General features: G+C 68.0%; 102 protein-coding genes, 4 tRNA genes, 3 pseudogenes and 1 riboswitch (2 of these 110 running past the window's edge). Of the genes and pseudogenes, 70 read left to right on the forward strand and 39 right to left on the reverse strand.

What is annotated here, in order from left to right; translation table 11 throughout:
* From prfB to ACPP3B_RS10515, 3 genes are all read right to left on the reverse strand, one after another.
* Positions 1-484, reverse strand: a protein-coding gene (gene prfB / locus ACPP3B_RS10505; RefSeq protein WP_299019770.1) for a peptide chain release factor 2 whose coding sequence is annotated in 2 segments (ribosomal slippage) — positions 1-402 and positions 404-484 — 1104 coding nt in all; it reaches 621 nt to the left of the window's first position. Because the reading frame shifts where the segments join, the coding sequence is not laid out codon by codon here.
* 112 nt (positions 485-596) lie between these two features.
* A complete protein-coding gene (locus tag ACPP3B_RS10510; protein ID WP_299019768.1) occupies positions 597-1475 on the reverse strand; it encodes a DMT family transporter in 879 nt (292 codons plus the stop codon).
* 1 nt (position 1476) lies between these two features.
* Entirely contained in the window at positions 1477-2487 is a 1011-nt protein-coding gene (locus ACPP3B_RS10515; RefSeq protein ID WP_424858947.1) for an alpha/beta fold hydrolase, read from the reverse strand.
* Between the two features lie 38 nt (positions 2488-2525).
* Between ACPP3B_RS10515 and ACPP3B_RS10520 the strand changes: the two genes are divergently transcribed.
* The 3 genes from ACPP3B_RS10520 to plsY all read left to right on the forward strand — a co-directional run bounded on the left by ACPP3B_RS10520 (position 2526) and on the right by plsY (position 6147).
* A complete protein-coding gene (locus tag ACPP3B_RS10520) occupies positions 2526-4292 on the forward strand; it encodes an acyl-CoA synthetase (protein ID WP_424858948.1) in 1767 nt (588 codons plus the stop codon).
* A gap of 50 nt (positions 4293-4342) precedes the next feature.
* Complete coding sequence (locus ACPP3B_RS10525; RefSeq protein WP_424858949.1) at positions 4343-5410, forward strand: aldo/keto reductase; 1068 nt, start codon at positions 4343-4345, stop codon at positions 5408-5410.
* A 95-nt stretch (positions 5411-5505) separates the two neighbouring features.
* Entirely contained in the window at positions 5506-6147 is a 642-nt protein-coding gene (gene plsY, locus ACPP3B_RS10530; protein ID WP_424860183.1) for a glycerol-3-phosphate 1-O-acyltransferase PlsY, read from the forward strand.
* 10 nt (positions 6148-6157) lie between these two features.
* Here the strand turns inward: plsY and ACPP3B_RS10535 are convergent, their stop codons facing one another.
* Together ACPP3B_RS10535 and ACPP3B_RS10540 are read right to left on the reverse strand one after the other, a co-directional pair.
* A complete protein-coding gene (locus tag ACPP3B_RS10535; protein WP_424858950.1) occupies positions 6158-7099 on the reverse strand; it encodes an HD-GYP domain-containing protein in 942 nt (313 codons plus the stop codon).
* Between the two features lie 29 nt (positions 7100-7128).
* Positions 7129-7614, reverse strand: a complete 486-nt coding sequence (locus tag ACPP3B_RS10540) for a YajQ family cyclic di-GMP-binding protein (RefSeq protein ID WP_299021253.1) — start codon at positions 7612-7614, stop codon at positions 7129-7131.
* 47 nt (positions 7615-7661) lie between these two features.
* Between ACPP3B_RS10540 and murB the strand changes: the two genes are divergently transcribed.
* Positions 7662-8717, forward strand: a complete 1056-nt coding sequence (gene murB, locus ACPP3B_RS10545) for a UDP-N-acetylmuramate dehydrogenase (RefSeq protein ID WP_424858951.1) — start codon at positions 7662-7664, stop codon at positions 8715-8717.
* 3 nt (positions 8718-8720) lie between these two features.
* Here murB and ACPP3B_RS10550 read toward each other — a convergent pair whose 3' ends face one another.
* Positions 8721-9182: a hypothetical protein gene (locus tag ACPP3B_RS10550; protein ID WP_299021248.1), complete on the reverse strand. Its 462-nt coding sequence runs from the start codon at positions 9180-9182 to the stop codon at positions 8721-8723.
* Between the two features lie 126 nt (positions 9183-9308).
* Here ACPP3B_RS10550 and ACPP3B_RS10555 point away from each other — a divergent pair, with 126 nt between their 5' ends.
* A complete protein-coding gene (locus tag ACPP3B_RS10555; protein WP_424858952.1) occupies positions 9309-10349 on the forward strand; it encodes an alpha/beta hydrolase in 1041 nt (346 codons plus the stop codon).
* A gap of 13 nt (positions 10350-10362) precedes the next feature.
* Here ACPP3B_RS10555 and argG read toward each other — a convergent pair whose 3' ends face one another.
* From argG to ppc, 4 genes are read right to left on the reverse strand one after another with little or no spacing between them, the layout of a single operon-like run.
* Positions 10363-11688, reverse strand: coding sequence for an argininosuccinate synthase (argG, locus tag ACPP3B_RS10560; RefSeq protein WP_424858953.1), 1326 nt, complete (start codon positions 11686-11688; stop codon positions 10363-10365).
* A 51-nt stretch (positions 11689-11739) separates the two neighbouring features.
* Positions 11740-12066: a pyrimidine/purine nucleoside phosphorylase gene (locus ACPP3B_RS10565; RefSeq protein ID WP_424858954.1), complete on the reverse strand. Its 327-nt coding sequence runs from the start codon at positions 12064-12066 to the stop codon at positions 11740-11742.
* 43 nt (positions 12067-12109) lie between these two features.
* Positions 12110-12457 carry an ArsC family reductase gene (locus tag ACPP3B_RS10570; protein ID WP_424858955.1) on the reverse strand — a complete coding sequence of 116 codons (348 nt, stop codon included), beginning with the start codon at positions 12455-12457 and terminating at the stop codon, positions 12110-12112.
* A 21-nt stretch (positions 12458-12478) separates the two neighbouring features.
* On the reverse strand, positions 12479-15298 hold the full coding sequence (gene ppc / locus ACPP3B_RS10575) for a phosphoenolpyruvate carboxylase (protein ID WP_424858956.1): 2820 nt from the start codon (positions 15296-15298) through the stop codon (positions 12479-12481).
* A gap of 113 nt (positions 15299-15411) precedes the next feature.
* Between ppc and folC the strand changes: the two genes are divergently transcribed.
* From folC to ACPP3B_RS10620, 9 genes are all read left to right on the forward strand, one after another.
* Positions 15412-16758 (forward strand): bifunctional tetrahydrofolate synthase/dihydrofolate synthase, encoded by a 1347-nt coding sequence (gene folC / locus ACPP3B_RS10580; RefSeq protein WP_424858957.1) that lies wholly within the window; start codon positions 15412-15414, stop codon positions 16756-16758.
* Positions 16759-16798: 40 nt separating this feature from the next.
* The gene (locus tag ACPP3B_RS10585; RefSeq protein ID WP_424858958.1) at positions 16799-17464 is read left to right on the forward strand and encodes an SPOR domain-containing protein; all 666 of its coding nucleotides are present in this window, start codon (positions 16799-16801) and stop codon (positions 17462-17464) included.
* Positions 17465-17467: 3 nt separating this feature from the next.
* Complete coding sequence (locus ACPP3B_RS10590) at positions 17468-17953, forward strand: CvpA family protein (protein WP_424858959.1); 486 nt, start codon at positions 17468-17470, stop codon at positions 17951-17953.
* Between the two features lie 17 nt (positions 17954-17970).
* Positions 17971-19485, forward strand: coding sequence for an amidophosphoribosyltransferase (gene purF / locus ACPP3B_RS10595; RefSeq protein ID WP_424858960.1), 1515 nt, complete (start codon positions 17971-17973; stop codon positions 19483-19485).
* Positions 19486-19487: 2 nt separating this feature from the next.
* Positions 19488-20726, forward strand: coding sequence for an O-succinylhomoserine sulfhydrylase (locus ACPP3B_RS10600; protein WP_299019575.1), 1239 nt, complete (start codon positions 19488-19490; stop codon positions 20724-20726).
* Between the two features lie 10 nt (positions 20727-20736).
* Positions 20737-22137 (forward strand): glutamate--tRNA ligase, encoded by a 1401-nt coding sequence (gene gltX, locus ACPP3B_RS10605; protein WP_424858961.1) that lies wholly within the window; start codon positions 20737-20739, stop codon positions 22135-22137.
* A gap of 138 nt (positions 22138-22275) precedes the next feature.
* Positions 22276-22351: transfer RNA gene (locus ACPP3B_RS10610), tRNA-Ala, on the forward strand.
* Between the two features lie 8 nt (positions 22352-22359).
* Positions 22360-22435: transfer RNA gene (locus tag ACPP3B_RS10615), tRNA-Glu, on the forward strand.
* Positions 22436-22449: 14 nt separating this feature from the next.
* Positions 22450-22526: transfer RNA gene (locus tag ACPP3B_RS10620), tRNA-Asp, on the forward strand.
* A gap of 66 nt (positions 22527-22592) precedes the next feature.
* Here the strand turns inward: ACPP3B_RS10620 and ACPP3B_RS10625 are convergent.
* The 4 genes and pseudogenes from ACPP3B_RS10625 to ACPP3B_RS10640 all read right to left on the reverse strand — a co-directional run.
* On the reverse strand, positions 22593-24038 hold the full coding sequence (locus tag ACPP3B_RS10625; RefSeq protein ID WP_424858962.1) for a putative bifunctional diguanylate cyclase/phosphodiesterase: 1446 nt from the start codon (positions 24036-24038) through the stop codon (positions 22593-22595).
* A 33-nt stretch (positions 24039-24071) separates the two neighbouring features.
* Positions 24072-24797, reverse strand: a complete 726-nt coding sequence (locus ACPP3B_RS10630; protein WP_424860184.1) for a PAS domain-containing protein — start codon at positions 24795-24797, stop codon at positions 24072-24074.
* A gap of 102 nt (positions 24798-24899) precedes the next feature.
* Positions 24900-25424 (reverse strand): annotated as a pseudogene (locus tag ACPP3B_RS10635) (hypothetical protein); the annotation flags it as partial.
* A 329-nt stretch (positions 25425-25753) separates the two neighbouring features.
* Positions 25754-27124, reverse strand: a pseudogene (locus ACPP3B_RS10640) (CheR family methyltransferase); the annotation flags it as partial.
* Positions 27125-27246: 122 nt separating this feature from the next.
* On the opposite strand from ACPP3B_RS10640, the gene tsaD reads away from it, so the two are divergent.
* Together tsaD and ACPP3B_RS10650 are read left to right on the forward strand one after the other, a co-directional pair.
* A complete protein-coding gene (gene tsaD, locus ACPP3B_RS10645; RefSeq protein WP_424858963.1) occupies positions 27247-28299 on the forward strand; it encodes a tRNA (adenosine(37)-N6)-threonylcarbamoyltransferase complex transferase subunit TsaD in 1053 nt (350 codons plus the stop codon).
* Between the two features lie 209 nt (positions 28300-28508).
* Entirely contained in the window at positions 28509-29798 is a 1290-nt protein-coding gene (locus ACPP3B_RS10650) for a branched-chain amino acid ABC transporter substrate-binding protein (RefSeq protein ID WP_424858964.1), read from the forward strand.
* A gap of 84 nt (positions 29799-29882) precedes the next feature.
* On the opposite strand, the gene ACPP3B_RS10655 is transcribed toward ACPP3B_RS10650, so the two are convergent.
* Complete coding sequence (locus ACPP3B_RS10655) at positions 29883-30152, reverse strand: type II toxin-antitoxin system RelE family toxin (protein WP_299018826.1); 270 nt, start codon at positions 30150-30152, stop codon at positions 29883-29885.
* A complete protein-coding gene (relB, locus tag ACPP3B_RS10660) occupies positions 30136-30360 on the reverse strand; it encodes a type II toxin-antitoxin system RelB family antitoxin (RefSeq protein ID WP_299018829.1) in 225 nt (74 codons plus the stop codon). Before relB ends, ACPP3B_RS10655 begins: the two co-directional genes overlap by 17 nt.
* 346 nt (positions 30361-30706) lie before the next feature.
* On the opposite strand from relB, the gene rpsO reads away from it, so the two are divergent.
* From rpsO to ACPP3B_RS10775, 23 genes are all read left to right on the forward strand, one after another.
* Positions 30707-30973, forward strand: coding sequence for a 30S ribosomal protein S15 (gene rpsO / locus ACPP3B_RS10665; protein WP_299018831.1), 267 nt, complete (start codon positions 30707-30709; stop codon positions 30971-30973).
* A gap of 234 nt (positions 30974-31207) precedes the next feature.
* Positions 31208-33337, forward strand: a complete 2130-nt coding sequence (pnp, locus tag ACPP3B_RS10670; protein ID WP_424858965.1) for a polyribonucleotide nucleotidyltransferase — start codon at positions 31208-31210, stop codon at positions 33335-33337.
* Between the two features lie 28 nt (positions 33338-33365).
* Positions 33366-34379 (forward strand): NAD(P)H-quinone oxidoreductase, encoded by a 1014-nt coding sequence (locus ACPP3B_RS10675; RefSeq protein ID WP_299019080.1) that lies wholly within the window; start codon positions 33366-33368, stop codon positions 34377-34379.
* Between the two features lie 5 nt (positions 34380-34384).
* On the forward strand, positions 34385-35149 hold the full coding sequence (tpiA, locus tag ACPP3B_RS10680; protein WP_424858966.1) for a triose-phosphate isomerase: 765 nt from the start codon (positions 34385-34387) through the stop codon (positions 35147-35149).
* 43 nt (positions 35150-35192) lie between these two features.
* The gene (gene secG / locus ACPP3B_RS10685) at positions 35193-35552 is read left to right on the forward strand and encodes a preprotein translocase subunit SecG (protein WP_299019083.1); all 360 of its coding nucleotides are present in this window, start codon (positions 35193-35195) and stop codon (positions 35550-35552) included.
* A 152-nt stretch (positions 35553-35704) separates the two neighbouring features.
* Positions 35705-35789, forward strand: a tRNA-Leu gene (locus ACPP3B_RS10690).
* Positions 35790-35839: 50 nt separating this feature from the next.
* On the forward strand, positions 35840-36199 hold the full coding sequence (locus tag ACPP3B_RS10695; RefSeq protein ID WP_299019085.1) for an NADH-quinone oxidoreductase subunit A: 360 nt from the start codon (positions 35840-35842) through the stop codon (positions 36197-36199).
* A gap of 44 nt (positions 36200-36243) precedes the next feature.
* Complete coding sequence (locus ACPP3B_RS10700) at positions 36244-36723, forward strand: NuoB/complex I 20 kDa subunit family protein (RefSeq protein WP_143900744.1); 480 nt, start codon at positions 36244-36246, stop codon at positions 36721-36723.
* A 43-nt stretch (positions 36724-36766) separates the two neighbouring features.
* The gene (locus ACPP3B_RS10705; protein ID WP_424858967.1) at positions 36767-37417 is read left to right on the forward strand and encodes an NADH-quinone oxidoreductase subunit C; all 651 of its coding nucleotides are present in this window, start codon (positions 36767-36769) and stop codon (positions 37415-37417) included.
* A gap of 29 nt (positions 37418-37446) precedes the next feature.
* Positions 37447-38700, forward strand: coding sequence for an NADH-quinone oxidoreductase subunit D (locus ACPP3B_RS10710; protein WP_299019088.1), 1254 nt, complete (start codon positions 37447-37449; stop codon positions 38698-38700).
* Positions 38697-39221: an NADH-quinone oxidoreductase subunit NuoE gene (gene nuoE / locus ACPP3B_RS10715; RefSeq protein ID WP_299019090.1), complete on the forward strand. Its 525-nt coding sequence runs from the start codon at positions 38697-38699 to the stop codon at positions 39219-39221. The genes ACPP3B_RS10710 and nuoE overlap by 4 nt, the downstream gene beginning before the upstream one ends.
* 2 nt (positions 39222-39223) lie before the next feature.
* Positions 39224-40576 (forward strand): NADH-quinone oxidoreductase subunit NuoF, encoded by a 1353-nt coding sequence (gene nuoF / locus ACPP3B_RS10720; protein ID WP_424858968.1) that lies wholly within the window; start codon positions 39224-39226, stop codon positions 40574-40576.
* 13 nt (positions 40577-40589) lie between these two features.
* A complete protein-coding gene (gene nuoG, locus ACPP3B_RS10725; RefSeq protein ID WP_424858969.1) occupies positions 40590-42734 on the forward strand; it encodes an NADH-quinone oxidoreductase subunit NuoG in 2145 nt (714 codons plus the stop codon).
* A complete protein-coding gene (nuoH, locus tag ACPP3B_RS10730) occupies positions 42731-43813 on the forward strand; it encodes an NADH-quinone oxidoreductase subunit NuoH (protein ID WP_424858970.1) in 1083 nt (360 codons plus the stop codon). The genes nuoG and nuoH overlap by 4 nt, the downstream gene beginning before the upstream one ends.
* Before the next feature lie 14 nt (positions 43814-43827).
* Entirely contained in the window at positions 43828-44340 is a 513-nt protein-coding gene (gene nuoI, locus ACPP3B_RS10735) for an NADH-quinone oxidoreductase subunit NuoI (RefSeq protein ID WP_424858971.1), read from the forward strand.
* A 24-nt stretch (positions 44341-44364) separates the two neighbouring features.
* The gene (locus ACPP3B_RS10740) at positions 44365-45009 is read left to right on the forward strand and encodes an NADH-quinone oxidoreductase subunit J (RefSeq protein WP_299018811.1); all 645 of its coding nucleotides are present in this window, start codon (positions 44365-44367) and stop codon (positions 45007-45009) included.
* Entirely contained in the window at positions 45006-45326 is a 321-nt protein-coding gene (gene nuoK / locus ACPP3B_RS10745) for an NADH-quinone oxidoreductase subunit NuoK (protein ID WP_299018810.1), read from the forward strand. The genes ACPP3B_RS10740 and nuoK overlap by 4 nt, the downstream gene beginning before the upstream one ends.
* Before the next feature lie 31 nt (positions 45327-45357).
* A complete protein-coding gene (gene nuoL, locus ACPP3B_RS10750) occupies positions 45358-47385 on the forward strand; it encodes an NADH-quinone oxidoreductase subunit L (protein WP_299018809.1) in 2028 nt (675 codons plus the stop codon).
* 13 nt (positions 47386-47398) lie between these two features.
* Positions 47399-48874 carry an NADH-quinone oxidoreductase subunit M gene (locus ACPP3B_RS10755; protein ID WP_424858972.1) on the forward strand — a complete coding sequence of 492 codons (1476 nt, stop codon included), beginning with the start codon at positions 47399-47401 and terminating at the stop codon, positions 48872-48874.
* 36 nt (positions 48875-48910) lie between these two features.
* Complete coding sequence (gene nuoN, locus ACPP3B_RS10760; RefSeq protein ID WP_299018807.1) at positions 48911-50392, forward strand: NADH-quinone oxidoreductase subunit NuoN; 1482 nt, start codon at positions 48911-48913, stop codon at positions 50390-50392.
* A gap of 19 nt (positions 50393-50411) precedes the next feature.
* Positions 50412-50711, forward strand: coding sequence for a DUF2818 family protein (locus tag ACPP3B_RS10765; protein ID WP_424858973.1), 300 nt, complete (start codon positions 50412-50414; stop codon positions 50709-50711).
* Between the two features lie 14 nt (positions 50712-50725).
* Positions 50726-51382 carry an NUDIX domain-containing protein gene (locus tag ACPP3B_RS10770; RefSeq protein WP_424858974.1) on the forward strand — a complete coding sequence of 219 codons (657 nt, stop codon included), beginning with the start codon at positions 50726-50728 and terminating at the stop codon, positions 51380-51382.
* Positions 51379-51819 (forward strand): DUF1178 family protein, encoded by a 441-nt coding sequence (locus ACPP3B_RS10775; RefSeq protein WP_424858975.1) that lies wholly within the window; start codon positions 51379-51381, stop codon positions 51817-51819. The genes ACPP3B_RS10770 and ACPP3B_RS10775 overlap by 4 nt, the downstream gene beginning before the upstream one ends.
* Before the next feature lie 27 nt (positions 51820-51846).
* On the opposite strand, the gene ACPP3B_RS10780 is transcribed toward ACPP3B_RS10775, so the two are convergent.
* Complete coding sequence (locus ACPP3B_RS10780; protein WP_424858976.1) at positions 51847-53151, reverse strand: Glu/Leu/Phe/Val family dehydrogenase; 1305 nt, start codon at positions 53149-53151, stop codon at positions 51847-51849.
* 155 nt (positions 53152-53306) lie between these two features.
* Between ACPP3B_RS10780 and ACPP3B_RS10785 the strand changes: the two genes are divergently transcribed.
* Together ACPP3B_RS10785 and ampE are read left to right on the forward strand one after the other, a co-directional pair.
* Entirely contained in the window at positions 53307-54032 is a 726-nt protein-coding gene (locus tag ACPP3B_RS10785; RefSeq protein WP_299022842.1) for a CoA pyrophosphatase, read from the forward strand.
* On the forward strand, positions 54029-54952 hold the full coding sequence (gene ampE, locus ACPP3B_RS10790; RefSeq protein WP_299022846.1) for a regulatory signaling modulator protein AmpE: 924 nt from the start codon (positions 54029-54031) through the stop codon (positions 54950-54952). The genes ACPP3B_RS10785 and ampE overlap by 4 nt, the downstream gene beginning before the upstream one ends.
* 37 nt (positions 54953-54989) lie before the next feature.
* Here ampE and rsgA read toward each other — a convergent pair whose 3' ends face one another.
* Both rsgA and ACPP3B_RS10800 read right to left on the reverse strand, forming a co-directional pair.
* Complete coding sequence (rsgA, locus tag ACPP3B_RS10795) at positions 54990-55940, reverse strand: ribosome small subunit-dependent GTPase A (protein WP_299022848.1); 951 nt, start codon at positions 55938-55940, stop codon at positions 54990-54992.
* Positions 55937-57223, reverse strand: coding sequence for a M48 family metallopeptidase (locus tag ACPP3B_RS10800; RefSeq protein ID WP_424858977.1), 1287 nt, complete (start codon positions 57221-57223; stop codon positions 55937-55939). The genes rsgA and ACPP3B_RS10800 overlap by 4 nt, the downstream gene beginning before the upstream one ends.
* Positions 57224-57272: 49 nt before the next feature.
* Here ACPP3B_RS10800 and orn point away from each other — a divergent pair, with 49 nt between their 5' ends.
* From orn to ACPP3B_RS10815, 3 genes are all read left to right on the forward strand, one after another.
* Entirely contained in the window at positions 57273-57875 is a 603-nt protein-coding gene (gene orn, locus ACPP3B_RS10805) for an oligoribonuclease (RefSeq protein WP_299022854.1), read from the forward strand.
* Positions 57876-58020: 145 nt separating this feature from the next.
* A complete protein-coding gene (locus tag ACPP3B_RS10810; protein ID WP_424858978.1) occupies positions 58021-59400 on the forward strand; it encodes a DEAD/DEAH box helicase in 1380 nt (459 codons plus the stop codon).
* Positions 59401-59497: 97 nt separating this feature from the next.
* Positions 59498-60487, forward strand: a complete 990-nt coding sequence (locus ACPP3B_RS10815) for an IS5 family transposase (protein WP_066708478.1) — start codon at positions 59498-59500, stop codon at positions 60485-60487.
* Between the two features lie 169 nt (positions 60488-60656).
* Here the strand turns inward: ACPP3B_RS10815 and ACPP3B_RS10820 are convergent.
* A pseudogene (locus tag ACPP3B_RS10820) lies at positions 60657-61628 on the reverse strand (GMP reductase); the annotation flags it as partial.
* Between the two features lie 307 nt (positions 61629-61935).
* Between ACPP3B_RS10820 and ACPP3B_RS10825 the strand changes: the two are divergent.
* The 3 genes from ACPP3B_RS10825 to ACPP3B_RS10835 are packed head-to-tail and all read left to right on the forward strand — an operon-like array spanning position 61936 to position 66153.
* Complete coding sequence (locus tag ACPP3B_RS10825; RefSeq protein WP_424858979.1) at positions 61936-62808, forward strand: motility protein A; 873 nt, start codon at positions 61936-61938, stop codon at positions 62806-62808.
* Positions 62805-63713 carry an OmpA family protein gene (locus ACPP3B_RS10830; protein ID WP_299019471.1) on the forward strand — a complete coding sequence of 303 codons (909 nt, stop codon included), beginning with the start codon at positions 62805-62807 and terminating at the stop codon, positions 63711-63713. The genes ACPP3B_RS10825 and ACPP3B_RS10830 overlap by 4 nt, the downstream gene beginning before the upstream one ends.
* 22 nt (positions 63714-63735) lie before the next feature.
* The gene (locus tag ACPP3B_RS10835; protein WP_424858980.1) at positions 63736-66153 is read left to right on the forward strand and encodes a UvrD-helicase domain-containing protein; all 2418 of its coding nucleotides are present in this window, start codon (positions 63736-63738) and stop codon (positions 66151-66153) included.
* Between the two features lie 19 nt (positions 66154-66172).
* Here the strand turns inward: ACPP3B_RS10835 and ACPP3B_RS10840 are convergent, their stop codons facing one another.
* Genes ACPP3B_RS10840 through ACPP3B_RS10850 form a run of 3 tightly spaced genes read right to left on the reverse strand, consistent with a single transcriptional unit; the run spans position 66173 to position 68252 of the window.
* The gene (locus ACPP3B_RS10840; RefSeq protein WP_424858981.1) at positions 66173-66952 is read right to left on the reverse strand and encodes a BPSS1780 family membrane protein; all 780 of its coding nucleotides are present in this window, start codon (positions 66950-66952) and stop codon (positions 66173-66175) included.
* A 16-nt stretch (positions 66953-66968) separates the two neighbouring features.
* Positions 66969-67922, reverse strand: coding sequence for a homoserine kinase (locus ACPP3B_RS10845; protein ID WP_424858982.1), 954 nt, complete (start codon positions 67920-67922; stop codon positions 66969-66971).
* Between the two features lie 6 nt (positions 67923-67928).
* Positions 67929-68252, reverse strand: coding sequence for a hypothetical protein (locus tag ACPP3B_RS10850; protein WP_299019442.1), 324 nt, complete (start codon positions 68250-68252; stop codon positions 67929-67931).
* Positions 68253-68293: 41 nt separating this feature from the next.
* On the opposite strand from ACPP3B_RS10850, the gene polA reads away from it, so the two are divergent.
* A complete protein-coding gene (polA, locus tag ACPP3B_RS10855; RefSeq protein WP_424858983.1) occupies positions 68294-71065 on the forward strand; it encodes a DNA polymerase I in 2772 nt (923 codons plus the stop codon).
* Positions 71066-71110: 45 nt separating this feature from the next.
* On the opposite strand, the gene ACPP3B_RS10860 is transcribed toward polA, so the two are convergent.
* Positions 71111-71674 carry a hypothetical protein gene (locus ACPP3B_RS10860; RefSeq protein WP_299019438.1) on the reverse strand — a complete coding sequence of 188 codons (564 nt, stop codon included), beginning with the start codon at positions 71672-71674 and terminating at the stop codon, positions 71111-71113.
* Between the two features lie 156 nt (positions 71675-71830).
* Positions 71831-73408: a methyl-accepting chemotaxis protein gene (locus ACPP3B_RS10865; RefSeq protein WP_424858984.1), complete on the reverse strand. Its 1578-nt coding sequence runs from the start codon at positions 73406-73408 to the stop codon at positions 71831-71833.
* 207 nt (positions 73409-73615) lie between these two features.
* On the opposite strand from ACPP3B_RS10865, the gene ACPP3B_RS10870 reads away from it, so the two are divergent.
* Positions 73616-74509: a dienelactone hydrolase family protein gene (locus ACPP3B_RS10870; protein WP_299019436.1), complete on the forward strand. Its 894-nt coding sequence runs from the start codon at positions 73616-73618 to the stop codon at positions 74507-74509.
* A gap of 43 nt (positions 74510-74552) precedes the next feature.
* On the opposite strand, the gene ACPP3B_RS10875 is transcribed toward ACPP3B_RS10870, so the two are convergent.
* Genes ACPP3B_RS10875 through ACPP3B_RS10885 form a run of 3 tightly spaced genes read right to left on the reverse strand, consistent with a single transcriptional unit; the run spans position 74553 to position 77522 of the window.
* Positions 74553-75434 (reverse strand): sulfurtransferase, encoded by an 882-nt coding sequence (locus tag ACPP3B_RS10875; RefSeq protein WP_424858985.1) that lies wholly within the window; start codon positions 75432-75434, stop codon positions 74553-74555.
* Complete coding sequence (locus ACPP3B_RS10880; RefSeq protein WP_299019477.1) at positions 75431-76309, reverse strand: DMT family transporter; 879 nt, start codon at positions 76307-76309, stop codon at positions 75431-75433. The genes ACPP3B_RS10875 and ACPP3B_RS10880 overlap by 4 nt, the downstream gene beginning before the upstream one ends.
* Positions 76310-76355: 46 nt before the next feature.
* Positions 76356-77522 carry an aromatic ring-hydroxylating oxygenase subunit alpha gene (locus ACPP3B_RS10885; RefSeq protein WP_424858986.1) on the reverse strand — a complete coding sequence of 389 codons (1167 nt, stop codon included), beginning with the start codon at positions 77520-77522 and terminating at the stop codon, positions 76356-76358.
* Positions 77523-77750: 228 nt separating this feature from the next.
* Between ACPP3B_RS10885 and xseB the strand changes: the two genes are divergently transcribed.
* The 7 genes from xseB (at position 77751) to dut (ending at position 85236) form a co-directional block, all read left to right on the forward strand.
* Positions 77751-78005 carry an exodeoxyribonuclease VII small subunit gene (xseB, locus tag ACPP3B_RS10890; RefSeq protein WP_299019433.1) on the forward strand — a complete coding sequence of 85 codons (255 nt, stop codon included), beginning with the start codon at positions 77751-77753 and terminating at the stop codon, positions 78003-78005.
* Positions 78002-78952, forward strand: a complete 951-nt coding sequence (locus tag ACPP3B_RS10895) for a polyprenyl synthetase family protein (RefSeq protein WP_424858987.1) — start codon at positions 78002-78004, stop codon at positions 78950-78952. Before xseB ends, ACPP3B_RS10895 begins: the two co-directional genes overlap by 4 nt.
* A 20-nt stretch (positions 78953-78972) precedes the next feature.
* Positions 78973-80880 carry a 1-deoxy-D-xylulose-5-phosphate synthase gene (dxs, locus tag ACPP3B_RS10900; RefSeq protein WP_424858988.1) on the forward strand — a complete coding sequence of 636 codons (1908 nt, stop codon included), beginning with the start codon at positions 78973-78975 and terminating at the stop codon, positions 80878-80880.
* Between the two features lie 203 nt (positions 80881-81083).
* A complete protein-coding gene (locus ACPP3B_RS10905) occupies positions 81084-82163 on the forward strand; it encodes a TRAP transporter substrate-binding protein (protein WP_424858989.1) in 1080 nt (359 codons plus the stop codon).
* Positions 82164-82312: 149 nt separating this feature from the next.
* Positions 82313-82930: a TRAP transporter small permease subunit gene (locus ACPP3B_RS10910; protein WP_424858990.1), complete on the forward strand. Its 618-nt coding sequence runs from the start codon at positions 82313-82315 to the stop codon at positions 82928-82930.
* 14 nt (positions 82931-82944) lie between these two features.
* Positions 82945-84738 (forward strand): TRAP transporter large permease, encoded by a 1794-nt coding sequence (locus ACPP3B_RS10915; RefSeq protein ID WP_424858991.1) that lies wholly within the window; start codon positions 82945-82947, stop codon positions 84736-84738.
* A gap of 48 nt (positions 84739-84786) precedes the next feature.
* Positions 84787-85236, forward strand: coding sequence for a dUTP diphosphatase (dut, locus tag ACPP3B_RS10920; protein ID WP_424858992.1), 450 nt, complete (start codon positions 84787-84789; stop codon positions 85234-85236).
* A gap of 65 nt (positions 85237-85301) precedes the next feature.
* On the opposite strand, the gene ACPP3B_RS10925 is transcribed toward dut, so the two are convergent.
* Entirely contained in the window at positions 85302-85799 is a 498-nt protein-coding gene (locus ACPP3B_RS10925; RefSeq protein ID WP_424858993.1) for an FKBP-type peptidyl-prolyl cis-trans isomerase, read from the reverse strand.
* 14 nt (positions 85800-85813) lie between these two features.
* Between ACPP3B_RS10925 and ACPP3B_RS10930 the strand changes: the two genes are divergently transcribed.
* On the forward strand, positions 85814-87010 hold the full coding sequence (locus ACPP3B_RS10930) for a JmjC domain-containing protein (RefSeq protein WP_424858994.1): 1197 nt from the start codon (positions 85814-85816) through the stop codon (positions 87008-87010).
* Positions 87011-87200: 190 nt separating this feature from the next.
* Positions 87201-87419: a hypothetical protein gene (locus tag ACPP3B_RS10935; RefSeq protein ID WP_043701810.1), complete on the forward strand. Its 219-nt coding sequence runs from the start codon at positions 87201-87203 to the stop codon at positions 87417-87419.
* Between the two features lie 133 nt (positions 87420-87552).
* On the opposite strand, the gene ACPP3B_RS10940 is transcribed toward ACPP3B_RS10935, so the two are convergent.
* Entirely contained in the window at positions 87553-88440 is an 888-nt protein-coding gene (locus ACPP3B_RS10940) for a LysR family transcriptional regulator (protein ID WP_043701812.1), read from the reverse strand.
* Between the two features lie 103 nt (positions 88441-88543).
* Here ACPP3B_RS10940 and ACPP3B_RS10945 point away from each other — a divergent pair, with 103 nt between their 5' ends.
* Positions 88544-89548: a TerC family protein gene (locus tag ACPP3B_RS10945; RefSeq protein WP_043701815.1), complete on the forward strand. Its 1005-nt coding sequence runs from the start codon at positions 88544-88546 to the stop codon at positions 89546-89548.
* Positions 89549-89567: 19 nt separating this feature from the next.
* Here ACPP3B_RS10945 and argA read toward each other — a convergent pair whose 3' ends face one another.
* A complete protein-coding gene (gene argA, locus ACPP3B_RS10950; RefSeq protein ID WP_424858995.1) occupies positions 89568-90917 on the reverse strand; it encodes an amino-acid N-acetyltransferase in 1350 nt (449 codons plus the stop codon).
* 70 nt (positions 90918-90987) lie between these two features.
* Here argA and hrpA point away from each other — a divergent pair, with 70 nt between their 5' ends.
* The gene (gene hrpA, locus ACPP3B_RS10955; RefSeq protein ID WP_424858996.1) at positions 90988-94947 is read left to right on the forward strand and encodes an ATP-dependent RNA helicase HrpA; all 3960 of its coding nucleotides are present in this window, start codon (positions 90988-90990) and stop codon (positions 94945-94947) included.
* A gap of 33 nt (positions 94948-94980) precedes the next feature.
* Here the strand turns inward: hrpA and ACPP3B_RS10960 are convergent, their stop codons facing one another.
* Genes ACPP3B_RS10960 through lptF form a run of 4 tightly spaced genes read right to left on the reverse strand, consistent with a single transcriptional unit; the run spans position 94981 to position 99402 of the window.
* On the reverse strand, positions 94981-96171 hold the full coding sequence (locus ACPP3B_RS10960; protein WP_424858997.1) for a pyridoxal phosphate-dependent aminotransferase: 1191 nt from the start codon (positions 96169-96171) through the stop codon (positions 94981-94983).
* A gap of 26 nt (positions 96172-96197) precedes the next feature.
* On the reverse strand, positions 96198-97136 hold the full coding sequence (locus tag ACPP3B_RS10965) for a CysB family HTH-type transcriptional regulator (protein ID WP_424858998.1): 939 nt from the start codon (positions 97134-97136) through the stop codon (positions 96198-96200).
* A 20-nt stretch (positions 97137-97156) separates the two neighbouring features.
* Positions 97157-98266, reverse strand: coding sequence for an LPS export ABC transporter permease LptG (gene lptG / locus ACPP3B_RS10970; RefSeq protein WP_424858999.1), 1110 nt, complete (start codon positions 98264-98266; stop codon positions 97157-97159).
* Positions 98263-99402: an LPS export ABC transporter permease LptF gene (gene lptF, locus ACPP3B_RS10975; protein ID WP_424859000.1), complete on the reverse strand. Its 1140-nt coding sequence runs from the start codon at positions 99400-99402 to the stop codon at positions 98263-98265. The genes lptG and lptF overlap by 4 nt, the downstream gene beginning before the upstream one ends.
* A 30-nt stretch (positions 99403-99432) precedes the next feature.
* Between lptF and ACPP3B_RS10980 the strand changes: the two genes are divergently transcribed.
* The 4 genes from ACPP3B_RS10980 (at position 99433) to ACPP3B_RS10995 (ending at position 103090) form a co-directional block, all read left to right on the forward strand.
* Positions 99433-100938, forward strand: coding sequence for a leucyl aminopeptidase (locus ACPP3B_RS10980; RefSeq protein ID WP_424859001.1), 1506 nt, complete (start codon positions 99433-99435; stop codon positions 100936-100938).
* A gap of 15 nt (positions 100939-100953) precedes the next feature.
* Positions 100954-101430, forward strand: coding sequence for a DNA polymerase III subunit chi (locus tag ACPP3B_RS10985; protein ID WP_424859002.1), 477 nt, complete (start codon positions 100954-100956; stop codon positions 101428-101430).
* A complete protein-coding gene (locus tag ACPP3B_RS10990) occupies positions 101427-101789 on the forward strand; it encodes a hypothetical protein (protein WP_424859003.1) in 363 nt (120 codons plus the stop codon). Before ACPP3B_RS10985 ends, ACPP3B_RS10990 begins: the two co-directional genes overlap by 4 nt.
* A gap of 116 nt (positions 101790-101905) precedes the next feature.
* A complete protein-coding gene (locus ACPP3B_RS10995; protein WP_424859004.1) occupies positions 101906-103090 on the forward strand; it encodes a branched-chain amino acid ABC transporter substrate-binding protein in 1185 nt (394 codons plus the stop codon).
* A 95-nt stretch (positions 103091-103185) separates the two neighbouring features.
* On the opposite strand, the gene ACPP3B_RS11000 is transcribed toward ACPP3B_RS10995, so the two are convergent.
* Positions 103186-103512: an SWIB/MDM2 domain-containing protein gene (locus ACPP3B_RS11000; RefSeq protein ID WP_424859005.1), complete on the reverse strand. Its 327-nt coding sequence runs from the start codon at positions 103510-103512 to the stop codon at positions 103186-103188.
* 231 nt (positions 103513-103743) lie between these two features.
* Between ACPP3B_RS11000 and rraA the strand changes: the two genes are divergently transcribed.
* Positions 103744-104250, forward strand: a complete 507-nt coding sequence (gene rraA, locus ACPP3B_RS11005) for a ribonuclease E activity regulator RraA (RefSeq protein ID WP_424859006.1) — start codon at positions 103744-103746, stop codon at positions 104248-104250.
* On the opposite strand, the gene ACPP3B_RS11010 is transcribed toward rraA, so the two are convergent.
* The 3 genes from ACPP3B_RS11010 to ACPP3B_RS11020 form a co-directional block, all read right to left on the reverse strand.
* On the reverse strand, positions 104229-105041 hold the full coding sequence (locus ACPP3B_RS11010) for a sulfite exporter TauE/SafE family protein (protein WP_424859007.1): 813 nt from the start codon (positions 105039-105041) through the stop codon (positions 104229-104231). The genes rraA and ACPP3B_RS11010 overlap by 22 nt on opposite strands.
* A 318-nt stretch (positions 105042-105359) precedes the next feature.
* On the reverse strand, positions 105360-105713 hold the full coding sequence (locus tag ACPP3B_RS11015) for a cell division protein ZapA (protein WP_299020440.1): 354 nt from the start codon (positions 105711-105713) through the stop codon (positions 105360-105362).
* A gap of 11 nt (positions 105714-105724) precedes the next feature.
* Entirely contained in the window at positions 105725-105934 is a 210-nt protein-coding gene (locus ACPP3B_RS11020) for a DUF904 domain-containing protein (RefSeq protein WP_424859008.1), read from the reverse strand.
* A 37-nt stretch (positions 105935-105971) separates the two neighbouring features.
* Positions 105972-106214: riboswitch (cobalamin riboswitch) on the forward strand.
* A 78-nt stretch (positions 106215-106292) separates the two neighbouring features.
* Here ACPP3B_RS11020 and ACPP3B_RS11025 point away from each other — a divergent pair.
* The 5 genes in view from ACPP3B_RS11025 to ACPP3B_RS11045 are tightly spaced (at most 9 nt apart) and all read left to right on the forward strand, a layout consistent with a single transcriptional unit that may run on beyond the window.
* A complete protein-coding gene (locus ACPP3B_RS11025) occupies positions 106293-108158 on the forward strand; it encodes a TonB-dependent receptor domain-containing protein (protein WP_424859009.1) in 1866 nt (621 codons plus the stop codon).
* Between the two features lie 9 nt (positions 108159-108167).
* A complete protein-coding gene (locus tag ACPP3B_RS11030; protein WP_424859010.1) occupies positions 108168-109559 on the forward strand; it encodes a cobyrinate a,c-diamide synthase in 1392 nt (463 codons plus the stop codon).
* Positions 109556-110419, forward strand: a complete 864-nt coding sequence (locus ACPP3B_RS11035) for a cobalamin-binding protein (RefSeq protein ID WP_424859011.1) — start codon at positions 109556-109558, stop codon at positions 110417-110419. The genes ACPP3B_RS11030 and ACPP3B_RS11035 overlap by 4 nt, the downstream gene beginning before the upstream one ends.
* On the forward strand, positions 110412-110975 hold the full coding sequence (locus ACPP3B_RS11040; protein WP_068609296.1) for a bifunctional adenosylcobinamide kinase/adenosylcobinamide-phosphate guanylyltransferase: 564 nt from the start codon (positions 110412-110414) through the stop codon (positions 110973-110975). The genes ACPP3B_RS11035 and ACPP3B_RS11040 overlap by 8 nt, the downstream gene beginning before the upstream one ends.
* Positions 110972-111590: the 5' portion of an ABC transporter substrate-binding protein gene (locus ACPP3B_RS11045; protein WP_424859012.1), read on the forward strand. It continues 320 nt past the right edge of the window; only the first 619 of its 939 coding nucleotides appear in the window; the start codon lies at positions 110972-110974; the stop codon falls past the right edge of the window. The genes ACPP3B_RS11040 and ACPP3B_RS11045 overlap by 4 nt, the downstream gene beginning before the upstream one ends.

A 111590-nucleotide genomic window follows, 5' to 3' on the forward strand; every position in this document is an offset into this window, starting at 1 on the left:
CTTGCGCTCGGCATAGCGCAGGTACTGGCGCAGCAGCATTTGCGCCCAGTCGCAGGCCTCGGTGCCGCCCGCGCCGGCTTGGATGTCGATGAAGCAGTTGTTGGGGTCCGCCGGGTTGTTGAACATGCGGCGGAACTCCAGCCGCTCGACCTCGGGCGCGATGCGCTCGACGTCGGCCTCGATGGTCTCCAGGCCCGCGTCGTCGTCCTCGGCGCGCGACATCTCGAACAACTCGGTATTGTCGGCCAAATCCTGTGCCAGCCGGTCGAGCACCAGCACGACGTCTTCGAGCGACTTTTTCTCCTTGGCCAATTCCTGCGCGCGCTTGGGGTCGTTCCAGACGGTGGGATCCTCCAGCGCGGCGTTGACCTCGGAGAGCTTCAGCGCCTTGGCATCGTAGTCAAAGAAACCTCCGGAGGTCGGCGACGCGCTGCGTCAGATCTTGCAGTCGGTGGGACAGGGCGTTGAGGCGTTCGGCTTCCATGGGCAAGGCTTTCTGCGTGCGTTTCTTTGAGCGGATTTTTCCAACCCTCCATTTTCGCACGGGGGCGCGCCCGCCGCGTGCCCCGGCCCGGTGGCGAGTGCCGGCGCCGGCCTCAGTGGCGCCGACCCAGCTGCGCCAACAGCATGCCCGCCACGATGAGCGCCGCGCCGCCCCAGCCGCGCCAGCCGATGGCCTCGCCTAGGATCCACCAGCCGCCGATGGCGGCGAAGACCCCTTCGCTGCTGTAGATGACCGCCGCGTGCGAGGCTTTGGCCGAGCGCTGGGCGACGACCTGCAGGGTGTAGGCGATGCCGATCGACAGAATGCCGCCCCACGCGATGGCGCCCGCCGCGCCCAGCAATGCGTCCAAGGCGATCGGCTCGTCGCGCCCCACGGCAGCCACCCACGACAGTGCGCCTGCCACCGCGTATTGCACCACCGACAGGCGGATGGCGTCGTGGCGGCGCGCCCAATGGCTAACCAGCAGTACGTGCACCGCCCACAGGCCGGCGCTGATGAGCTGCAGCCAATCCCCCGGCGCAATCGTGGCGTCGGGCTTGACGGACAGGAAGTACAGCCCCGCAGTCGCCAGCGCCACGGCCAGCCACACGGGCAGGCCGACTGGCTGGCCCAACAAGCGCATCAAGATGGGCACCAGCACCACGTACAGGCCCGTGATGAAGCCCGCGTTCGAGACGGTGGTGCCCAGCAGGCCGACTTGCTGCAGGTTGATGGCGGCAAACAGCACCAGGCCCAGCAGCGCGCCGTCACGCCACAACCCGGTGCTGTCGATGCGCGGCACGGCGGCAAACGGGCCGCCGCGCCACCACCACAGCGGCGCGATCAGCGCCAGCCCCAACATCAGACGCGCAGCGGTGTAGGTGAAGGGGCCGACACTATCCATGCCCAGCTGTTGCGCCACGAAGGTCGAGCCCCAGATTGCCGCGGTGAGCAGCATGAGCAGGTCGGTTTTCCAGGTAGAAGCCGCCATGTCACGCGCCTCCACCGGCGCCGATGGCGTCGTCGGCCGCGTCGAGGTGGGCCTCGAACAGCGTGGCCACCTGCCGTGGTTGGTCGTGGTGCAGCATGTGTCCGGCGTCGTCCACGCGCGCGATGCGGCAGCGCGGCACGGACTGCAGACGCCGGTGGTACTCCGCCAGCGAGTGTTCGCCCCGCGGGAACCACTGTGCCAGGCTGTCATCGCTGGCTTCGACCGCCAGCACGGGGGCCGTGATGGCGGCGTAGATCGCCAGCACCTCGTCCACCCGGTAGAGATGGCTGCTGCGCACCTTGTGTGCCACGTCGCCCAGGATGACCCAGTCGCCCTCCGGGCGTGCCGGATCGAGCGGGCGTGCCCAGTGGCTGGCCAGCCAGCGCGCCCGGTCTTCGGGTAGGCGGCGGTTGGTTTTCATCAGGCGCCGGGCCACGCCATCGAGGCCGGTGTAGGTTTTGAGCGTGAGTTCGCCGCGCGCCAGTTGGTGCAGCTCGTCCATCCACGCCGCGTAGCGCCGCGGGGCCTGCTCGGGTCGGGTGGCGGGCAGGCCAAATCCCTCCAGATTGACCAGGCGTCGCACCCGCGCCGGGCGCACACCCGCGTAGAGCATGGCCACGTTTCCGCCCATGCTGTGGCCGACCAGGTCGATCGGGGCATCCGGTGCGCGCCCCAGGCGGGCGTTGATGCGCTCGATCAAGAAGTCGAGATCGGCCAAGTAGTCGGCAAACAGGTAGTGGTCCGCGTTGCCGTAGGGGGGTGGGGCTACGGTTTGTCCGGCGAGGTGCGCCGCGCGTGTCAGGCCAAAGCCGCGCCAGTCCGGTGCGATGCAATGGCGCTCGGTGGCCAGCGCATCGACGACGAACTGCCACGAGGCCGAGACGTCCATCCAGCCATGCAGCAGCCACAGCGGCGGGCGTGCCGGGTCGGGCTCCCCCCATTCGCGCAGGTGATAGCGTTGGTCACGCACAGTCACGAACGTGCTGCGCGAGCGGCGTTGAACTTGGTACATTCCCAGCATTATTCCCAAGACGACGGGGGAGACACGCCATGCCCAGTCAAGTGCACGACAGTCGCCACGCGGTGCCCGACTCCTACCCGGTGCTCTACACCACCTTTCGTTGGCACGTGCCAGCGAGCTTCAACATCGCGCAGGTGTGCGTGCGGCGCTGGGCGGAGGATCCCGAGCAGGCGCAGCAGCCCGCCATCATCGAAGACGGGCCGGACCTGACGCAGCCGCGCCGCCATACCTTTGCCGATTTGGCCAGCGAGGCCAACCGCTTGTCGCATGCCCTGCGGCTGCTGGGCGTGCGCCGCGGCGACCGGGTGGCCATCGTGTTGCCGCAGCGGTTCGAGACGGCGGTGGCCTACCTGGCCGTGCTGCAGCTGGGCGCGGTGGCGGTGCCGCTGTCGCAGCTGTTCGGGCCGGAGGCGCTGGAGTACCGCTTGCAGGACAGTGCAGCCGTGGTGGCGCTGGTGGACGACGCCACGGGCCCCGGCGTGATGGCGGTGCGCCCCCGCTGCCCGGCGCTGCGCCACGTGGTGGGGCTGACGGGGGCATTCGATCCGGAGGCCATCGACTGGCCGCACGCGCGCGACGGCCTGCGGGCCGACTTCGCCCTCGTCGAGACCGCCGCCGATGACCCTGCCATCCTCATCTACACCAGTGGCACCACCGGCAACCCCAAGGGTGCCCTCATTCCCCATCGCGCGCTCATCGGCAACCTCAGCGGCTTCGTCTGTAGCCAAAACTGGTTTGGCTTCGACCCCGCCGATCCGCGCCAACGCAGCCAGGCCATCTTCTGGAGCCCAGCGGACTGGGCCTGGACTGGGGGGCTGATGGACGCGCTGCTGCCGACGCTGTACTTTGGGCGGCCCATCGTCGCGTGGCATGGGCGTTTCGATCCGCTGCAGGCGTTTGCTCTGCTCGAGCGCCACCGCGTCACGCACACCTTTTTGTTCCCGACCGCACTCAAGGCCATGATGAAGGCGGTGCCCGAGCCCCGGCGCCGCTACCGCCTGCGCCTGCAGGCCATCATGAGTGCGGGCGAGGCGGTGGGGGATGCGGTGTTCGCCTACTGCCGCGAGCAGTTGGGCGTGACCGTCAACGAGATGTTCGGTCAGACCGAGATCAACTACGTGGTGGGCAACTGTGCGCGCTTGTGGCCGGCCCGCCCGGGTAGCATGGGCCGTGCCTACCCGGGACACCGCGTCGCCGTGCTGGGCGACGATGGACAGCCCGTGCCCTGCGGCACGCTGGGCGAAGTGGCGGTGCACCGGCGCGACGTGCACGGTGAGCTGGATCCGGTGTTCTTTCTGGGCTACTGGGGCAATGACGCCGCCACGCGCGCCAAATACACCGGCGACCCGCTCGACAGTTGGTGTCGCACCGGGGACTTGGCCGTGCAGGACGCCGACGGCTATTTCTGGTACCAGGGGCGGGCCGACGACGTCTTCAAGTCCGCCGGTTACCGCATTGGCCCGGGCGAGATCGAAAACTGCCTGCTCAAGCACCCGTCGGTGGCCAACGTGGCCGTCGTGCCCCAGCCCGATCCGGAGCGCGGCAACGTGGTCAAAGCCTACATCGTGCTCACGCCCGACTGGGCGGCTCGACGCGAGCGCTGCGCCGATCCCACCACCGAGTTCGATGCCCCGCTGCTGGCCGAGTTGCAGGCGCACGTCAAGGGCCAATTGGCACCCTACGAGTACCCGAAAGCCGTCGAGTTCATCGACGCCCTGCCCATGACCACCACGGGCAAGGTGCAGCGCCTCGTGCTGCGCCAGCGTGAACTGGAACGGGCCGCAGCGAAGCCTTGATGGGCGCCATCCGCGCTCAGCGATCGTTTTCTTAGGAGCCTGACCACACCATGACCTTACCCCATGTCTCTCTCGGCACCAGTGGCTTGTCGGTCAATCGTATCTGTCTCGGCACGATGACCTTCGGCGAACAGGTGGCCGAAGCCGACGCGCACGCCATCCTGGACCACGCGCTGGCACGCGGTGTGGATTTCATCGACACCGCCGAGATGTACTCGGTGCCCGCGCGTGCCGAGACCTACGGCGCGACCGAGACCATCATCGGCCGCTGGCTGGCGGCGCGGCCCGGCGTGCGCCAGCGCATCGTGCTGGCCACCAAGGTGGCGGGGCCCTCGCGCGGCATGCCGTGGATCCGGGGCGACGACGCCGGCCTGACCAAGGCCGAGATCATCACCGCCTGCGAGGGCAGCCTGCGCCGCCTGCGCACCGACTGGATCGACCTGTACCAGATCCACTGGCCAGCGCGCCATGTGCCGATGTTTGGCGTGCTCTCGTTCGATCCGGCCAAGGACAAGCCTTGTGCCAGCATCCAGGAGCAGCTCGAGGCACTCGACACCTTGGTGCGCGCGGGCAAGGTGCGGGCCGTGGGCCTGTCCAACGAAACGCCCTACGGCGTGCACGAGTTCGTGCGTCTGGCCGAGCAGCACGGCCTGCCGCGCGTGGCGACGGTGCAAAACCCGTATTGCCTCATCAACCGCAGTTACGAGAACGGCCTGGATGAGACCTGCTACCGCTTGGGTGTCGGGCTGCTGGCTTACTCGCCGCTGGGTTTTGGATTGCTGACGGGCAAATACGACGACACCGGGCTGGTGCACGCAGGGCCGCCGCAGGGGCGCATGGCGTTGTTCGAGAGCATGCGCAAGCAACGCTGGGGGCGCCCGGAGGCGCTGACCGCAGCGCGCCGCTACAACGCGCTGGCGCGCGAGCATGGGCTCACCCCCACGCAACTGGCGCTGGCGTTTTGCTACCACAACTGGCGCGTGGCCAGCACCATCATCGGTGTGACGTCGCTGGCCCAGCTCGACGCCTGCCTGGACGCGTGGGACGTGACCCTGTCGCCCGAGCTGCTGGAGGCGATCGACCGCATTCGCTGGGAGATACGCGACCCGGCGCAGTGAGCGGGTGCAGCGGCGGTCGCCGCCGACGCTGGCACAATCGCGCGCACGGACCGATACCGACGACGGTCCGCAGGAGATGAGGCGTGTCTGAGGGAATCCCTGTTCTGGCGCCGCTGGTGGCGGTGCTATTGGCCTATTTGGTGGGGTCGCTGTCCTTTGCCGTGGTGGTCAGCCGCCTCATGGGACTGAGCGACCCCCGCACCTACGGCAGCAAAAATCCGGGCGCCACCAACGTGTTGCGCTCGGGCAACAAGGTGGCGGCGGCGCTGACGTTGCTGCTCGATGCTTTCAAGGGCTGGCTGCCCGTGTGGTGCATCGCCCAGTGGGGTAGCGCCTGGGGGCTGGGGGGCGGGACGCTGGCAGCCGTCGGCCTGGCGGCATTTCTCGGGCATTTGTTCCCGGTGTTCTTCCGCTTCCGGGGCGGCAAAGGCGTGGCCACGGCAGCCGGTGTGCTGCTGGCATTCGAGCCGTGGTTGGGGCTGGCGGTGATCGCGAGTTGGATCCTGATCGCGGTATTTTTCCGTTATTCCTCGCTGGCAGCCATCGTCGCGGCGGTTTTTGCGCCGTTGTACTACTGGTTTGGTGACGGCGTGGCGTGGACGGTGCAGGCACCGGTGGGTTTGGCGGTGGCGGTCATGAGTCTGCTGCTGCTGTGGCGCCACATGGGCAATATCCAGCGCCTGCTGGCGGGGCAAGAAAGCAAGATCGGCAGCAAGAAGTCTGGCGCCGGTCGCTGATCGGCGCGCCTCAGCGCCGCAGCGCCAGGCGCGACAGTTGCAGCAGCCTTGGGTGGTCCAGCCGAACCCGCACGGCACTGCTGGGTACGCTCGCCTCGATGGCGGTCGCCTCTTGGCGGGTGTCGATGAGCTCGGGCTCGAGCACCGGGTGCCCGTCGGCGTCGAGGACGGCGCTGACCCACGGCTCGCTCGGTGCGCCGCTGCGGCGCAGCACCACGGCGACGCGCCCATCGGCGAGGCGCACGTAGGTGCCGGGCGGGCAGATGCCCAGCGTCTGCACCAGCGCGCGCCCGATCTCGTCGAGCTGTCCTTCAGGGCGGACCAGCAGCACGCGGGCGGATTCGGTGACATCGCGTCCGGGGCGTGTCTCCCGCGGGCTCAGTAGTGCGGTGTAGCGGTCCATGCGCTGCAGCAGGCGCACCGCGGGGTCGGTGCTGTCGGGTTCGTGGTGCTGCTCGACGATGTCGAGCCAGCGCGGATCGCGCACCCCGCATTCGCGCAGCCACTGGGCCCCTCGCGCCGCGTGGGTGTCGATGAGCGCGCGCTGCTCGGGCGTGGGGGGCGTGGGCTGGGCGACCAGCGCATCCTGCAGCCGGGTCATGCCGATGTTCATGGTCAGCGCGGCGCGCTCCAGCGCATCACGCTCGGGCGCCGGCAGGCCAACGACGGGGGCGAGCAGCCGGCACATGGCCCAGCAGGCCATCGCATGCGCGGCGCTGTAGCCCACCGTGGTCGATGCCGTGAGCTGGAACAGCCAGTACAGCGTCGCGTCCTCGTCGAGCGCAAGCCGCTTTTGTGCCTCACCCAGCAGCCGCTCCAGCCGCTGGGTCAGATCGGGGTATTGCTGCGGGGCGGCCAGTAGTGCGGCGAGCTGGGTTTCCAGCCCCGTCCAGCGGGCCATCCAGTCCGGCATCGCATCGTAGGCGGGATCGGGTGCGGCGGTCAGCGCCATGGCGACTCCTGCGGGGCGGCGCGCTGGGGTCAGTCGCGGAAGTTGGTAAAGCTCAACGGCAGCTCCGCCATCTCCTTGCGAATGAGCGCGATGGCAGTCTGCAGATCGTCACGCTTGGCGCCACTGACGCGTACCGCGTCGCCTTGGATGGCGGCTTGCACCTTGAGCTTGCTGCCCTTGATGAGCTGCTGGATTTTTTTCGCGTCCTCGGTGGCGATGCCGCTGCGCACGCGCAAGACTTGCTTGACGCGGTCGCCGCCGATCTTCTCGACTTTTCCAGGGTCCAGAAAGCGCACATCGACGTTGCGCTTGGCCAGTTTGGCGCGCAGGATGTCTTCTACCTGCTGGCGCTGGAAGTCGCTGTCGGCGGTGATGGTGATGTCGTGGTCCTTGAGTTCCACGGCGGCGCTGGAGCCCTTGAAATCGAAACGGGTACCGATTTCGCGTTGGGTCTGCTCGACGGCGTTTTTGACTTCGACCAGGTTGGGTTCGAGCACGGTATCGAACGACGGCATGGATGGGGTCCTTGGGATCAGGCAAGCGGGTTTGCGACAATCCGTGCATGGTAGTCGAGAACCACGTGCCGTTGCAGCCCCTCAATACGTTCGGCATCGCGGCGCGCGCGCACCGCCTGGCGCGCATCCGCAGCGAAGACGACGTGTTGGCCCTGGTGCGCCATCCGGATTGGCGGCCGCAGGAGACCTTTATCCTGGGCGGGGGCAGCAACATCGTGCTCACGGGGGATTTGCGCCAGCTGGTGCTCAAGGTCGAAATCCCGGGCCGGCGCCTGCTTCGCGAGGACGAGCGTGGCTGGCTGGTCGAGGCCGGTGCCGGTGAGCGCTGGCACGCCTTCGTGGAATGGACGCTGGCGCAGGGTTGGCCGGGGCTGGAGAATCTGGCGCTCATCCCCGGCACGGTGGGGGCGGCACCGGTGCAAAACATCGGCGCCTATGGGGTCGAGCTGCAGGACCGCTTCCATTCGCTCGACGCCATCGACCTGGAGACTGGCGAGCGCCTGACCTTGCGGCACGAGCACTGCGCGTTTGGTTACCGCGACTCGGTCTTCAAGCATGCGCGCGCGGGTGCATGCGGCATGGGGCTTAAGGGCCGCGCACTGATCACCCGCGTGCGCTTCTGGCTGCCGCGACTGTGGCGGCCCGAGCTGGGATATCAGGATCTGGCGCGCAAGGTGCTCGAAACCGGAATCGCCCATCCGACGCCGCGACAGATTTTTGACTGGGTGTGCGAGATTCGGCGCGCCAAGCTACCCGACCCGGCCGTCCTGGGCAACGCGGGCAGCTTTTTCAAAAACCCCACCGTCACGCCGGAGCAGTGCGCCGACATCATCGGCCGCGACCCCAAGGTCGTGCACTACCCGATGCCGGACGGTTCCGTCAAACTGGCCGCCGGCTGGATGATCGACGCCTGCGGCTGGAAGGGCAAGACCGTCGGCCACGCCGGCGTGTACGAGAAGCAGGCGCTGGTGCTGGTCAACCGCGGCGATGCCGAGCACCCGTGCACGGGCGGCGAGGTGATGACGCTGGCGCGCCTGATTCAGACCAGCGTCTACGAGCGCTTCGGCATCCGGCTCGAGCCGGAGCCGGTCGTGGTCGGGTGACGCTCAGGCGGCCAACGCGGCCAGTGCTGGCACGCGGGTCGGGTCGTCTGGCGCGTGGGAGGCAGCCAAGTGCCCGTCGTCGACGGGCAGCGAGGCGCTCTGCAGCGATTCGACCATGGACTGCGCGCTCAAATAGCCTTGCCTGAGCAGAGCGGAAAAATCCGCGATCGCGCGCTGGCGGGCTCGTTCCATCCGCTGCCGCTGGTTGCCGGCGGCGGCGAGTGGTTCACGCTGGGTGCACGCCAACACCGAGGCCGGCAGCCAAGATTGGGTGTGCCCGCAGGTGGGGCACACCAGTCCGCGGCGCTGTGCCACCAAAACCCCGACGTAGCCGGCAGCGAAGGCGTGCTGACCGTCCTTCGCGTTGGGGCAGGTGAGCGGGTAAGTCGGCGACGGCACGACGCCCGCTTGCAGGCGGTTGATCAGGTCGATTTGCGAGGCGTCGAGCGGTGCTTGTATCCACATGAGAGCGGTTCCGGTAGTGAGTGCGGGATTCGGATGACGTCGATGGCATTTTTGGGGAACGCATTGCCGTCGCCAAGGGTTTCTTGCAACGAGAAAAGTTTGTTACGGCTGGTTACAGTAGCGACCATGGCGCAACGAGAGCTGAAACAGAAACAGGATCTGCCTGCGGCAGTGGCGGGCAGGGTGCGGCACCGACTCGCAGGGGCGCTGGCGCTACTGGTCGTGCTGGGGATGCTGGCCTGGTTCGCTGGGCCTCGCTATGCCTACGGCCCCGACGAACCGGCACCGCGGCCGCAGCCGCCGGTGGCGCTGGCGCAGTTGGACGATTGGCTGGCCGCGCAGGAGGCCGCACACGCGGGGCTGCGCCCTGGGGCGGCCAAGGGAGTCGTCTGGCACGGGCCACGCGGCCAGCGCACGCCGTGGGCGGTGGTCTATCTGCATGGCTTCACGGCCACGCGGGTGGAGACGCAGCCCCTGGCCGAGGAAGTGGCACGCGCCCTGGGTGCCAACCTGTTTCACACGCGTCTGACCGGCCATGGTCTGCCCGCCGAGGCGCTGGCGCAGGCCACGCCGCAAGACTGGCTCGCCGACGCGGTGGAGGGGGTGCGCATCGGTCATGCCATCGGCGAGCGCGTGCTGCTCATCGGCACCTCCACCGGCGCAACGTTGGGGGCATGGCTGGCACAGCGCCCCGATGCGGCCGGGGTGCCGATCGAGCGGCAGGTGTGGATTTCACCCAACTTTGGCCCGCAGGACAAGCGCACCGAGTGGCTGACCGGCCCGTGGGGCGCGCAGATCGCGCAGGCGATCACGGGCGGCACGGTGGGCAAGCCGGCCGACGACCCTCGCATCGAGGCGGGCTGGACCCGCGTCTATCCGGTGCAGGCGCTGCTGCCAATGATGGCGCTGGTCGAGCGCGTGCGCGCGGGCGACTGGGCCGCGGTGCGCACGCCGGTGCTGGTGCTGTTCAGCTCGCGCGACCGCACGGTCGACCCGCAGCAGACGGCTAGCGTTTTCGTGCGCCTGGGCAGCCCCGTCAAAGTGATGGAGGCGGTGGAAGACAGCACCGACCCCGAGCAGCACGTGCTGGCGGGCGAAATCCGCTCGCCCGGCACCACGTCGCGCCTGGCCGAGCGCATCGTGCGCTGGGCACGCGAGGGGCATTGACACCTCTGGTCGTTCAACGGCCGAGTTTGAGCAGATCGCCGTCCTGGCCGATGGCCAGCAAGCCCGCCTGCGTGTAGATGCTCAGTTTGTCGCGCGTGTCGCTGATGTCCAGGTTGCGCAGCGTCAGTTGTCCGATGCGATCGCGCGGGCTGAACACCGAGGCGCCTTTTTCCATCGTCAGGCGCTCTGGGTGGTAGGTCAGGTTGGGGCTTTCGGTGTTCAGGATCGAGTAATCGTTGCCGCGGCGCAGCTCCAGCGTCACCTCGCCCGTGATGGCGCGTGCCACCCAGCGCTGGGCTGCCTCGCGCAGCATGATGGCCTGCGGGTCGAACCAACGGCCCTGATAGAGCAGCCGGCCCAGCTTGCGGCCGTTGTCGCGGTACTGCTCGATGGTGTCTTCGTTGTGAATCCCTGTGACCAGGCGCTCGTAGGCAATGAACAGCAACGCCATGCCCGGGGCTTCATAGATGCCACGGCTCTTGGCCTCGATGATGCGGTTTTCGATCTGGTCGCTCATGCCCAGGCCGTGGCGACCGCCAATCCGGTTGGCCTCCAGGAACAGCTCGACCAAGTCCGGGTATTCGCGGCCGTTGAGTGCCACCGGTCGCCCTTCCTCGAAGCGCACGGTGACTTCTTCGGGCGCGATGGCGCAGTCTTCGCGCCAGAAGGGCACGCCCATGATCGGGTTGACGATACGGATACTGGCGTCGAGGTGTTCGAGGTCTTTGGCCTCGTGCGTGGCGCCCAGCATGTTGCTGTCGGTGCTGTAGGCTTTCTCCACCGACATCTTGTAGTCGAAGCCGTGGCGGATCAGAAACTCCGACATTTCTTTGCGCCCGCCCAACTCGTCGATGAAGGTCTGGTCCAGCCAGGGCTTGTAGATCTGCAACTGCGGGTTGGTCAGCAGGCCGTAGCGGTAAAAGCGCTCGATGTCGTTGCCCTTGAAGGTACTGCCGTCGCCCCAGATGTGGACGTCGTCTTCCTTCATCGCCGCCACCAGCATGGTGCCGGTGACCGCGCGCCCGATCGGGGTGGTGTTGAAGTAGGTCAGCCCCGCGGTGCTGATGTGAAACGCCCCGCACTGCAGGGCGGCCAGCCCTTCAGCGGCCAGTTGGGCTCGGCAGTCCACCAGCCGGGCCTTTTCCGCGCCGTAGGCCAGCGCGCGCTGCGGGATGGCGTCGTAGTCGGGCTCATCGGGCTGGCCCAGGTTGGCGGTGTAGGCGTAGGGGATGGCACCCTTTTGGCGCATCCACAGCAGCGCGGCGCTCGTGTCGAGGCCGCCGGAAAACGCGATGCCGACCTTCTGGCCGACGGGCAGGCTTTGCAGGATGGTGGACATGAGAGTGGACGACAGGCAGGGTCAGAGGCAGGGACGATCGCAGGAACGATCTCAGCGGAAATGGCAGATGTAGTGGTAGGGCTCACCGTCGACGCGAATCTGGAACTGAGCCTGGCCCGGCACGGCGAAGCGCTCTCCGGGCCCGTAGCGCCGCCACGCGGTCTCGCCCGGCAGCAGGACTTCGCAGTGGCCGGCCACGCCTTCCATGATTTCCGGGGCGCCCGTGCCGAAGGTCAGGGTCGAGGGCAGGATGACCCCGACCGATTTGCGCGTGCCGTCGGCCAGCGTGACGGTGTGGCTGACGCACTTGCCGTCGAAATAGACATTGGCGCGCGTGGTCACGGCGGCGCCGTCGAGGGTGTCGGTGATGGCGTTCATAACCGCCCGATTGTAGGCGTTGCCGCCAGCCATGAGCGGCGGGTCAGCGGGGCAGGGGCCAGCCGTCGGGATCGAAACCGACCGTGATGCGCTCGCTGCCCCACTCGACCACGGGGCGGCGGATGACGCTGGGCCGCGCCAGCATCAGCGCGCGGGCGCTGGCCGCGTCGACCACGGCGGCGCGGGTGGCCTCGTCGAGCTGGCGCCATGTGGTGCCGCGGCGGTTGAGCAGCGCTTCCCAGCCCAGTGCCGCCAGCCACGCGTCCAGGCGGGCCACCGGGAGCCCGTCTTTTTTGAAGTCGTGAAATCGATAAGCGATCCCACGCTCGTCGAGCCACGCCCGGGCCTTTTTGACTGTCGTGCAGTTGGGGATGCCATACATCTCGATCATGGCGCCGATCCTACCGCAGCGTCAGCCGGTGTTGCGCAGGCCCGCGGCGATGCCGTTGATCGACAGGTGGATGCCACGTTTGACCTTTTCGTCCTGTCGGCCGGCTCGGTAGCGGCGGATGAGTTCCACCTGCAGATGGTGCAGCGGGTCGATATACGGAAAGCGGTGCTCGATCGAGCGCGCCAGCGCGGGGTTGGTGGCCAGCCGCTGTTCGTGCCCAGTGATGGTTCGCAGCGCGGCGTGCGTGCGGTGCCATTCGGCTTCGATGGCACTAAAGACGCGCCGGCGCAGCCGGGCGTCGGGCACCAGCTCGGCATAGAGGGCACCCAGCGCCAGATCGCTCTTGGCCAGCACCATGTCGATGTTGCTCAGCAGCGTGGCAAAGAAGGGCCAGCGCGCGTGCATCTCGCGCAGCAGCGCGTGCGCAGCGTCGCACCCTAGGTCGGCCTCGAGTGCGGCCACACCGCTGCCGAAGCCGTACCAGCCCGGCAGCGTCAGCCGACATTGTCCCCAGCTAAAAACCCAAGGGATGGCGCGCAGGTCTTCGATGCGCTGGGTGGCTTTGCGCGATGCGGGGCGCGAGCCGATGTGGAGCTCGGCGATTTCGCGAATCGGCGTGGCGTGGAAGAAATAGTCGGCAAACCCCGGGGTTTCGTACACCAGCGCCCGGTAGGCGGCGCGGCTGGCCTGCGACAGCGCTTGCGCGGCCCGCAGGAAGCGCGCCGGCACCGGCCGACGCGGTGGCAGCAGCGTGGCCTCCAGCGTGGCGGCCACCAACGTCTCGAGGTTGCGCCGCCCAATGTCGGGGTTGGCGTATTTGGAGCCGATCACCTCGCCTTGTTCGGTGAGCCGGATTTGCCCGCGCACCGTACCGGCGGGCTGCGCCAGGATGGCCTCGTAACTGGGGCCGCCGCCGCGCCCCACCGTGCCACCGCGGCCGTGGAACAGGCGCAGCCGCAGCGGCCAACCGTGTTCGGCCGACAGCCGGTCGAACAGCCCCGCTAGCGCCACCTCGGCCTGGTAGAGCGACCAGTTGCTGGTAAAGATCCCGCCATCCTTGTTGCTGTCGGAGTAGCCGAGCATGATCTCTTGCTCGCCGTACTCCAGTGGACCGCCGGCGTGGACCAGCGCGGCCACGCCGGGCAGCGCGACGTATTCCGCCATGATGCGCGGTGCTTGCTCCAGGTCTTCGATGGTCTCGAACAGGGGCACGACGATCAGCTCGGCGCGCGCGTCCTCGCCCCACTGGCCGTGCAGCAGGCCGGCTTCTTTTTGCAGCACCAGCACCTCGAGCAGGTCGCTCACCGCTTCGGTGTGGCTGATGATGGCATGGCGGATGGCGGCTGCGCCGTAGCGGCGGCGCGCCTCCCGTGCGGCGCGGAAGATGGCCAGCTCGCGCTCGGTGACGGCGCTGTAGGCGGCGTCGGGGATTTGCAGCGGGCGCGGGTCGGCCAGCACCTGCAGCAGCAGGCGCTGCTTGCCCCCCTCATCCAGGGTGGAATAGTCCGGCGCGATGCGCGCGCGCGCCAGCAGCTCGGCCACAGCCACCTCATGCTGGTCGGAGCTCTGCCGCAGGTCCAGCGTGGCCAGGTGAAAACCAAACACCTCCACGGCACGGATCAAGGGTTTGAGGCGCGGCTCGATCAAGGCCGCGCAGCCCTGCTCGATGAGCGCGGCCTCGATGACGCGCAGGTCGGCCAAAAAGGCCGCTGCATCGGGATACGGGTTTTGCGGCGCGACCGCATGGCGCGCCGCCACCCCGCCGCTGAGCGCCGTCAGTGTGGCTGCCAGCCGGGCGTACAGGCCGATCAGGGCGCGTCGGTACGGCTCGTCACGCCGGTGCTCGTTGGTGTCGGGCGACGCCTCGGCCAGGGCTTGTAGCGCTGCGGGTGCGGGCAGCAGCATGGCCGACAGGGACAGCTCCGCGCCCAGTGCGTGCACTTCGCGCAGGTAGTGGCGCAGGATGACGTCCGACTGGCGCTGCAACGCCAGCCACAGCGTGTCGGCGTTGACGTGGGGGTTGCCGTCTCGGTCGCCGCCGATCCAGTGGCCCAGGCGCAAAAACGGTGCCACCGGTGTGCCGCCAAGCGCGGTCTCGATATCACCGTACAGGCGCGGCACCTCTGGGATGAAGGTGCGTTCGTGGTAGGCCAGCGCGTTGTTGATCTCGTCGGCCACCGTCAGCTTGGTAAAACGCAGCAGCCGCGTGTGCCACAGTTGCGTGATGCGCGCGCGTAGCAGCGCTTCGTTGGCGGCCAGCTCGCGCTCGCTGACGCGGTCTCCGTGGCGGCTGCCAGCGGCAAGGGCGCGTGCGCGGATCGCGTCGCGCTGCGCCAGCAGGCGGGCGATGTCGCCTTCCGCCTCGCGGATGCTGGCACGCTGCACTTCGGTCGGATGCGCGGTCAGCACCGGTGACACCAGGCCCTGGCGCAGCGTCTCGGCGATGGTGTCGCCCCCGATGGCCGCGCGGCGCAGTCGCTGCCACGTGTGGTCCAGACTGCCGGGCTGGATGTGCCCAGCGCGCTCGTGCACCTCGCGTCGGCGGATGTGGTGCCGGTCTTCGGCCAGGTTGGCCAGGTGACTGAAATAGGTGAAGGCGCGAATCACGCTGACCGCTTGTGCGTCGCTCAGGGCGTGCAGCAGGCGCTTGAGTTCACGGTCGGCGCGTGTGTCGGCATGGCGCCGAAACGCCACCGACAGCTGCCGGATGCGCTCGATGAGCGCGAAGGTGTCCTCGCCTTCATGCTCGCGGATGACGTCACCGAGCAGTCGGCCCAACAGGCGAATGTCGTCGATCAACGGTTGGTCTTTGGCGGGCGGAGAGTCGGCGTGGCGGGCCATGTCCGTTCGGTGGTGAAGAGTTGGTACGGTGGCAAGCGCCATTTTGCCGTGTCGGGAACCGCCGCATCGCGGCGCTGCGTTGCACAATGTGGTTTTTACCGCAGCGATCGGTCATGACGGCACCATCCGACCCCCACTTCCCACCCTCGTCCGAGGCGGCCACGCTCGCCGACTGGCTGGCCCACCTGGAGCGGCTGCATGGCCAGCGCATCGCGCTGGGCCTAGAGCGCGTGCAGACCGTGGCGCGCCGGCTCGGGGCCGCGGTGCAGCCGCGCTGTCCCGTCATCACGGTGGCCGGCACCAACGGCAAGGGTTCGACCTGCGCCATGCTGGAGGCCATCTACCGTGCCGCCGGCTACCGCACCGCGCTCTACACGTCGCCGCATCTCGTGCATTTTGCCGAGCGCGCGCGGCTCGGTGGGGTGCCGATGGCGGATGCCGATTTGGTGCCGTCGTTTGCCGCCGTGGAGGCGGCGCGGTCGGCGGGCGAGCCGGTCGTGCTGAGCTACTTCGAGTTCACCACGCTGGCGCTCGTGCACGCGTTGCTGGCCCGCGATCCGGACGTGTTGATCCTGGAGGTCGGCATGGGTGGGCGGCTCGACGCCGTCAACGTCTGGGACGCCGACTGCGCCGTCATCACCAGCGTCGATCTGGATCACATGGAATACCTGGGGCCCAACCGCGAGGCGATCGGTGTCGAAAAAGCGGGCATTCTGCGCACGGGGCGCCCCGCGGTGGTGTCCGACCCCGCGCCGCCGCGCAGCGTGGTCGAGCGCGCGCTCGAAGTCGGTGCGGACCTGTGGCTGGCCGGGCGCGATTTTCGCCAGGGCGGGGACCGGCAGCAATGGAATTGGCAGGGCAGGGCGCGCCGCTATGCGGGGCTGGCCTATCCTGCGCTGCGCGGGGTGAACCAGTTGGTCAATGCGTCGGGCGTGCTGGCGGTGCTGGAGGCGCTGCATGCACGCCTGCCGGTGGCGGCACAGGCGGTACGGCAGGGGCTGGCCAGCGTGGAGTGGCCCGGGCGTTTTCAGATCGTGCCGGGACAGCCGGTGCTGGTGCTGGACGTGGCGCACAACCCGCACGCGGCGGCGGCCTTGGCCGAAAACCTGGACGCCATGGGTTTTTATCCCCAGACGCTGGCGGTGTTTGGCGCCATGGCCGACAAGGACGTGCGGCCCATGCTCGAGCGGCTCGACGCCCTCATCGACGCCTGGCATTTTTGCGATCTGCCCACGACGCGGGCTGCGCGGGCGACCGACTTGGCTGCGCTGTGGCATGCCACGACGCGGCGCCGCGATGCCGTCGCCCACATCCACCCCGACCCGCAGGCGGCGCTGCAGGCCGCGCTGGCGACGGCGGACCCCGCGGGTAGAATCGTGGTATTCGGGTCCTTCTACACGGTGGGCGGCGTGTTTCAGCACGGGTTGCCGCGCCTGGGCGCGAAGCACCTGCAGCCCTGACGCGCTCGCACTCGGTTCCCACCATCACCGCCTCTGACGCATGTTTGCACACCGTTCCGGCTCCCACGTATCGTCCCCTTCCGCGGGCGGGGGCGCGGCGGCGCCGTTGTCGGTCGAGGCCCTGCGCCGCCGCGCGCGGCAACGCCTCATCGGAGCCACCATTTTGGTGCTGGCAGCGGTGATCGGGCTGCCCTGGCTGCTCGAATCGCAGCCGCGGCCAGTGCCGGTGGACATCGCCATCGAGATTCCGTCCCGTCACGCGGCGCCGCTGCTGCCGCCTCCGGCGCCGCGTGTCGAGGCGGCACCACCTCCCGCGGCGGCCGAGGCGCCGCCCCCCGCACCTGTAGCATCCACACCCCCCGCCGAGCGGGTCGAACGCCCGGCCCCGGTCGCCGACCATGCACCCGCCTCGCCGCCGGCGGCACCTTCCCCGGCTGCTGCGGCGCCGGCGCGTCCGCAGGCGGATGCCGCTGCCAAGGTCCGCGTCGTGGTGCAGGTGGGTGCGTTCGCCGACCCGGCACGCGCCCAAGAGGTGCGCCAGCGCCTGGAGCGCGCGGGCCTCAAGACGTACATCCACGTGGCCGAAACCCCCGAGGGCAAACGCATCCGGGTGCGGGTCGGCCCCTTCGACAGCCGCGCCGAGGCCGAAAAAGCGGCCGAAAAGGTCAAGGGTCTGGGTCTGCCGGCGGCGGTGTTGACGCTTTGAGTCATGGCTGCCGTCGATGTCATGTTGTTGACGGTGCTGGCGGCCTCGGTCGGGCTGGGGCTGTGGCGTGGGTTGCTGTACGAGGTCTTGTCGGTACTTGCGTGGCTGGCCGCCTTCGTGGTTGCGCATCGCTGGGCGCTGGAGGCAGCGGCGTGGCTGCCTGTTTCAGACTGGGGCGAGCCGCTGCGGTACGCGGCGGGCTTCGCGGTGCTGTTCGTGCTCACCGCTTTTGCCGGAGGGGCACTGGCAACGCTCGCCCGGCAGGGCGCGCAGGCGGTGGGGCTGCGGCCGGTGGACCGGGCGCTCGGGGGGCTGTTTGGCGTGTTGCGCGGGGCAGTGCTGTTGTTGGCGGCCGCGTTGCTGGTGTGGCAGACGCCCTGGGCTGACGCTGCTGCCTGGCGCGAGGCGCAGGGGCCGCGCTGGCTAGAGCGTGCGCTGGGCGTGCTCAAGCCGCTCGTGCCCGATCCGGTGGCGGTCTATTTTCCGTAGAGCGAGGACGAAAATCCATGTGTGGCATCGTTGGGGTGGTCAGCACCCAGCCGGTCAATCAGCTCATCTACGATGCGTTGCTGCTGTTGCAGCACCGCGGGCAGGATGCCGCTGGCATCGTGACCCAGTTGGGGCACAAATTTTTCATGCACAAGGCCAAAGGCATGGTGCGCGATGTCTTTCGCACGCGCAACATGCGGGCGTTGCCCGGCACCAGTGGTCTGGGGCAGGTGCGCTATCCCACGGCCGGCAATGCCGCCAGCGAGGAGGAGGCCCAGCCGTTCTACGTCAACGCCCCCTTTGGCCTGGTGCTCGCGCACAACGGCAACCTGACCAATGCCCACGTCCTCAAGGAAGAGTTGGCGCGGGTCGATCACCGCCACATCAACACGGAGAGCGACTCCGAGGTGCTGCTCAACGTGCTGGCGCATGAGCTGGAGCGCGCCACGCGCGGGGTGCCGCTGCAGGTCGATGACGTGTTTGCGGCCGTGGCCGCCGTGCACCGGCGCGTGCGTGGCTCGTACGCCGTGGTGGCGCTCATCGCCGGGCATGGGATGCTGGCGTTTCGCGATCCGCACGGCATTCGCCCGTTGTGCCTGGGGCGGGGGGCGGATGGCACGGTCATGGTCGCCAGCGAATCGGTCGCACTCGAAGGCACCGGGCATCGCTTCGAGCGCGACGTGGCACCGGGCGAGGCGGTCTTCATCGGCCTGGATGGGCAGATCGTGGCGCGCCAGTGCGCGGACGCGCCGTCGCATCACCCGTGCATCTTCGAATTCGTCTATCTGGCACGCCCCGACTCGGTCATCGATGGCATCTCGGTCTACCAGGCGCGGCTGAACATGGGCGAGGCGCTGGCCACGCGCGTCATCTCCACCGTGCCGCCGACGGACATCGACGTCGTCATCCCCATCCCCGAGTCCAGCCGCCCGGCGGCGATGGAAGTGGCGCGCCTCATCGGGCGCCCGTACCGCGAAGGGTTCGTCAAAAACCGCTACGTCGGACGCACCTTCATCATGCCCGGGCAGGCGGTGCGCAAGAAGTCGGTGCGGCAAAAGCTCAACGTGATTGCCAGCGAGTTCGCGGGCCGCAACGTGCTGTTGGTGGACGACTCGATCGTGCGCGGCACCACCAGCCGCGAGATCGTACAGATGGCGCGCGAGGCGGGGGCGCATCGCGTCTTTCTGGCCAGTGCCGCACCGCCCGTGCGTTACCCCAACGTCTATGGCATCGACATTCCCACCCAGCAGGAGCTGGTGGCCCATGGCCGCACCGTCGAGGAAATCCGCCAGATCATTGGCTGCGACGCCCTGATCTACCAGGACGTGGACGCGATGAAGCGCGCAGTGGCGGCGCTCAATCCCGCGCTGCGCGGGTTCGAGGCGTCGTGTTTCGACGGCGTGTACATCACGGGTGACGTCACCCTGGAGTCGGTGGCCGCCATGAACGCCCCGCGCCAGTGTGCCCGCGACGCCACGGATGAGGACGCCGAGACCTCGCGGCTGGCGCTGCCCAACGCGCAGGAGGGATGAGCATGGACCACCCACCCCCGGGACCCGCGAAGGACGCCGCGCCAGCCCCCGCGTGGCATCCCGAAACGGCGGCGGTGCGGGTGGCGTCGCCGCGCACCCCGTATGGCGAAAACAGCGAGGCGCTGTTTTTGACCAGTGGCTTCGTGCAGCCCAGCGCCGAGGCCGCGGCCGCCCGTTTTGCCGGGGACGAGGAGGGCTACACCTACGCCCGCTACGGCAACCCCACCACGGCGAGCTTCGAGCAGCGGCTGGCGGCGCTGGAAGGCACCGAGGCCGCCATCGCCACGTCCTCCGGCATGGCGGCCATCCTCATGCTGTGCCTGGGACTGCTCAAGGCGGGTGACCACGTGGTGTGCTCGCAGTCGATGTTCGGGGCCACGATCAAATTGATCGGCACGGACTTGGCGAAATTCGGGGTGCACAGCACGTTCGTGCCACAAACCGACCTGGACGCCTGGCGCGCCGCGCTGCGCCCGCAGACCCGGCTGCTGCTGGCCGAGACACCCACCAACCCGCTGACCGAGGTGTGCGACATCGCGGCACTGGCCGACATCGCGCATCGCGCTGGGGCGCTGCTGGCGGTGGACAACTGCTTTGCCACCCCCGCGCTGCAGCGCCCCGCGGCGCTGGGCGCCGACATCGTCGTGCACTCCGGCACCAAATACCTCGACGGGCAGGGCCGCGTCATGGCCGGTGCCTTGTGCGCCCGCGCGGCGCTGGTACAGGAGGCGTTTTTACCGGTCCTGCGCAGTGCCGGCATGACGCTGGCGCCCTTCAATGCCTGGGTCGTGCTCAAGGGGCTGGAGACGCTGCACCTGCGCATGCAGGCCCAAAGCGCCACCGCGCTGCGCCTGGCGCAGTGGCTGCAGGCCCATCCGGCCGTGGCGCGCGTGCACTATCCCGGGCTGCCCTCCCACCCGCAGCACGCGCTGGCCTTGCGGCAGCAGTCCGGCTGCGGCGGGGCCATCGTCGCCTTCGAGGTGCACGCCGCCAGCCCCGAGCAGGGCCGGGCGCGCGCCTTCGCCGTGCTCGACGCGCTGCAGACCCTGTCGTTGTCGACCAACCTCGGCGACACGAAAACCCTCTGTTCCCATCCCGCAAGCACCTCGCACGGGCGCCTGTCCGAGGCGCAGCGCCAGGCCGCGGGCATCTCGCAGGCGCTCATTCGCGTCTCCGTGGGGCTGGAACATGTCGACGACATCGTGACCGACCTCGCGCGTGGCCTCGACGCGCTGGCCTGACCCGTTCATCATGACCACCCGTATCCGTACCCGTTTTGCCCCATCGCCCACCGGCTTTATTCACCTGGGCAACATCCGCTCGGCGCTCTACCCGTGGGCCTTCGCCCGTGCCCACGGCGGCGACTTCATCCTGCGCATCGAAGACACCGACCAGGAGCGCTCCACGCAGGCGGCGGTGGACGTCATCCTGGAGGCGATGGCGTGGCTGGGCCTGACCCCGGACGAAGGCCCGTACTACCAGATGCAGCGCATGGCGCGCTACCGCGAGGTCATCGCGCAGATGCTACAGGCCGGGCTGGCCTACCACTGCTACATGACGCCCGAGGAGCTGGAGGCGCTGCGCGAGCGCCAGATGGCGGCCAAGCTCAAGCCCCGCTACGATGGCACCTGGCGCCCGGAGCCGGGCAAGACCCTGCCGCCCGTGCCCTCCGGAGTGTTGCCGGTCATTCGCTTCAAAAATCCCACCACGGGCAGTGTGGTTTGGGACGACAAGGTCAAAGGCCGCATCGAGATTCGCAACGACGAGCTCGACGACCTGGTGATCGCGCGCCAGGCCCCGCTGGGCGAGATCGGCACGCCCACCTACAACTTTTGCGTGGTGGTCGACGATATCGACATGCGCATCACGCACGTCATCCGCGGCGACGACCACGTCAACAACACCCCGCGCCAGATCAACATCATCCGCGCGTTAGGGTACGAGCCGCCGGTGTACGCGCATCTGCCCACCGTGCTCAACGAGCAGGGCGAGAAAATGAGCAAGCGCCACGGCGCCAAGCCCGTGACCTGGTACCGCGACGCTGGCTTTTTGCCCGACGCCATGATCAACTACCTGGCGCGCCTGGGCTGGAGCCACGGCGACGACGAGATCTTCACGCGCGAACAGTTTTTGCAATGGTTCGACCTCGACCACCTGGGCCGCAGCGCCGCGCAGTTCGACGAGGCCAAGCTGCGCTGGGTCAACGCCCAGCACATGAAGATGACCGCCAACGATCGGCTCGCCCCGTTGGTGGCGCAACAACTGGCGCGCCGGGGCTTGACCGCCGATGAGCGCCTGCCGGCCATCTGTGGCCTGTTCAAAGACCGCTGTGATACCACGGTGGCCTTGGCGGACTGGGCGCAGCCCTACTACGCGGCACCCACGCCGCGCGCCGAGGACCTGGCCCAGCACGTCACCGACGCGGTGCGCCCGGCGCTGGCAGAGCTGCGCCAGCGCTTGAACGATGCGCCGTGGGATGCGGCCGGCATCGGCGCGGCGATCAAGGCGACGCTCGCCGCGCATGGTCTGAAGATGCCGCAACTGGCCATGCCGGTGCGCGTGCTCGTGATGGGCACACCCCAAACCCCGTCGCTCGACGCCGTGCTGGCGCTGCACCGGCGCGAGGACGTGCTGGCGCGGCTGGCGGTCTGACCGGGTTGGGCGGCACGTGCGTGCTTTTTGTGCTGGGTGCCAGAAAGCGGTCAAATTTGTGTCTATAATTCTGGTCTCGACAGCGCACGACACTCGATGCCAATTCGCAACAAGTGGCGTGCAAAAATCGAGACCCGTGGGGGTATAGCTCAGCTGGGAGAGCGCTTGCATGGCATGCAAGAGGTCAGCGGTTCGATCCCGCTTACCTCCACCACGAATACAGACCCTATCGTCTAGAGGCCTAGGACATCACCCTTTCACGGTGAGTACCGGGGTTCGAATCCCCGTAGGGTCGCCAAGCTTGTTTTTGCTGGAGCGGTAGTTCAGTTGGTCAGAATACCGGCCTGTCACGCCGGGGGTCGCGGGTTCGAGCCCCGTCCGCTCCGCCAACAACATCGATGCGCCACGCCGGACCCGAACGGGAGGGCGTGGTTTTTCATTTGGGGCCGTGTGTTTTACCCGTCGACGACACCGGTGCGTTCGACGTAGGCCACGAATTCCGTCCATGGCATAGGGCGTGCATAGTAAAAGCCTTGGACATCCAGCGGCGCGTGCGGCCGCAGGAATGCCAACTGCGTGGCCGTCTCCACGCCCTCGACGACGACGCGTGCATGCAGGGCCTCAGCAATTTCCAGCACCGCGGTCACGATGCGCTCGCTCGGCCCGCCCGTGCCGACGTGGTCGGTGAAGCGTTTGTCGACCTTGAGCTCGTCCACCGGCGTGCGCAGCAGATAGGCCAGACTCGAATACCCGGTGCCAAAGTCGTCCAGCGCGACCCAGCCACCGCCCTCGCGCACGCGCTGCAGCCAGCCCAGGCTCGACGGGCTGTCGGCCATCCAGACCGATTCGGTCACCTCGATCGTCAGATGGGGCAGCGCTGCGCGGTGCTCGTCGAGCCAGTCGTGCAGTGCCGGGTCGCCAAACTGCGACGCCGAAACATTGATCGCGAGTCGAAACCCGGTGCCCCAGCGCCGTCCGGCCTCGGTGGCCAGGCGAGCCCCCTCGCGCAGCGCCCAGGCGCCGATGCGGCGGATCTGACCGCTGGCCTCGGCGACGGGGACGAATTCTGCCGGTGACACGAAGCCGCGCTGCGGATCGCGCCAGCGCAGCAGCACCTCGGCCCCGCGCACACGCTCCTCGGGCAGGGCGATCACGGGTTGCAGGTGCAACTCGAACTCCCCTTGCGCCAGGGCACGCTCCAGCCCGGCTTTCAGCGCCGCGACGTGCCGCGCCCGGCTTTCCATCTGTGGCGAATAAAAACGCATGCGGTCCCGCCCGCCATTCTTGGCCGAGTACATCGCCGTGTCGGCCATGCGCAGCAGCTCGTCGACCGTTTCGCCGTCGCTGGGGTAGGCCGCGATGCCAATGCTCGCGCTCAAGCGCAGCGCATTGCCACGCGCGTGGAACGGCTGGCGCAGCGCGCTCAGCAGGGCGTCCGCGACGCGCTCGACGACCAGTGGCGACTCGGCCCCCTCGATCAGCGCCACGAACTCGTCACCGCCGAAGCGCGCCACGGTGTCGTTGGTGCGCATGGCGCGCCGGATGCGCCCTTCCGCCTCGATGAGCACCTCGTCACCCAGATCGTGGCCATGGATGTCGTTGACCTCCTTGAAACCGTCGAGATCCAGAAACAGCACGTAAACCGCACGCGACTCGCGTTGCGCGCGCAGCAGAGCCTGCTCCAGCCGGTCACGGTACAGGTTGCGGTTGGGCAGGCCCGTGAGCGCGTCGAAGTTGGCTTGGCGAAAGATCGTTTGCTCGCGTGCCTTGGCTTCTTCGATGTTTTCCAGTAACACGACCACCAAGTCGCCCGGTGGTTGGGGGTGGCGGGCCAGCGACAGGTATTGACGCGTCCAGCGCAACGAGCCGTCGCGGCCCTGGAGCCGCTGCTCCAGGGCCATGGGTGTGTGCCCGGCCAGCAACGCCTGCCATTGCTACTGGATGGCGTCGCGGTCGTCGGGATGGATCCAGTCCAGCCAGCGGGACCCGCGCAGCAGGGTGTCGTCGGCTGCCAGGCGGATGGCCAGGGCACGGTTGCATTCGGCGATCGTTCCTTGGGGGTCGCAGACGACGACGCCGATACTGGGGTTGTCCCAAACCGCCTGCAGGCGTGCTCGCGCCTCGTGTTCGCGGGCCTCCAGCGCCACCATGTCGGTCACGTCCAGCAGCGACGCCGCCACCAGGCGTGGCCCCGCCGGGTCGAGGCTGACACGCGACGCCCGCTCTTGTACGTGCCGCCACTGCCCGTCGGGGGTGCGCAGCCGGTAGCGCTGTGTCCACTCGTTCTTGCGCTCGTCGTGCCAGCAGGCCAGCACGCGCCCCTGGTCGGCGGGGTCGATGGCCTCGATCAGGCTCGCCAGATTGTCCGCAGGCGCCAGTGGCGCGGGCAGCCACTCCAGGAGCCGGTGCGACGCGTACACCAAGCGCCCGCGGCCGGGGTCGTGCAGCAGCACGGCCTCATGCAGGGCGTCGGTCAGGGCGCTCAGGCGCGCTTGCAGCTCCAGCCGGGCTTGTTCGGCGTGGCGCAGCGCCGTCAGGTCGGTCAGGGCGATCACGTAGCCCGTGCGCTCGTCGTGCGTGTGCCAGGGCGTGGCCTGTAGCCACAGCCGCGACTGTGGCAGCTCCAGGCCACCGTGCCAGGGGCCCGGTCGTGCCTGCATGACGTGGGCGACCAGCTCCGGCGGCCAGGCGAAGCGCCGCTCGTCGAATTGCCAGGACATTCCCAGTTGCGACTCGCGCAGGCCCAGCAGATCCGCGGCGGCCTGGTTGAAGCGCAGCAGGCGGCGCTCGTGGTCCAGCACCAGCAAGGCGGTGCCGGCACTCTCTTGCACCGCGTGCAGCAACTCGTTGAGTTGCTGCTGTTCGCGCAGCGAGCGGTCGAGTTCTTCATTGAGTGTGCGCAGCTCCTCATTGGAGGCTTCAAGCTCCTCGTTCGACGCCTCCAGTTCCTCGTTGGCGGCTTCCAACTCTTCGGTGGTGATGCTGAGGGCCTCGTTGAGCTGCTGCAACTGACGCTGGCTATGCTCCAGGGCATCGACCAGCGACTCGAGCCGCTCTTGCTGCAGGCGCTGGGCTTCGTTCGGGCCCAGCGTTGCCACCGCGGCGTTGCCGTCGTCGCTGCGCAGGGGCTGAAACTGACGATCAGATAGCTGGCGCCGCCCACCTGCAGGTGCGTGCCTTCGAGCACACGTGCCGGCTGTTCCGGCAAGGGCGGCAGGGGGATGCGCAGCGACGCCTCCTGCCCTTCGAGCAGGCGGTGCTGCGCGAGCATGACGTCGCGCCGCCACGCGGCAGGCACCAGGTTGGCAAGGGTCAGCTCGATCGTCGGGCCCGCTGGCCAGTGCATCAGTGCGTCCATGGTGCCGACCACGTGCAGTGGGTGCCCGTCACGGTCGGTCAGCACCGTGGGGGGCGCGTGGCGCTGCACCAGATGCTGCAGCAGCCGTTCACGCAAATCGCCTTCAAGCCGATCGACGGGGCGCAGTTGCGGCAGCACCGTGCGCCCGCTGGCCTCGGGCGCGCGGCTGGCGGCCCGGCGCGCCCGCGCCGGTGGCGACGGCGGCGCGGTGCCGCCGTCGCCCCGTTTGCGCCACACGTGTTCCTGGATCGAGACCGACGCAAACAGCGAGCGCGTCGCTGCCGTCAGTGCCTCGGAGCGGCCCAGCATCAGCAGGCCGTCGGGCAGCAGCGCGTGGTGGAGGCGCCGCAGCACCTCGTCCTTGGCGGCGCCCTTCAGATAGATCAGGACGTTGCGGCACGCCACCAGATCCATGCGCAAAAAGGGCAGGTCTTGCAGCACGTCGTGACGGGCAAAGAGGCAGTGACGGCGCAGTTCTTGGTTGACCCGCAGCGTGTGGCCGATGCGGCTGAAGTGGCGCTCACGCCACGCCGCGGGCAGGTGCTGGGCACTGGCCTCGTCGAAAACGCCGCTGCGGGCTTGGTCCAGCGCGGCGGCGTTCACGTCGGTTCCCAGCACCATCCAGTCCAGCGTCAGATCGAGCTCGCGCAGCAGCTCGTCGGTGAGCATGGCCAGGCCATAGACCTCTTCGCCGCTGGAGCACCCCACGGACCACAAGCGCAACTGGGTGGCGCCGGCAGCAGCGCGCTGGCGGATGTATTCGCGCCAGGCCACGCGCAGGGCTGCGAATGCCGACGGGTTGCGCAGCCACTCGGTGACACCGATCGTGACCGATTGCTGCAACGCCTGCAGCAGCTGGGGGTCGCGCTCCAGTGCGTCGAGCAGCTGGGCCAGCGTCGTCAGGCCCTGTTGGCGCATCACGCGCTCGATCTGGCGGCGCAACGTGGCGTCCTGGTACTGGCGCAAGTCCAGCCCCGTCCCGTCGCTCAGCCGCGCCAGCAGCACACCAAAGGCTTCCTTCTCGCTGCCGAGGGTGGCGTCGGTGGGGGGCGGCGTGCGCGGGCGTGCCGCTTGGCGCGCCGCCAGCAGCCGACCCAGGCGGCGACCCAGCGCCACCGCGGTGTCCACGTGGTCTGCCAGGCCCCTCTCGACCACGGTTTGCGGCATCGAGGCAAACGGTGCCTCGGTCGGCGATTCGGCCCACACCGCGCCGCCCATCTCGCGCACCACGCGCGCGCCCACCGCGCCGTCTTGCCCGGTGCCCGACAGCACGATGGCCACCACCCGTGGGCCAAGCGTGCGCGCTGCGCTGGCCAGCAGCCGATCCAGCGACGGTGCCGGCCCCTGACCGTTGGTGCTGGGCAACAGCCGAACCTGATGTTCGGTATCGATCTCGGCGTGGTGGCCTGGTGGCACCACGCCGATCGTGCCGCCACGCAATGCCGCGCCATCGGTGAGTGTCTCCACCGGCAGGCTGCTGACCGATTGCAAGAGGCGCACGAGCGCCGTGGGCTGCACGGCCGCGATGTGCTGTGCGACGATGCACGTCAGCCGCGGATCCGCGGGCAGCGCCGCCACCAGTTCACGCAGCGGCTCCAAACCCCCGGCCGAGGCACCGAGGACGGCCACGATCTGCGGAAGTGCGCGTGAGGGGCGGATCAAAAAATCTCTCCTCTGTCGTTTTCGACGACGATCCCATCAGCAACGAAAACAAAATGAACTTTATTGTAGATCCCGCATACACTTGCCGGATGCTGTTTTTGGGGATCGAATCGTCGTGTGACGAGACCGGTGTCGCGCTGGTGCAAGCCCAGGCGAGCGGGGTGCCGCGTCTGTTGGGGGCTGCGCTACACAGCCAAGTGGCCATGCACCGCGATTACGGCGGCGTGGTGCCCGAGCTGGCCAGCCGGGACCACATCCGACGCGTACTGCCGCTGACCGAGGCGGCGCTCGCACAAGCCGCGGTGCCGCTGCAGGCCATCGACGCCGTGGCCTACACGCGCGGCCCGGGGTTGGCGGGTGCGCTGTTGGTAGGCGCGGGCGTGGCGGTCGCGATGGCGATGGCGCTGGGGGTGCCGGCGCTGCCCGTGCACCACTTGGAGGGGCATTTGCTGTCGCCGTTTCTGAGCGCGGATCCCCCCGAGTTTCCGTTCGTGGCGCTGTTGGTGTCTGGGGGCCACACGCAGCTGATGCGCGTGGACGGGGTAGGGCGCTACCACCTGCTGGGCGAGACGATCGACGATGCCGCGGGCGAGGCCTTCGACAAGTCGGCCAAGGTGCTGGGTTTGGGCTACCCGGGCGGGCCGGCGCTGTCGGCGTTGGCGCGAGAAGGGGATCCCAACGCTTTTGCTCTGCCGCGGCCGCTGCTGCACAGTGGGGATTTGGATTTTTCGTTTGCCGGGCTCAAGACGGCGGTGCTGACCCAGGCGCGCAAGCTGGGGCCTGCGCTCGACGCGCGCAAGGCCGACTTGGCCGCAGCCACTGAAGCGGCGATCGTCGATGTGCTGGTGCACAAGTCGGTGGCGGCATTGCGTGTCACGGGGCTGCAGCGCTTGGTGGTGGCCGGTGGCGTCGGGGCCAACCAACGCCTGCGCCAGCGGCTGGGCGAGGTGGCCGCGCGTCACGGCTGGCGGCTGCACTATCCCGAGGTCGCCCTGTGCACCGACAACGGCGCGATGATCGCGCTGGCCGCCGCGATGCGTTGGCAGGCGGGTCTGGCGCCGCTGGCCCCGGCCGACGGGGCGTTCGACGTCGCCCCGCGCTGGCCGCTGGAGGCGGTGACAGTGGTCGGTACGGACCACTGATGGCGCGGCGGCCGGGCATCATGGCGGGCGGGGTTTTTCTCACCCGCTCGTAATTATGAATTATCATTGCGATTTGCCGCTACAATCCCGCCTGCGTTCCGCGGCCGCCCGAGCTGAGAGTGGGTGGGCGGCCGCGGCGGGTGAATGACCATCATCGAGGACAGACGGACATGCAACAGGAAACAAGGTGGGATCGGCGCCGGTGGATCATGAGCACGGGGGCTGCGCTGCTGACGGGTTGGGCGGGCGCGGTCGCGGCGCAGGGCGTTGCCACGCACGCGGCGGCCCCGGTGCGCCTCGCCCTCATCGAGACGCTGTCGGGCCCGATGGGCAACGCCGGCGAGGCGGTGTTTCGCAATCTGGTGTGGGGGGCCGAGCGCGTCAATGCCCGTGGCGGCGTCGAGGTGGCGCCAGGTGTGCGCCGGCCACTGCAAATCGTGCGCTACGACAGCAAGGGCCAGCCGCAGGAGGCGCTGTCGGCATTGCAATCGGCGCTGGACGATGGCATCACGCTCGTGGCGCAAGGCAACTCGTCGGCGGTGGCGGCGGCGCTGATCGAGGCGATCAACCGCCACAACGAGCGCGAACCCCAGCGCCAGGCGCTGTTCCTGAACTACTCGGCCGTCGATCCGGTCCTGACCAACGAGCGCTGCAGTTTCTGGCATTTCCGCTTCGACGCCCACGCGGACATGCGCATGGCAGCGCTCATGAGCGTGCTCAAGGACGATGCCAGCGTGCGCAGCGTCTACCTGATCGGGCAGGACTACAGCTTCGGCCAAGCCGTGCTGCGCGAGGCCAAGCGCCAGCTCGCCCTGCAACGCCCGGACGTGCGCATCGTCGGCGAGGAGCTGCACCCGATGGCGCGCATCAAGGACTTCATCCCCTATGTCACCAAGATCAAGGCCAGTGGGGCGCAGGCCGTCATCACCGGAAACTGGGGCAACGACCTGACGCTGCTGGTGCGTGCGGCGCGCGATCTGGGGTATGAGGGCAAGTTCTACACCTTCTACGGCAACGCGCTCGGCGCGCCGGCGGCCATCGGCGACGCCGGCATCGGCAAGGTGATCGCCGTGGCCGACTGGTTCCCCAACGCGCCGGGTGCGGAGTCGCGCCGGTTTTACGAGTCGTTCCGCGAGCGCTTTCCCAACCCGGCGGACGACTATGTGCACCTGCGTATGCAGCTCATGATCGAGGCGCTGGCGCAAGCCATCGAGCGCGCGGCCCGGGTGTCGGGCGCTGTGGGGACGGCACAGCCCGCGGCGCTGCCCGTGGCGCGCGCGCTGGAGCAGGCCGACGTCACGCTCGCGGGGCAGCGGCTGCGCATGCGCGCCGACGACCACCAAGCCCAGCAGCCACTGATGGTGGCCATCATGGACCGGCAAGGCGCGCCGGGCGTGCCGTTCGACGTGGAGGGGTCAGGCTACGGGTTTCGCGTGCTCAAGCGGCTGGAGGCCGACGCCGCCGAGCAGCCCCACACCTGCCGCATGGTGCGGCCGTAGGCGCGCGGTGTCAGTACGTTCTTGCCGCTTGCCGTTGCTCGGCTTGTGCCCCTGAGGTCGGGCACGGCGTGGTGTCGATGGCCGTCATCGATAAACCTCCTTGCGGTTGCCGATGCGCACCACCAGCACGCGCAAAGCGCCGTCTTCGATACTGGCAATGATCCGGTAGTCGCCGACGCGGTACTTCCAGAACGCGCCCAGCTTGGAGCCTTTGAGCGCTTCGCCGATGCTGCGTGGGTCATCGAGTGCCGCAACGCGCTCCCGTAAAAACGCCGTGATGCGCTTCGCCTGCGTCTTGTCCAGATCGGCCAAGTCGCGCTTGGCCTTGTCGTCGATCTCAATCCGCCAAGCCAAGGTCGCGCTCCACTTCTTCTAAGGTGTGGGTACGGCTGCGGCCAGCGCGCAGGTCGATCAGTCGCTGCTCGGCGAGGTACAGGTCTTCTAGATCGTCCAGGTGCTCTAGGATGGCCTCGCGGGCGTAGAACGTCTTGGTGCGCCCGGTAGCCTTCGCTAGCGCGTCGAGGCGAGCTTCCACCTCAGGGGGGAGTCGGATGGCAAGCATGTGGGTACTCCTGATCTGGAATGCTATATCAGTATAGCGTCGCCATTCGAGTGATGGGCAACGCGGCCCGTCACGGGCGGTGCCCTGGCAGTGCCGTCCCTGCGCAAGTGAGACGGTCCCCACCGCAGGGGACATCTCGACTTGGTAAGAATGGGGACATTTCTACTTTGGGTTGACACACGCCCCACGGCGGGCTCGCGCCGGTTATAATCCTACGCTGCTCTGCCTTCGTGGTGGGGCAAACTCACGCCTGCTGCGGCAAAACGTCCAGCGTCGACCCTCATCGTTGGCGGTATTGGGCGTCCACCTGCGGCGGGACGCATGTCCATTTTCTTTTCGACATCCCATGATCTCCTCTGACATCAAAGCCCAGGTCATCGCCGACAACGCCCGCGGCCCCAACGACACCGGTAGTCCCGAGGTGCAGGTGGCGCTGTTGACTGCCCGCATCAACGAGCTGACGCCGCACTTCAAGACGCATGCCAAGGATCACCATGGCCGCCGCGGTCTGCTCAAGTTGGTCAGCCGCCGTCGCAAGCTGCTCGACTACCTCAAGGCCAAGGACGCCGACCGCTACGTCGCGCTGATCCAGAAGCTGGGTCTGCGCAAGTAACCAGGCGCCACATCCCCGCCAACGGGTGGATGCCCATCCTGCACGGAAGCGCCCGGGGTCGGTCATCGGCCCGGGGCGCTTTTTGCGTTCGTCCGCCCGTTTTCCCTTCCTTTTTCAACGACCCGAGCGGCGCAGAGCGAAGCTGTGTCATTCCAACGCCGATGTGCTGATACGCAGCGGCGCTGGAATGGCATCGTGTTCTGGGCTGCGGGTCCCCCCTCCCAGGAGTTGCACATGAGCCTGTTCCAAAAGCACACCAAGACCTTCCAATGGGGCCGCCACACGGTCACGATGGAGACCGGCGAGATCGCTCGCCAGGCCACGGGCGCCGTCTTGCTCGACATGGAGGGCACCGTCGTGCTCGCCACCGTCGTCGCTCGCCCCGAGGCCAAGCCCGGTCAGGACTTCTTTCCGCTGACCGTGGATTACGTCGAGAAGGCGTATGCGGCCGGCAAGATCCCGGGCAGCTTCTTCAAGCGCGAAGGCCGTCCCAGCGAATACGAGACGCTGACCAGCCGACTGATCGACCGGCCCATCCGTCCGCTGTTTCCCGACGGCTTCTTCAACGAAGTGCAGATCGTCGTGCACACCTTGTCGCTCAACCCGGAGGTGGATGCCGACATCCCCGCGATGATTGCGTCGAGCGCGGCGCTGGCCATCAGCGGTATCCCGTTCAACGGCCCGATCGGCGCTGCCCGTGTCGGCTACGTCAACGGCGAGTATGTGCTCAACCCGGGGCCGACCGAGAAAGCCAACTCGCGCCTGGACTTGGTCGTGGCCGGTACCGAATCGGCGGTGCTGATGGTCGAGTCCGAGGCGGACCAGCTCACCGAAGAGGTGATGCTGGGCGCGGTGGTGTTCGGGCACGAGCAGGGCAAGATCGCCATCGAGGCGATCAACGATTTGGTGCGCGTCGCCGGCAAACCCGTCTGGAACTGGCAGCCGCCGGCGCGCGACGAAGCGCTGATCGCCAAGGTCACCGTGTTGGGCGAGGAGCGCTTGCGCGCGGCCTACCAGATCCGCAACAAGCAGGCCCGCACCCAGGCTTGCCGCGAGGCCTACGCCGCCGTCAAGGCAGGCCTGACCGAACAGGGTGTGGCCTTCGACGAGGTCAAGGTCGACGGGTTGCTGTTCGAGATCGAGTCGCGCATCGTGCGCCAGCAGATCCTGGCTGGCGAGCCGCGCATCGACGGGCGCGACACCCGCACCGTGCGTCCGATCGAGATTCGCACCGGCGTGCTGCCGCGCACGCACGGCTCGGCGCTGTTCACGCGTGGCGAAACGCAGGCATTGGTCATTGCCACCCTGGGCACCGAGCGCGATGCGCAGATCATCGACGCGCTGTCGGGCGAATACCAGGACCGCTTCATGCTGCACTACAACATGCCGCCGTTCGCCACCGGCGAGACCGGCCGCGTGGGCGCACCGAAGCGTCGCGAGATTGGCCACGGCCGTCTGGCCAAGCGCGCGCTGGTCGCCTGCCTGCCCAGCAAGGACGAGTTTCCCTACACCATCCGCGTGGTGTCCGAGGTGACGGAGTCCAACGGCTCGTCGTCCATGGCCACCGTCTGTGGCGGCTGCCTGGCGCTGATGGACGCGGGGGTGCCGATGAAGGCGCACGTGGCCGGTATCGCCATGGGCCTGATCAAAGAAGGCAACAAGTTCGCGGTCCTGACCGACATTCTGGGTGACGAAGACCACTTGGGCGACATGGACTTCAAGGTCGCGGGCACCACGCAAGGCGTGACCGCGTTGCAGATGGACATCAAGATCCAGGGCATCACCAAGGAAATCATGCAGGTGGCGCTGGCCCAGGCCAAGGAAGCGCGTCTGCACATCCTGGCCAAGATGCAGGCGGCGATCGGTGGTGCGCGTGAGGAGATTTCGGCCTACGCGCCGCGCCTGTACACCATGAAGATCAACCCGGAGAAGATCCGCGACGTGATCGGCAAGGGCGGTGCGACCATCCGCGCGCTGACCGAGGAGACCGGCACCACGATCGACATCGCCGAGGACGGCACCATTACCATCGCCTCCACCGACGCCGACCGTGCCGCCGAGGCGCGCCGCCGCATCGAGGAGATCACCGCCGAGGTCGAGGTGGGTCAGGTCTACGAGGGTCCGGTGACCAAGATCCTGGACTTCGGTGCCCTGGTCAACATCCTGCCGGGCAAGGATGGGCTGCTGCACATCAGCCAGATCGCCAACCAGCGGGTCGAGAAGGTCAGCGATTTCTTGCAAGAAGGCCAGATCGTCAAGGTCAAGGTGCTCGAGACCGACGACAAGGGCCGCATCAAGCTGTCGATGAAGGCGCTGCTCGACCGCGGCGAGGCCAGCGTGCAACAGCAGCAACAGCAACAGTGAGCGCTGCGCGTTCGTCCGGAGCCTTGTCATGGCCGCGCTGATGCAGGCGATCGAAATCACCGCCTTCGGCGGACCCGAGGTGCTGCGCCTGACGCAACGCCCCCGGCCCGAGCCGGGTGAGGGCGAGGTGCTCATTCGCGTCAGCGCCTCGGGCGTCAACCGGCCCGACGTGCTGCAGCGGCGCGGGCATTACGCCCCCCCGCCCGGCGTCTCCGATCTGCCGGGTTTGGAGGTGGCCGGGGTCATCGAAAGCGGTGACGTCGAGGCCATGGAAGCCGCCGGGCTGCGCATCGGCCAACGGGTGTGCGCGCTGGTTGCGGGGGGCGGCTACGCCGAGTATTGCGTTGCGCCGGTGGGGCAGTGCCTGCCGGTGCCGCGCGGCTGGAGCGACGTCGAGGCCGCCGGGATACCCGAGACGTTCTTTACCGTCTGGAGCAATGTCTTCGACCGCGGCCGGCTACAAGCGGGTGAGACGCTACTGGTGCAGGGTGGGGCGAGCGGCATTGGCGTGACCGCCATTCAAATGGCGCGTGCCATGGGCGCGCGGGTGCTGGTGACCGTGGGCTCGGCCGACAAGGCCGAGGCCTGTGTGCGCCTCGGTGCGGACCACGCCATCGTTTACCGCCAGCAGGATTTCGTGGCCGAAGTGGCGCGCCTGACGGGTGGTCGAGGCGTGGACGTGATTCTGGACATGGTGGCCGGCCCCTACGTGGCGCGCGAGATCGACTGCCTGGCCGAGGATGGCCGCTTGGTCATCATCGCGGTGCAGGGGGGTGTCGAGGCGGCGTTCGACGCCGGCAAGCTGCTGCGCCGACGCCTGACCATCACGGGCTCGACCCTGCGGCCGCGTCCAGTGGCCTTTAAGGCGGCGATCGCGCGCGAGTTGCGCCAGCGCATTTGGCCGCTCATCGAACGCGGCGCCATCCGGCCCGTCGTGTACCGGGTCTTCCCGGCGGCACAGGCGGCGCAGGCGCACGCGCTCATGGAGAGCAACCAACACATCGGCAAGATCGTGCTCGACTGGAGTGGCGCGGCGGCCTGATTCGGATGGAGACGACGACTGTGACACACAAGCTTATCGCCGGCAATTGGAAGATGAATGGCAGCCTGGCGGGCAATGAGGCACTGCTGCAGGCGATCCTGGCCGGGCTGGATGCCGACACCGCGGCGGTAGACGTGGCGGTCTGCGTGCCTGCGCCGTATCTCGCGCAGGTGCAGGCCCTGTGCACGGGCAGCCCGCTCGCCTGGGGGGCGCAAGATGTCTCGGAACACGAAGCGGGCGCCTACACCGGCGAGGTCAGCGCCGCCATGTTGCGGGATTTTGGCTGCCGCTACGTGATCGTGGGCCATTCCGAACGGCGACGCGACCACGGCGAATCCGACGAGGCGGTGGCGCGCAAGGCGCAGCGCGCACTGGCCTGTGGCATCACGCCCATCGTCTGCGTCGGCGAGACCGAGGTGCAGCGCGAGGCGGGCCAGACCGAAGCGGTGGTCAAGCGCCAGCTCGCGGCCGTCATCCACACCGTGGGCCACTGCGTGTCCGAAATCGTCGTCGCCTACGAGCCGGTGTGGGCCATCGGTACCGGACGCACGGCGACGCCCGAGCAGGCGCAAACCGTGCACGCCGTGCTGCGCGCGCAGCTCGGCGCGGCGGTTCCCGAGCCGCGGCGCGTGCGCATCCTGTACGGTGGCAGCATGAACGCGGGCAATGCGGCCGCGCTGCTGGCTCAGCCCGACATCGACGGCGGCCTGATCGGCGGCGCCTCGCTCAAGGCGGAGGAGTTTTTGCGCATCGTGCGCGCCGCGGTCTGATGCGGCGTTCGCCAGCCAATACTTTTGTTTCGTAGGAGTTTTCATGAACGTGCTTTTGACCCTGTTGATGGTGGTGCAGGTGCTGTCCGCGCTGGTAATGATCGGGCTGGTGCTCATGCAGCACGGCAAGGGCGCCGACGCCGGTGCGGCCTTTGGTGGCGGGGCTTCATCCGCCAGCCTGTTCGGGGCCTCGGGTGGCGCCAATTTCTTGTCACGCAGCACGGCCGTGCTGGCAACCGTGTTCCTGGCCTCGACGCTGGCGTTGGCGTTCCTGGGTTATCAGCGGCCGCAGGCGGCCAGCTCCGGCAGCGTGCTCGAGACCGTGCCCGCGGTGCCCATCGAGCCAGCGGTGCCGGCGCCGGCCCAGTCGGGTGGTGCTGCTTCGCAGATCCCGGGCCAGTGAGGTCCCGGCCGCAAGCCGCCCTTGCGGGGAATCCCCTAGCCCTGTGGGGCCCCCAGAATAGGGCGGTTTTCGGGGTACAATGCGGTCCGTCGTCGAGATGACGAACCTCGCTGGTGCGGTGCAGCCAATCCAGCCCTCGACGATGCACCCTTGCCGACGTGGTGGAATTGGTAGACACGCTATCTTGAGGGGGTAGTGGCGAAAGCTGTGCGAGTTCGAGTCTCGCCGTCGGCACCAATCCTGTTACCGATGAAGCGCCCCCAGGGCGCTTTTTGCCGGAGACGACCGTGAGCCTAGAGCAATATTTGCCCGTCCTCCTGTTCATTCTGGTGGGCTTGGCCGTCGGTGTACTCCCTCAGGTATTTGGGTATTTGCTGGGTCCCAATCGTCCGGATCCGGAAAAAAACTCCCCCTACGAGTGTGGCTTCGAGGCCTTCGAAGACGCGCGCATGAAGTTCGATGTGCGCTACTACCTCGTGGCCATCCTCTTCATTCTGTTCGATCTCGAAATCGCATTCCTCATCCCGTGGGCGGTGGCCTTTTCGGACATCGGCGCAACGGGCTTCTGGGCGGGCGTGATGTTCCTGATGATTCTGGTCGTCGGCTTCGTCTACGAGTGGAAGAAGGGCGCGCTGGACTGGGAATGACGCAACCGTTGGCGTGACTCGACAGGCAACACCAGGAGCGGCAGATGATCGAAGGGGTTTTCAAGGAAGGGTTCTTCACCACCAGCTACGACGCGGTGGTGAACTGGGCCAAGACCGGCTCGCTGTGGCCGATGACCTTCGGGCTCGCGTGCTGTGCGGTCGAGATGATGCATGCCGCCACGGCCCGGTACGACATCGCGCGCTTCGGCGCCGAGGTGTTCCGTGCCAGTCCGCGCCAGTCGGACTTGATGATCGTGGCGGGCACACTGTGCAACAAGATGGCGCCCGCGCTGCGCAAGGTCTACGACCAGATGGCCGAGCCGCGCTGGGTGCTGTCCATGGGCTCGTGTGCCAATGGCGGCGGTTACTACCACTACAGCTATTCCGTCGTGCGCGGCTGCGACCGCATCGTCCCGGTGGATGTGTATGTCCCCGGCTGTCCGCCGACGGCCGAGGCGCTGCTGTACGGCATCATCCAGTTGCAGCACAAGATCCGTCGCACCCAAACGATCGCCCGTGTGTGACGGCGGCGCCGATGGCACTGCCCGCGCACCAGGAGTAAACACGATGACCACGACGACGCATGCCGCCGATTGGGCGGCCTTGGCAACCCAGAGCGTGCGCCCGTCCGCCGAGGCGGTACGCGACGCGGTCGCTGCTGCGCTGGGGGAGCGGATTCGCACGTTGAAAGTCAGTCATGACGAGGTCACGGTGGAGGTCGCGGCGGCGGACTACCGGGAAGTGATGCAGACCCTGCGTGACGCCCCGGCGTGCCACTTCGAGCAGCTCATCGATCTGTGCGGCGTCGATTACTCCACCTATCGCGACGGCGCCTGGGATGGCCCGCGCTTTGCCGTCGTCGTGCATTTGCTGTCGGTCAGCCTGAATCAGCGGCTGCGCGTGCGCACCTTCTGTCCCGACGACGATTTTCCCGTCATCGATTCCGTCACCGCGATCTGGCCGTCGGCCAACTGGTACGAGCGCGAAGCCTTCGACCTGTACGGCATCGTCTTCGAGGGGCACGCCGATTTGCGCCGCATCCTCACCGACTACGGCTTCATCGGTCACCCGTTTCGCAAGGACTTTCCGCTGTCCGGTCACGTCGAGATGCGCTACGACCCCGAGCGCCGGCGCGTCATCTATGAGCCGGTCACGATCGAGCCGCGCGAGATCACGCCACGCATCATCCGCGAAGATTCGTACGGGGGGCTGCACTGAGGGCCGCACGTCCCGAGGGTTGAAACGTCATGGCTGACATCAAGAACTACACCCTGAACTTCGGCCCGCAGCACCCGGCTGCGCACGGTGTGCTGCGTCTGGTGCTGGAGCTCGACGGCGAGGTCGTGCAGCGCGCCGACCCGCACATCGGGTTGTTGCACCGCGCCACCGAAAAGCTCGCCGAGCACAAGACCTACATCCAGTCGCTGCCCTACATGGACCGGCTGGACTACGTCTCGATGATGTGCAACGAGCACGCGTATTGCTTGGCGATCGAGAAGCTCTTGGGCATCGAGGTGCCGATTCGCGCGCAGTACATCCGCGTGATGTTTGCCGAAATCACCCGCTTGCTCAATCACCTGATGTGGCTGGGCTCGCACGGCAACGACTGCGGCAGCTCGACGATCTTGCTGTACTGCTTTCGCGAGCGCGAAGACTTGTTCGACATGTACGAGGCGGTCTCGGGCGCGCGCATGCACGCGGCGTACTTCCGCCCGGGTGGGGTGTACCGCGACTTGCCGGACACGATGCCGCAGTACAAGGTCAGCAAAATCCGCAACGCGCGCCAGCTCGAGGAGCTCAACCGCAACCGCCAGGGTTCGCTGCTGGACTTTATCGACGACTTTACCCAACGCTTCCCCAAGTACCTGGACGAATACCACACGCTGCTGACCGACAACCGCATCTGGAAGCAGCGCACCGTGGGCATCGGTGTTGTCCCGCCCGAGAAAGCGCTGGCCATGGGCATGACCGGCCCCATGCTGCGCGGCTCCGGCATCGCGTGGGACCTGCGCAAGAAGCAGCCCTACGAGGTGTACGACCGGCTCGACTTCGACATCCCGGTGGGCAAGACGGGCGATACCTACGACCGTTATTTGGTGCGCATGGAAGAGATGCGCCAGTCCAACCGCATCATCAAGCAGTGCGTGGACTGGCTGCGCGCCAACCCCGGCCCAGTGATCACCGACAACACCAAGGTCGCGCCGCCCAAGCGCGAGGCGATGAAGGCCGACATGGAGGCGCTCATCCACCACTTCAAGCTCTTCACCGAGGGCTTCCACGTCCCCGAGGGCGAGGCGTACGCGGCGGTCGAGCACCCCAAGGGCGAGTTCGGCATCTACCTCGTCAGCGACGGTGCCAACAAGCCGTATCGCCTCAAAATCCGCGCGCCTGGCTTCGCGCACCTTTCGTGCCTGGATGAAATGGCGCGCGGGCACATGCTGGCCGATGCGGTGGCCATCATCGGCACCATGGACATCGTGTTTGGAGAGATCGACCGATGAGCACCGAACCCCGCACCGCCGAGCCGATGGCACTGTCCGAGGCGATACTGGCGCGCTTTGCCCGCGAGGTGGCCAAATATCCGGCTGACCAGCGGCAATCCGCCGTGATGGCGTGCCTGGCCATCGTGCAGCAAGAATACGGCTGGGTCAGTCCGGCGGCCGAGCTGGGGGTGGCCCAGTATCTGGGCATGCCACCCATCGCGGTGCACGAGGTCACCACCTTCTACAACATGTACAACCAGCAGCCGGTGGGGCGCTTCAAGCTCAACGTCTGCACCAATCTGCCGTGCCAGCTGCGCGGCGGCGGCAAGGCGCTGCAATATCTGGCCGAAAAGCTCGGCGTGCAGCCAGGCGAGACCACGGCCGACGGCGTGTTCACGCTGCAACAAAGTGAGTGTCTGGGCGCGTGTGCCGATGCGCCGGTGATGCTCGTCAACGACCGCCACATGTGCAGCTTTATGTCCAACGATCGGCTCGATCAGCTCATCGACGGACTGCGCCGCACCGCCGCGGAGGAATAGTCATGAAGGCCCATGCGCTTTTGCAACAGTTTCAGGCCACTGGGGTGCAGAGCTGCTTCCACGGCCGGCACATCGCCCCGCAGATCTACGCCGGGCTCGACGGCACCAATTGGCGCCTGAAAGACTACGAGGCACGCGGCGGCTACCAGGCGCTGCGCAAGATTCTGGGCAAGGATGGCGGCGAGGGAATGACCCCCGACCAGGTCATCGCCGAGGTCAAGACCAGCGCGTTGCGTGGCCGCGGCGGTGCGGGCTTTCCGACCGGGCTGAAGTGGAGCTTCATGCCGCGGCAATTTCCAGGCCAGAAATACCTGGTGTGCAACTCCGACGAAGGCGAGCCGGGTACATGCAAGGACCGCGACATCCTCATGTACAACCCGCACATCGTCATCGAAGGGATGGCGATCGCGGCGTACGCAATGGGCATCTCGGTCGGCTACAACTACATCCACGGCGAGATCTTCCAGGTCTACGAGCGTTTCGAGGAGGCACTGGAGGAAGCGCGTGCCGCGGGCTACCTGGGCGAGCGCATCCTGGGCAGTGACTTCAGCTTCCAGCTGCATGCCCACCACGGTTTTGGCGCCTACATCTGCGGCGAGGAAACCGCGCTGCTGGAGTCGCTGGAGGGCAAGAAGGGCCAGCCGCGCTTCAAGCCGCCGTTTCCGGCCAGCTACGGCCTGTATGGCAAGCCCACCACCATCAACAACACCGAAACCTTTGCGGCGGTGCCGTGGATCATCCGCCACGGGGGGCAGGCCTATCTGGAAGTGGGCAAGCCCAACAACGGCGGCACCAAGATCTTCTCGGTCAGCGGTGATGTCGAGCGGCCTGGCAACTACGAGATTCCCCTGGGCACGCCGTTTGCCAAGCTGTTGGAGTTGGCTGGCGGCGTGCGCGGCGGACGGCGGCTCAAGGCTGTCATTCCCGGCGGCTCGTCGGCGCCGGTGCTGCCGGCCGACATCATGATGGACTGCACCATGGACTACGACAGCATCGCCAAGGCGGGGTCGATGCTGGGGTCGGGGGCCGTCATCGTCATGGACGAGACGCGCTGCATGGTCAAGTCGCTGCAGCGGCTGAGTTATTTCTACATGCACGAATCGTGTGGTCAATGCACGCCGTGCCGCGAAGGCACGGGCTGGTTGTGGCGCGTGGTCGATCGCATCGAAAACGGCCAGGGCCGCGCCAGCGACCTGGAGCTGCTCGACAACGTCGCGGAAAACATCATGGGCCGCACCATCTGCGCCTTGGGTGACGCGGCGGCCATGCCCGTGCGCGGCATGATCAAGCATTTCCGGCACGAATTCGAATACCACGTCGAACACAAGACCTGCATGGTCCCGGCGTATGTCTGAGGGAAAGCCCACCATGGTCGAAATCGAACTCGACGGCAAGAAGGTGGAGGTGCCACCGGGCAGCATGGTCATGCATGCGGCCGAAAAAGCCGGCGTCTATATCCCGCACTTCTGCTACCACAAAAAGCTCTCGATCGCGGCCAACTGCCGCATGTGCCTGGTCGACGTGGAGAAGGCGCCCAAGCCCATGCCGGCGTGCGCCACCCCGGTGTCCATGGGCATGGTCGTGCGCACCAAGAGCGAAAAAGCCGTCAAGGCACAAAAAGCGGTGATGGAGTTTTTGCTCATCAACCACCCGCTCGACTGCCCCATCTGCGACCAGGGCGGCGAGTGCCAGTTGCAAGACCTGGCGGTGGGCTACGGCGGCACGCGCTCGCGCTACGAGGAGGAAAAGCGCGTCGTCTTCCACAAGAATGTCGGTCCGCTCATCTCGATGGAGGAGATGAGCCGCTGCATCCACTGCACGCGCTGCGTGCGCTTCGGGCAGGAGATCGCCGGCGTCATGGAGCTCGGCATGAGCCACCGCGGCGAGCACTCCGAGATCGAGACCTTCGTCGGCCAAACGGTCGATTCGGAACTCTCGGGCAACATGATCGACCTGTGCCCCGTCGGTGCGTTGACCAGCAAGCCGTTCCGTTACGCGGCGCGGACCTGGGAGCTGTCGCGGCGCAAGAGCATCAGCCCGCACGACTCCACGGGCGCCAACCTGGTGGTGCAGGTCAAGGGCGACCGGGTGCTGCGCGTGGTGCCGCTGGAAAACGAGGCCGTCAACGAGTGCTGGATTGCGGACCGTGACCGCTTCAGCTACGAGGCGCTCAACGGCCCCGATCGCCTGACGCAGCCCATGATCAAGCAAGGGGGTCAATGGCGCACCGTCGATTGGCAGACCGCGCTGGACTACGTGGCGCACGGCCTGCGGGACGTGCGCGCGCAGCACGGCGCAGGCGCGATCGGGTTGCTGGCCAGCCCACACGCCACGGTGGAAGAGCTGGCGCTGGCCAAGGCACTCATGGACGGTTTGGGCAGCCCGAACATCGATCACCGCCTGCGCGCGGCCGCGTTCGACAACGCGGCACCCGCTGGGCGCGCACGCTGGCTGGGGCGCCCGATCGCGGAACTCTCCACGCTCGACCGCGCCTTCGTCATCGGCTCCAACCTGCGCAAAGACCACCCGCTATTTGCGCAGCGCATCCGGCAGGCGGTGCGCAAAGGGGCGCAGGTGTCGGCCCTGGTGGCTGCGCCGCCGGATTGGGCGATGCCGCTGCACCGCGTGCTGCGCGTGGCGGCAAGCGATTGGGCGGCGGCGCTGGCGCGCGTGGCCGCCGCGGTGGCCGAGGCCCGTGGTGGCGTGCTGCCGGCCGGTGCCGAAGGGGTGACGGCGGATGATGACGCGCGCGCCATCGCGCAGTCGCTGCTCAGCGGTGAGCGCAAGGCCGTGCTGCTGGGCAACGCCGCCGCGCACCACGCGCGCGCGGCCACGCTGCTGGCGCTGGCGCAGTGGATCGCCGAGCAGACCGGCGCCACCTGGGGTTATCTGACGGAGGCGGCCAATACCGTCGGCGCACAGCTCGTTGGCGCGCTGCCGGGCGAGGGCGGCAAGGACGCGGCGGCGATGCTCAGCGGTGGGCTCCGCGCCGTCGTGTTGCTGGGCGTCGAGCCCGGGGTCGACACCGCGCTGGCTGGCCAGGCGCTGGCGGACGCCGGTATGGTCGTCACGCTCAGTCCGTTCCAGGCCAACCTCGACATCAGCGACGTGCTGCTGCCGATTGCGCCGTTTACCGAGACGTCGGGGTCGTTCGTCAACGCCGAGGGGCGGCTGCAGAGCTTCCAGGCGGTGGTCAAGCCGCTGGGCGAGACGCGCCCGGCGTGGAAGGTGCTGCGTGTACTGGGCAACCTGCTGGGCCTGGCGGGGTTCGAGCAGACCTCGTCGCAGGAGGTGCTGGCGCAGGTGGTGCCGGGTGTGGCCAGTGGCGATTTCGTGCCCGGCGAGCGGCTGGACAACCGGGCCCGCGGCCCGATCGACCTCTCGCCTGCGGCCGGTGAGCCCTGTGTGGCTGCGATTTATCAGCTCGACGCCCTGGTGCGCCGAGCTCCGGCGCTGCAGGCAACGGCGGACGGCCGTGCCGCTCGCGCCAACGCTCAAGGAGTGTGTGCATGATCGACACCCTCTACCAAGGTGGGCTGCAGCTCAGTTCGGCGGCTTGGTGGACCCAGGCGGGTTGGCCCGTGGTCTGGATCCTGCTCAAGATCGTGGCGCTGCTGGCCCCGCTGATGCTGCTGGTGGCCTACCTCACGTGGTGGGAGCGGCGCTTGCTCGGCTTCATGCAGGTGCGCCTGGGCCCCAACCGGGTGGGGCCGTTCGGGTTGCTGCAGCCGATTGCTGATGCGCTAAAGCTGCTGACGAAAGAACTGATCCGCCCCACGGCCGCCAATGGCGGGTTGTTCCGGCTCGGCCCCATCATGGCCATCATGCCGGCGCTGGCGGCGTGGGTGGCGGTGCCGTTCGGCCCAGACGTGGTGTTGGCCAACGTCAACGCTGGACTGCTCGTCATCCTGGCCATCACGTCCATCGAGGTGTACGGCGTCATCATCGCGGGTTGGGCCTCCAACTCCAAGTACGCGTTCCTCGGCGCGTTGCGTGCGTCGGCGCAGATGGTCAGTTATGAGATCGCCATCGGTTTTTGCTTCCTCGTCGTCGTCATGACCGCCGGTAGCCTGAACCTGGCCGACATCGTCGCCTCGCAAGCGCGCGGCACGGGTGCCGACCTGGGGCTGAACTTCCTGTCGTGGAACTGGCTGCCGCTGTTGCCGATCTTCATGGTGTACCTGATCTCGGCGGTGGCCGAGACGAATCGCCACCCGTTCGACGTCGTCGAGGGCGAGGCCGAGATCGTCGCCGGTCACATGGTCGAATACTCGGGCATGGGCTTTGCCATCTTCTTCCTGGCCGAGTACGCCAGCATGTGGCTGGTGTCGATCCTGGCGGTGCTCATGTTCCTGGGTGGGTGGTTGCCGCCAATCGACAGCGCCGTCTTCAACGCCATCCCCGGCTGGATCTGGCTGGGGCTCAAGACCACGATCGTGGTGTCCCTGTTCATTTGGATCCGCGCCACGTTCCCGCGTTTTCGCTACGACCAGATCATGCGTCTGGGCTGGAAGATTTTCATTCCGGTGACGCTCATTTGGCTGCTGCTCGTGGGCGCCGTGATGCAGACGCCGTGGAACCCTTGGAAGTGAAGGAGCGCACATCCATGTCCGCCACCACCGCCGTCGCCCCGTTTTCGCTCAAGGACTTCTTCAAGAGCTTTTTGCTCGTCGAGCTGTTCAAAGGCATGGCCCTGACCGGTCGCTATGCGCTGCGGCGCAAGGTGACGGTGCAGTTCCCAGAGGAAAAAACTCCGCTGTCGCCACGCTTTCGTGGCCTGCACGCGCAGCGTCGCTACCCCAATGGCGAGGAGCGCTGCATCGCCTGCAAGCTGTGTGAAGCGGTGTGCCCTGCGATGGCCATTACCATCGAGTCGGCGCAGCGCGAGGATGGCACCCGCCGCACCACGCGCTACGACATCGACCTGACCAAGTGCATCTTCTGCGGGTTCTGTGAGGAAGCCTGCCCGGTGGACGCGATCGTCGAGACGCACATCTTCGAGTACCACGGCGAAAAGCGCGGGGATCTGTACTTCACCAAGGACATGCTGCTGGCCATTGGCGACCGCTACGAGAAAGAAATCGCTGCCGCCAAGGCGGCCGATGCGAAGTACCGCTGACTCCGGCCATTGCACGAGCACATCATGGATTTCGTCTCAGGGTTTTTCTACGTTTTCTCGGCGGTGCTGCTGTTTGCCGCGTTGCGCGTCATCACCGCGCGCAACCCGGTGCACGCGGTGCTGTACCTGATGCTGGCCTTCTCGCAGGCGGCCGCGCTGTGGTTGCTGCTCAAGGCCGAGTTTCTCGGCATCGCGCTGGTGCTGGTTTACCTGGGCGCGGTCATGGTGCTGTTCCTGTTCGTCGTGATGATGCTCGACATCAACGTCGACGCCATGCGCGCCGGGTTCTGGAGACACCTGCCGCTGGCGCTCCTGCTCGGGGCACTGGTCAGTATCGAGCTGATCGCCGTGCTGTGGGCGGGCTTCCCGACCGCGACCGTCGATGCGGCCGTCGCCACCACGGCCATGCACGCGCCAGACCATAACAACACCCATGCGCTCGGCGTGTTGCTCTATCGCGACTACCTGTATCCGATCCAGGTGGCGGCGGTGATTCTGCTGGTGGCCATGGTGGCGGCGATCGCGTTGACGTTGCGCGGACGCAAGGACACCAAGACCATCGATCCGGGCGTGCAGGTGCGCGTCAAGGCCAGCGACCGCCTGCAGGTGCTGCGTGTGCCTCCCGCCACCGTCGCTGCCGCTGACGCGGCCAAGGAGGAGCAAGCATGAGTACCCTCGGCACCCTCGGGGTGGGACATTTTCTGTCCGTGGGCGCGATCCTGTTCGCGCTGTCGGTGGTGGGGATCTTCCTCAACCGCAAGAACCTGATCGTGCTGTTGATGGCGATCGAGCTGATGCTGCTCGCGGTCAACCTCAATTTCGTGGCGTTTGCTCACTATCTGGGCGACCTGCACGGACAGATCTTCGTCTTTTTCATCCTGACCGTGGCAGCGGCGGAGTCGGCCATCGGCCTGGCGATCCTGGTGCTGCTGTTCCGCAACAAGTCGTCGATTGACGTCGAGACGCTCAACACCCTCAAGGGTTGACGCGCATCCCGGACCCCACGCGACCCACACCATGACGACCCTTTCCTCAAGCATGTTGCTGGCCGTGCCGCTGGCCCCGCTCGTCGGGGCGGCCGCCGCCGGCATTCTGGGCACGAAGTTTGGCGGCAACTGGATCGGCCGGCGCTGGTCCCACAGTTTGACCATTCTGGGGGTGCTGGTTTCCTTCGTCCTGTCGGCGATCACGCTCAAGCGCGTGGCGCTCGACGGCGCCTACTTCGACCAAACGATCTACGAATGGATGGTCATCGGCGGCCTGAAGATGGAGATCGGCTTTTTGGTCGATGGTCTGACGGCGATGATGATGTGCGTCGTGACCTTCGTGTCGCTCATGGTGCACATCTACACCATCGGCTACATGGAGGATGACGCGGGCTACAACCGGTTCTTCGCCTATATCTCGCTATTCACGTTCTCCATGCTCATGCTGGTCATGAGCAACAACCTGCTGCAGCTCTTCTTCGGCTGGGAGGCGGTGGGCCTGGTGTCGTACCTGCTGATCGGCTTTTGGTTCAACAAGCCGACGGCCATCTTCGCCAACATGAAGGCCTTTCTCGTCAACCGGGTGGGCGACTTCGGCTTCATCCTCGGCATCGGCCTGTTGGTGGCCTACACCGGCACGCTCAACTACAACGAGATTTTCGACAAAGCGCCGGCGTTGGCCGCGATCGAGTTCCCGTGGTACGTCTTCGGGCAAGAGGCCATGCTCGTCACCGTGATCGGGATTTGCCTGTTCATCGGCGCCATGGGCAAGAGCGCGCAGTTTCCGCTGCACGTCTGGCTGCCGGACTCGATGGAAGGCCCGACGCCGATTTCGGCCCTGATCCACGCCGCCACCATGGTGACGGCGGGCATCTTCATGGTCGCGCGTATGTCGCCACTGTACGAGCTGTCGGACGCTGCGCTCAACTTCATTCTGGTCATCGGCGCCATCACGGCCTTCTTCATGGGGCTGCTGGGCATCATCCAAAACGACATCAAGCGCGTGGTGGCCTACTCCACGCTGTCACAGCTCGGGTACATGACGGTGGCGCTGGGCGCATCGGCGTACTCGGTGGCGGTGTTCCACCTGATGACGCACGCGTTCTTCAAGGCGCTGCTGTTCCTGGCGGCGGGCTCGGTCATCATTGGTATGCACCACAACCAGGACATCCGCTACATGGGTGGCCTGCGCAAGTACATGCCCATCACGTGGATCACCTTCTTGCTGGGCACGCTGGCGCTGGTGGGCACGCCGTTGTTCTCGGGCTTTTACTCCAAGGACGCGATCATCGAGGTGGCGCGTTTCAGCAACCTTCCGGCCTCGGGTCTGGCCTACGCGGCGGTGCTGGCTGGGGTGTTCGTGACGTCGTTCTACTCGTTCCGGCTGTATTTCCTGGTTTTCCACGGGCCGGAGCGCTACGACCAGAATCCGGACGCTCACCACGGGCACCACGGCGACCATGACGATGGCGACGGCAAGCCGCACGAGTCGCCGTGGGTGGTGACCGCGCCGCTGCTGCTGCTGGCGGTGCCGTCGGTGGTCATCGGCTACCTGACGATCGAGCCGATGCTGTTTGGTGACTTCTTGGCCGCGTCCATCGAGGTGCACGCGGACAAGCACCCGGCGATGGCGAAGTTTGCCGAGACCTTCCACGGGCCGCTGGCCATGGCGCTGCACGCCTTTAGCACCCCGCCGCTGTATCTGGCCGTCGCCGGTGCCGTCACCGCGTGGTATCTGTACCTGGTGCGCCCCGAGTTGCCGGCACGCATCGCCACGGCCCTGCGTCCGCTGGTCGTCGTGCTGGAAAACAAGTACTACATGGACTGGATCAACGAGCACATCATCGCCCGCGCGGCCCGTGCCATCGGCGTGGGGCTGTGGAAGGGCGGCGACCGCGGCGTGATCGAGACCGGCATCGTCAACCTGAGCTGGAAGGTCGTTGGGGCCGTCGCTGGCCTCGTGCGTCGGGTGCAGACCGGCTATCTCTACCACTACGCCTTCGTGATGATTTTGGGCGTCCTGGCTTTCATGACTTACTTCGTCTGGCTCGCCAAATAAGGAGAACGAGAGCATGGGTTTGCTGAGCCTTGCGATTTGGACGCCGATCCTTTTTGGCGTCGTGCTGCTCGCGATGGGCCGTGACGAACACGCCCCCGTGGTGCGCTGGGTGGCCTTGATTGGCGCGCTGTTGGGGTTGGCGGTGACGGTGCCGCTCTACACCGGTTTCGAGGTCGGCTCGGCGGCGATGCAGTTCGTCGAGCGTGCGCCGTGGATCGAACGCTTCAACGTTCACTACCACCTGGGGGTGGATGGGATCTCGCTGTGGCTGATCCTGCTGACGGCGTTCATCACCGTCATCGTCGTGATCGCCGGCTGGGAAGTGATCACCGAGCGCGTCAACCAGTACATGGGCGCGTTCCTGATCCTGTCCGGGCTGATGATCGGTGTGTTCGCGTCGCTCGATGCGATGCTGTTCTACATCTTCTTCGAAGCCACGCTCATCCCGATGTACATCATCATCGGCATCTGGGGTGGCCCGAACAAGATCTACGCGGCGTTCAAGTTCTTCCTCTACACGCTGCTGGGCTCGCTGCTGATGCTGGTGGCCCTGATCTACCTCTACAACGCTTCCGGTGGCAGCTTCGATCTGGCCACGTGGTACCGGCTGCCACTGTCGGCCGAGGTGCAAACGGCGCTGTTCTTCGCCTTCTTGGCGGCGTTCGCGGTCAAGGTGCCGATGTGGCCGGTGCACACCTGGTTGCCGGATGTGCACGTGGAGGCGCCCACGGGCGGGTCGGCGGTGCTGGCGGCGATCATGCTCAAGCTGGGCGCGTACGGTTTTCTGCGCTTTTCGCTGCCCATCACGCCCGATGCCTCGCATCAGTGGGCCGATCTGATGATCGCGCTGTCGCTGGTGGCGGTGATCTACGTGGGGCTGGTGGCCATGGTGCAGCAGGACATGAAAAAGCTGGTCGCGTATTCGTCCGTGGCGCACATGGGCTTCGTGACGCTGGGTTTTTTCCTGTTCAACGACCTGGGCGTCTCGGGCGCCATCGTGCAGATGATCGCGCACGGTTTCGTGTCGGCGGCCATGTTCCTGTGCATCGGCGTGCTGTACGACCGGGTGCACTCGCGTGAGATCCGCGACTACGGCGGCGTGCTCAACACCATGCCGGCGTTCGGGGCGTTCGCGCTGCTGTTCGTCATGGCCAATGCGGGGTTGCCGGGCACCGCGGGCTTCGTCGGCGAATGGATGGTGATCCTGGCGGCGGTCAAGGTCAACTTCTGGGTGGGGTTGCTCGCGGCCACGTCGCTCATCCTGGGTGCGGCGTATTCGCTGTGGATGTTCAAGCGCGTCTACCTCGGTGCGCCGGTGCACGAGCACGTCAAGGCGCTCAAGGACATCAACGCGCGTGAGTTCTTGGTGCTGGCGTTGCTGGCGGTCATGGTGCTGTACTTCGGCATTCACCCGAAACCGTTCACCGACGTCATGGATCCGGCGGTGCAGCAGTTGCTGCAGCACGTCAAGGTCTCCAAACTGGGTTGACGTGTCGGCCTATTTGTTACAGAAAGCGTTCGTCACATGATTGATGCCGTTAGCTGGGCCACGGCCACCCCCGAGCTGTTGCTGCTCGCCATGGCGTGCGTGATCGCCCTTTTCGACCTGTTCGTCGACACCCCGTTGCGCGACTCCACCTATCGCTTGACCCAGTTGACGCTGGCGGTCGTGGCGGGGCTGGAAGCGTACCTGGCGCTCAGCGGCCAGACCCTGGTCGGCTTCGGGGGCATGATCGTGAGCGACCCGATGGGCGCCTGGCTCAAGTGTTTCGCGACCGTGGCGCTCATGGTGACGCTGGTGTACGCGCGTCCCTACGCCGGTGCGCGCGACATGCTGCGCGGCGGCGAGCTGTTTACGCTGTCGCTGTTTGCGCTGCTGGGCATGTTCATCATGATCTCGGGCCACCACTTCCTGGTCATCTACCTGGGGTTGGAGCTGCTGACGTTGTCCAGCTACGCCCTGGTGGCGCTGCGGCGTGACGACGTGCGCGCCACCGAGGCGGCGATGAAGTACTTCGTGCTCGGTGCGCTGGCCAGCGGTTTTCTGCTCTATGGTCTGTCGCTGGTCTACGGCGCCACGGGCAGCCTGGGGGTGACGCAGGTCGCGCACGCCGTTCAGGCCGGGGTGGCGCAGCCGTCGGTGCTGATGTTGGGGGTCGTGTTCGTGGTCGCGGGGCTGGCGTTCAAGCTGGGCGTGGTGCCGTTCCACATGTGGGTGCCGGATATCTATCACGGCGCCCCCACGGCCATCACGCTGTTGATTGGTAGCGCGCCGAAGCTGGCCGCGTTCGCCATCGTCGTGCGGCTGCTGGCCGAGGCGATGCCCGCCGTGGCGGCCGACTGGCAGCAGATGCTGGCGGTGCTGGCGGTGGCGTCGCTGCTGGTGGGCAACCTGGCCGCGGTGGCGCAGCGCAACTTCAAGCGCATGCTGGCGTTTTCCACCATCGCGCAGATGGGCTTCATGCTGCTGGCACTGGTGGGCGGCGTGGTCGGCGGCGACGCATCGGGCATGGGCGACGCCTACGGCGCGGCGATGTTCTACGTCGTCACCTATGTGCTGACGACGCTGGCCACGTTCGGTGTGATGCTGCTGCTGGCGCGCGAAGGCTTCGAGTCGGAGGAGATCGAGGACTTCGCGGGCCTGAACCAACGCAGCCCGCTCTACGCCGGGGTGTTGGCTGCGTGCATGTTCTCGCTCGCCGGTGTGCCACCGCTGGTCGGCTTCTACGCCAAGTTGGCGGTGTTGCAGGCCTTGTTGGCTGCGGGCGGCGGGGTCTACGTCGGGTTGGCGGTGTTTGCGGTGCTCGCGTCGCTGGTCGGGGCGTTCTACTATTTGCGCGTCGTCAAGGTCATGTATTTCGATGCGCCCACGCAAACCGCGCCCATCGCGGCGCCGCTGCCGGTGCGGGCGGTGCTGTCGGTCAATGGTGCTTTGGTGCTGCTGCTGGGGTTGCTGCCTGGCGGTCTGATGACACTGTGTGTCCAGGCCGTGCGCTCGGTCTTGTGAGGCAGGTTAGACTGCAGGCATGAGTCTGGATACTGCCGTTTGGCTGGTCATCGCGCTGGCGCTCGTGGGCGCCAACTTGCCGTTCATCAACGAGCGCTGGCTGGCGCTGCTGCCCGCGCGGGGGGGGGCCAAGCCCTTGTGGGGACGGGTGGCCGAGCTGGTGGTGCTCTATGGGCTGGTCGGGGGCCTGGCGCTGGCGCTGGAGCAGCATCTCGGCCAGATTTACCCTCAGGGTTGGGAGTTTTACGCCATCACGGCGTCCATGTTCCTGACCTTTGCCTTCCCCGGCTTCGTCTACCGTTATCTGGCGCGGCGTTGAGCGTGGCGGCTCCGATGAACGACCCGACCGCACGCGCCGCGCTCGTGCCCGATCGGCATCCTCCTCATCTGGCCGAACGCACGGTCGAGGAGGCGCAGGTATGGCACGGATCCTTCCTGTCGCTGCGGCGGGATGTGGTGGCGCTGCCGGATGGGCGCCGCGCGGTGCGCGAGTACATCCAGCACCCGGGCGCGGTGATGGTGGTGCCCGTACTGGACGATGGGCGCCTGGTGCTCGAGCGCCAGTACCGCTACCCCGTGCGGCGGGCGATGATCGAATTTCCGGCCGGCAAGCTCGACCCGGGCGAATCGGCCTTTGCGTGCGCGGAGCGTGAGTTGCGCGAGGAAACCGGCTACCAGGCGGATGAGTGGGCGCGCGCGGGTGTGTTGCACCCCGCGATCGGGTATGCGGACGAGTTCATCGAGATCTGGTTTGCGCGCCGGCTGCAAGCCGGTGAGCGCGCGCTCGATGACGGAGAGCAGCTCGATGTGCTGGCGGTGCCGCCCGACGAGCTGCTGCAGGCGGTGTGCGCGGGCGAGGTGACCGACGGCAAAACCCTGGCGGCGCTGCTGTGGTGGCAGAACGTCGCCAGTGGCGCCTGGCCCTTGGCGTGGCGTGCGGCGGCGCAGTGGCGTGCCATGGCGCCCGGCGCGCAGGAGGCGGTGCCGTGAAAGTGCTCGACCTCGGGTGCCCCCACGGGCATGTATTCGAGGGTTGGTTTGCCTCGGAGGAGGACTTTCAGTCCCAGCGCGAGCGCGGCCTGATCGAATGCCCGGTCTGTGGCGACCAGGGCATCGAAAAGCGTTTGAGTGCGCCTCGCGTGCAGACCCGGCGCAGCGAGCCGCCACCCGCGGCCCAGCCCGATCCTGAGCACGCGTCGACCGAACGACAAGCACGCTTGCTGCAAGCGCTGCGGGCGTGGGTGCGCGACAGCGAAGACGTGGGCGAACGCTTTGCGGAACGCGCCCGCGCCATGCACCAGGGGCTGGAGCCCGCGCGCAACATCCGCGGGGTGGCCACGCCGGACGAGGCCGTCGCGCTCGTCGAGGAGGGGGTGCCCATCCTGCCGCTGCCCGACGTGCCGTTGCTCAAAGAGCCGCTGCAATGAGCGGCTCTTGGCGCGGCCGCCAGCCGCTCAAGGATAGAGCCCGCGCAGGTCGCGCGCGCGCAGGATGCGCTCGCACGCCACGACAAAGGTGGCGGTGCGCAAGCTGACGCCCTTGTCGTCGGCCACGTGCCAGACGGCGTCCAGCGCCCCCTTCATGATGGCCACCAGGCGCTGGTTGATTTCTTCTTCGCTCCAGAAGAAGCTGGAGAAATCCTGCACCCACTCGAAGTAGCTCACCGTCACGCCGCCGGCGTTGGCCACCACGTCCGGAATCACGAGCACGCCGCGCTCGCGCAGGATGTCGTCTGCCTCGGGCGTGGTCGGGCCGTTCGCGCCCTCGATCACCATGCGCGCCGTGATGCGGTGCGCGTTGGCGCGCGTAATCTGTTGCTCCAGTGCGGCAGGGATCAGAATGTCACACGGCACATCCCAGAAGGCGTCGCGCTCGATCGCTTCGGCCGCCTCGAAACCCGCGACGCTGCCGTGGCGCTTGGCGTGCGCCAGCAGCGCCGGGATGTCCAGGCCGGCCTCGCGGTAGACGCAGCCGGCGTGGTCCTGCACTGCCACCACGCGCGCGCCGGCCTCGGCAAAAAGCTTGGCGGCGATGCCACCCACGTTGCCAAACCCCTGCACCGCCACACGCGCGCCCGCAAGATCGAGTCCGATGCGCCGCGCTGCCTCCGCCCCCACGGTGAAGACGCCGCGGCCGGTGGCCTCGTGGCGCCCCAGGGACCCCCCGAGGCTGATCGGCTTGCCCGTCACGACGCCAGTGGCCGTTTCCCCCACGTTCATCGAGTAGGTGTCCATCATCCAGGCCATCACGCGCTCGTTGGTATTGACGTCGGGCGCCGGGATGTCCTTCGTGGGGCCGATGATGAGGCCGATTTCGCTCGTGTAGCGGCGCGTGACGCGCTCGAGCTCCCCCATCGAGAGCCGGCGTGGATCGACGCGCACACCTCCTTTGGCACCGCCGAACGGCACGTTGACCGCGGCGTTCTTGATCGACATCCACGCGGCCAGCGCCATCACCTCGGACAGCGTCACGTCCTGGTGAAAGCGCACGCCGCCCTTGCCCGGCCCGCGCGAGGTGTTGTGCTGCACGCGGTAGCCCTCGAAGTGCGCCACCGTGCCGTCGTCCATCATGATGGGGACATCGACGACCAGGATGCGCTTGGGGCGTTTGAGCGTCTCCACCCAGCGGGCCAGGTTGCCCAGGTAGGGGGTGACGCGATCGACTTGTTGCAAGAAGATGCCCCAGGGGCCCAAGTGGTTGGGGTCGAGGTACGAGGGCAGGGCGTGGCCAGAGGCGGCCGTGGTTGGGTGCTGTGTCATGTCAGCGGAAAAAAGAGTCGAACATGGGGTGCAGCATAGACGCGGGCACGCTGCTTGTCCAAAGCCGGGTTTCCATTCCATCATGCAAAAGTTGCATAACGCGCGTGCTGGCGATTCCGAACCCCGTGGCGCAGAGCGGTTGCGTTCGCGGCACAATGGGGCGCCCAAGGAGTCCTCTCGTGTCGACCCTGCCCGCGTTCGATCCCCGCCAGGTGCCCGTCGTCGCCCGCGACGCCCATTTGCCCGCGGTGCCGGTGCAGCGGCTCGCCGCCGATGACTTGCGCCGCTGGTTCCGGCAGCCGCCCGACTGGACGCCAGAGATTCGCGCCGAGGCGCGTTGGGTGGATGGCCCCCCGAAGCCAGCGGCGGTGCTCGTGCCGCTCGTCTGGCGCCCGCGACCGACCGTGCTGCTGACGCAGCGCACCGCGCACCTGCCCACCCACGCCGGGCAGGTGGCGTTTCCGGGTGGCAAGCTCGACGCCGACGACGCGGGCGACCCCGTGCGGTGCGCACTGCGCGAGGCGCAGGAGGAAGTGGGCGTCGCGCCCGCGTGGGTCGAGCCCCTGGGCGCGCTGCCCGTGTATGCGACGGGCTCCGGTTTCGACGTCACGCCGGTGGTGGCGCTCGTGCATCCGCAGGGGCCGTGGCGGCCCAACCCGCACGAGGTCGCCGACGCCTTCGAGGTGCCGCTGGACTACCTGATGGATCCGCGCCACCACCGGCACCACGAGTGGGTGTGGGCCGGCGCCACGCGACGCTGGCTGTCGATGCCGTACGCGGATGCCACCGGCGAGCGCTTCATCTGGGGGGCGACGGCGGGGATGTTGCGCAACCTGTATCGCTTTTTGCAGGCCGCCACGGCCGCTATGATGCGCGCATGACGTTTTTTGCCGTGTTGTTCGCGCTCGTGCTCGACCAGGCGCGGCGCCCTGGGCCGACCCCGCCGTGGCAGCCCGCGATCGCCGGTTGGGCGGCTTGGGTGCAGCGCCAGTTGGACGCCGGGCACGCCGTGCACGGCTGGCTGGTGTGGGGCGTGGCCCTCGGGGTGCCGACCGGGCTCGCCGCGCTCATCTACGCTGCATTGGCGCAGGCGCATGGGTTGCTGGCGTTTGCCTGGACCGTGGCGTTGCTGTACGTGACGCTGGGCTTTCGGCAGTTCAGCCACCATTTCACCGCGATTCGCACCGCCCTCGAGTCGGGCGACGAGGCTGCGGCGCGCGCCCTGTTTGCGCAATGGCAGGGGACGACGGCGGTCGACTGGCCGCGCGAGGAGCTGCTGCGCCGCGTCATCGCCCACGCCATCATCGCGTCGCACCGGCATGTGCTGGGGGTGTTCGTGTGGTTCGTGCTGGGGGCCGCACTGGGGCTGGGACCCGCGGGTGCCGTGGCGTACCGGCTGGCGGCCTGGCTGGCACAGGTGTGGACGCAGCCCTCGGCGGCCACGCCCGTGAGTGAGCCCGTGGCGCGGTTGGCCCAGCGGGCCTGGTGCTGGATCGACGCGTTGCCGGCGCGCCTGACGGTGCTGGGTTTTGCCATGGTTGGGCATTTCGAGGATGCGCTGGAGCGCTGGCGCCAGCACCAGCGCCCCTGGCACGAACCCAGCGACGAGCTGCTGCTGTCGGTGGCCGAAGGCGCGCTCCAGGTGCGCCTGTGCCGCAGCGCTGCCCCCGATGAGGGGGGGCTGTCGGTGTTGCCGACGCCGCAGCTGGCGCACCTGTCGAGCGTGGTCGGGCTGCTGTGGCGCAGCGTCGTGCTGTGGCTGATGCTGCTGGGGCTGGCACTGCTGGCGCGAATATTTTGACCCACGCCGCGCACCGGCGACGCCCGCGGTGGGCGGGTCAGTGCGAACGCGCAGCCAGCAACTCCTCGTACAGCTCGACGTACAGCCGCCAGCGCTGTGGCGCGATCGGCCCCTGGGGGGCGACGGCCGCCTGCACCGCGCAACCCGGTTCGCGTCGGTGCGTGCAATTGTGAAACCGGCACTGCCCCAAGAAGGGGGCGAGATCGGGCATCAGCGGCGCCAACGCCTCGGGGGCGATGTGGTGCAGCCCGAAGGCATGAAACCCGGGCGAGTCGATCAAGGCGCCGTCCCGCGCCTCAGACAGCCAATACCAGGTGGTGCGGGTGGTGGTGTGCCGTCCTGTGCCCAGCGCGCGAGAGATCGCTTGCGTCTCGGCCTGGGCGTGGGGGACCAGCCGGTTGACCAGCGTGCTTTTGCCCACGCCAGAGGCGCCCATGACCAACGTCACGTGCTCCTGCAGAACCTCGAGCAGCGCGGCCAGCCCAGTGTCCATCGCCGCGCCATCGGCGGCGTGCAGCTGCAGTGGCAGCACCGTCTCGCCCATCGCGCGGTAGGGGGCCAGTCGTGCCCAGGCCTCGTCGAACGCGGGCTGCACATCGCGCTTGTTGAGGCCGATCAGCGGCTCGATGCCCGCGTGCCGCGCCGCGATCAACGCCCGCGCCAGGTGCCCCTCCGAGAAGACGGGCTCGGCCGCGAGCAGGATCAACACCCGATCGAGGTTGGCGGCCAACATCTTGGTGCGCACGTCGTCCTGGCGAAACAGCACGTTGCGCCGCGGCAGCACCGCCTCGATGACGCCCTCGTCGCCCGAGGCCGACCATTGCACCCGGTCGCCGACCACGGCCTCCAGGCGCTTGCCACGCGGGTGACAGCGGGTACGCTCACCACCCGGCGCTTCGACCAGCAGATGGCGGCCAAAACTGGCGACCACGAGACCGTCGCGCGGCACCGCCGGCGCGTCGCTGGGAGGGCGGGATCGGCGGCTCATGCGGGGCTCGGTTCGGGGCGCAGACGGGCCAGTCGGTCGGCCGCCGGCGGGTGTGTATAAAAGAACCGCACGAACCACGGATCGGGCGTGAGCGTGCTGGCATTGTCGCGGTATAGGGTCAGCAGCGCATCGGCCAGCGCGTCGGCGCTGGCGTGGCGGGCGGCATAGTCGTCGGCTTGAAATTCGTCGCGGCGCGACCCGCGGCTCAACAGCGGCGCGACGAAGATGCCTGGCAGCGGCAGCACCAGGCCAAACAGCAGCAGGGCCAACGCCGCGTTGCTGCCCGTCAGCGTGGGCGTGACCCCCAGGCCGAAATAAAACCACAGTTGCTGCGACAGCCACCCCAGCAAGGCCAGCGCCGCACCGCTGCCCAGGCCGAGCCACAGCAAGCGTTTGAGCACGTGCCGGTGGTGGGCGTGTCCTAGCTCGTGCGCCAGCACCGCCTCCACCGCGTCGGCGCCCAGGCGCTGCAGCAGCGTATCGAACAGCACCACCCGCTTGGCCGGTCCAAAGCCGGTGAAATAGGCGTTGGCGTGCGCGCTGCGGCGGCTGCCGTCCATCACGTAAACCCCTGCGCTGCGAAAACCGCAGCGCTGCAGCAGCGCTTCGACACGCGCCCGCAAGGCGCCGTCGTCCAGGGGCTCGAACCGGTTGAACAGCGGCGCGATCCAGCGCGGGTAGGCCAGCAGCAGGGTCGTGTTGAACGCCATCCAGGCCAGCCACGCCCACAGCCACCACGATGGACCGGCGCTGTCCATCAGCCACAGGATGAGCGCCGCGATCGGCAGCCCCAGCACCGCAGCCACCAGCGCGCCCTTGAGGCCATCCGTCAGCCACAGCCCGAGGGAGGTCTGGTTGAAGCCGTAGCGGGCCTCGAGCCGGAAGGTGCGCCACCACGCGAACGGCAGCTCCAGCAGCGCGCCGATGGCAAAAAACGCCGCCAGCAGCGCCAGTTGCTGCCCCATGCCTTCGCCCAGCCAGCCCAGCAGCCATTGGTTGAGCGCATCCAGCCCGCCCAGCAGCGTCCAGCCCACGACCAGGGCGGCATTCCACGCTGCCTCCAGCAGCGCCAGCCAGGTCTTGTCGATCGTGTAAGCCGCCGCGCGCGCATGCTGCTCGGCGCTGACGTGCGTGGCAAAAGCCGCCGGTACCTGGTGCCGGTGGCGCGCCACGTGGCGGATTTGGCGCGCATACAGCCAGGCGCGCAGCAGCAAGCCCGCCAGCAGCAGGGCGACGAAGATCCACGTCCACAGCAGGTGGGGTGGCAGGGCAGGGGCGTTCATGCCCGCAGTCTAGCCAATAACCAGGGCCCATGTCGGCGACAATAGCGGCATGACGACGCCCAACACCCTGCCCGAAACGCTCGACACCGAAGCGCTGACGTTGCCCAAGAGCGACCTCAACCTGGTCTGGATCGACTGCGAGATGACCGGACTGGACCCCGAACGCGAGCGGCTGCTGGAGGTGGCGGTCGTCATCACGGGCCCCCACCTGCAGCCCCGCATCGAGGGGCCGGTGCTGGTCATCCACCAAAGCGACGCCGTGCTCGACGCCATGGATGCTTGGAACAAAGGCACCCACGGGCGCAGTGGTCTGATCGACAAGGTGCGCGCCAGCACGCTGACCGAGGCCGAGGCCGAGCAGCAGTTGCTCGACTTCATCGCCCGCTACGTGCCCAAAGGCGCCTCGCCCATGTGCGGCAACAGCATTGGGCAAGACCGGCGCTTCTTGGTGCGCTACATGCCGCGGCTGGAGGCGTACTTTCACTACCGCAACCTGGACGTCAGCACCCTCAAAGAATTGGCCAAGCGCTGGCGCCCCGAGGTGTACAACGCCTTCAAGAAGCAGCAGCGCCACACGGCGCTGGCCGACGTGCACGAGTCGATCGATGAACTGGCGCACTATCGCGAGCGCTTTTTGCGTCTGACGGCCTGATCGCACATCCGACCACGTTTCGTGGCATAATACCGACATCCGGCACCCATCGGTGCCGGTTTTTTGTTGCATCTGCTGCTCGCCGGTCCCATGGATGGATTGATTCGTTGGTGGTCGATGTGATGACAACCCAACGGATCTCCACATGAACACCATGACCCCCGTGGCTGCCAGCCACGACGGCGGCTTTGCCGCGCTCGACCTCGCCGATTCTCTGCTGCGCGCCGTCACCGAACTCGGCTTTACCCAGCCCACCCCTGTGCAACAGGCGGCCATTCCGCTGGCGCTCAGCCGCGATGGCGCCGGCGCCGATCTGATGGTCTCCAGCCAGACGGGCAGCGGCAAGACGGCCGCTTATCTGTTGCCCGTGCTCGATGCCCTGTGTCGCCAGCCCGCCCCCGAGGCGGCGCGTGCGCCGGCACGCTCGGGCAACCCCCGCGCCGCGCGCGGCCGCTTCGCGCCGGCCGCGCCGCTGGCCCTGGTGCTGTGCCCCACCCGCGAGCTGGCGCAACAAGTGGCGGGTGACGCCATCGATTTGCTGCGCCACACCCGTGGCCTGCGCGTGGCCACCGTGGTGGGCGGCATGCCCTATCCGGTGCAACTGCAGCGCTTGGGCGGTGCCGCCGTCGTCGTGGCCACACCGGGCCGGTTGCTGGACCTGCACCGCAGCGGGCACCTGCGGCTCGATGCCGTGCAGCACGTCGTGCTGGACGAGGCCGATCGCATGCTGGATCTGGGCTTTGCCGACGATCTGGCCGACATCCACCGCCTGACCGAAGGCCGACGCCAGACCCTGATGTTCAGCGCCACTTTCGCCCCGCGCGTGCAGGCGCTGGCGGCGCGTATCATGCGCGAGCCGCAACGCGTGTCGCTGGAGTCGGCGCAAGACCGCCACGCCAATATCGAACAGCGTCTGTACTGGTGTGACAGCCCCACGCACAAGCGCCGCGTGCTCGATCACTGGCTGCGCGACGAGGCCATCGAACAAGCCATCGTCTTTGCCAGCACGCAGATCGAGTGCGATGCACTGGCGCAAGACCTGCAGCAAGCGGGTTTTGCCGCCGTCGCGCTGCACGGCGCGCTCAGCCAAGGCATGCGCAACCGCCGCTTGCAAGCGCTGCGCCAGGGGCAGGTGCAAATCCTGGTCGCCACTGACGTCGCCGCACGCGGCATCGACGTGCCCACCATCACCCACGTCTTCAACTACGGCCTGCCGATGAAGGCCGAAGACTACGTGCACCGCATCGGCCGCACCGGGCGGGCGGGGCGTAAAGGGCTGGCCGTGACCATGGCCGAGCCGCGCGACCGGCGCCGCATCGGCGCCATCGAGGCCTTCAGCCGCCAGCCCATCCCGACCCAGACGATCCCTGGGCTGGAGCCGCGCCTGCAGCCCACGCAGGCGCCGCGCCGCGCGGGCGGCCCGCGCCCGGAAGGCAACCACCGCGGTGGCGGTTGGGGCCGTGCCGGTGCCCCGCGCGGCAGCCGCCGCGCAGAATACGCGCCGCGTGGCGGTTTCGCCCGTTGACGGCCGCCTGCTGACGGCGCTGCGGGGCGTCGGTGTCACATCAAGGGAAGGTCTGCAAAACCTTCCTGCCAGACTGCCGGGATGGGACAATAGCGACATGAAGCAGATGAGTCTGGAGGCGCCGATGTATACGGGCTTTGAGCTGCGCGCCAAGCGCACCCGCAAGCGTGCGTTTTTGGAGCAGATGGACCGTGTGGTGCCGTGGGCAGAGTTGGTCGCACTCATCGAGCCGTATGCGCCGAAGGCGGGTCCCAAGGGTGGGCGGCCACCCTTTGCGGTAGAGAAGCTGCTGAGGATTCATTTTTTGCAGCAGTGGTTTGGTCTGTCGGACCCGGCGGTGGAGGAAGCCTTGTACGACACGCCGCTGCTGGCGAGCTTTGTTGGTCTGGACCTGGGGGTGGATGTCGTGCCGGATGAGAGCACCATCCTGCGCTTTCGCCACCTGCTGGAGCAACACGGCCTGAGCCAGCGTATCCTCGAGACGGTCAATCGCATCCTGACCGAGCGTGGCCTCATGCTCAAGAGCGGCACCATCGTGGATGCCACGCTCATTGCTGCTCCCAGCTCGACCAAGAACGCCCGCCGTGAGCGCGACCCTGAGATGCACCAGACGAAGAAGGGCAACCAGTGGTACTTCGGCATGAAAGCGCACGTTGGGGTCGACGCCGAGACAGGGCTGGTACACACGGTGGTGGCCACCGCTGCCAACGTCTCGGATGTGACGCAGGCGCATCGGCTCTTGCACGGGCAAGAGACCGACGTCTTTGCCGATGCGGGCTATCAGGGAGTGGACAAGCGAGCGGAAAACCAGGGCAAGCAAGTCGCTTGGCACGTGGCCATGCGGCCGGGCAAGCGCCGGGCATTGGACAAGCGCACTTTTCTTGGCCAGGTGATGGATGCCTTGGAACGCACCAAGGCGCGCATTCGTGCCAAGGGTGAGCATCCGTTTCGGGTACTCAAATGCCAGTTTGGCTACCGCAAGACGCCCTATCGAGGCTTGGCCAAGAACGGCGCGCAGCTCAACGTCCTGTTTGCGCTGGTCAATCTGTGGCTGGCGCGCAAAGCCTTGCTGGCTGCGACGGGATAAGTGCGCCCGCAGTGGGCTCACTGGGGCCGGATGAGGCTGCAGAGGGCCCACGAAGGGGCTTGCTGGAGCCCAAGAACCGTTCAGCATCTGTTTCGATCCCATCCTACGAAACGATATTGACCCTGAACTCGTCGCCACGAACGAGTGGGCGGGGTAGTGCAGAGGTTCCCAAGAGGTGCTCACCGGCGTTTTCACCGCCCAGGATCACATAGTTCACTTTGCGCAGGTCGGCCAGCATACGGCCGCCTGCGTAGCTGATCGAGCTCTGCAAATCCTCCTGCATCTCGCGCAGCGTGTCGGCCAAGTGCCCCTTGATCGGCTCGAGGATGCGCTTGCCCTCGACGTGCCGGTACTCGCCTTTGTTGAAGTCGCTGGCCGAGCCGTAGTACTCCTTGTAGCGCTTGCCGTCCACTTCCACGGTCTGCCCGGGCGATTCCTCGTGGCCGGCAAATAAGCTGCCGATCATCACCATGGCCGCGCCAAAGCGCACGCTCTTGGCGATGTCGCCGTGGTGGCGGATGCCGCCGTCGGCGATGATGGGCTTGGTGGCCACGCGTGCGCACCACTTGAGCGCCGACAACTGCCAGCCGCCGGTGCCAAATCCGGTCTTGAGCCGTGTGATGCACACTTTGCCAGGGCCGATGCCGACCTTGGTGGCATCGGCGCCCCAGTTTTCCAGGTCGATCACGGCCTCGGGGGTGCCGACGTTGCCGGCGATCACGAACGCCTGCGGCAGCGTGCGCTTGATGTGTTCGATCATGCGGCGCACGCTGTCCGCATGGCCGTGCGCGATGTCGATGGTGACGTAGTCCGCCCCCACGCCCTCGGCCGCCAGGCGGTCGATGACCGCGTAGTCGGGGGCTTTGACGCCCGAGCTGATCGACACGAACAGCCCCTGCTCGCGCATGCGGCGCGCAAACGCCACCGTGTCCAGATCGAAGCGGTGCATCACGTAGAAATACCCGTGGGCAGCCAGGAATTCGGCGATGCGCTCGTCGATGACCGTCTTCATGTTGGCGGGCACCACCGGCAGTTTGAAGCGGCGACCGCCAAACTCCACCGAGGTGTCGCACTCGCTGCGGCTTTCCACGCGGCATTTGCGCGGCAACAGCAAAATGTTGTCGTAGTCGAAGATATCCATGGTGACAGGTTCCATACGAGAGAGGTCGTCCGCGCGTGGGAGCCACGGCGGAGGGCGGCGCGTTGGGGCAGTGCGCGGCCCAATGGCTGCTGGCGCTCGACTGGGAGCCGGTCACGTCCTGGGCCGCCCCGTCGGGGCGGCAGGCACAAAAAACCGGGCTCCAAGATTTGGGCCCGGTGGCTCATTGTAGCGGTGTGGTCGGGTTTGTGGCGCGCATCACGCGGGTCCCCCGCTCGCTGCCTGCGGCACAATAGCCCACACGGTGCGGGCCGCGCGGGCGGCCCTCGAACCCTCGGAGTGAGCGCGGATGAACCCTTCCACCCTGATCGGCATGATCGCCAGCGTCCTTTTGCTGGGGGTGCTGATCTTTTTTGCGGCTGACGACCCCTGGTTATTCATCGATCTGCCGGGGCTGGGCATCGTGCTCGTGGGGACGATGGCGGCCACCTTTTTGAGCTATCCCATGGGCGAGGTGTTGCGCGTCTTCAAGCTGATCAAGACCGTGATGCGCAACGAGCGGCTCTACACCGAGCGCGACATCGAGGAGCTGGTCGACGTCTCGCGCCTGTGGATGCGTGACGACCCAGTGCTGGTGGAAAAGGCATTACCGCGCATCTCCAATCCCTTTTTGCGCACCGGGGTGCAGTTGGTCATCGACCGCATCCCGGAAGAGGACATTCTGGATTTGCTGCAGTGGCGCATCTCGCGCATGAAGGCCAAGGAAGCGGCCGAAGCGCAACTCTTTCGCGTCATGGCCAGCTATGCGCCGGCGTTTGGCATGATTGGCACGCTGGTCGGGCTCATCAACCTGATGGACGTGGTGGCCAGTGGTGACCTGGTGGTGATCGGTCGCCACCTGGCAGTGGCGTTGATGACGACGTTCTACGGCATTTTGCTCGCCAACCTGGTGTTCAAGCCGGTGGCGGTCAAGCTCGAGCGCCGCACCGAGCAGCGCGTGGTGCTCATGAACATGGTGTTGCAGGGCATCTCGATGATGTGCGCGCGCCGCAGCCCGTCGCTGATGCGCGAGACGCTCAACTCCTTCGTCGCCCACCGTGAGGACGAGATCCGCGACGGTGCGCCGAGGTCGGTGGTCACCCGCACGGAGCCCAAACCGGCGCCGAAGGCGGCCTCCGCGGCGCCACGGCCGCCCGACTCCAAGGGGGGGACGCAGGCGTGAACGAGCGCCAGCTGCATGATGCGTTGGGGCGTGCGCTGCAGGCCGCGCGCGCGGCGTCGCCCGCTGCCACGTCGCCGCCAGCGCCGTCCGCCCCTGTGCCGCAGCGGCCGACGCCGTTGCAAAAAGGCCGCTATTCGCGTTGGCATGCCGATCCGGATCCCGTGGTCGAGGAGGAGACCTGGCTGCTGACGTATCTGGACGTGATGACGCTGCTGCTGGTGATGCTGGTGGTGATGCTGGCGTTTTCGGAGCCCATCACCCGCAAGCCCCCGCTGGGGCGGCCCGAGGCACAGGGCAGCAGTGCACCGAGCGTGGGGCAGCCGCTGCCTGGCGGGGGCGGTAGCATCGTGCCGCCGGTGGGATTGCCCTCTCCGACACCCGGTCCGGGCGCGCACACGGCCGAGCGGCAGTCGCCACCCGCGAGCGATGCAGTGCCGGCAACGGCCGATCCGCTGGCCGCGCGCGACCCGGCGCAGGCGCTGGGCTTGTCGGGGCTGGGGCAGGACATCCAGATCCTGGTGCGCGACGAGGGGGTGAGTTTTCGCATTCCGTCGGAGGTGCTGTTCGCCTCGGGCGAGGCGGTGCTGACGCCCGCTGGCCTCGCCGTGATCGACCAGTTGCTGCCGGCCTTCAACCGCCTGCCGGACTACACGGTCGTGGTGGAGGGGCATACCGACAACGTGCCCATCCAGACTGCGCGCTTCCCGTCCAACTGGGAGCTGTCCGCGGCGCGCGCCAGCAGCGTGGTGCGCCACTTGGAGGCGCGCGGTCTCAACCCGACCCGGCTGCGCGCCACTGGCTATGCCGATACGCGACCACTGGCGCCCAACGATACGCCGCAGGGGCGGGCGCTCAACCGGCGGGTGGAAATCACGCTCGAGCCGCCGGTGCGCCCGCGCAACTGATACCGCTGCCTACAATGCGGGCATGACCGATTCGTTTGCTGGCGCGGGTGCGGTGGAGGGTGTGGCGCCCACGTTGTCGCCCGACCATCCGTTGCTGCGCGACCTCAACCCCGAACAACGCCGTGCCGTCACCCTGCCGCCGGCGCATGCCCTGGTACTCGCGGGGGCCGGCTCGGGCAAGACGCGGGTGTTGACCACCCGCATCGCTTGGTTGCTGGCCACGGGCCAGGCCTCGCCCGGTGGCATTTTGGCCGTCACCTTTACCAACAAAGCGGCCAAGGAGATGTTGGCGCGCCTGACGGCGCTGCTGCCCCTGAACGTGCGTGGCATGTGGATCGGTACCTTCCACGGCCTGTGCCACCGGCTGCTGCGGGCGCACCACCAGCTCGCCGGGCTGCCAGCCACCTTTCAGATTTTGGATACGCAAGATCAGCTCAGCGCCATCAAGCGGCTGCTCAAGGCGCTGAATATCGACGAAGAACGCGTTCGCCCGAAAGAGCTGCAGTGGTTCATCGCTGGTGCCAAAGAGGACGGGCTGCGCCCGCGCGACCTTGCCGCCCGTGACGAGGACACGCGGCGCAAGATCGAGCTCTATCGCCAGTACGAGGAGCAGTGCCAGCGCGAGGGCGTGGTGGACTTCGGCGAGCTGATGCTGCGCTCGTACGAGCTGCTGCGCGATCACGAGCCGCTGCGCGTGCACTACCAGCGGCGCTTTCGCCACCTGCTGATCGACGAGTTTCAGGACACCAACCGGCTGCAGTATGCCTGGATCAAGCAGCTGGCGGGCGACGAGTCGGGCGGGCGGTTCGTGCCTTGCGGCAACGCGGTCATGGCGGTGGGTGACGACGACCAGAGCATCTACGCCTTTCGCGGCGCGCGCGTGGGCAACATGAGCGACTTCGTGCGCGAATTCGGCATTGCCGAGCCGATCAAGCTGGAGCAAAACTATCGCAGCGTTGGCCACATCCTGCACGCGGCCAACCACTTGATCGACCACAACCGCCAGCGGTTGGGCAAGAATCTGCGCACCGAACAGGGCGAGGGCGACCGGCTGCGCGTGGCCGAGCTGCCCAGCGATCACGAGGAAGCGCAATGGGTGGTGGACGAGATTCGCCAGCTCCACCGGCGCGACGGGGTGCCGCTGCACCAGATCGCGCTGCTGTACCGCAGCAACGCGCAGAGCCGGGCACTCGAGAGCGCCTTGTTCAACGCTGGCATCGCGTACCGCGTCTATGGCGGGCTGCGCTTTTTCGAGCGGGCCGAGATCAAGCACGCACTGGCCTACCTGCGCCTGCTGGAAAACCCGCACGATGACACCAGCTTTTTGCGCGTGGTCAACATTCCGCCGCGTGGCATCGGCGCACGCACCGTGGAGCAGTTGCAGCAGGCCGCGCGCGACGCCGGCTGCTCGCTGCACGACGCGGTCACCGCCGTCGGCGGGCGCGGCGGGGCAGCGCTGGGGGCATTTGTGGCGCGGCTGGATGTGATGCGCGAGCGCAGCGTCGGCCGCCCGTTGCGTGAGATCATCGAAGGCGTGCTGGACGGCAGCGGACTGATCGACCACTACCGCGGCGAGCGCGAGGGAGCCGAGCGCATCGAAAACCTGCTGGAGCTGGTCAACGCGGCGGAGAGCTTCGTCAGCCAAGAAGGGTTTGGGCGCGATGCGGTGGCGCTGCCGGTGGATGAGACCGTGTCCGCGCCAGACGTGCCCGCCGTCGCTCCATCGGGGGTCGAGGCGGAAACCGGCGAGACGCTGAGCCCGCTGGCGGCATTTCTGGCCCACGCCGCGCTAGAGGCGGGCGAGCACCAGGCGCAAGCCGGACAAGAGGCGGTGCAACTGATGACGGTGCACGCGGCCAAAGGGTTGGAATTCGACTGCGTCTTCATCACGGGGTTGGAGGAAGGGCTGTTCCCGCACGAAAACAGCCTATCCAGCCAAGATGGCCTGGAGGAAGAGCGGCGGTTGATGTACGTGGCCATCACGCGCGCGCGCCGGCGCCTGTACCTGACGCACGCGCAGACGCGCTTGTTGCACGGGCAGACGCGCTACCACATCCCCAGCCGCTTTCTGGACGAGCTGCCCGCCGAGAGCCTGCAGTGGCTCAGCCCGCCCCGTGCGCGCGGCGCTGGCGGGTTCGGCGGCGGTTGGGCGTCGTCCGCCCAGCCCGCCTGGGGCCGCAGCGGCCTGGGCGATGACCGGCCCGCCGGCATGGCGGGCATTCCAGCGGCGGTGCCGGTGCCGACGCGCAGCGCCCCCGCGGTCAGCGCCAGCGGCGCCGAGATCCGTACCGGTATGGCGGTGTTTCACACCAAATTTGGCGAAGGGCGGGTGCTGGCCGTCGAAGGGCAGGGCAACGATGCGCGCGCCCAGGTGGACTTTCGCCGCCACGGCACCAAATGGCTGGCGCTGGCGGTGGCCAAGCTCACACCCGTCGAGTGAGTGGTTGCCGGGCGCGCGCTCAGGCGGGCGGTGTGCCCTCGTCCGTCAGAAAGCTGTCACGAAACGTGAAGTACAGCGAGGTGAAAAACGCCGCGCTCAGCAGCGACGCCACCGGGAACAGCAACACCTGCAGTGTGCCGGCCCCACCCAGCAGTGACGACAACAGCACCAACACCAGCGATACCGCAAAGAACACCCCCGCCCAGCCCAGCATGAACACCAGCAGCGCGCCCATGTTGGCCCAACACGCCACCAGGCTGAAAAAAAGGCTCTTGATCGGATGCACCCCGTGCCAGTGCACCAGCGCCGGTGCGTGCCAGAACAGCAGCCCCAGCGGGATGTAGAGCACCGCTTGCCACGCCAAGTGGCGCAGCAGGGCGGGGTTGTCGAGCACGGCTTCGGCGCCTTCCGTGCCATCGGCGGGCAGCTTGGGGACGTCGCCCGCCAACAGTGCGGACAGCGCCATGACCACGATCGCCCCCAGCGCATACAGGCCGCCCAGCAGCAGCATGGCGTGCACGCGCTCGCGTCCGGCCCGAAACGCGGTGGCCAGCACCGTGGGCATCGGAAAGCGCCCGCGGTCGGCTTCCTTGGTGGCGGCCATCAGCCCCAGGGTGGCCGCGGGTACCAGTGACAGTGCCAGTGGCGCGCCCAGCACGGGGACCATCGCCAATGCACTGACGCCCAGGATGAACAGGAAAAACAGCCCGCCCATGGCCAGCGGCTGGCGCGCGAAGGTGCGCAGCCCCAACCGGACCCAGAGCAGGCCCGTGCGGGCGGGGACACGATGGAGCTTCATATCGGGGTGGCGAGGGTCAGCATTCGGCCAGCCGGGCGCGCAGCACGCGCTCGAAGTGGGTAGGGTCGTGGGGTTTGAGCACCGCCGCCTGGCGCGGCAGGTACCAGTCCCACAGGCGCGAGATCCAAAACCGCAGCGCCCCCGCGCGGCGCAGCGCCGGCAGCAGGGCGCGCTCGCCCGCCGTCAGCGGCCGCACCGACTCGTAGGCCTCGAGCAATGCCCGGGTGCGCTCGGGGTCGGCGCGGCCATCGGTCAGGTCGATACACCAGTCGTTGAGGCAGACCGCGATGTCGAATAGCCACGTGTCGCAGCCGGCGAAGTAGAAGTCGAACACCCCCGTCAGGCGGCCGTCCTCGAACATGGCGTTGTCGCGGAACAGGTCGGCGTGGATGGGGCCGCGCGGCAGTCCCTGGTAGGTGGGGCTTGCGGCGATGTGGTTTTGGTAAGCCAGCTCGGCGGTCAGCAGTGCGGCCTGCTCGGGCTGCAGGTGCGGCAGGATCACGGGCACCGTCTCATTCCACCATGCCAGGCCGCGCAAGTTGGGCTGTTCGCGCTCGTAATCACGCCCGGCCAGGTGCATGCGCGCCAGCAGCGCGCCCAGTTGCGCGCAGTGCTGAGGCGTCGGGTTGGGTTCGTACTGGCCTCGCAAGCGGTTGACGACCGCCGCTGGCTTGCCGCGCACCGTATGCAGGATGGTGCCCGTCGCGTCAGCCTGCGGGTCGGGCACCGGGATGCCGCGCGCGGCCAAGTGCTTCATCAGATACAGATAAAACGGCAATTGCTCCGCGCTCAGGCGCTCGAACAGGGTCAGTACCCAATCGTGGCGCTCGCCGTCGTGCTCGGTGGTGACGAAGTAATTGGTGTTCTCGATGCCGCCGGCGCAGCCCGCCATCTCGACCAGCGTGCCTAGGCCCAAGCGCTGCATCAGATGGGCCGCGTCGTCACGGCTGACTTCGGTAAAGACGGCCATGACGGTTCAGAAATCGGTGACGCGCCAGCGCCGCGTGCCCGCGCCAGATCGATCGTCGCTGACACCGGGGTCGATCGGGCGCACCTCGTAGCCGGGCAGGCCCGAGCGCGTGCGCACGTCGATCGTGCGGGTTTGACCGCCGATGCGCAGCTCCTCGATGCGGCTCCAGCCGTCGTGGTGTACCAGCCGCTCGACTTTGGGCTCGGGCTTCGTGGGGGTGGGGGCGACCGCGTCGGCTGCGGCGGCGCAGGGCAGCGCCAGGGCGACGGTGAGCGCGGCCGCCGCAGCGGCCCAGTAGACGGTCGGATGGGAGTGGGGTGCAGTCTGCATGACCCGCTGATTGTAGGCAATCCCCCGTGCACAATAGCGCGATGACCGCTCCTGCCCCCTCATCCGATGCCCCGCTGCTGGTGCTGGTGGACGGCTCCAGCTACCTGTACCGGGCCTACCACGCCATGCCCGACCTGCGTGCCGTGCCGGGCGACCCGAGCAGCCCGGCCACCGGCGCCATTCGCGGCATGATCAACATGCTGCAGGCGCTGCAAAAACAATACCCGGCCGAGCACATCGCGGTCGTTTTCGACGCGTCGGGGCCGACGTTTCGCGACGCGTTGTATCCGGACTACAAAGCGCACCGCGCCCCCATGCCCGACGACCTGCGCGCGCAGATCGAGCCCATCCATGAGGTCATTCGCCTGTTGGGCATGCCGGTGCTGGTGGTGCCCGACGTGGAAGCCGACGACGTCATCGGCACGCTGGCGCGCACCGCGGCCGACCAGGGCTGGCGCGTGCTGATCTCCAGTGGCGACAAGGACTTGAGCCAACTGGTGGACGAGCGCATCACCATCATCGACACCATGAGCGGCAAGGTGCGCGACGTGGCGGGGGTGCAAGCCGAGTTTGGGGTGCCGCCACGGCTGATGGTGGACTACCAGACCCTGGTGGGCGACGCGGTCGACAACGTGCCGGGCGTGGACAAGGTGGGCCCCAAGACGGCGGCCAAGTGGCTGCAGGCGTATGGCTCGCTGGACGCGATCGTGGCGCATGCCGACGAGATTCCGGGCGTGGTCGGTGAAAACCTGCGCCGCGCACGCGACTGGCTGCCGCTGGCGCGCCGGTTGCTGACCATCCGTACCGATTGCGATCTGGATGGCCACGTGCCAGGCCTGCCGTCGCTGGATGCGCTGCGCAGGCGCGACCCCGACACGGCGGCGCTGCGTGATTTTTACCAACGCTACGGCTTTCGCAGCTTGGCCCGCGCGTTGGAGGGTGAGGCCGACCCCGCGCCCGCGCCCGCGCCGGGTACCCAGGCCACGCTGTTTGCCGCCCCCCCCGTGCCCGAGCGACGCTACGAGGTGGTGCGCGACTGGGCGACGCTGGATGCGTGGCTCGCGCGCCTGCGCCAAGCCCCGTTGGTGGCGCTGGATACCGAAACCACGTCGCTCGACGCGTTGGCCGCGCGGCTGGTGGGGATTTCCTTCAGCGTGGCGCCGGGCGAAGCAGCTTACGTACCGCTGGCGCATGAAGGCCCCGACGCGTCCGACCAACTGCCGCTGCCGGCCGTGTTGGAGCGCCTGGCCCCGTGGCTGCAGGACGCCGCTGCGCCCAAGTGTGGCCAGCATGTCAAATACGACCAGCACGTGTTTGCCAACCATGGCATCGACGTGTGCGGCTACGTGCACGACCCGCTGCTGCAGAGCTACGTGCTGGAAGTGCACAAGCCGCACAACCTGGACAGTCTGGCCGAGCGGCACCTCGGTCGGCGCGGCCTGAGTTATGAGGACGTTTGCGGCAAAGGGGCAGCGCAGATCCCGTTTGCGCAGGTGCCCATCGAGCGCGCGGCCGCGTACGCGTGCGAGGACGCCGAGATGTGCCTGGCCGTGCACCACGTGCTGTGGCCGCGCCTGCAGGCCGAACCCGCGCTGCAGCGCATTTACGAGCTGGAGCTGGCCGTCAGCGACGTGTTGCGGCGCATGGAGCGCCACGGTGTGCTGATCGACGCCGACGCGCTGCGTCGCCAAAGCGCCGAGCTGGCGCAGCGGCTGGCCGAGCTGGAGGTCGAGGCGCACGCGCTGGCCGGTGGCCCCTTCAACCTGGGGTCGCCGAAGCAGATCGGCGAGGTGCTGTTCGAGCGGCTGGGGCTGCCAGTGATCAAGAAAACCGCCACCGGCGCGCCCAGCACCGATGAGGAAGTGTTGGAAAAACTCGCCGAGGACTACCCGCTGCCCGCGCGCATCTTGGCCCACCGCAGCCTGGCCAAACTCAAGAGCACCTACACCGACAAGCTTCCGACGATGGTCAACCCTGCCACGGGGCGCGTCCACACGCACTACGCGCAGGCGGTGGCCGTCACCGGACGGCTGGCCAGCAACGAGCCCAACCTGCAAAACATCCCCATCCGCACGCCCGAGGGGCGGCGCATCCGGGAAGCGTTCATCGCCCCGCCCGGCTGGTACATCGCCAGCGCCGACTACTCACAGATCGAACTGCGCATCATGGCGCACCTGAGTGAGGACGCTGCGCTGCTGCGCGCCTTTGCCGAGGGGCAGGACGTGCACCGCGCCACGGCGGCCGAGGTGTTCGGCCAGCCGCCCGAGCAGGTCACGCCCGAGCAGCGCCGCTATGCCAAAACCATCAACTTCGGCCTCATTTACGGCATGAGTGCCTACGGGCTGGCCAAGGCGCTGGGTATCGACGCCAACGCAGCCAAAACCTACATCGAGCGCTATTTCGAGCGCTTTGCGGGGGTGCGCGCCTACATGGAGCGCACGCGCGAGCAGGCACGCGCGCGCGGCTATGTGGAAACCGTCTTCGGCCGACGTCTGTATCTGCCCGAAATCCGCTCGCCCAACGGTCCGCGCCGCGCGGCCGCCGAGCGTGCCGCCATCAACGCACCCATGCAGGGCACGGCGGCGGACCTCATCAAGATGAGCATGGTGGCGGTGCAGCGTGCATTGGACGGTGCGGGCCTGCGCACGCGCATGATCCTGCAGGTGCACGACGAACTGGTATTCGAGGCGCCGCCCGAGGAGCTGGACTGGGTGCGCACCGAGGTGCCGCGCTTGATGGCTGGCGTGGCCACGCTGCGCGTGCCGCTGGTGGCCGAGGTGGGCGTAGGCGCCAATTGGGAGCAGGCGCACTGATGACGGCGCTTTGCTGGTGGGGTGCCACCCCTGCGTGGGCTGCCATCAGCGGATGGTGGTGGCCAGCCCGCTGGCCAGCGCCTGCGCCGGGTCTGTGGTGACCGCGCTGCGGCAGTCTGCTGCTTGCAGGTTTTGGTAGGCGGTCAATGCCGCTTGCGGTGGCAGCATCGCGCGCAGGTAGCGCATCAGGGTCACCTGCTGGGCGCGGCTGAGCTCGGCTTCGCACTGCCGGTGGCCGAAATCGGCGTCCGGCGGGATCAGCGTCCATACCAGTCGCGCCGGCTGCGGCTCTGCGGGCAACCAGCGCTCGATGCCCGCTGCAAACACCAGTGCGCACGGGGTACGACAGGTCCCGCCGGGCGCGACCTGGGTGGTGTAGCCGCGGTTGCGGATCATCGCCCCCAGTGTGATGGCATCACCCACGATCCCGTCCTCCGCACGCAACAGTAGCACCTTGCGCGCGCAGTCCAATCGCTCGACGGACCGCAGAGGGGCCTCGATGCGCCGCACGGTGGAGGCATCGATCGCGCCGCGCAACTCTAGCACACAGCTCTGCGCCTGTTGGCGCAGCAGGAAGTGCTCGTCGGTGGCAGGGGGTAATGCTGCCATGGCACCTTCGGGCGCTTTGGCGGGCGGTGTGACAGCCCCGCAACCCGAGAGAATGGCAGGCAGGAGCAGTGCGGCCGCGATCGCCGTCGCCGAGTGTGGACCACGGCGGGAGAGCACGCTGATACGCCACCCTTGGGTGAGCCGCCCGGGCATGCGTCAACCACCCAACCGGAAACGCCCGACCAGTTGCGTGAGGTGCTGCGCTTGCTCACGCAACGCGGCGGCTGCTGCGGACGCCTCCTCGACCAGGGCGGCGTTTTGTTGCGTCACCCCATCCATCATCGCCACGGCTTGGTTGATCTGCCCCAGGCCGTCGGCCTGTTCGGCGCTGGAGGTGGCGATCTGGCGCATCAGCTCCGTCACGCGCTCGATGCTGTGCACGATCTCGGCCATCGTGGCACCAGCCGCGTCGACCTGCTCTTTGCCCGCGCTGACGGTGGTCACCGAGTCGTCGATCAGCGCCTTGATCTCGCGCGCGGCTTCGGCGCTGCGCTGCGCGAGGTTGCGCACCTCGCTGGCCACGACAGCAAAGCCGCGTCCCGCTTCGCCCGCGCGCGCCGCTTCCACCGCCGCGTTGAGCGCCAGGATATTGGTCTGGAACGCGATGCCATCGATGACACCGATGATGTTGGCAATGCGCTGCGACGAGGCGTTGATCCCGTTCATCGTCTCGACGACCTGCCGCACCACGGCACCGCCGCGCTCGGCCACGGCCGTGGCCTTCTCCGCCATCTCGTCGGCTTGGCGCGCGTTGGCGGCGTTTTGGTGCACGGTGCTGTTGAGCTCCTCCGTGGCCGAGGCGGTCTGCTCCAGGGAACTCGCCTGCTGCTCGGTGCGTTGCGACAAGTCGAGCGTGCCACTGGCGACCTGAGCGGCGGCACTGGCGATGCTGTCGGCTGCGCTGGCAACGTTGCCGATGAGCTCGCGCAGGTTGCGCCGCATCTGCTCCATCTGTTGCAGGAGATGGGTGATTTCGTCGGCGCCCGAAGCCGTGACGGGCCGCGACAGATCGCCGCTGGCGATCGCGCTGGCGGTTTCGTCGGCCACGCGGAAACCTTCGGACATGCGCCGCTGCGTGGCGATCATCAGCACCGTCATCGGGAGTGCCCCCAGCAGCAACACCGCCACCACCAGGGCCAGGTTGAGCTGGTAGCGCCGCTCGGCAGCCTGGGCCTCGGCGTCGGCGCGCTGCAACTGCAACTCGCGCAACGCTTGCATGGCTTTTTCGAAGGCGGCACCCTCGGTGCGGCCCGCGACGAGGAAGGCCTGCATCACGTCGGTGGCGAAGTTTTCGTCCCGCAATGCCTGCAGGGCTTGGTCACGTTTGACTTGCCAGCCCTTGCGCGCCGCCTGCACCTGGTCGAACAAGCGCCGCTCTTCTTCGTCCATCATCGGGGTTAGCGCTTCGATGGCCTTGAGCGCTGCATTGTTCGACTCGCGCTGGTTGGCGATGACGTCCAAGTGCATCGACGTGGGATGGTCGTGCAGCGCGCGCGTCGGGCTGTCCGGCGCGTGCTGGAACGCCAGCAGCACGTGCAGGCGGTTGTCGTAATAATTGCGCAACAGCACGGCCAACGATTCACTGATCGCCATGCGGTGGCTGTGGATGCTGCGCAAGCTTTCTTTGGCCGAGTACAGTCCCCACAGGCCGGAGGCCACGACAAGCCCCAATACGGCGAGATAACCCACGATGACGGCAAAGACCCGTTGGGTAAGGCGGATGCGGTTGAGCATGACAATGGGGGTGATAGAGCAGGAAGGGAATGTCCAGAAAGCAGCCCGGGGCGCCGAAACCCGCAAAGCGAGTAAGGTCGGCACAGACAGCACGAGCCAGCCATGGTCCGGTTGTACCATAGCTCGCATACCGGATTGTTCCGGATTCACCCTCAGATGCCGGTTCGGGGGGCACGGCACATCGCCCCCACACACCAAGGAGGTGCCATGTCACTGAACGAGCGTGATGTTCATGCCTTGCTCGACGTCACTCACGCCGGGGCGGGTCCACGCCGGCGGGGTCTATTGCGCGGGGCGCTGGGTTTGGGGTACGCCGCTGCTGCCGGGCCCCTGGTGGCGCAGACGGCCATCAAGACGCCCGCCGACGGGCTGGTGGCGGGCGACGTGCAGATTCCCGTCGGGGCTGAAACCATTCCGGCCTATCGTGCCGCACCGGCTGGGCGCGTCGGCTTGCCGGTGGTGTTGGTGCTGTCCGAAATCTTCGGGGTGCATGAATACATCGCCGACACGGCGCGACGGTTTGCCCGTGCGGGCTATCTGGCGTTGGCGCCGGAGTTGTTCGTGCGTCAGGGCGACCCGTCCAGCTACGGCGAGATGGCGCGCCTGCTGGCCGAAGTGGTGGCCAAGGTCCCGGACGAACAGGTGGCGCGCGACCTGGACGCCTGCCTGGATTGGGCCGTCGCTCACGGCGGCGACGGCCAACGCGCCGCCGTTACCGGCTTTTGTTGGGGTGGCCGCCAGACCTGGCTGTACGCGGCGCACAGCCCACGGCTAAAGGCCGCCGTGGCCTGGTACGGCCGGCTGGAAGGAGAGCGCACCGCGTTGCAGCCGCGCCATCCGATCGACGTGGTGAATCAGCTCAAGGCGCCGGTGCTGGGCTTGTACGGCGGGGCGGATACAGGCATACCGCTGGCATCGGTGGAGCGCATGCAAGCGGCACTGGCGCAGGGCAACGCAGCGGCGCGCGCCTCGCGCTTCGTGGTCTACCCCGATGCGCCCCACGCCTTCCATGCCGACTACCGCCCCACCTACCGCGCCGAGCCAGCCGCCGATGCTTGGCGGCGCTGCCTGGCTTGGTTTGCCCAGCATGGGGCGGTATGAAGCTCGACATGGCCGTTTGACGAGACGCCCCCCCGCCCGCGCCTCACGGCACGTGGCGCGCACAGGGCAGGCAGGGCTCGGCGCGCGACCATTCGCTCCAGCCCCCGGCATACAGCGGGGCCAGCCCAAAGCCGGCGATGTACAGGGCCAGCAGGTTGGGAATGGCGCTGACGCCGCTACCGCAGTGGTGAACGACGGTGGCAGGGTCGTGGCCTGCCAGCAGGGTGCCCCACTCGCGGCGCAAGGTGGCGGCGTCCTTGAAGCGCCCGTCCGGCCCAAAGTTGTCGGTAAAAGGCCGGTTGAGCGCGCCCGGAATGTGGCCCGCCACCGGGTCGAGCGCTTCGGTCTCGCCGCGAAAGCGGGCCGCCGCGCGCGCGTCCACCAGCGTCTGCGTGGGGCGGCCCAGGTCGCGCACCACCTCCGCCAGGGTGCGCAGCGTCACGCCCGTCTCACCCAGCGTGGCGTCGCCCACCGAAGGAGCAAGCGGCTCGTCGCCCTGGGCGACTGGGCCCCCGGCGGCCACCCACGCGCGCCAGCCACTGTCGAGCACCGCCACGGGCGCATGCCCGCACCAGCGCAGCAGCCACCACAAGCGTCCACATACCATGCCCCCTTGGCGGTCGTAAACCACGACGGGTTCACCCTGCCGCACACCCCAGGCGCGCAGGCGCTCGATCATGGCCTCGCGGGTCGGCAGTGGATGGCGCCCGCCGTTGACGGCCGTCTCGCCCGGGCGCGCGCTCAGGTCGTGGTCCAGATGTGCGTAGCGGGCACCGGGAATGTGGCCGCTGCGGTACTGTGCGCGGCCCGCGTGCGGGTCGGTGAGCTCGAAGCTGCAGTCGACGATGCATACCGGACGGCCGCTGGCCATCCATGCGCGCGCAGAGGCGACGTCGATCAAGGGGGAGGGAAAGTCCGCGTTCATGCATGTTCCTCTGCCGGCAGGCGCGGTGCAGCGCGGGCACGCAGCACGGTTGCCGCAATACCGCTGCCCACGATGAGTGCCATGCCGACCCAGCCGATGAGCGGCAGCCGATCGCCAAAAAACAGCCAGCCGTACAGCGCCGCAAACGCGATGCCACTGTACTGCAGGTTGGCCACCAGCAGCGTGGCACCACTGGCGTAAGCGCGCGTCATGCACAGCTGGCCCAGCACGGCCAGCAGGCCAATGGGAATGAGCCACAGGGCCTGCACGGTATCGAGGGGGCTAAAGCCCACGACCAGCGTGCCAGCCAACCCGACCGCGGTCGCGCCCAAGGAGAAATAAAACACGGTGCGGCTTTCGGGCTCGCCCACGCGGGCGAGCGCCGCCACCTGCAGATAGGCCAGCGCTGCCGACAGGCCCGACAGCAAACCCGCCAGACCACCCAGGGCGGCCGCATCGTCGAACGTGGGGCGCAGCACCAGTGCCACACCGGCAAAACCGATCAACACGGTCAAAAACAGCGGCGTCTGCCCGCGCAACGCGCGCCGTCGGCGCTGCAGCAACAGGGCGCCTCCCAGCAAGAAGGTGGCCACCCACACGCTGCTCATGTAGTTGAGCGTCATGGCGGTGGCGAGCGGCAGCGCGGCGATCGCGTAGAACCACGTCAGCAGTGAGATCGTGCCCACGACGCTGCGCCACAGGTGCATCACCGGCACGCGCGTGGCGAGCGACACGCCGCGTGCCCGGGTCAGCGCAAGCAGAAACAGCACGCCGATGAGGCCGCGGTAGCCAACGATCTCGAAGCTGTGAAAGTGACTCGCCGCGAGCTTGATGCACACCCCCATCGACGCGAACAGCAACGCGCCCACCACCATCCATCCCGCCTCGCGGGGCGAGGCGCGGTGGGGGGAGTTGCTGCGATCAGCCGTCGATGTCACCGTGCGCGGGCAGCCCCATGCGGGCGCGGTACCACTCGTGGAAGTGCTGCATGCCGTCTTCCATTGGGCTTTGGTAGGGGCCGACCTCGCTCGTGCCGCGCTGCAGCAGGGCTTTGCGGCCCGCATCCATGCGCTCGGCGATTTCGTCGTCCTCGATAGCCGTCTCCATGTAGGCGGCGCGCTGCGCCTCCATGAATTCCGGTTCGAAGGCGGCGATTTCCTCGGGGTAGTAGAACTCGACGAGGTTGAGCGTCTTGTCCACCGCGATCGGGTGCAGCGTGGAGACGGTCAGCACGTGCGGGTACCACTCCACCATGATGTGCGGGTAGTACGTCAGCCACACCGCGCCGTGCTCGGGCAGCTTGCCTTCGCGGTGGCGCATCAGCACCTCGTGCCAGCGCTGGTACACGGGGCTGCCGGCCTTGGCCGCCAGGTTTTGCACGCCTACGGTCTGCACCGAATATTCGGGGGCGAATTGCCAGCGCAGGTCGTCGCAGGTGACGAAGTTGCCCAGGCCGGGGTGGAAGGGCACGACGTGGTAGTCCTCCAGATAGACCTCGATGAAGGTCTTCCAGTTGTAGTGGCACTCGTGCAGCTCGACGTGGCCCAGCACCATGCCGTCGAAATTGAATACGTCGCGCACCGCCATGCCGGCAAGGTCGGCGGCGATGTCGCGCCCGTTGTCCTCGAACAGCAAGCCGTTCCACTCGCGCAGTGGCCAGCGTTGCAGGTTCAGGCACGGGTCTTGGGCGAAGTGGGGGGCACCCACCAGCGTGCCCAGCTCGACCATGCCGCGCTGGCCGCCGCTGTACGTCCAGCGGTGCAGGGGGCACACGATGTGCCCGCCTGCGTGCGCTTTGCCGTCGCTATGCAGGTTACCGCGGCCCTTGAGCATCACCGCCTGGCGATGGCGGCAGACGTTGCTGACCAGTTCCACCCCGCGCTCGGTACGCACCAACGCGCGGCCTTCGCCTTCTTGCGGCAAGGCAAAGTAATCGCCCACGTTGGGCACCGCGTTGGCGTGCCCGACGTAGCACGGACCGGACTGAAAGATCGTCTCCAGCTCGCGCTTGAACAGCGCCTCATCGAAATAGACGGACACCGGCAGTTGGCTCTTGGCCTGCTGCAATGGAAGACTCAAATCAGACATGATGATCCTGACCTCAGACTCCCCCGACGACGGGGCGGACAAGCGCGGATGAAACGTGGGTACGGTTCGGCGCGGGTGGGTGGAACGACACCTCCTTGAGGGGTGAAAGGACTGTCCCCCGCCAGCCTGGATATCACCAGACCGCGGGGGACGCCGAATTGTACCCCCCACGCGCGGCGTCTGGCAACTGACTACAATGACCGGTTCACCGTTCGATCGCGCCCCGATATGTCACGCGCTCCCACTTCCCCAGCCGACGCCCAAGATCAGCCACTGCCGCCCACCTACGAGGCAGCGGTGCAAGAACTGGAGGCGCTGCTGGCACGGCTGGAGTCGGGCCAGATGCCGCTGGACGATTTGTTGGGCGCGTACCAGCGGGCCACGGCGCTGCTCACGTTTTGCCGCAGTCGGCTCGATGCGGTGGAGCAGCAAATCCAAATCGTGGACGGCAGCCAGACCCGGCCCTGGGAGCCTGGTACATGAGCGTGGCCCTGTCCCAAGCGGTGCGGTGCGAGCCGGGGCGCGCAGCCAGCGACATGGCCGACTGGATGGCCCGGCGGTTGGCGCAGATGGAGTCGTTTCTGGATGACCGGCTGCCTGTCGATGCCCCGGCCGGGTTGGGCGACGCGATGCGCTATGCCGTGCTGGACGGAGGCAAGCGGCTGCGTCCATTGCTCGTTTTGGCGGCCTGGGAAGCGGTCGCGGGCGAGGTCGAGCCGCCGCGCGACGCGCCCGTGTGGTGCGCCGCAGGCGCGGTGGAGCTGATCCACGCCTATTCGCTGGTGCATGACGACCTGCCGTGCATGGACGACGATGTGCTGCGGCGGGGTAAACCAACGGTGCACGTGCGCTATGGTGAAGCGCAGGCGCTGCTCGCGGGCGATGCGCTGCAGGCGCTGGCGTTCGAGTGGCTGGTGGCGCCGGCGTGGGCCGAGCGTGATCCGGCGCTAGCGGTGGCGCTCGCGCGCGAGCTGGCCCGCGCCTCGGGCTCGCAGGGGATGGCCGGCGGACAGGCGTTGGATTTGGCAGGGGTCGGTCAGCGGCTCGACCAAGCAGCGCTGGAAGACATGCACCGGCGCAAGACGGGGGCGCTGCTGTTGGCCAGCGTGCGCATGGGGGCACTCGCCGCCCGCGCCGATGCGTCGGTGTTGGCCGCGCTCGACGCTTATGGGCGGGCGCTGGGGCTGGCGTTTCAGGTCATCGACGACGTGCTCGACGCCACCGCCGACACCGCCACGCTGGGCAAGACGGCGGGCAAGGACGCGGCGGCGGACAAGCCGACCTTCGTGTCGCTGCTGGGCATCGAGGCGGCCCGGGCGTATGCCCAGGCGCTGCTGGAGCAGGCGTTGGCCGCACTGCGACAAGTCCCCACCCTCGCCACGCACCGATTGGCCGCACTGGCGCGCTGGGTTGTCCAGCGCCACTATTGAGCTCGCCTAGAGGGAAACCCATGACCGGATTGCTGACCTCTATCGACAGCCCCGCCGATCTGCGGCGCTTGTCACGCCAGCAATTGCGCCCGCTGGCTGACGAGTTGCGGGAGTTTTTGGTGCAGAGCGTGGCGCGCACCGGCGGCCATTTCAGCTCCAACCTCGGGACGGTGGAGCTGACCATCGCCGTGCACTATGTGTTCGATACGCCGCACGACCGGCTGGTGTGGGACGTCGGCCACCAGACCTATCCCCACAAGATCCTCACCGGGCGGCGCGAGCGCATGCACACGCTGCGTCAGCTGGGGGGCATCAGCGGTTTTCCGGTGCGCAGCGAAAGCGAATACGACGCCTTCGGCACGGCACACTCGTCGACCAGTATCTCGGCTGCGCTGGGCATGGCGCTGGCGGCACAGGCCAAAGGCGAGCGGCGCCGGGCCATTGCCATCATTGGCGACGGCGCGATGACCGCCGGCATGGCGTTCGAGGCGCTCAACAACGCCGGGGTGACCAAGGCGCCGCTGCTGGTCATCCTGAACGACAACGACATGTCGATCAGCCCGCCGGTCGGAGCCCTCAACCGCTACCTGGCGCAGTTGATGAGCGGGCGCTTCTACGCCGCCGCCAAGCAGGTGGGCAAGCAGGTGCTCAGCGTCGCGCCGCCGCTGTTGGAGCTGGCGCGGCGCTTCGAAGAGCACGCCAAGGGCATGGTGGTGCCCGCCACCTTGTTCGAAAAATTTGGTTTCAACTACATCGGCCCCATCGACGGGCACGACCTCGACTCGCTGATTCCCACGCTGGAAAACATCCGTCGGCTGCTCGACGATGGGGCAGGCCCCCAGTTTTTGCATGTGGTCACGAAAAAGGGGCAGGGCTACAAACTGGCGGAGGCCGACCCCATCGCCTACCACGGCCCGGGTAAGTTCGATCCCGCGGTGGGGCTGGTGCCGCCCGCCCAGCCGCCCAAGCCGACGTTTTCCCAGGTCTTTGGCCGCTGGTTGTGCGACATGGCCGAGCGCGACAAGCGGCTGGTGGGCATCACACCGGCGATGCGCGAGGGCTCGGGCATGGTGGAGTTTCATCAACGGTTTCCCGACCGGTATTTCGACGTCGGCATCGCCGAGCAGCATGCGGTGACTTTCGCTGCGGGCTTGGCGTGTGAGGGACTCAAGCCGGTGGTGGCGATCTATTCCACCTTCTTGCAGCGCGCGTACGACCAAGCCATCCACGACGTGGCCTTGCAAAATTTGCCGGTGGTGTTTGCGCTAGACCGCGCAGGTATCGTCGGCGCCGACGGACCGACGCACTGCGGCGCGTACGACATCGCTTACCTGCGCTGCATTCCGAATCTGGCCATCGCCTGCCCGTCGGACGAAGCGGAGTGCTACCGGTTGCTGACCACGGCGTATGAGCTGTCACAGCCGGTGGCGGTGCGCTATCCACGGGGGGCGGGCGTGGGCGCGGCGCTGCCCGCGCAGCCCGAGTCCTTGCCCTTCGGCCAAGGCGAGGTGCGCCGGCGTGGGCGCGGGGTGGCGATACTGGCGTTTGGCACCTTGCTGCACGCAGCGCTGCCAGCCGCCGACGCGCTCGATGCCACCGTGGCCAACATGCGCTGGGCCAAGCCGTTGGATCGCGAGCTGGTGCTGTCGCTGGCGCAAACGCACGACGCGCTGGTGACGCTGGAGGAGGGGGCCATCGCGGGTGGTGCGGGATCGGCGGTGCTGGAACTGCTGGCCGCCGAGGGCGTGTCGCGCCCCGTTTTGCAGCTGGGGCTGCCAGACCGTTTCATCGAGCACGGTGACCCCGCGCTGCTGCTGGCGCGGCTGGGGCTGGATGCAGAGGGCATCGAGCGCGCCGTGCGCGAGCGCTTCGGGATGCTGCTGCGACCTGCCCGGGCCACACTGGCCGTCGTGCCGCCGGCGGCGTGATCGCCTCGGGACGCGGGACTGGGTACCTTGTGACGGCGAGCGCTGCGCCTTTGAAACTTCTTCAAAGCACCGGGAGCCGCGCCGTTTCTCAGGGTTTACACTCCCGCTGGCCAGGCGTGGGCTGCACTACACTGCTCTGTGCCGTGCTTAGCGGTCGTCGACCGCAGCCGCAAACTGTCTCAAAACCGTAGGAGATTGGATTCATGGATCGTCGTTCCGTCATCAAACATGCCGGTATCGCCGGTGTTTTGGCCGCCGGTGCCGCCCCGGCCGTGCATGCGCAGCCCACAGTGCGCTGGCGCCTGACCTCCAGCTTCCCCAAGTCGCTCGACACCATCCACGGTGCGGCGGACGTGTTCGCCAAGAAGATCGGCGAGATGTCCGGTGGCAAGTTCCAGGTGACGGTGCACGCCCCGGGCGAACTGGTGCCCGCGTTCGGCGTGGTGGATGCGGTGCAGCAGGGCACCGTCGAGGCCGGGCACACCGCGTCGTACTACTACTTCGGCAAGGACGACACCTTTGCGCTGGGCACGGCCATCCCGTTTGGCCTGAACAGCCGGCAGCTCACCGCCTGGTACTACGAAGGCAACGGCCTGAAGCTGTTCCGCGAGTTCTACGACCAGTACAACATCGTCAACTTCCCCGGTGGCAACACCGGCGCCCAGATGGGCGGCTGGTTCCGCAAGGAGATCAAGGGGCCGGAGGACTTCAAGGGCCTGAAGTTCCGCATTGGCGGCTTCGCCGGCAAGGTGCTCAGCCGTCTGGGCGCGGTGCCGCAGAACATCCCGGGTGGTGAAATCTACCAGGCGCTGGAGAAGGGCACGATCGACGCCTGCGAATGGATCGGACCGTACGACGACGAGAAGCTCGGCTTCAACAAGGTCGCCAAGAACTATTACTACCCGGGCTTCTGGGAAGGTGGCGCCCAGTTCGACTTCTACATCAACAAGAAGGCCTACAACGACCTGTCGGCCGAATACAAGGCCATGGTCGAGTCGGCGGCGGCCTATGCCCACGCCGAAATGCAGGCCCGCTATGACGTGCGCAACCCGGCGGCCCTCAAGCGTCTGGTCGCCGCTGGCACCAAGGTGGCGCCGTTCCCGAAGACGGTGATGGACGAGGCCTTCAAGCAGGCCATGGCGCTGTACGACGAGCTGAGCAACTCCAACCCCAACTGGAAGAAGATCTACAGCGACTACGCGGCCTTCCGTCGCGACCAGAATCTGTGGTTCCGCCTGCCGGAAGCGGCGTTCGATCGCTACATGCAGGGCGCCAAGCTGTAATCGACGACGGCGGCCACCCCCAGCCCCGCGCAAGCGGGGTTTTTGTTGGTGTGTGTGGCCGGGCGGCACCGGCACGCCCTGCGGGCCGTGCCGGTTGGTCGGTATACTACCTGGCTTTCTCGTTCGGGACCCTGAACCAGGGGATAGGAATGCAAGCGCTGCTCACCTTCTCTCGGCTGATCGATGCCATCAGCGACCGCATCGGCAAGCTCGGCATGTGGCTGATCCTGGCGACCACGCTGATCAGCGCCGGTAATGCTGTTATGCGCAAAGCGTTCGACATGAGTTCGAACGCCTTCCTCGAGATCCAGTGGTACCTGTTCTCAGCCGTGTTCCTGCTCGGCGGCGGCTATGCCTTCCTGCGCAACGCCCACGTGCGCATCGACTTCGTGTCCAGCAAGTTCTCCGACCGCACCCGCAACTGGGTCGACATCGTCGGCATCCTCGTCTTCATTCTGCCGCTGTGCTACATGATGGTGGTGCTGGGCTGGCCGCTGTTCGAGCGCGCCTGGCAGTCCGGCGAGATGTCGTCCAACGCCGGGGGGCTGGTTCGCTGGCCGGTCTATCTGCTCATTCCGGTGGGCTTCGTCATCCTGTTTCTGCAGAGCGTGAGCGAGTTGATCAAGCGCATCGCCTTCCTCACTGGGCACGGCCCCGACGTGCTGGCGCATACGGGCCCGAGCGAGGCGCAGCAGCTCGCCAAGGACATCGCCGAAGCCGAGAAGCGCCATGAAGAAGAGGTCGCCGCGGCGGCCCGCCAACACTGAGCGACGAGACGACCATGGTCGAATTCCTCACCAACAACTTCGTCCCGGTGATGTTCGCCGGGCTGCTGGTCTTTCTGCTGAGCGGCTTCCCCGTGGCCTTCGGGCTGGCGGCGACAGGGCTGTTCTTCGGCTTCATCGGCATGGAGATCGGCCTGTTTGCGGACACGCTGTTTCAGGCGCTGCCGCTGCGCGTGTTCGGCATCATGCAAAACGACACGCTGCTGGCCATCCCGTTCTTCACGCTCATGGGCATCATCCTGGAGCGCAGCGGCATGGCCGAGGATCTGCTGGAGACCGTCGGCCAGGTGTTTGGCCCGGTGCGCGGCGGGCTGGCGGTGGCCGTGGTGCTGGTCGGTGCCCTGCTGGCAGCCACCACCGGCGTCGTGGCCGCGGCCGTCATCTCGATGGGCTTGATCTCCCTGCCCATCATGCTGCGCTACGGCTACAACCGCACCATCGCCACCGGCACCATCACCGCCTCGGGCACGCTGGCGCAGGCCATTCCGCCGTCGCTGGTGCTGATCGTGTTGGCCGACCAACTGGGCCGCTCGGTCGGGGACATGTATGCCGGCGCGCTGATCCCGGGCCTGCTGCTGGTCGGGTTGTATCTGGTGTTCATCGCCGGTGTGGCCATCGTGCGGCCGTCGTGGGTGCCGCCGCTGCCCCCTGAGGCGCGGGTGTACAACGAGCCCAACGGTGCCAGCGGCCACCGGTCGCTGTTTGCGCTGTTGCTGGTGGCCTCCGCGGCCGGCTATCTGTGGTGGCAGAACCACGAGGCGCTGATCAATCCCCTCACCGGGCGCGAGGGCCCTGCGCCGGGGGATGAGCTGGTGATCTTTTCGGTCGCCGTCGCTTCCTTCGTGGCGCTGCTGTTGGCCATGGTCAACCATGTCGCGCGGCTGGGCCTGTTGTCGCGACTGGCCGAGCGCGTGACCTTCGTCCTGATCCCGCCGCTGATTCTGATCTTCCTGGTGCTCGGGACCATCTTCCTGGGCATCGCCACGCCGACCGAAGGGGGCGCGATGGGGGCCGTGGGCGCGCTGATCATGGCGGCCGCGCGCCGCCGCCTGACCCTGTCGCTGCTGCTGCAGGCGATGGAGAACTCGACCAAGCTGACCATCTTCGTGATGTTCATCCTGATCGGCTCCACGGTCTTCAGCTTCACGTTCAACGCGGCGGACGGCCACATCTGGGTCGAGCACCTGTTCGACAAGCTGCCCGGCGGCGCCCTGGGGTTCCTGATCGTCGTGAACCTGCTCGTGTTCATCCTGGGCATGTTCATCGACTTCTTCGAGATCGCGTTCATCGTGATCCCGCTGCTGGCGCCGGTGGCCGAGAAGATGGGCATCGATCTGATCTGGTTCGGCGTCATCATCGCGATGAACCTGCAGACGTCGTTTCTGACGCCGCCGTTCGGCTTTGCGCTGTTCTACCTGCGCAGCGTGGCCGCACGCGAGGACTATACCGACCGCGTGACCAAGCAGCGCATCCCGGCGGTGACAACGGCGCAGATCTACAAGGGCTCGATCGCCTTCATCATCCTGCAGCTCATCATGGTTGCGGTCATCATGGCCTTCCCAAGCCTGGTGATCGACAACCTGGGAGCCAAGGCCCAGGTCGACGACGCGGCGGTGCTGGAGAGGCTCAACCAGCTCGGCGGCGACGGCAGTGCGCCCTGGGGGGATGAGCAGGAGGGCGGTGCCACCGAACCCGAGGGCTCGGAAGGGGAGTCGTCCGCTCCGGCCGACGAGGAGGGGCTGGACCCGGTCAAGGCGCTGGAAGAGGCGGCGAAGAAGGCCCAGCAGTGAACGGGCCGGGGCGGTCCCGCCCGGGTCCGCCCCGGCCACGCCGTGACCATGCACGTCGACCTGAAGATCCTCGACGACCGGCTGCGCGAGCTGCAGCCGGCCTACGCCACGCCCGGCAGCGCCGGGATCGATCTGCGGGCCTGCCTGTCCGCGCCGCTCACCCTGGCCCCGAACGCCTGGGAGCTGGTGCCGACGGGGCTGGCCATCCACCTGGCCGATCCCGGCTACGCGGCGCTGATCCTGCCGCGCTCGGGCCTCGGCCACAAGCACGGGCTGGTCCTGGGCAATCTGGTCGGGCTGATCGACAGCGACTACCAGGGGCAGTTGATGGTCAGTGCCTGGAACCGCAGTCCCGTGCCGTTCACGATCGCCCCGCTGGAGCGCATCGCGCAGCTCGTCATCGTGCCCGTCGTGCAGGCGCAGTTCCGCGTGGTCGAGACGTTCGCCGAGGCGACGGCGCGCGGCGAGGGCGGCTACGGCTCCACCGGGCGCGGCTGACGCCGGCCCATGTGGCCATACCCGGGCCGCGGGCGCGCCGATGCCCGCGGCCTTCCTGCGGCGGATCAGTCGCCGAGTCGCACCTGGAAGAACCCCGTGCCGGCGCTGCCGCGTCCGATCTCGTCGACCGTGGGTTTGCGCACCTCATGCACCTGCAGGCTCAGCCGCAGCGCCATGCCCGCCAGCGGGTGGTTCGCGTCCAGCACCACGTGCTCGGGGTAGATCTCGCTGACGAAGTAGAGCCGGTCGCGCGGGGCGTCGGGCGTGCAGCCGGGGGGCAGTCCCTTGAAGGCCATGCCCACCTCCAGCGCGGCCGGAAAAGCCGAGCGCGGCTCCAGGTAGATCAACTGGTCGTCGAAGTCGCCGAAGGCGTCCTTCGGCTCCAGGTGCAGTTCCACCCGGTCGCCCGGACCTCGGCCCACCAGGGCCCGCTCGATGCTGGCCAACAGGTCGCGGCCGCCAACCAGGAACTCGACCGGTTCGTCCGAGGCGTCGAGCACGTCGCCCAGGGTGTCCTTCAGGGTCCAGCTCAGGCTGGCCACGCAGGGGGGTGCGATTTTCATTGGACAATTGTCCCATGACACGCGCCGTCCGTTCCCCTGCATCACCCACCGCGCCCGTGGCGGCGCTCGATGAACCGCTGGCCCTGCTCGGTGGTCTCTCGGCCGAGCGTTTCATGCGGCGCCATTGGCAGCGGCGTCCGCTGCTGATCCGCCAGGCCGTTGCGGGTTTCCGTCCGCTGCTGTCGCGTGCCGAACTGTTCGGTCTGGCGGCGCGCGAGGATGTCGAATCCCGCGTGATCGAGCAGCACCCCGGGGCGGATGACGCGTCGCAGACCTGGCGGCTGCGGCACGGCCCCTTCGATCCCCGGGCGCGGCGGGGAGCGCACGCGCTGCCGCCGCTGCGCCGGCCCGGCTGGACGCTGCTGGTGCAGGGCGTCGACCTGCACCACGACGGTGTGCATGCGCTGATGCAGCGGTTTCGTTTCGTGCCCGACGTCCGGCTGGATGACGTGATGATTTCGTGGGCCAGCGATGGCGGGGGCGTCGGTCCGCATTACGACAGCTATGACGTGTTCCTGCTGCAGGCCAACGGCCGGCGGCGCTGGCGCATCGGCCGCCAGCGCGACCTGAGCCTGCGCCCCGACCTGCCCTGCAAGATCCTGCAGCGGTTCGAGCCGGAGCAGGAGTGGGTGCTGGAGCCGGGCGACATGCTCTACCTGCCGCCGCGCTGGGCGCACGACGGCGTGGCCGAGGGCGACGACTGCATGACGTACTCGATCGGCTTTCGCGTTCCGCAGCGGGGCGGGCTGGCCGCCGAGCTGGCGCAGCGCCTGGCCGATGATCACGAGGACGAGGCGCTGTACCGTGATCCGCAGCAGCCGGCGACGGCCGAGCCGGCCCGCATCCCGGCCGGGCTGCATGCCTTTGCCCGGGAGGGGCTGCAACGCCTGTTGGCCGACGACCGGGCACTCGCCTGCGCCCTGGGCGAGGTGCTGACCGAGCCCAAGCCCCGGGTCTGGTTCGAGCCCACCGACGCGCCCTGGATCCCCGGGGCGGTGGTGCTGGACCGGCGCACGCGCATGGCGTATGACGACCACCACGTGTTCATCAACGGCGAAGCCCTGATCGCGCGGGGGCGGGACGCCCGGCTGATGCGGCGGCTGGCGGATACGCGCCGGCTGGAGGCCGAGGACGTGCGGCGTGCCAGTGACGATGTCCGCGACGTGCTGGCGCAATGGTTTGCCGCGGGCTGGTTGCACGCCGCTCGCTGAGCGCGGGGCGGACAAGTTCGGTAGCAAACGTTACGATTGCTTACAAGGGAAAACCGTAGGTTGATCCTATAATGAACTTGTTTGGTGCTCGGCACGCCGCCGATGCACACGGACCACAAGTCGCCCCGTGCCGGCGGGGCGACGGATGTGCAACACGGACCCCGGTTTCCCGTTTCGGAATCGACCCAACATGAACAAGACCGCTCTGATCGCCGCTCTGATCGCCGCTGCCGGCCTGGCCGCCTGCGGCAAGAAGGAAGAAGCCCCGGCGCCCGCGCCCGCTCCCGCCGCCGCGCCGGCCCCCGCCGACGCCGCGCAGCAGCCGGCCCAGCAGCCTGCGCAACAGCCCGCCGGCGACCAGGCCCAGCAGCCTGCCGGCGAGCAAAAGCCGCAAGAGCAAAAGCAGTGATGACATCGCCCACCGGGCCTCGGGCCGGTGGGTGGGCATCACGCGCCGGGGTGGCCCCCGGCGGCGCTCAACCGCCCTTCGGGGCGGTTTTGGTTTGACCGCCCTTCGGGGCGGTCTTCGTTTTGGGGCGTGCTCACGGTGCCAGAGCGCTCCCCTGGAGCAGTCGGCGCACCAAGGGGTGCTGCCGCGTGCGCCGGCTCACGATGGCGTGAATGTCTTCCCGCACGCCGTCACAAGCGCCGAGCGGCGCGAGACCCGGGAGCGGCCCCGTGCCGTCCAGACCCAACCGGCTGGCCGGGAACACCCCCAGGCCGCGTGCCGCGAACACCGCCATGAGGGCGCTGTCCTCGAACTCCCCGGCCACGCGCGGGCGCAGGCCGTGATCGTCCAGCCACCGGTCCAGCAAGGGACGCAGCGGCGAGTGGGGCGTCGGCAACAGGACGGGCAGGGTCTGCAGCACCCGAGGAAAGTGCCGCCGGGCATCGGCCGTGACCAGGGTCGCCGGCCCGTACCAGTCGACCGGCGAACTGGCGATGCGCTCGCTGTCGACCGGGAAGGTGGGCAGCGGCGTGGCGGGCTGGCCGGCCAGCACGAGGTCGAGGTGGTGCAGCGCCAGCTCGGCCAACAGGGCTTCGGGCTCCCCCTCGTGGCAGACCAGGTGCAGATCGGGTGTGCCGAGCAGCGGGCGGAGCAAGGCGTGCGCGGCCAGCTTGGACAGCCCGTCGGACAGGCCGACGGCCAGCCGCAGCACGGGTCGGCCGGCGGCCTCGCGGACCGCCTGCGGCAGGGCGTTGCCGATGCGGAAGATGTCGTCCGCCCGCGCAAAGGCGACGCGGCCGGCGTCGGTCAGCGCGACGGTGCGTCCGGCCGGGCGCAGCAGCTGGTGGCCCAGGGCGCGTTCGAGTTCGCGCACCTGGGCGCTGACCGTCTGCACCGCCATGTCCAGGCGCTCGGCCGCGCGGGCAAAGCCGCCTTCGCGCGCGACCATCCAAAAGTAGTACAGGTGGCGGTAGTTGAGCATCTGACGTTTCGGTTTTTTCGAACCGATTATCCGTATCGTCGGTATTTTTTTCGGACGTCGGTGTCGGCATAATCGAGGCTTTTCAGGAATATCCGACCACCGTATGGACGCTTTGCTTGCTTTTGGGGCCGCCGATTTCATGGGCAAACCCGCCTGGATCTGGGTGGTTTTCATCGCCATCGTGATCGCCCTGCTGGTCTTCGACCTGGGCGTGCTGCACCGCGAGCAGCGCGAGATCGGCGTGCGCGAGAGCCTGCTGCTGTCGGCCGGCTACATCACCGCCGGCCTGCTGTTCGGCACCTGGGTGTGGTGGTACCTGGGGGCTGAGAGCGGCATGGCCTACTTCACCGGCTTCCTGATCGAGAAGTCGCTGTCCATGGACAACGTCTTCGTGATCGCGCTGATCTTTGGCTTTCTGGGCATTCCGCGCCCGTACCAGCACCGGGTGCTGTTCTGGGGTATTTTGGGCGTGATCGTTCTGCGTGCGCTGATGATCGGTCTGGGCGCGGCGCTGGTCAAGGAGTTCAGCGGGATCCTGTACGTGTTCGGCGCCTTCCTGGTCATCACGGGGGTGAAGATGTGGTTCGCTGCCGACGAGGAGCCGGACATCGCCCGCAACCCGCTGCTGAGGTTCCTGCGCAAGCGCATGCGCGTGACCGACGGGCTGCGCGGCAACGCCTTCCTGGTGCGCGAGCCGCATCCCGTGACGGGCCAACCCGTGCTGTGGGCGACGCCGCTGCTGCTCGCCCTGGTGCTGGTCGAGGCCGCCGACCTGGTCTTCGCGGTGGACTCGGTGCCCGCGATCTTCGCGATCACCGCCGACCCGTTCATCGTCTACACCAGCAACATCTTCGCGATCCTGGGGCTGCGCGCGCTGTACTTCGCGCTGGCGGCGATGATCCACCGCTTCTACTACCTGAAATTCGCTCTCGCGCTGGTGCTGGTGTTCATCGGCTCCAAGATCTTCCTTGTGGGCATCATCGGCAAGATCCCGGCCGTGATCTCGCTGTCGGTGACCTTCGGCCTGATCGCGGGCGGCGTGCTGTACTCGCTGTGGAAGACGCGCCAGGACGAGGCCGCCCGCGGTGGCCCGCACCGCGTGATGTGACGCCGGCGCGCGGGCCGGCTCAGCCCAGGCGCTTGACCAGCACCTGGCTGCGCCGGTCCCAGTTGTATTTGCGCTTGCGCGCCTCGGGCAGCCAGTCGGGCGGCACCGGCTGGAAGCCGCGCTTGAGGAACCAGTGCATGGTCCGGGTGGTCAGCACGAAGATGCTCTCCAGCCCCATCAGGCGCGCGCGTTGCTCGATGCGCTTGAGCAGCTTTTCGCCGTCACCCTGGCCCTGCGCCTGTGGCGAGACGGTCAGTGCCGCCATTTCGCCGGTGCGGGCCTCGGGGTAGGGGTACAGCGCCGCGCAGCCAAAGATGACGCCGTCGTGCTCGATGATGGTGTAGTTGGCGATGTCGCGTTCGATTTCGGTGCGGCTGCGCTTGACGAGGGTACCGTCTTTCTCGAACGGCTCGATGAGCTGCAGGATCCCACCGACGTCGTCTGGGGTGGCCTCGCGCAGGCTCTCGAGCTTTTCGTCCACCACCATGGTGCCGATACCGTCGTGCACGTACACCTCCAGCAGCAGCGAGCCATCGACCGCAAACGGGATGATGTGGCTGCGCTCGACGCCACCCTTGCAGGCGCACACGCAGTATTGCAGGTAAAAGCCCGGGTCGGTTGGCACGGTCGGCACCGGGGCTTCGGCGAGGATGCGTTCGGCATCGGCCAGCGGCAGTTCGGTGTCGATGGGGTTGTCATCGCCGGGTGGGTCGAACGGCCGCACGCGGATGCCAGGCACCTCGGTCACGAAGATCAGCTTGTCGGCCTGCAACGCCACGGCCACACTCGTGGCCACCTCTTCCATGTTGAGGTTGAACGCCTCGCCCGTGGGCGAAAAGCCAAACGGCGACAGCAGCACCAGGGCACCCATGTCGAGCGCGCGCACGATTCCCGCGGTGTCGACCTTGCGCACCAGCCCGGAGTGCTGGAAGTCGATGCCATCGACGATGCCCACCGGTCGCGCGGTGATGAAGTTGCCCGAAATCACGCGCACCGTGGCCCCAGCCATGGGGGTGTTGGGCAACCCCATGCTGAAGGCGGCTTCGATTTCGAAGCGCAGCTGCCCGGCGGCCTCTTGGGCACAGTCCAGCGCCACCGAATCGGTGATGCGCATGCCGTTGTGGAAGCGGGCAGCGTGCCCCTTGGCGCGCAACTGCTCGTCCACCTGCGGGCGAAAGCCGTGCACCAGCACCACGCGCACGCCCATGCTCTGAATGAGCGCCAAGTCCTGTACCAAATTGGGCAGCTTGCCGGCGGCGATCGCTTCGCCAGGTACCCCGACCACGAAGGTCTGGTGGCGAAATTTGTGGATATAGGGCGCCACCGAGCGGAACCAGGGCACGAAGGTGAAGTGAAAGACGTTGGACATCGGTCGGGCGGTTGGGGTAGAGCGTGCGCAGGCGTGCGGGTGCGTGCAGGATCGGGATAATCGCGCGGTCATGCCACAGAACGAAGTGTGCCATCAGCCGGCCCGAGCGCCGGTGATCGAGTTTCCCGATACGTTGCCGGTATCGGCGCGCCGCGCCGACATCGAGGCCGCGTTGCGCGAGCATCCGGTGGTCGTGGTCAGCGGCGAGACGGGGTCGGGCAAGACCACCCAACTGCCCAAGATCGCGCTGGCCATGGGCCGTGGCGGCGGCCTGGACTGGCAGTCCGGCACAGGGCGGCGCCGGCCGCTGATCGGCCACACCCAGCCCCGGCGGCTGGCCGCCACGTCGGTGGCGGCACGCATCGCGGAGGAGACCCGCACCACGCTGGGTGAGCTGGTGGGCTACCAGATTCGCTTTCACGACCGTGTGCAGCCCAGTGCCGCCATCAAGCTGATGACGGACGGTATTTTGCTCGCCGAGACCCAGCGCGATCCGCTGCTGCGCGCCTACGACACCCTGATCATCGACGAGGCGCACGAGCGCAGCCTCAACATCGACTTTTTGCTCGGGTACGTCAAGCAGCTGCTGCCACGCCGCCCGGACCTCAAGGTCATCATCACCTCGGCCACCATCGACGCCGAACGTTTCGCGCAGCACTTCGCGTCCGCGCGCGGGCCCGCGCCCATCATCCACGTCAGCGGCCGCACCTATCCGGTCGAGATCCGATGGCGCCCGTTCGAAGACAGCCGCGACTATGGGCTGAACGAGGCCATCGCGGATGCCGTGGACGAACTCTGGCGCGGCGGTGCGCACGCGGGCGACATCCTGGTCTTTTTGCCGGGTGAGCGCGAGATACGAGACGCGGCCGACTATTTGCGCCGCCACCTGTCGCACCAGCCCGCGCTGCGCGACACCGAGGTGTTGCCTCTGTACGCCCGGCTGAGCGCCGCCGAGCAAAACCGGATTTTTCACCCCAGTGGCCGACGGCGCGTCGTGCTGGCCACCAACGTGGCGGAGACATCGCTGACGGTACCGGGCATTCGGTATGTGATCGACTCGGGGTTGGCCCGCGTCAAGCGCTACAGCCTGCGCAGCAAGGTCGAGCAGTTGCTCATCGAGCCCATCAGCCAGGCCGCGGCCAACCAGCGCGCCGGCCGCTGCGGCCGCGTGGCCGAGGGCATTTGCATCCGCCTATACGACGAAGCCGACTTTGCCGCGCGGCCGCGCTACACCGATCCGGAGATTCTGCGCTCATCGCTGGCAGGGGTGATCTTGCGCATGAAGGCGCTGGGTCTGGGCGATGTGGAGGCGTTTCCGTTTCTGGAGGCGCCGTCGCGGCGCGCGATCGCGGACGGCTACCAGTTGCTGCAGGAGCTGGGGGCGCTGGACGAGGCGCTGGCGCTGACCCCGCTCGGATGCGAGCTGGCGCGCCTGCCGCTGGACCCGCGCGTGGGGCGCATGATTCTGGCTGCGCGCGACCGTGGCGCGCTGGCCGAGGTGCTGGTGATTGCCAGCGCGCTGAGCGTGCAGGACGTGCGCGAGCGTCCGCTGGAGGCGCAGGCCAAGGCCGACCAGGCGCATGCGGCGTTCGACGACGAACGCAGCGAGTTCGTCGGTATCCTCAAGCTGTGGGACTGGCTGGAGAAAGCTCGCGGCGGTGTGCACGCGCCGGGTGAGCCGCCGACCCACCGGCTGTCCAACCGCCAGTACGAGGCGCTGCTGCGCGAGCGCTTCGTCCACCTGCGCCGGCTGCGCGAGTGGCGTGACATCCACCAGCAACTGCACACCGTGGCCGCCGAGCATGGCTGGAAGCCCAACACCCAGCCCGCGACTTATGAGCAAATCCACCTGAGCCTGCTGGCCGGGCTGCTGGGCAACGTGGGTTGCAAGCACGAGACCGAGGACGTGTACCTGGGGGCGCGCGGCATCAAATTCGTGCCGCACCCGGGCGTGCGGCTAAAAAAACGCCCCGGGCGCTGGGTGCTGTGCGCCGAGCTGGTCGAGACCACGCGCCTGTTCGGGCGCGGCATTGCCACCATCGAGCCGCAGTGGCTGGAGGAGGTGGGCGCGCACCTGATTCGGCGCCAGGTGGGCGATCCGCACTGGGAAAAGCGCAGCGCCGAGGTCGTCGCCAGCGAGCGCGGCACACTCTACGGGCTGACGGTATACAGCCAGCGGCGGGTGTCGTTTGCCCGTATCGACCCCGTGCGCGCGCGCGAGGTCTTCATCCGCGAAGCGCTGGTGGCGGGCCTGACCGAGGATACCTGGGACACACGGTTGCCCTTTTGGTCGCACAACCGGCGCGTGCTGCGCGAGGTGCAGCAGCTCGAGCACAAAGCGCGGCGGCAGGACGTGCTGGTGGACGAGGAGCTGATTTACGCCTTCTACGACCGTCAGATTCCGGCCGACGTGTGTAGCGGGCGGGCGCTGGAGCGCTGGTGGCGTGAAGCGGCGCGTGCGCAGCCGCAGCTGCTGATGCTCAGCCGCGAGGCGCTGATGCGGCACGAGGCGGCGGGAGTGACCTCGCAGGCGTTTCCGCCCGTGCTGCGGCTGGGCGGCGTAGACTGCCGCGTGCACTACCTGCACGAGCCTGGCCACGAGCGCGACGGCGTCACGGTGGATGTGCCGCTGTTCGCGCTCAATCAGGTGTCGGCCGAGCGGGCGGAGTGGCTGGTGCCCGGGATGCTGCGCGAGAAGGTGCTGGCGCTGCTCAAGAGCCTGCCGCAAAAGCCGCGCGCGCGGCTGGTGCCGCTGCCCGAGACCGCGCAGGCGCTGGCCCAAGCCCTGTCAGCACCCGACGTTTGGGCCCGCGGCAGCCTGTTGGATGCCTTGCTGGCCCGTGTGCGCGAGCGCACGGGCTTGCCCGTGCAGCGCACGGATTTCAAGCTCGAGACGTTGCCCCCCCACTTGCTGCTCAACATCCGCGTGCTCGACGAGCACGGGCGCCAGTTGGCCATGGGCCGCGATCTGGCGGCGCTCAAAGCCCAGTGGGGGGCGCAGGCGCGCGGTGCCTTTGCGGCGCTGGCGGCGCTGCGGCTGGGCGAAGGCCCCGCCGAGCAGGCGGCAGCGGGGCGTGAACCCGACGCGCCGAGTGCTGCGACGGCGACGGCGGCGGTCACGGCCAGCGGCAGCGGTCCGTCCCCGCAAGAGGCCGCGCCGACCGGGTGGGATGCCAGCACCCGCTACACGCAGTGGGCGTTTGGCACCTGGCCCGAGTTGATGGAAATCCGGCAGGGCAAGCAAACGCTGATCGGCTACCCCGCCTTGGTGGACGCGGGCGACGCGGTGACGCTGACCGTGGTGGACGAGCCCGAAGTGGCGCAAGCGCAGCACCGGCAGGGGTTGCGGCGTCTGTTTGCGCTGCAGTTGCGCGACACCCTCAAGGGGCTCGAGCGCAGCCTACCCGAGTTGCCGCGCATGGCGGTGTTGTACATGCCGCTGGGCACGCAAGAGGAGCTGCGCGCGCAGATCGTCGATGTGGCGCTGGAGCGGGCGTTTCTATCGCCGCCGTGGCCCAGTGACGAGGCGATATTCGCCCAGCGGCTGCAGGAGGGCCGCAGCCGCTTCGTGCTGATCGCGCAGGAGGTGGCGCGGCTGGCCGCGCAGGTGCTCACCGAATGGGCAGCGGCGCAGCGCAAGTTGCGCGACGCCAAGCCGCCGGCCGCCACCGCAGCTGACGAGCAAGCGCACCTGCAACGTCTGGTGGGCAAGCGCTTTTTGCTCGAGACGCCCTGGGAGCAGTTGGTGCACCTGCCGCGCTACCTGAAAGCGGTGCAGATGCGGTTGGACAAGTGCCGCGCCGACCCGGCGCGCGATGCGGCCCGCATGAGCGAATTGCACCCGCACGAGCAGCGCTTCTGGCGCCTGGTGGCCGAGCGCAAGGGCCGAATCGAGGGCCGGCTGGCCGAGCTGCGCTGGATGTTGGAGGAGTGGCGCGTCAGCCTGTTTGCCCAAGAGCTGCGCACACCGTACCCGGTGAGCGCCAAGCGGCTGGACAAGGTGTGGGCACAGATCGGCACCAACCCGTAGCGCTGCCGCTGCGGGGCGCACGCGACACGGGCGTCACAGCCGCGCCAGCCGTTGCAGGGCCGCGTCCAGCGTCTCGTCGCGTTTGGCAAAGCAAAAACGCACCAGCCCCTGGTTGCGCCCGTCGCCGTAGAAGGCCGACAGCGGAATCGCGGCCACCCCCACCTCACGCGTGAGCCACTCGCAAAAGGCGGCCTCGTCCAGTTGGCGCTCGGGCACGGCCAACGCCTGGTAGTCCACGCACTGGAAGTAGGTGCCCTCGCACGGCAGCAGCGCAAAGCGCGTGCGCGCCAGCCCCGCGCGGAAGCGGTCGCGCTTGGCCTGGTAGAAGGCACTCAACCCCAGGTACGGCGCCGGATCGGCGAGGTAGGCCGCCAGGCCGTGCTGCATCGGGGTGTTGACGGTAAAGACGTTGAACTGGTGCACCTTGCGGAACTCGGCCATCAGCGGCTCGGGCGCGAGCGCGTAGCCAACCTTCCAGCCGGTGACGTGATAGGTCTTGCCAAAGCTGGAGACGATGAGCGTGCGCGCCGCCAGTCCGGCGTGGGTGGCCAGGCTGTGGTGCGCCTGTCCGTCGTACACCATGTGCTCGTACACCTCGTCGCTGACGATCCAGGTGTCGGTGCCCTCGACGCAGGCCCACAGGCGCTGCAGGTCGTCGGCGCGCCACACGGTGCCGCTGGGGTTGTGCGGCGTGTTGACGATGATGGCCCGGGTGCGCGGGGTGAGCGCGGCGCCCAGGCGGTCGAAATTGGGCCGCAGCGTCCCGGCCGCGAGCGACACCCGCACCGGCGTGCCGCCGGCCAGTTCGATCGCGGGCACGTAGCTGTCGTAACACGGCTCGAGCACGACCACTTCGTCGCCGGGGTGCACCAGCGCGAGGATGGCGGTCAGCAGCGCCTGTGTGGCGCCCGTCGTCACCGTGATCTCGCTGGTCGGGTTGTAGCGGCGGCCATACAGCGCCTCGACCTTGCGCGCAATGCCCTCGCGCAGCGCGGGCACACCCGTCATCGGCGGGTACTGGTTGCGGCCCGCCTGCATGGCCTCGGTGACAGCCTGGGGCAGGCGGGGGTCGCAGTCGAAGTCGGGGAACCCCTGACCCAGGTTGACCGCGCCGCACTCCTGCGCCAGCGCGGACATGACGGTAAAGATGGTGGTGCCGACGTGGGGCAGCCGACTGGCCAGCGCAGGGGAGCGGGGCGGTGGGGAAAGCGGTGCGGTGTTCATGGTCGCGGGGGCGTCGGGCGTCAGAGCTAGTCGTCGTGGCCGCCACCTTCCATCGCGCGCAGGATCAGGTCGCGCGAGAGGCGGTCACTCAGGAATTCGGCAAAGCGCAGCACGAACTGGCGCAAGTAAGCGCCACGTTTGAAAGCCACCCGCGCCACGTTGTGCCCGAACAAGTAGCCCGCAGGGCGGGCGATCAGCTCGGGCGTGCGTTCGTCACCCTGCACCGCCATTTCGGCCACGATGCCCACGCCCATGCCGAGTTTGACGTAGGTTTTGATGACGTCCGAGTCGATCGCCTCCAGCACGATCTGGGGGCTCAAGCCCCGTTGCGCGAAGGCGTGGTCGATGCGCGTGCGGCCGGTGAACGTCGGGTGGTAGGTGATCAGCGGGTATGCAGCCAGGTCTTCCAGGCCGATGCGCTCGCGCTCGAGCAGCGGGTGGCCGGGTGGCAGCACCAGCGCGTGCTGCCACTCATAACAGGGCAGAGTGACGAGGTCGTCGTATTGGGAGAGCGACTCGGTGGCGATGCCGATGTCGGCTGCGTCTTCCAGCACCCAGCGTGCCACCTGATCGGGCGCGCCCTGGTGCAGCGTCACCGCCACCTTGGGATACGCCTGGCGCAGGCGCGCCACCGCCGGCGGCAGCACGTAGCGCGCTTGGGTGTGGGTGGTGGCGATCGACAGCGTGCCGCTGTCCTGGGCGGCGTACTCGTTGCCGATACGCTTGAGGTTTTGCACTTCGCGCAGGATGATCTCGATGCTGCGCACCACGTGCTGGCCAGGCTCGGTCAGCCGCTTGATGCGTTTGCCGTGGCGGGCAAAGATATCGATGCCGAGTTCGTCCTCCAGCTCGAGGATGGCCTTGGATACCCCGGGCTGTGAGGTGTGGAGCGCGCGCGCCGCCTCGGTCAGGTTGAGGTTGCGTCGCACGGCCTCCAGCACGAAGCGAAACTGATGCAGATTCACGGCAGTTGGACTCCTCAGCGTCAGCGACGCAGCACCAGCCACGCAAACGCTGCCAGCGACAGCAGCGAATACAGCGCCGATGGTGCTGCGGCGGCCAGCCACGGCTGCCAGCCCTGCAGGTTGCCGATGTGGCCGAACACGCTGTTGACCAAAAAGAAGCTGATGCCGATCAGGATGCCGGCAAAGACGTACGCCGACAGGCCCTGGTCGCGGAAATGTAGGTAGGCGAACGGGAGTGCCAACACCACCATCACCACGCAGCTCAAGGGGTAGAACAGTTTGCGCCAGAACTCGATTTCATAGCGCTGCGTGGTCTGCTCGTTGGCCTGCAAGTGTTGCACATACTGAAACAGATCCAGCGTGCGCATGCGCTCGGGCTTGAGCAAGGCGACGGTGAGCATGTCGGCGCTCAGTGTCGAGGGCCAGTCCAGCATGGGCAGGGTCTCGCGCAAGGTGCGCTGCGGGTCGTCGAAGCGCTGCCGCTCGACGTCACGCAGCCGCCAAACCCCCGCCTCGGCGTCGATCGAGCCACTGGCCGCACGCACCGTCTGTTGCACGCGCCCGCGGTCGTCGAAGACAAAGAGCCGAATGCCCTGCAATTCGCCGTTGGGGGCGAGGGCACGCACGTTGACCGAGGTGTGGGTGCCCTCTGCGCGCTCGCGCAGCCAGGCGCCCGTCTGGCCGATGCTGATACCACCGCGGAACTGTGCTTTGAACAACTGCGCCTGCCGCTCGGCCCAAGGGGCGACGTAGTCGCCCACGGCAAAGGTCACGAGCGCAAACAGCACCCCCAGCAACGCCACCAGGCGCAGCGCGAGCCCTGGCCCCAGTCCGCTGGTGCGCAACACGGTGAATTCCGACCCTTGCGCCAGCCGTGCCAGCGCGTAGACGGTGCCGATCAGCACCGCGATGGGCATCAGCTCGTACAGGCGGCTCGGCAGTAGCAGCGCCACGTGCAGCAGCGCATCGGCGATCGTGTAGCGCTCGCCCGGCTGCAGCAGCGATGGCCGCCCCAGCCCCGACAGCTCATCGATCAGGTCGAAAAACGAAAACAGCGCGAGAAATGCCAGCAGCACGAAGGCCACCGCGATCAGGATCTCGCCGTAGACGAGGCGGCGCACCGTCTTCATGCCGCCGCCTCCGCCAGGCGCGAGCGCCGTACGCGTAGCCACCAGGGCTGCTCGCGGTGCGCCATCCACAGCAGCGCGCCCAGCGCCACCCCCCCGTGTAACACCGCCATGAAGGCCAGCGCGCCGACGCGCTCGCGCGCAATCCAGTCCTTGCCCACGCCCAGCAGGTTGTAGTAGGTCACGAAGGCGAGCAGCATGAACAACAAGTTGCCGCTCTTGCCGACCCGGGGGTTGGCGGCCGCCACCGCCACCGCCAGCAGCACCAGGTTGATGGCGCTCAGCAGTAGCCCGGCGCGCCAGGCCAGCTCGCCGCGGCTGCCCGCCGATCCGTCGCGGATCAAGGCCAGCGTCGGCTGGGTGCTGCGTCGGCCGCTGTCGCCGCTGGCCGCCCCGCCGGTGCGCACGCGCACCCAGTACGACTCGAATTCACTGATTTGCAGCCCGTCGGTCTGGTGGGCCGGGGGTTGCCACAGCCGCTGGCCGTCGCGCAGCACCAGGTAGGTGACGCCGTCCTCGACCACGATGCGCCCGCTGCGGGCCGAGACGATGGTCTCGCTGCCGTCGGGCTCGGTGCTGGCAATGAAGACGTTGCGCCCCTCGCGGACCGCCGACGCGCCGGTGCCCGCATCACCGCCCGTGGGCGGGTCGCGGTCGATGAAAAATACCCGGCGTCCGCCGCTGGATTCCTGAAACTGGCCCGGCGCCACGCGGTCCAGGTCGCCGCGTTGTTCGTAGCGGCTGCGCAGCTCGTCACGCTGCTGCTGGGCCCAGGGTGCCACGAGCGCCGTCAGGACCCCCACCGCCAGCCACACCGGCCACGCAAAACGCACCACGGGGACCAAAAAGCGTGCCAGCCCCACGCCGCTCATGTGCCAAATGACCATCTCGCTGTCGCGGTACATGCGCGACAGCGTCCCCACCACGGCCACGAACAGCGCCACCGTCAGCACCGGCCCCAGTTGGCCCAACATGCCATAGGTCAAGAACAGGGCCAGCGCCTGCGGGTCCACTTCGCCCCGGCTGGCTTGGCCAAGGGTGCGCACCGTCAGCATCGTGACGACGACGGTCAGCATCACCACCAGCGCGGCGCCAAAGCCGCGGGCGAGCTCGCGGCGGATCGTGGATTCGAATAACATCGACGGCAGATCTCGAGGACACCCCGCATTATGGACTTCCAACTACAGACCCTCACTCGACACCAGGCCGCATCGATGGATGCCGACGCCTTGGTCGTGTTGTGGCCCGATGCCGCTGACGACGCCGACGTGGCGCAGGTCGATGTGCTGTCGGCCTGGGCGCGCCAGGCGCTGGCCGACGGCGACCTGGCACGCGAGCCGGGCCAATGGCTGGCTGCGCACCGCCTGCCGGGCGTGCGCCCGCGGCGCGTAGTGCTGGTGCGCTGCGGCGATGGCAGCGCGCGCCGTGTGCGGCAGGCGGTGGCCGCCGCCTGGGGCGCGATCAAAGCTGGCGCGCCCGTGCGTTCGCTGCTGTTGCACGCCGGTGGCCTGTCGTTGGCCGCGTTGCAGGCGGCCGTGCAAGCGCTGGCGGCGGCATCGTATCGCTACACGACGACGCTGTCGGCGCCGAAGGCGCGCACGCTGGCGAGCGTGACCGTTGGCGTCGACGACGCACGGCCGGCGCGCGCCGCCTTCGACGAAGCGGTGGCCATCGTTCATGGTCAGGAGCTGGCCAAGGAGTGGGCCAACCGGCCCGCCAACCATGCCACGCCGACCGCCTTGGCCGACGCCGCGCAGGCGCTGCAGGGCCGGGGCATCGACGTGGAAGTCCTCGGGCCCAAAGAAGTGGCCAAGCTCGGCATGGGGGCGTTTTTGGCCGTCGCGCAGGGCTCGGAGCAGCCGTTGCGTTTCATCATCTTGCGCTACCGCGGGGCGGCGAAGGCGCAGGCACCCGTGGTGCTCGTCGGCAAGGGCATCACCTTCGACACCGGCGGCATCTCGCTCAAGCCCGCGGCCGAGATGGACGAGATGAAATTCGACATGAGCGGGGCCGCCAGTGTGCTGGGCACGTTCGAGGTGCTGGCGCGCTTGCGCCCGGCCATCAACGTCGTGGGACTGATTCCCGCCTGCGAGAACATGCCCAGCGGGCGCGCCGTCAAACCCGGGGACGTCGTGCGCAGCCTCAGCGGGCAGACGATCGAAATCCTCAACACCGATGCCGAGGGGCGGCTCATCCTGTGTGACGCCTTGACGTATGCGCAGCGCTTCCAGCCGCGCGCCATCATCGACGTCGCGACCCTGACCGGGGCTTGCGTCATCGCCCTGGGGCATGTGCGCACGGGGGTATTTGCCAGCGATGACGCGCTGGCCGAGGCGCTGCTGCGGGCCGGCGAGGCAGCCGGCGACGTGGGCTGGCGCCTGCCGCTCGACGATGAGTACGCCGAGGCGTTGCAGTCGTCGTTTGCCGACGTGGCGAACGTAGGCGGGCGCCCTGCGGGCGCGGTGACGGCGGCCAAGTTTCTGCAGCGCTTCGTCGGCACCACGCCCTGGGCGCACCTGGACATCGCCGGCACGGCCTGGAAAAGCGGCAAGGACAAAGGCGCCACGGGGCGGCCCGTGCCGTTGTTGGCGCGCTACTTGCTCGACGAGGCAGCGCGGGGCGCGCCCGATGCCGCCGTGCCGGCCCGCCGGCGCGGTGGCCGGCGTACCGGTTGACCGGAGGCCAATGCGATGGACGTGGCGTTTCACCTCAACGTGCCGGCGGCCTGGCCGCAGCGCAGCGCCTACCTGTGCCGCCTGCTGGCCAAAGCCTATGAAGCAGGGGTGCGCGTGTGGGTGGTGGTGGCGCCCGACGAGGTGACGGCCCTCGACCAGGCTTTATGGACGTTGCCCGCGGATGATTTCGTGCCCCACGTGTGCGCCGATGCGCCGCCGGTGCTGCGCCAGCGCGCCCCGATCGTGATCGCGGCGCCCACCGATACCGTGGAGGGGGGGCGCGCCGTGCTTGTCAACGCGCAGCCGCAGTGGCCGACGGTGCTCGATGCGCCGCGTGGATGGGCGCGCGTGGTGGAGGTGGTCTCCACCGACGAGGACGACAAGGCGGCGGCGCGTCAACGCTGGCGCCGCTACCAGGCCATGGGGTGCACGCTGGTGGCACACGACCGTTTGCGGCGCGCCGCCAGCGCACCGGCGGAGGCACCATCGTGACGCCGCCGGGGCGCCAGCCGCCGCCCGTCGTGCCGACGCTGACCGACGTCGTTCCGCACCTCTCGGATGCGGCCGCACCGCTGGTGGGTGACGGGCAGCCGCCAGCGGGCGAGGCCTCGGCCCTGGTTGTCTCGCGTGGGGTATCAGAGCCAGACCCCGCGCTGGTCGACGAGCTGACCGACCGCGTCATGGCGGCTCTGTTGCCGCGGCTGCAGGCACGCGTTGCCGAGGCGCTACAGGCCTGGGTCCTCGCCCAGTTGGAGACAGGTGCGCGCACCATTGCCGATGCCGTGCGCGACGAAATCGCCCAAGACGTGCGACGAGCCATCGTCAGCGCATTAGGGACAACCCGTAGATGACGGGGCAGACCCTACCCCCGAGCGGATAGGGCGGTTGTTTTTCGTGTATCGTAAAGGCCTGCGCGAAAAGTTCCGTGTTGCGCAATCCGTTCAACCGTTTTTTGACAAGGGTCACCATGCAACTGCAATACAAACTGGCCATCGTCGCTGCCGCTGCCATCGCCCTGGCTGCCTGCGGCAAGAAGGAAGAAGCCAAACCCGCCGCCACCTCTCAAGGTCCTGCGGTCGAACAATTGGTCGTCAAGATCGGTCACGTCGGTCCCACCAGTGGTCCCATCGCCCACCTGGGCAAGGACAACGAAAACGGTGCCCGCATGGCCATCGAGGAGCTCAACGCGGCGGGTATCCAGATCGAAGGCAAGCCGGTCAAGTTCGAGCTGCTGGCTGAAGACGATGCGGCGGATCCGAAGCAAGGGACGGCGGCGGCCCAGAAGCTGGTCGACGCCAAGGTCAACGGCGTGATCGGCCACCTCAACAGTGGCACCACCATCCCCGCGTCGCAGATTTACAACGCCGCGGGCATCCCGCAGATCTCGCCGTCGGCGACCAACCCCAAGTACACCCGCCAGGGTTTCAACAACGTTTTCCGCATGGTGGCGGATGACACGCACCTGGGCCGCACGCTGGGTCGCTATGCGGTTGAGAAGCTCGGCGCCAAGAAGATCGCCGTCATCGACGACCGCACCGCCTACGGCCAGGGCGTGGCCGACGAGTTCGAAAAAGGCGTCAAGGCCGCTGGCGGTGAAATCGTCGATCGCGAGTTCACCAACGACAAGGCCACCGACTTCAACGCCATCCTGACCAAGATCAAAGCCAAGAAGCCCGACGTGGTGTTCTTCGGTGGTATGGACGCCGTGGCGGGCCCGATGCTCAAGCAAATGAAGCAGCTCGGCATCAACGCCAAGTTCATGGGCGGCGACGGCATCTGCACGTCCGAGCTGCCCAAGCTGGCGGGCGACGGCATGGCCGACGAGCAGGTGTACTGCGCGGAAGCGGGTGGCGTTGAGGGCGAGCAAAAGGCCGGTATGGAGAAGTTCCGCGCCGACTACAAGGCCAAGTTCGGCATGGATGTCCAGGTGTATGCCCCGTACGTCTACGACGCCGTGCACGTGATGGCCAAGGCCATGCAAAACGCCAACTCCGCCGATCCGGCCAAGTACCTGCCTGCGCTCAAGGCCATCAGCCACAAGGGCGTGACCGGTCAGATCGAGTTCGACGAGAAGGGTGACATCAAGAATGGCGCGTTGACGCTGTACACCTACAAGGGTGGCCAGCGTTCGGAAATCGCCGTGATTCGCTGATCACGCGTTTGCGCTGGACCATGAAAAACCCCGCTGCGGCGGGGTTTTTTCTTGCGTCGCCGCCGGCCGCATGGGCTGCCGGCGTGCGGTGTCGATCAGGACAGGTGGGTGCTGATGATCTTGGTCATCTCGAACATCGACACCTGCGGCTTTTTGAGCACGGCCTTGAGCTTGGCGTCCGCGTTGATCATGCGCTTGTTGGCGGCGTCCTGCAGCTTGTTCTTTTTGATGTATTCCCACACTTTCTTGGTCACCTCGGTGCGCGGCAGCGGCTTGGCGCCCACGATGGCCGCCAGCTCGGCGCTGGGCGTCATCGGCTTCATGAACGCCGAGTTGGCGGCGCGCTTGGGCGCAGCAGCGGGCTTGGCGGTCTTGGTCGCGGGCTTGGACGTGGTGGTGGCAGCTTTTTTCGCAGTGGCCATGGAAGATTCCTTTGGTTGGTTGCGTGCTCGGCCACGAAGTGCAGCGGGCACCCCGTGGATGATCGCATCGTAACCCCAAAGACGGGGTTTTTCCAGTGTGGCGCGTGCGTTTCAGTCCGGAGGGTGGGTTTTCCCGGGGGCATGGCGCCGCGGGCGTTGCGTGGCGCAGACGCCTGGGTGTCCTCGTCTATGATCGGCAGGGTTGTGATGCGGCATGTTTCGGGAGATGTGATGACCTCGATCGCCTTTTCCACCTGCGATCTGTGTGATGCCCACAAGGGGGACAGCAGCGGTGAGTTCCGGGTGCTACCGCCCGTGTTTCGGGATTTCGGCGGTGTCGTGCGCTTCGCCGGGCCGGTGAGCACCGTCAAATGCCACGAGGACAACAGCCTGGTCAAAGCCGCGCTCGATGAGCCCGGCCAAGGCCGCGTGCTGGTGGTCGATGGCGGGGCGTCGCTGCGGCGGGCCCTTGTCGGCGGCAATTTGGCAGCAGCGGCGGCGCGCAACGGCTGGGCGGGCATCGTCGTCGACGGCTGTGTGCGCGACGTGGCCGAGCTGGCCGCTTGCGCGGTGGGCATTCGCGCGTTGGCCGCACACCCATTGCCCACTGACAAGCGCGGGCAGGGCCAGCGTGATGGTCCCGTGTTGGTGCAAGGGGTGATGATTCGGCCCGGTGAGTGGCTCTATGCCGATGAGGATGGTGTGGTGGTCGCGCCTCAACCGCTCCACGCGCGGTAGGCCATCGCCGCCGCCAGCGCGTACAGCATGAAAGCAAAGGCGCGTTTGAGCGTGCGCACCGGCAGCGCGTGCGCCACGCGCACGCCCATGGGGGCCATCAGCACACTTGCACTTGCAATCACAGCCAAGGCTGGCAGATAGATGTAGCCCAGCGAGCCTGGCGGGCGCCCGGCCACGTTCCACCCCGACCAGACGTAGCCGACGCCATTGGCCAGCGCGATGGGAAAGCCCAAGGCCGCACTGGTGGCCACGGCCTGGTGCATGGCCACGTTGCACCACGTCATGAACGGCACACTGATGAAGCCACCCCCCGCGCCCACCAAGCCGGACAGAAAGCCGATGGCGCCGCCCGCGGCGAGCTGCCCCGCCGGGCCGGGTAGCCCGCGACCAGGGCTTGGCGGGTGCGCGCGCAGCATTTGCGTGGCCGAAAACGCGACGAACCCGGCGAACAGCAGCGCCAACCAGCGGCCCTGCAATACGCGGAACACACCGGCGCCGGCCAGCGCAGCGCCAAGGACGATGCCGGGTGCCAGCCGGACCACCAGATCCCAGCGCACGGCCCCGCGTCGGTGGTGCGCGCGCACGCTGGAGAGCGACGTGAAGACGATGGTCGCCATCGACGTCGCAATCGCCATTTTCACCGCCAGATCGGTGGCCACGCCCCGATGGTGCAGGATGAAGGTGAGAAACGGCACCATCAACATGCCGCCGCCAATGCCCAACAGTCCTGCCAAAAAACCCGTCACCAGCCCCAGGGCGACGAGCTCGGCGATCAACAACGGTTCCAGCATTTCGAGGGGAGGGCGCCGCCAGCACCGCCGGGGGTGGCAGCACCGCCGTCAAGGTGTGGCGTGAGGGGAAATCAGCGAGGGTGTCTGCCAAGCCGCCAGGCCGGCATCCTGAACGCGGGGGTTCAGGTGGGCGAGGGCAGCGCAGCTTCGGGTTCGTCTGACGCGAGACGATCACGCCCACTGCGCAATGTACCAAGCCCGGGCTCTAAGAGCATTGGTTCAAGGAATATAAAGCCCGGCGGATGGCAGACGTTTCGTATTGTACGCCTCGGTTGGGGTGTCGGGAGCACCTGACGCGGTGGCTGGCCGCGCCGAGAATCACAGCAGCCGGTCGTCGTCGGACAGCGCCGCATCGATGCGCGCCACCATGGTCCGCAGTGCCTCTTCGGTTCCTGCGGGCAACGCTGCGCTGTCGCCGCCGTCCGCACCATCGGGCGCGCCGAACGACGAGTTCCGAAACGCCAGTGCCGGATCCCGATGGGCGGCGTCGAAGGCGATGTTGAGCGCCGCCAGCACCGCGATACGGTCCCGCGCCTTGACCTTGCCGGCGTCGCGGATGCGGCACATCGCCGCGTCCACCTTGGCCACCGCCTCGCGCAGCGCCTCTTCACCGTCCACCGGGCAGGCCAGCAGGTAGGTCTGGCTCATGATTTGGACCTCGACCTGTTTGATGGAGGGTTTGTTCATGGCGCGTCCTCTGCGGAGCCCAGGCGTGCGATCAGCGCATCGAGTCGCTGGCGAGCCGCTGCGCACTGGGCGTGCAACTGGTCGCGCTCCAGCGTCAAGCGCCGTACCTCTTGCTGCAGCAGGGCCTGCGTGCGCCGCAGCTCCTCGTACCGCAGCAGCAAGCGGTCGAGGCGCTGGGCCAGTTCTTCGATGATCGCGGGTGTCATGACCCACGAATTGTAGGGTTGGCGCAAGCCTTCGCACTACAATCGTTGCAAGTTGGTGCTCGCGGCATGGTTCTCGTGCCGCAGTTAAACGGGAAGCTGGGGGGACTGCCGGCCTGCGGCGGGGTCCTAACCAGCGCTGCCCCCGCAACGGTAAGTGGACGGGTGCGTGTCGCGCACGTATCCCGCTTTCGCCCGTCGGTCACTGGATGCCTGGCATCTGGGAAGGCCCGCGAAGGTTGCTTCCACCAGCCCGGATACCGGCCAACGCGGTGATCGGCTCGACGCAGTCGGGCGGATCGTGACGTCCACGCACCGTCGGGGAAGGCGGTGAGGACACGTTCGTTTGGTTCGTGCTTTCATGAAAACGCCTCTCGCGCGCGCCGCCGCGGCTGCGCTCGTACCTGCCCTGCCGGTGGGTGCCTTGTTGTGTGTACCCCTGGCCCATGCGGCCGATGACACCCCGGCTGGGGCCGGCCCGTCCCTGGGGGCGGTGGTGGTTAGTGCCACCCGCTCGCAGCAGCCCATCACCGACGTGATCGCCGATGTGACGGTGATCGACCGCGACACGATCGAGCGCAGCGGCGCCGCCGCGCTGGCCGATGTCCTGGCGCGGGTGCCGGGTGTCACCATCAGCCGCAACGGCGGACCGGCCACGACGACAAACGTCTACCTGCGCGGCGCCGAGGGCCGTTTCACCGCGGTGTTCATCGACGGGGTGCGCATCGATTCGCAATCCACCGGCGGGGCCACCTGGAATGCGATCCCGCTGTCGCAGGTGGACCGGATCGAGGTGCTGCGCGGCCCGGCTGCGGCCATCTATGGCTCGGATGCGTTGGCCGGGGTCGTGCAGATCTTCACGCGGCAGGGCGAGGCCGGGTTCTTTCCCTCGGTGCGGGTGGGGCTGGGCAGTCAGGACACGCGCACGCTCGGGGTGTCGCTGCGCGGTGGCGCCGAGGGCGTGGACTATGCGGTGGGCGTGGGGACCGAGCGCAGCGACGGCTTCAATGTCCAGCCGCTGGGCAACCCGGACCGCGACGGCTACCGCAACGAAAACCTGTCCGGCCGCATTGGCTGGCAGGTGGCCCCCGGGCAGAAGCTGGATGTGACGCTGCTGGACAGCCGGCAGCGCGCCGATTACGACGGTTTCACGCCTGGGCTGGACGACCAGAGCCTGCACCGTCTGCGCACGGCCGGGCTGCACTGGACGGCGCAGTGGAGCGATGTCTGGTCCACCCGCGCCAGTCTGACCCGCGGCACCGACCGCTACGAGACGACGCCGTCGCCGTACTTGACCGAGACGCGCGTGACCACCGCGCTGCTGCGCAACGAAGTGCGGCTGGGCCAGGGCCTGATGACGGTCGATCTGGAGCGGCGCGAGGATGCGCTGCAAAACCGCAGCACCACGCCGGCCCGCACCGACCGCCACCAGAACGCCCTGGCCGTGGGTTACGGCTGGCGGTCGGGGCCGCACAACCTGCAGGTCAATGCGCGCCACGACGACGACAGCGAATTCGGCGGCCAGTCCACCGGGCTGCTGGCCTATGGCTATGACGTCAGCCGCACGCTGCGCCTGACGGCGTCGGCGGGTACGGCGTTCCGGGTGCCGACGCTGTTTCAGCGCTTCAGCATCTACGGCACGCCGGACCTGAAGGCCGAGACCGCGCACAACGTCGAGGCCGGTGTGCACTGGCAATCCGGCACGGACCGCCTGGCCGTGGTGGTCTACCGCAACCGCGTGCGCGACCTGATCGGCTACGTGAGTGGGCCGGGGCCGTGCGTCAACGGCGTGGGAACGTACGCCGGTTGCTACGGCAATGTCGGGCGGGCCCGCATCACGGGGGTGACGTTCAGCGGCGGCACCCGGGTCGGTGCGGTCAACCTGGGCGGCTCGTGGGACGTGATGCGACCCAAGAATGCGTTGACGGACAAGTGGCTGGCGCGCCGCGCGCGGTCGCAGGCGACCCTGACGGCCGACACCGCGCTGGCCGGCTGGCGCCTGGGTGGCGAGGTGCAATACGTGGGCGAGCGCTACAACAACGCGGCCAACACCCAGCGGCTGCCTGGGTACACCCTGCTCAACCTGACGGCCGAGCGGCCGCTGGGGCGCGACTGGCGCTTGCTCGCCCGCATCGACAACGCGACCGATCGCGCCTACGAATCGGTGCTGGGCTATGCCACGGCGGGCCGCACGGTGTTCGTCGGCCTGACCTGGGCCCCACGCTGAGGCCCGGTCATGACCAACAGTGCCGCCGCTGTAAACGCTGCCGCCATGCGCTGCCCCGCGCTGCTGATCGCGGCCCCGGCCTCCGGTCAGGGCAAGACCAGCGTCACCGCGGCGCTGGCGCGCTGGCACGCGCGCCAGGGGCGGCGCGTGCGGGTGTTCAAGTGCGGGCCGGATTTTCTTGACCCGCAATGGCTCGAGCGAGCCAGCGGCCACCCGGTGGACAACCTCGACCTCTGGATGAACGGCGAGGCCGACGTGCGCGCGCGGCTGGCGCGCGCGGCGCAGCAGGCCGACCTGATCCTGGTCGAGGGCGTCATGGGCCTCTACGACGGTGAGCCGAGTGCCGCCGACCTGGCGCAGCGGCTGGGCATCCCGGTGCTGGCGGTGGTGGACGCCGGGGCGATGGCGGGCACCTTCGGCGCCTTGGTGCACGGGCTGCACCACTACCGGCCGGGGCTGCCGTGGGCGGGGGTGCTGGCCAACCGCGTCGCCGGCACGGGGCACGCGCAGATGCTGCAAGCGGCGCTGCGCGACGGCGACGGCCCCTGGTGGGGAGCGCTGCCGCGTGACGAAGGTTTTGCCCTGCCGCAGCGCCACCTCGGCCTGACGCAGACTGGTGAGCTGCCCGATGCGCTGGTCCGGCTGGATCGCTTGGCCGATGCGCTGGAGGGCACGTCGTTGGGCCAGCTCGATGGGTCCGAATGGCAGCGCTGGGCGGTGGCGCTGGAGGTGCCGGCCGAACTGCCCGTGGTGGAGCCGTGGCTGGCCGGGCGCCGCGTCGCGGTGGCGCGCGATGCGGCGTTCAGCTTCATCTACCCCGCCAACGTGGAGACGCTGCAGGCGCTGGGGGCGGAGGTGGTGTTCTTTTCGCCGCTGGCGGACGAGCCGCTGCCCGACGCCGATGCGCTGTGGCTGCCGGGTGGCTACCCCGAGCTGCACGCCGACACGCTGGCTGCCGCGGGCCGCACGCGCGCCAGCGTGCAGCGCCACGTGCAGGCGGGCCGCCCGGTGTGGGCGGAGTGCGGCGGCATGCTGGCGCTGCTGGAGGGCCTGACCCTGGCCGACGGGCGGCGCGTGCCGATGTGGGGGCTGCTGCCGGGCGAGGCCGTCATGCGCGCGCGGCTCGTGGCGCTGGGGCCGCATGCGTGGGCGACACCCTGGGGCGAGCTGCGCGGGCATACCTTTCACTACTCGGAGACGCAGACTGCCCTTGCGCCCGCGGCGCACACCACCCCGGCGCGGGCGCATGGCCGGCCTGAGGCCATCTGGCGCCACGGGCCGGTCCGGGCGAGTTACTTTCACGCCTGGTTTGCTTCGGCTCCGCAGGCGGCGGCGCAATTGTTTCTGCCCGTGCCGCAGGAGGGGCCAGCCTCGGTGATGGTGCAGGAGACCGCCGCATGACCCGGCCCGACTTCGGCCCGCAGCGCATCGTCTGCCTGACGGAGGAGACCACCGAGTGGCTCTACCTGCTCGGGCAGCAGCACCGCATCGTCGGCATCAGCGGCTACACGGTGCGCCCGCCGCAGGCGCGGCAGGAAAAGCCGCGCGTCAGCGCCTTCCTGAACGCCAAGATCGACAAGATCCTGGCGCTGCGGCCGGATCACGTGTTCGGCTTTTCCGACCTGCAGGCCGACATCGCCGCGGCGCTGATCCGCGCGGGCGTGGCGGTGACGGTGTTCAACCAGCGCAGCGTCGAGGAGATCTTTGCGATGCTGTGGCAGGTGGCGGCGCTGGTCGGCTGCGCGCAGCAGGGTGAGCGGCTCTTGGAGGCGATGCGGGCGCAGCACGCCGCGATGCGCGCCGCGGTGCGGGAGCGCTTGCGGCAGGGCGCACGGCGCCCGCGGGTGTACTTCGAGGAGTGGGACGACCCGCCGATTACCGGGATCCGCTGGGTGTCGGAGCTGATCGAGCTGGCCGGCGGGCAGGACATCTTCCTGGAGCGCGCGCGCGAGCCGCTCGGCAAGGACCGGGTGCTGCCGGATCCGCAGGAGGTGGTACGTCGCGCCCCCGACCTCATCATCGGCTCGTGGTGCGGCAAGAAGTTCCGGCCCGAGCGCGTGGCCGCGCGCCCCGGCTGGCAGGACGTGCCGGCGGTGCGCGACGGCCAGCTGCACGAGATCAAGAGCGCCGACATCCTGCAGCCCGGCCCGGCGGCGCTGACGGACGGCGTGGCGCAGCTGCACCGCCTGATCCTGGCCTGGATGGACGGGGCGGGCCGTGCGGCTCCCGGCGAGCCCCCAAGGGAGGCCCGCGATGCGTGAGCTGGTGCTGGGCGGGCAGAAGAGCGGCAAGTCGCGCTGGGCCGAAGGCCGCGCGGCGCAGTGGCTGGCGGCGGATGCGCGCCACCGCGCGGTGCTGCTGGCCACCGCCCAGCCGCGCGACGCCGAGATGCGCGCGCGCATCGAGCGCCACCGGCGCGAGCGCGCCGCGCGCGTGCCGGGGCTGGAGACGCTGGAGGTGACCGGCGCGGAACTGCCGCAGGCGTTGGAGCGCCAGAGCTCGCCGCAGGCGCTGGTGGTGGTGGATTGCCTGACGCTGTGGCTGACGCAGCTGGCGTGGCCGCCGGGGCGGGCGGCGGCGGTGGAGCTGGAGACGCTGGAGCCGCCGATGCAGGCGCTGGAGCAGGCGCTGCAGGCCGTCAGCGGCCCGGTGGTGCTGGTCGGCAACGAGATCGGCCTGGGCGTCATCCCGCTGGGCAGCGAGGCGCGCGCCTTCGTCGATGCGCTGGGCGCGCTGAACCAGCGCGTGGCGGCCTGCTGCGAGCGCGTCACGCTGATGGTGGCGGGCTGCCCGCTCACTGTGAAGGGGTCGGGATGATGGGGTTCAGGCGGCTTGCGCGGCTCGGATGGGCGGGGGCGCTGGGGCTGGCCGCCGCGCTGCTGGCCGGCTGGCCCGCGCGCGCCGAGGTGCGCATCACCGACGACCACGGCGTGGAGGTGCGGCTGGCGCAGCCGCCGCAGCGCATCGTCAGCCTGCTGCCGTCGCTGTCGGAGGCGGTGTGCGAGCTCGGCCGCTGCGATCGGCTGGTGGGGGTGGATCGCTACACCAACTGGCCGCCGGCGCTCGCGGGCGTACCGCGCGTCGGCGGCGGGCTGGATCCGAACATCGAGGCGATCGTGGCGCTGCGGCCCGACGTGGTGCTGCTGGCCACCTCCTCGCGCGCGATCGAGCGGCTGCGCGCGCTGGGCCTCAAGGTGGTGGCGCTGGAGCCGCGCACGCACCCCGACGTGCAGCGCGTGCTGCTGACGCTGGGGGCGTTACTCGAGGTGCCGGATGCGGCACGCGTCTGGCGCGCGATCGACGCGGGGGTGTCGGCGGCGGCGCAGTCGCTGCCGCCAGCGGCGCGCGGGCTGCGCGTCTATATGGAGGTCAGCCCCGGGCCCTACGCGGCGGGGGAGGCCTCCTTCATCGGCCAGACGCTGCAGCGGCTCG

The organism is Tepidimonas sp. HKU77, from assembly GCF_049728535.1.
Lineage (GTDB): Bacteria > Pseudomonadota > Gammaproteobacteria > Burkholderiales > Burkholderiaceae_C > Tepidimonas.

Bases quoted from the DNA above. Each gene is read 5' to 3' on its own strand.
- ACPP3B_RS10510 (WP_299019768.1), bottom strand. From the start codon at position 1,475: ATGGCGGCTTCTACCTGGAAAACCGACCTGCTCATGCTGCTCACCGCG.
- ACPP3B_RS10515 (WP_424858947.1), bottom strand. From the start codon at position 2,487: ATGTACCAAGTTCAACGCCGCTCGCGCAGCACGTTCGTGACTGTGCGT.
- ACPP3B_RS10520 (WP_424858948.1), top strand. From the start codon at position 2,526: ATGCCCAGTCAAGTGCACGACAGTCGCCACGCGGTGCCCGACTCCTAC.
- ACPP3B_RS10525 (WP_424858949.1), top strand. From the start codon at position 4,343: ATGACCTTACCCCATGTCTCTCTCGGCACCAGTGGCTTGTCGGTCAAT.
- ACPP3B_RS10535 (WP_424858950.1), bottom strand. From the start codon at position 7,099: ATGGCGCTGACCGCCGCACCCGATCCCGCCTACGATGCGATGCCGGAC.
- ACPP3B_RS10540 (WP_299021253.1), bottom strand. From the start codon at position 7,614: ATGCCGTCGTTCGATACCGTGCTCGAACCCAACCTGGTCGAAGTCAAA.
- murB (WP_424858951.1), top strand. From the start codon at position 7,662: ATGGTAGTCGAGAACCACGTGCCGTTGCAGCCCCTCAATACGTTCGGC.
- ACPP3B_RS10550 (WP_299021248.1), bottom strand. From the start codon at position 9,182: ATGTGGATACAAGCACCGCTCGACGCCTCGCAAATCGACCTGATCAAC.
- ACPP3B_RS10555 (WP_424858952.1), top strand. From the start codon at position 9,309: ATGGCGCAACGAGAGCTGAAACAGAAACAGGATCTGCCTGCGGCAGTG.
- argG (WP_424858953.1), bottom strand. From the start codon at position 11,688: ATGTCCACCATCCTGCAAAGCCTGCCCGTCGGCCAGAAGGTCGGCATC.
- ACPP3B_RS10565 (WP_424858954.1), bottom strand. From the start codon at position 12,066: ATGAACGCCATCACCGACACCCTCGACGGCGCCGCCGTGACCACGCGC.
- ACPP3B_RS10570 (WP_424858955.1), bottom strand. From the start codon at position 12,457: ATGATCGAGATGTATGGCATCCCCAACTGCACGACAGTCAAAAAGGCC.
- ppc (WP_424858956.1), bottom strand. From the start codon at position 15,298: ATGGCCCGCCACGCCGACTCTCCGCCCGCCAAAGACCAACCGTTGATC.
- folC (WP_424858957.1), top strand. From the start codon at position 15,412: ATGACGGCACCATCCGACCCCCACTTCCCACCCTCGTCCGAGGCGGCC.
- ACPP3B_RS10585 (WP_424858958.1), top strand. From the start codon at position 16,799: ATGTTTGCACACCGTTCCGGCTCCCACGTATCGTCCCCTTCCGCGGGC.
- ACPP3B_RS10590 (WP_424858959.1), top strand. From the start codon at position 17,468: ATGGCTGCCGTCGATGTCATGTTGTTGACGGTGCTGGCGGCCTCGGTC.
- purF (WP_424858960.1), top strand. From the start codon at position 17,971: ATGTGTGGCATCGTTGGGGTGGTCAGCACCCAGCCGGTCAATCAGCTC.
- ACPP3B_RS10600 (WP_299019575.1), top strand. From the start codon at position 19,488: ATGGACCACCCACCCCCGGGACCCGCGAAGGACGCCGCGCCAGCCCCC.
- gltX (WP_424858961.1), top strand. From the start codon at position 20,737: ATGACCACCCGTATCCGTACCCGTTTTGCCCCATCGCCCACCGGCTTT.
- ACPP3B_RS10625 (WP_424858962.1), bottom strand. From the start codon at position 24,038: ATGGCCCTGGAGCAGCGGCTCCAGGGCCGCGACGGCTCGTTGCGCTGG.
- ACPP3B_RS10630 (WP_424860184.1), bottom strand. From the start codon at position 24,797: ATGCAGGCACGACCGGGCCCCTGGCACGGTGGCCTGGAGCTGCCACAG.
- tsaD (WP_424858963.1), top strand. From the start codon at position 27,247: ATGCTGTTTTTGGGGATCGAATCGTCGTGTGACGAGACCGGTGTCGCG.
- ACPP3B_RS10650 (WP_424858964.1), top strand. From the start codon at position 28,509: ATGAGCACGGGGGCTGCGCTGCTGACGGGTTGGGCGGGCGCGGTCGCG.
- relB (WP_299018829.1), bottom strand. From the start codon at position 30,360: ATGCTTGCCATCCGACTCCCCCCTGAGGTGGAAGCTCGCCTCGACGCG.
- rpsO (WP_299018831.1), top strand. From the start codon at position 30,707: ATGATCTCCTCTGACATCAAAGCCCAGGTCATCGCCGACAACGCCCGC.
- pnp (WP_424858965.1), top strand. From the start codon at position 31,208: ATGAGCCTGTTCCAAAAGCACACCAAGACCTTCCAATGGGGCCGCCAC.
- ACPP3B_RS10675 (WP_299019080.1), top strand. From the start codon at position 33,366: ATGGCCGCGCTGATGCAGGCGATCGAAATCACCGCCTTCGGCGGACCC.
- tpiA (WP_424858966.1), top strand. From the start codon at position 34,385: ATGGAGACGACGACTGTGACACACAAGCTTATCGCCGGCAATTGGAAG.
- secG (WP_299019083.1), top strand. From the start codon at position 35,193: ATGAACGTGCTTTTGACCCTGTTGATGGTGGTGCAGGTGCTGTCCGCG.
- ACPP3B_RS10700 (WP_143900744.1), top strand. From the start codon at position 36,244: ATGATCGAAGGGGTTTTCAAGGAAGGGTTCTTCACCACCAGCTACGAC.
- ACPP3B_RS10705 (WP_424858967.1), top strand. From the start codon at position 36,767: ATGACCACGACGACGCATGCCGCCGATTGGGCGGCCTTGGCAACCCAG.
- ACPP3B_RS10710 (WP_299019088.1), top strand. From the start codon at position 37,447: ATGGCTGACATCAAGAACTACACCCTGAACTTCGGCCCGCAGCACCCG.
- nuoE (WP_299019090.1), top strand. From the start codon at position 38,697: ATGAGCACCGAACCCCGCACCGCCGAGCCGATGGCACTGTCCGAGGCG.
- nuoF (WP_424858968.1), top strand. From the start codon at position 39,224: ATGAAGGCCCATGCGCTTTTGCAACAGTTTCAGGCCACTGGGGTGCAG.
- nuoG (WP_424858969.1), top strand. From the start codon at position 40,590: ATGGTCGAAATCGAACTCGACGGCAAGAAGGTGGAGGTGCCACCGGGC.
- nuoH (WP_424858970.1), top strand. From the start codon at position 42,731: ATGATCGACACCCTCTACCAAGGTGGGCTGCAGCTCAGTTCGGCGGCT.
- nuoI (WP_424858971.1), top strand. From the start codon at position 43,828: ATGTCCGCCACCACCGCCGTCGCCCCGTTTTCGCTCAAGGACTTCTTC.
- ACPP3B_RS10740 (WP_299018811.1), top strand. From the start codon at position 44,365: ATGGATTTCGTCTCAGGGTTTTTCTACGTTTTCTCGGCGGTGCTGCTG.
- nuoK (WP_299018810.1), top strand. From the start codon at position 45,006: ATGAGTACCCTCGGCACCCTCGGGGTGGGACATTTTCTGTCCGTGGGC.
- nuoL (WP_299018809.1), top strand. From the start codon at position 45,358: ATGACGACCCTTTCCTCAAGCATGTTGCTGGCCGTGCCGCTGGCCCCG.
- ACPP3B_RS10755 (WP_424858972.1), top strand. From the start codon at position 47,399: ATGGGTTTGCTGAGCCTTGCGATTTGGACGCCGATCCTTTTTGGCGTC.
- nuoN (WP_299018807.1), top strand. From the start codon at position 48,911: ATGATTGATGCCGTTAGCTGGGCCACGGCCACCCCCGAGCTGTTGCTG.
- ACPP3B_RS10765 (WP_424858973.1), top strand. From the start codon at position 50,412: ATGAGTCTGGATACTGCCGTTTGGCTGGTCATCGCGCTGGCGCTCGTG.
- ACPP3B_RS10770 (WP_424858974.1), top strand. From the start codon at position 50,726: ATGAACGACCCGACCGCACGCGCCGCGCTCGTGCCCGATCGGCATCCT.
- ACPP3B_RS10780 (WP_424858976.1), bottom strand. From the start codon at position 53,151: ATGACACAGCACCCAACCACGGCCGCCTCTGGCCACGCCCTGCCCTCG.
- ACPP3B_RS10785 (WP_299022842.1), top strand. From the start codon at position 53,307: ATGGGGCGCCCAAGGAGTCCTCTCGTGTCGACCCTGCCCGCGTTCGAT.
- ampE (WP_299022846.1), top strand. From the start codon at position 54,029: ATGACGTTTTTTGCCGTGTTGTTCGCGCTCGTGCTCGACCAGGCGCGG.
- rsgA (WP_299022848.1), bottom strand. From the start codon at position 55,940: ATGAGCCGCCGATCCCGCCCTCCCAGCGACGCGCCGGCGGTGCCGCGC.
- ACPP3B_RS10800 (WP_424858977.1), bottom strand. From the start codon at position 57,223: ATGAACGCCCCTGCCCTGCCACCCCACCTGCTGTGGACGTGGATCTTC.
- orn (WP_299022854.1), top strand. From the start codon at position 57,273: ATGACGACGCCCAACACCCTGCCCGAAACGCTCGACACCGAAGCGCTG.
- ACPP3B_RS10810 (WP_424858978.1), top strand. From the start codon at position 58,021: ATGAACACCATGACCCCCGTGGCTGCCAGCCACGACGGCGGCTTTGCC.
- ACPP3B_RS10815 (WP_066708478.1), top strand. From the start codon at position 59,498: ATGAAGCAGATGAGTCTGGAGGCGCCGATGTATACGGGCTTTGAGCTG.
- ACPP3B_RS10825 (WP_424858979.1), top strand. From the start codon at position 61,936: ATGAACCCTTCCACCCTGATCGGCATGATCGCCAGCGTCCTTTTGCTG.
- ACPP3B_RS10835 (WP_424858980.1), top strand. From the start codon at position 63,736: ATGACCGATTCGTTTGCTGGCGCGGGTGCGGTGGAGGGTGTGGCGCCC.
- ACPP3B_RS10840 (WP_424858981.1), bottom strand. From the start codon at position 66,952: ATGAAGCTCCATCGTGTCCCCGCCCGCACGGGCCTGCTCTGGGTCCGG.
- ACPP3B_RS10845 (WP_424858982.1), bottom strand. From the start codon at position 67,922: ATGGCCGTCTTTACCGAAGTCAGCCGTGACGACGCGGCCCATCTGATG.
- ACPP3B_RS10850 (WP_299019442.1), bottom strand. From the start codon at position 68,252: ATGCAGACTGCACCCCACTCCCATCCGACCGTCTACTGGGCCGCTGCG.
- polA (WP_424858983.1), top strand. From the start codon at position 68,294: ATGACCGCTCCTGCCCCCTCATCCGATGCCCCGCTGCTGGTGCTGGTG.
- ACPP3B_RS10860 (WP_299019438.1), bottom strand. From the start codon at position 71,674: ATGGCAGCATTACCCCCTGCCACCGACGAGCACTTCCTGCTGCGCCAA.
- ACPP3B_RS10865 (WP_424858984.1), bottom strand. From the start codon at position 73,408: ATGCTCAACCGCATCCGCCTTACCCAACGGGTCTTTGCCGTCATCGTG.
- ACPP3B_RS10870 (WP_299019436.1), top strand. From the start codon at position 73,616: ATGTCACTGAACGAGCGTGATGTTCATGCCTTGCTCGACGTCACTCAC.
- ACPP3B_RS10875 (WP_424858985.1), bottom strand. From the start codon at position 75,434: ATGAACGCGGACTTTCCCTCCCCCTTGATCGACGTCGCCTCTGCGCGC.
- ACPP3B_RS10880 (WP_299019477.1), bottom strand. From the start codon at position 76,309: ATGGTGGTGGGCGCGTTGCTGTTCGCGTCGATGGGGGTGTGCATCAAG.
- ACPP3B_RS10885 (WP_424858986.1), bottom strand. From the start codon at position 77,522: ATGTCTGATTTGAGTCTTCCATTGCAGCAGGCCAAGAGCCAACTGCCG.
- xseB (WP_299019433.1), top strand. From the start codon at position 77,751: ATGTCACGCGCTCCCACTTCCCCAGCCGACGCCCAAGATCAGCCACTG.
- ACPP3B_RS10895 (WP_424858987.1), top strand. From the start codon at position 78,002: ATGAGCGTGGCCCTGTCCCAAGCGGTGCGGTGCGAGCCGGGGCGCGCA.
- dxs (WP_424858988.1), top strand. From the start codon at position 78,973: ATGACCGGATTGCTGACCTCTATCGACAGCCCCGCCGATCTGCGGCGC.
- ACPP3B_RS10905 (WP_424858989.1), top strand. From the start codon at position 81,084: ATGGATCGTCGTTCCGTCATCAAACATGCCGGTATCGCCGGTGTTTTG.
- ACPP3B_RS10910 (WP_424858990.1), top strand. From the start codon at position 82,313: ATGCAAGCGCTGCTCACCTTCTCTCGGCTGATCGATGCCATCAGCGAC.
- ACPP3B_RS10915 (WP_424858991.1), top strand. From the start codon at position 82,945: ATGGTCGAATTCCTCACCAACAACTTCGTCCCGGTGATGTTCGCCGGG.
- dut (WP_424858992.1), top strand. From the start codon at position 84,787: ATGCACGTCGACCTGAAGATCCTCGACGACCGGCTGCGCGAGCTGCAG.
- ACPP3B_RS10925 (WP_424858993.1), bottom strand. From the start codon at position 85,799: ATGAAAATCGCACCCCCCTGCGTGGCCAGCCTGAGCTGGACCCTGAAG.
- ACPP3B_RS10930 (WP_424858994.1), top strand. From the start codon at position 85,814: ATGACACGCGCCGTCCGTTCCCCTGCATCACCCACCGCGCCCGTGGCG.
- ACPP3B_RS10935 (WP_043701810.1), top strand. From the start codon at position 87,201: ATGAACAAGACCGCTCTGATCGCCGCTCTGATCGCCGCTGCCGGCCTG.
- ACPP3B_RS10940 (WP_043701812.1), bottom strand. From the start codon at position 88,440: ATGCTCAACTACCGCCACCTGTACTACTTTTGGATGGTCGCGCGCGAA.
- ACPP3B_RS10945 (WP_043701815.1), top strand. From the start codon at position 88,544: ATGGACGCTTTGCTTGCTTTTGGGGCCGCCGATTTCATGGGCAAACCC.
- argA (WP_424858995.1), bottom strand. From the start codon at position 90,917: ATGTCCAACGTCTTTCACTTCACCTTCGTGCCCTGGTTCCGCTCGGTG.
- hrpA (WP_424858996.1), top strand. From the start codon at position 90,988: ATGCCACAGAACGAAGTGTGCCATCAGCCGGCCCGAGCGCCGGTGATC.
- ACPP3B_RS10960 (WP_424858997.1), bottom strand. From the start codon at position 96,171: ATGAACACCGCACCGCTTTCCCCACCGCCCCGCTCCCCTGCGCTGGCC.
- lptG (WP_424858999.1), bottom strand. From the start codon at position 98,266: ATGAAGACGGTGCGCCGCCTCGTCTACGGCGAGATCCTGATCGCGGTG.
- lptF (WP_424859000.1), bottom strand. From the start codon at position 99,402: ATGTTATTCGAATCCACGATCCGCCGCGAGCTCGCCCGCGGCTTTGGC.
- ACPP3B_RS10980 (WP_424859001.1), top strand. From the start codon at position 99,433: ATGGACTTCCAACTACAGACCCTCACTCGACACCAGGCCGCATCGATG.
- ACPP3B_RS10985 (WP_424859002.1), top strand. From the start codon at position 100,954: ATGGACGTGGCGTTTCACCTCAACGTGCCGGCGGCCTGGCCGCAGCGC.
- ACPP3B_RS10995 (WP_424859004.1), top strand. From the start codon at position 101,906: ATGCAACTGCAATACAAACTGGCCATCGTCGCTGCCGCTGCCATCGCC.
- ACPP3B_RS11000 (WP_424859005.1), bottom strand. From the start codon at position 103,512: ATGGCCACTGCGAAAAAAGCTGCCACCACCACGTCCAAGCCCGCGACC.
- rraA (WP_424859006.1), top strand. From the start codon at position 103,744: ATGACCTCGATCGCCTTTTCCACCTGCGATCTGTGTGATGCCCACAAG.
- ACPP3B_RS11010 (WP_424859007.1), bottom strand. From the start codon at position 105,041: ATGCTGGAACCGTTGTTGATCGCCGAGCTCGTCGCCCTGGGGCTGGTG.
- ACPP3B_RS11020 (WP_424859008.1), bottom strand. From the start codon at position 105,934: ATGACACCCGCGATCATCGAAGAACTGGCCCAGCGCCTCGACCGCTTG.
- ACPP3B_RS11025 (WP_424859009.1), top strand. From the start codon at position 106,293: ATGAAAACGCCTCTCGCGCGCGCCGCCGCGGCTGCGCTCGTACCTGCC.
- ACPP3B_RS11030 (WP_424859010.1), top strand. From the start codon at position 108,168: ATGACCAACAGTGCCGCCGCTGTAAACGCTGCCGCCATGCGCTGCCCC.
- ACPP3B_RS11035 (WP_424859011.1), top strand. From the start codon at position 109,556: ATGACCCGGCCCGACTTCGGCCCGCAGCGCATCGTCTGCCTGACGGAG.
- ACPP3B_RS11040 (WP_068609296.1), top strand. From the start codon at position 110,412: ATGCGTGAGCTGGTGCTGGGCGGGCAGAAGAGCGGCAAGTCGCGCTGG.